Genomic DNA, 115,343 nt, shown 5'->3' on the forward strand with positions numbered 1-115,343 from the left:
CTTCCGCCGGCGGCGACGAGGCGCACGTACCTGGCCGTGACGGGCTCGTCGAATTCCACGTCGATGACCGGGCTGTCGGAGAAGGTGCCCGCGTCGGTCCAGGTGGTGCCGTCGAGGGAGTACTGGACCGTCGCATCGTAGATGAGGTCGCCGGTCGTATCGCCGTCGTCGCCCCCCTGCTGGATGTGGATCGAGCCGATCTCGCGCTCCTGGCCGAGGTCGACCTGGACGTGGTCACCGGCCGCCGGTGCCTGATCGGACCAGTACTTGGTCGAGACATCCCCGTCGGTCATGTTCGCGGCGACTTCGTCCTGGTAGGTCCCCATCGACGTACTGGCCGTCGAGGGGTACCTGTCCGCGATCGGCAGCGCCGCGAACTCGCGGATCTTCACCCATTTGCCGCTTCCGCCGGCGGCGACGAGGCGCACGTACCTGGCCGTGACGGGCTCGTCGAATTCCACGTCGATGACCGGGCTGTCGGAGAAGGTGCCCGCGTCGGTCCAGGTGGTGCCGTCGAGGGAGTACTGGACCGTCGCGTCGTAGATGAGGTCGCCGGTCGTGTCGCCGTCGTCGCCCCCCTGCTGGATGTGGATCGAGCCGATCTCGCGCTCCCGGCCGAGGTCGAGCTGGACGTGGTCACCGGCCGCCGGTGCCGCGTTCGACCAGTACATGGTCGCCGGGTCCCCGTCGGTCATGTTGTCGGTGACGTTGCTGCCGTAGGCGCCCATCGACGAGGTGGCGGACGCCGGGTATCCGCTCACCGCGGCGTTCGGCACGGCGCCGAGCCAGTCGGTGAACGTCGCCATCGCGTCGGCGTCGAAGGTGTCGAACCGGCCGTCACCCACCGTGGGCACGATGACGTCCTCGTGGAGGACGCCGTCGCCGCCGGTGTCGTCGACGGTCTTGGCATGGGCCAGGGCCACCTGCGCACGCGCCGCGAGGAAGGCGTCGGCGGCGGTGACGCCGTAGTCCGACTCGAGGGCCGTGAGCAGGTCGAGCTCGTGGTCGAGGGCCGTGGCCCAGTGGGCGGCGGCGTCGATCCACGGCTCGGAGTCGGCGTAGAAGCCCGGCTCGGCCATGCCCGCGAGGATCTGTGGTGCGGCGGCGATGAGCGCGAGCCGGTCCCGCAGGGGCTGCTCGTCGCCCGCATCGTAGGCGTCGATGTCGGCGCCGAGCGCCGGGGCGTAGACGACCGCGCCGCGGTAGGGCCAGGACTGGTTCAGGTCGGCGAAGGCGGTGAGTGCCTCCTGGACGGTCGGGTCCGCACCGGCGAGCTCGCGCAGCGCCGCGGCCATCGAGGCGTCCGGGTCGTAGGCCGGGCCGTTCCAGGTGTAGTCGGCGTAGTTCGCCAACGCCGGCCACGAGGCGTACGGCTCGATCATCGGGTTCGAGGTGAAGCCGTCGATGTACCTGTACAGCTCGGCGTCGCGGCCGGTGAGCGGGTTGAGGAAGAGGCGGTCGCGGCGGCCGTCGTTCACCGGGAAGTTGTCCCAGATGTAGAGGTGGTCCGTGCGGTAGCTGGTTGCGGCCTGCTGGACCGAGTCGACCGTGATCGTGTCGGAGAAGACGCCCTCACCCGTCCACTGGATGCGGATGTCGTCGTTCAACCGGGTTCCGAACTCCGCCTTGTACGGGTCCTCGCCCGAGCCGCTGTAGTTCGTCGGCACGGTCTGCAGGTCGCGCAGGCCGTTCGGCTCGATGTACTCGGTCTGGATCCGGTTGAGGTAGTCGGCCTGGGAGTCGGCGAGCCAGTGCCAGTTCCCGGTGTTCGGGTAGAGGTCCTTGTCCGCCTGGCAGCGGTTGTTCGAGTTCGTGCCGATGTCGTCGAGGGCGATGTAGAAGGACTGCACGCCCAGATCGCGCAGCTGGTCGAACTTGGCGATGGTCGCGTCGAAGTCCTCCTGGGAGGAATAGCAGATGGAGTTGCCGGGGGAGAGGGCGAAGGTGAACTGCACGTGGTGCTCGTTGGCCTGCTGCACGAGTTCGGCGATACCGGCCAGGTCGTCCCCGGCGTACAGCTCCCGCCACTTCGAGCGCAGCAGCAGGTCGTCCTTCGGGGTGTAGATATAGGTGTTGAGCTTGTGCTCGCCGGAGTAGGCGAGCAGGTCCATCCGGGCCTCGTGTGACCACGGGGTGCCGTAGAAGCCCTCGATCGTGCCGCGGATCGACATGAGCGGGAAGTCCCGCACCCTCATCGGTGCGGCGATCCCGTCGGTGATGAGCTGTCGCAGGCTCTGGACCGCGTAGTAGGTGCCGGTGCCGTCCGCGCCCGCGAGCACGAGGGTCGGCCTCCCGTCGGCGGTGCCGCTCGCCAGCACGTAGCCCTCGGCGGGCAGGTCGGTGAGGGAGGGGCCCTCGATCGCGGTGAGTGCGGCCGTGAGGGCCGGCTCGTCGGTGCCCAGGTGGATCGTCACGCCCTCGGCGGGGGCCGTCGCGACCACGGGCGTGCCGCCCGCGGTCTCGATGAGTACCTCGAGCGCGGCGAGGGCGACCGCGTCGACGTCGGCCGCGGCTACGATCGTCACCGCACCCGTCAGGTCGATCGGGACGCCCTCGCCGCGCGCCTCCTGTGGGGGCGGGGTGAGGTCGGCGACACTCGCGCCGGTGGCTGCGGCCGCCGGCGCGGCATCGACCGGGGCGAGCAGGCCCGCGACCGCGAGTCCGGTCACGGCCAGGGCCGCTCCGACGGCAGAGAGCCGGCGCTGCGTGGCGGCCCGCGTGGCCGCACCGGTGCGCTGGACGTGTGTACTGATCACGAGGACCCCGTTTCGCGTGCGTCATTGCTCCCGATCGGACCCGTCGCGGTCCGACCTCGGATCACTCTACCTCGAATGAGCGATTGTGAGCTAGTTGTGGGGTTATATTTGCGAATCGATCAGTGCTCATGGGTGCTCATGGGTGCTCATGGGTGCCCGTGGGTGCCGATGGCGTGCCGGCGCGGAAGCCGTGCTCGGCGAGCCAGGCCCCGAGCTCGTCGTAGGCACGGGCGCGGACCGCCGGGGGAGAGAGGAACACGTCGTGGACGGCGTCGCGCACCTTGATCAGCGTCGTGTCGGTGCCGAGGTCCCGCACCCGGCGCCACGCGCGGGTCACGTCGATCACGATGTCCGCGCGGCGCATGTCCTCGTGCCAGCGCGGGCGCAGCAGCGTGCGGTTCGAGGTGAGCACGAGGACCGGGATCGGCAGATCCAGGCCGGACGCCACGCGTGCCTGACCGGCGAGCACCGCCCGCAACCACGCGGGCCGGATCGGCGCCCCCGGATCGGGCTGCCAGTCGTGGTCGACCGCCCACTCCCCGCCGTGCTCGGCCCAGATCGTGCGGCCGTAGAAGCCCGGCGAGGGGATCGGCAGTGCCCGCTCGCCCAGCGCCGCGGCGAGTGCGGTGACCGCCGGGGTCGCGAGCCGGCGCGCCCCCGGCGCCCCGGCCTGGTCGAGCCACGGGGCGTTGAGCACGAGCGCGGCGATCGCCGGGTGGGGCCGCGACCCCACCCGGCTCCTCGGCCCCAGCCGCTCCGCCGCCCACAGGGACGCCGTGAGGCCGCCCTGGGAATGCGCGATCACGACGACCGGCAGGTCCGGATGCTCGGCGCGGACGTGGGCGAGCGCGGCATCGAGTTCGTCGAAGTAGTCCCGCAGGTCCTCGATATAGGCGGGCAGCAGGCCCGCGCGCAGGCTCCGCCCGTTGTGGCGCAGGTCGACCGCGTAGAAGGCCCCGCCCGCCCGGGCGACGAACCGCGCCAGCTCCCGATTGAAGAAGTAGTCGCTCCACCCGTGCACGTACAGCACGGCGTAGCCGGGTGCACGCGGGCGGTCCGGCCGCCGGGGATCCGTGCCTGTGTGCGCCGCCGTGCCCGTGGACCGACCCGCGCCGCGGTCGGGATCGAGTTCGGGCAGGTGACGCACGAGCGTGCCGAGCGTGCGTCCGCCCACGGCCGGGAGGGCGCGGGCGTGGAAGCCGGGCCCGAGATGGTCGTCCTGCCACGCATCGGCCGCGAGCGGCGGATGGAAGACGCGTTCCCCCATGGCGCCAGGATACCGCCGCGGGCATCGGGCGCACGGGCGGGTACGGTGGGCGGACCGATGGAAGGAGCGGCCATGACGGCTGGAGCAGGAACAGTGCGGTGGGGGATTCTCGGCCCCGGACGCATCGCGAGCAACGTCGCCCGGGACTGGGCCAGCGTGACCGGCGGGGAGCTGGCCGCGGTCGCCTCCCGCTCCTCGGAGCGTGCCCGGGCCTTCGCCGAGGAGTTCGCGATCCCCCGCGCCTACGGCTCGTACGAGGAGCTGCTCGCCGACCCGCAGATCGACGCCGTGTACGTCGCCACCCCGCACTCCTTCCACCGGGCGCACGGGCTGGCCGTGATCGCGGCCGGCAAGGCGCTGCTCATGGAGAAGTCGTTCACCGCCACGCTCGCCGGCGCCGAGGATCTCGTCGCCGCCGCCCGCGCCGCGGGAACGTTCGTCATGGAGGCGATGTGGACCCGCTTCCAGCCGGCGGTCGTGCGGCTGCGTCAGCTCATCGCCGACGGCGCGATCGGCGAGGTGCGCAACGTCCAGGCCGAGCTGGGGGTGAGCCGGCCGCTCGATCCCCGCGACCGCACCTTCGCCCTCGACCTCGGCGGGGGAACGATCCTCGACCTGGGCGTGTACGTCGTCTCCTTCGCCCACCTCGTGCTCGGGGCACCGGACCGGGTGTCGGTCTCCGGGTCGCTGCTCCCGACCGGGACCGACGCCGAGAGCGCCTACCTGCTCGCCTATGAGGACGGCCGGGCGGCGACGCTGAGCACGTCCTTCCTCGCCCCCTCCCCGGGAATGGCCCGGGTGTTCGGCACCGAGGGCTGGCTCGAACTCCCGCCCCGGTTCCACCACCCCGACCGGGTGATCCTGCACCGCCCCGACGCCGCCGGCCGCACGAGCGGCGAGCCGGAGGTCTTCCATCTGCCACCACGCGGGGCCGGCTACGCGCACGAGTTCGACGAGGTGCACGACTGCCTCGCCCGGGGAGCGAGCGAGTCGGCGACCATGCCGCTCGAGGCGAGCCTCGCCGTCCAGACGATCCTGCAGCAGGCGGCCGACGACCTCGGGGTCGAACTCTACGAGCGGGAGTGAGCGAGGAACTCGGTGAGGATCGCACCGAGTTGATCGGATTCGATGAGGAAGCCGTCGTGCCCGTACGCCGAGCTGATCTCGCGATACGAGCCGCCGGCGCCCTCGGCGATGCGGCGTGACTGCGACACCGGGAACAGTCGGTCGGAGTCCACGCCGATCGCGAGCACGCGCGCGGTGATGCCGGCGAGCGCCGCCTCGACCCCGCCGCGGTCGCGCCCGAGGTCGTGGGTGAGCATCGTGTGCGTGAGCACGAGGTAGGAGTTCGCGTCGAAGCGGCGGGCCAGCTTGCCGCCGTGATGGTCGAGGTAGGACTGCACCGCGAAGCGGCCGCCGCCGCCGAGCGGCTCCTCGCCGCCCTGGGGGAGGCGGCCGAACCGTTCGTCGAGCTCGAGCGCGCTGCGGTAGGTCGTGTGCGCGATCTGGCGGGCGATCGTCAGGCCCACGTGCGGGCCCTCGTTGTCGGCCGCGTCGTAGTAGTCGCCGCCGCGGAAGTTCGGATCGGCCTGGATGGCGGCGAGCTGCGGGTGGGCCCACGCGATCTGGTCGCCGCTCGTCTGGGCACACGTGGCGATCGCGGCCACGGCGGCGACCCGGCTCGGATGGCCGGCTGCCCACTCCAGGGCCCGGTGCCCGCCCATCGATCCGCCGACCACGAGCGCCCACGTGCCGATCCCGAGCCGGTCGGCCAGGTCGGCCTCCGCGGCGACCTGGTCCCGGGTGGTCAGGTACGGGAAGCGCGAGCCCCACGGGGTGCCGTTCGGGGCGGGCGAGGAGGGGCCGGTCGAACCCTGACAGCCGCCGAGGACGTTGGGGGCGACGACGAAGTACTCGTCCGTGTCGATCGCCAGGCCCGGGCCCACGATGCCACCCCACCAACCGTCCGAGGGGTGACCGGCCATGCTCTCACCGGCGACGTGGGAGTCGCCGGTGAGAGCATGCAGGATGAGGACGGCGTTGCTTCCCTCGGCGTTCAGCTCGCCCCACGTCTGGTACGCCATGCGGACGGCCGGAAGCCGGCCACCCGCCTCGAGGTGGAGGGGCCCCAGGTCCATGAATCTCCTCATCCCGGCAGGCATGTCCTCACGCCACCCGCCCGTGGCCGGGATGACCGGCGGCAGGGTGCGTGGGCGCGACGGCAGCCGCACGGGATGCGGCCGGCCCGTCGCGGCGGGCCGCCGCGCAGGGTCGCCTTCGGAACGGATGGTCACGGAGCTCACCTCGCATCGGTCCTCAGACGGTGGCCGCGGATTCGGTGGTCACGGCGGCGGCCGCGGCGAATCCGAGGGTCAAGTCGTCGAGGATATCCCCGATGTGCTCGATTCCGACAGACAACCGGACCAAGCCCGGTGTGACGCTGCTCGCCGCCTGCTCCTCGGGGGTGAGCTGGCTGTGCGTGGTCGAGGCCGGGTGGATGACGAGCGAGCGCACGTCGCCGATGTTCGCGACGAGGGAGTGCAGCTGGAGTGCGTCGACGAAGGCCTTGCCCGCCGCGAGCCCGCCGGCGATCTCGAAGGAGATGACCGCGCCCGCGCCCTGGGGGGTGTACTTGCGCGCGAGCTCGTAGTACGGGCTCGACGGCAGCGAGGCCCAGTTGATCGAGAGCACCTGCGCGTGCCCGTCGAGGAACTCGGCCACCTTGTGGGTGTTCTCGATGTGGCGCTCGAGGCGCAGCGAGAGGGTCTCGATGCCCTGGGCGATGAGGAACGCGTTGAACGGGCTCGCGGCCGGGCCGAGGTCGCGGAGCAGCTGCACGCGGGCCTTGAGGATGTAGGAGAGGTTCGCCCCGAACGGGCCGCCGACGCCCAGATCCTTGGCGTAGGTGAGGCCGTGGTAGCTGGCGTCGGGGGTGTTGAATCCGGGGAAGCGCTCGGGGTGCTGGGCGTAGTCGAAGGACCCGCCGTCGACGATCACCCCGGCGATCGAGTTGCCGTGCCCGCCGAGGAACTTGGTCGCCGAATGGATGACGACGTCGGCCCCCCACTCGAGCGGGCGCAGCAGGTAGGGGGTCGCCACCGTGTTGTCCACGACGAGGGGGACGCCGAAGGAGTGGGCGACCGCGGCGACGGCCTCGATGTCGAGGATGTCACCCTTGGGGTTGGGGATCGACTCGCCGTAGAACAGCTTCGTGTTGGGCCGGATCGCGGCCTGCCAGGACTGCGGGTCGTCGGGGTCCTCGACGAAGGTGACCTCGATGCCGAGCTTGGGCAGGGTGTGGTGGAGCAGGTTGTAGGCGCCGCCGTAGAGGGAGGGGGAGGCGACGACGTGGTCGCCCGCCTCGGCGATGTTGAGGATCGCGACGAACTCGGCGGACTGTCCGGACGCGACGAGGAGTGCGCCGACCCCGCCCTCGAGGGAGGCGACGCGCTCCTCGACGACGGCCGTGGTCGGGTTGGTGATCCGGGTGTAGATCGGGCCGAGGTCGCTCAACGCGAAGCGGGCCGCGGCCTCGTCGGTGTCCTTGAACACGAACGAGGTGGTCTGGTAGATCGGCAGGGCGCGGGAGCCGGTGGTCTCGTCGGGGGTCTGGCCGGCGTGGACCTGTCGGGTCTCGAAGTTCCAGGTGGTACTCATCGGGCTAGCTCTCCAGTGATCGGCGGGATGGTACGGCCCGACGCAGCGCGGAACCAGTCATCCCTGTGGGGGTGATGGCGGTGCGCACGCCGTGCGGCGCGACCCCGGTGACTTCAGGCCGTCTGGCCAGAACTGAAGTTCTCGGGGCAGGGCGAACGTGCGCGTCAGCGGCACATTCGAAGGAACATGACGACCACGATAGGCCGCTCGTGCCCGTGAGCACAGGGGGGTCCACGATGCGGACACCCTGCCCTGCGGCCGTGCGGCTCCTGCGGTCCGCGCGGTCCGACCGGTGCGGTTCGCTCGACGGCCGTGACCAGCGTGATCGGAGTGACGTATGTGACTCGTGTGATGAAAGCGAAGGGAGAAACGTATGTGGGTGTAGAGGCGGGTGTTCACTTCGTTGCGAAAGTTCAGTAGGGTGGCGCGGGTGACCCTGGCGGGAGAGTCGTCGACGAAGTCAACGCGCCGGAGGGTGACGAGAAGCCGGGCGATTCCCCGCGGCCCGGCGAAGTCGATGGAAGGTGCGCGTGTGAAGAAGCGACGGTGGCTCGGCCGCTCGGCGGTCATCGCCGGTGGCGGCCTGGTGGCGGCCATGATCATCCTTCCCCCGGCGGCGGCGGCTCCCAGCGATGACGACATCGCCGCCGTGAACGAACAGGCGGAGGACACGAGCCGCCAGGTCGCCGAACTCGAGGTGGAACTGGCCACCAACTCGGCCGAGTTGGACCGGGCGACGCTCCAGTCCCAGATCGCCGCCGAGGACTTCAACGACGCCACCGTCGAACTCGACCAGGCCGAGTCCGCGGCCGCCGAGGCGCAGGAGGCGCTCACCGCCGCCAACGCGGAACGGGACGAGGCGCGCGCCGCGGTCGCCGCGATCGCGATGTCGGCCTACCGCAACGGCGGCAGCTTCTCCCAGCTGAGCATGTTCCTCGAGGCCGACGGCATCACCGACGCCATCAATTCCGCGAACACGTTCAGCGTGCTCGGCACGAGCGCCGAGGGCGCCCTGCAGCGGATGGAGGCCGCCGAGGTCGTTGCGAGCCACGCCCGCGAGAACGCGGACGAGGCCGTGGCGGAGCAGCAGGTCGCCACCGCGGCGCTGGCCGAGGCCGACGCCGAGGCGGCGGCGAGTGCGCAGGCCGCCGAGTCGGCCGTCGCCGCGTCGCAGCAGCGCCGCGACGAGCTGATCCACCAGCTGGCGGACCTGCGGAACACCTCCGTGGCGATGGAGCGGGAGCGTCAGGATGCCCTCGACGCCGAGCGTCGGGAGCGTGAGAACGCCGCGGCCCGGGCCGCGATCGAGGATGCCGCGCGGAACCCGGGGCCGTCCGAGACGTCGACCAACGGATCGGCCGGCCCGAGCGATCCGGGCGACACCTCCGCGTCGGAACGGCCCACGACCGCGCCGCCCACCACCGCCCCGCCCACGACCGCGCCCGATCCGCGCCCGAGCGTCGCACCGAAGCCGGACCCGACGCCGTCGGCCAAGCCCAGTCCGAAACCCAGCCCGAAGCCCACCCCGAAGCCGGATCCGGAGCCGAAGCCGCCCGCACCCTCGGGCGCCGGCCAGGTCGCGCTCGAGTGGGCCAAGACCCAGATCGGCAAGCCCTACGTCTACGGCGCCGCAGGCCCGAACTCCTACGACTGCTCGGGCCTGACGATGCAGGCCTTCAAGCGGGCCGGGATCAACCTGCCGCGCACCTCCCGGTCGCAGTACTACGCGGGCACGCACGTGCCGGTCGACCAGATGAAGCCGGGGGACCTGTTCTTCTACAGCAGCAGCGGCCCCTCCGGGATCTATCACGTGGCGATCTACGCCGGGAACGGGATGCGGCTGCACGCCCCGTCCGCCGGGAAGACCGTCGAGCTCGTGCCGATGTACTGGACGAACGTGCTGCCGCAGGCGGTGCGTTTCTAGCAGGGGAGGGCCGGCTGAGTGAGCCCGGTGAGCCCGGTCGGTCCCACGGGCCGGCGGTGGTCGGCGAACGAACAAGGGCTCGTCGAACGAATAAGGGGCCGGTCACCCGGGGAAGGTGACCGGCCCCTTATTCGCGCAGTGCCGATTGCGGCCGATTGCGGCCGCTTGCGGCCCCTTGCAGCCGGTTGACGAGCCGGTTGGATCGGTTGTGCGGGACCAGCTGGGGAGACGAGCAGCCGGTTCAGTAGCCGGCCGTCTTGGCCCGCTCGAACGAGCGCATGATCTCCGCCTCGGCGTCCTCGCGGCCGACCCAGTGCGCGCCCTCGACGGACTTGCCGGGCTCGAGCTCCTTGTAGACCTCGAAGAAGTGCTGGATCTCCAGCCGGTGGAACTCCGACACGTCGTCGATGTCGTTGCGCCAGGAGGCGCGCTGGTCGCCCTTGGGCACGCAGAGCACCTTGTCGTCGCCGCCGGCCTCGTCGCGCATCCGGAACATCCCGAGGGCGCGGCAGCGGATGAGGCAGCCGGGGAACGTGGGCTCCTCGAGCAGCACGAGGGCGTCGAGCGGGTCGCCGTCCTCCCCGAGAGTGCCGTCGATGAACCCGTAGTCGTCCGGGTACCGGGTGGAGGTGAAGAGCATCCGATCGAGCCGGATGCGGCCGGTCTCGTGATCCACCTCGTACTTGTTGCGCTGTCCCTTGGGGATCTCGATGGTGACGTCGAAGTCCACGGTTACCTCTCCCGAGTAGCTGTGTGCCTCATCGACATGAGGTACAGGTCAATCCCACTCCAGGCCGTAAGGGATACTGAACTGCTATGGCAGGAAGTCCCCGTACGCGACGCCGTCGCCCCCGAACCTGGATCCCGATCGTGCTGATCGCGGTCCTACTCGGCGGGGGATACGTCACTGCCGACGTCTACGACATCGTGCCCGGACCGCTCACTCTAACCGAGCCGTGGCCCGACCCCGCCCCGTTTCCGTCGGTGAGCCCGGGAGCCCCCCAGCAGGTCAAGCTGCTCGAACTGGACCCCACCGCGGCCGGACCCGCGCCCGCCGACGTCGATGCGGCCATCGGGTCCTTCGTGGGGGACGCCCGGGTCGGGGCCGCCGGGGTCCTCGTCATGGATCTGCTCAGCGGCGACGTGATCGGCGCCCACGAGGCGGCCGAGGCCCGCGTGCCGGCCTCGACCACGAAGGTCCTCACCGCCGTCGCGGCCCTGCAGGCGGCCGGGCCCGGCTATCGGTTCACCACATCGGTCGTGAGCGGATCGGCCGAGGACCCGGAGGCGATCACGCTCGTGGCCGGGGGCGACCTGACGCTCGCCGCCGGTGCGGGCGATCCCGACGAGGTCATCGGGCACGCCGGGCTCGCCGACCTGGCCGACGAGGTCGCGGCCGCGCTCCGGGAGAACGGGCGCAGCTCCGTCTCCCGAGTCGTGCTCGACGAGAGCCGCTGGACCGGCCCCCGGCTCGCGCCGCGCTGGGACGAGACCGATCTCGCCGGAGGATGGGCGATGCCCATGGCCCCGATCGCCGTCGACATGGGACAGCGGACGGACGGCGCGAGGCGCTCGGGGGATCCCGGTGCCGACGCCCTGACCGCGTTCGCCTCGGCGCTGGCCGACGCCGGGATCACCCAGGAGTCCGAACCCGTGACGGGCCGGGCCGCGGGCGGCGACGAACTCGGCTCGGTCCGATCGGCCCCGCTCGCCGACATCGTGGCCCACACCCTCATCGTGTCGGAGAACATCCTCGCCGAGGGCCTCGGGCGGCTCGTCGCGACCGAGACCGGTGCGGAACCGAGCTTCGCGGGCGCGGGCACCGCCGTCCTCGCCCAGCTCACCGGCCTCGGGGTGGACACCGCCGGGGTCGAGCTCTCGGACTCCTCCGGGCTCTCCTCCGCCAACCAGATCACCCCGACCGCGCTCGCCCAGACCCTGCGGCTGGCTGCCTCCCCGCAGCATCCCCAGCTGCTGGCCGCCATCCGGGGCCTGCCGGTCGCCGGCCTCGAGGGAACGCTCTCCGCGCGGTTCACGGGCGGGCCCGCGGCCGGCCTCGTCGCCGCGAAGACCGGTAGCCTGCGCGCCACCGTGACCATGGCCGGACTCGTGCACACCGCCGCGGACCGGGTGCTCGTCGTGGTGGCCATGGCCGATGAGGTGAGCGGTGGCCTCGATCCGACCCGTGCCGCGATCGACGACTTCTTCACCGAGATGACACGGCTGTGACGGGCCCGAACACCGGTCCGGTGGACTGGCACCGCGCCCGCGCCGTCGCCACCGCCCTCGCCCCGGCCGGGCCCGCCGTGGACCGGACCGAGCTCGTCGGGATCGTGGCCCGGCTGCGCGCCCACGCGGCCGCCGCACCGGAGCACGTGGCCGACGTGACCGGGCTGACCGGTGCCGCGGCCGCCGCCGCCGGCTTCGACCGGCTCATCGTGGACCGGCCCCGCTGGGCGGGCGCGAACATCGAGTCGTTCTCCACCGCGCTCACCGCCGAGCTGCCGCCCGTCTCCGCGCTCGGGCGCGGCGCCGCCGGTGCCGAGATCGGGGCGGCGCTCGCGCTGCTCAGCACCCGGGTCCTCGGCCAGTTCGACCCGTTCACCCGGCGCCTGTTCGTCGTGGCCCCGAACATCGTGCAGGTCCATCGCGCCCTCGGGGTCGACGAGAGCGACTTCGGCCTGTGGGTGTGCCTGCACGAACAGACCCACGCCGTGCAGTTCGCCGCCGCGCCCTGGCTCGCCGACCACCTCGGCACCGCGATGAACGAGCTCGTGTCGTCGATGGCCCACGACCCCTCCGACCGGCTCGGCGACCTGCTGCGCTCCCTGCCCGATCTCCTGCGGGAGCGGCCTGCGACCCCCTCCTCGGGAGGGGCGCTGCTCGGCGCGGTCCTGACGGCCGAGGAGGAGGAACGCATGGCGGAGGTCATGGCGGTCATGAGCCTGCTCGAGGGGCATGCCGACGTCGTGATGGACGCGGTCGGCCCCGGGGTGGTGCCCACGGTGGCGCGGATCCGGCGCGTCTTCAACCGTCGCCGCGACCGGCCGGGCCGGGTCGATCGGGTGGTGCGTCGCCTCCTCGGGATGGACGCCAAGCTCGAGCAGTACCGCGCCGGGGCCGCGTTCGTGCGGGCCGTGACCCGCCGGGTCGGCCACGACGGATTCAACGCCGTGTTCACCGGGGCCGAGTACCTGCCCACCGCCGCGGAAGTGGCCGCACCTCGGACGTGGGTGCGGCGGGTGCACGGCTGAGCGATGCCGGCCCTCGACCCCGCGACGGCCGCCGTCCGCGCCGGCGTGCGCTCCCTGCTCGTCGAACGGCTCACCGCCGGCGCGCTCGAGCGCGGAGATCTCGTGCTCGCGGCCTGCTCGGGCGGAGCGGACTCCCTCGCGCTCGCGGCCCAGCTCGCGTTCTGTGCGCCGCGGCTCGGCCTGCGCGCCGGGCTCGTCACCGTGGACCACGCCCTGCAACCCGGCAGCGCCGCCCAGGCCGCCCGGGTGGCCGAGCAGGGGCGCGCCCTCGGCCTCGACCCGGTGCTCGTGTACCGGGCCGCCGACTCTGCCGGCTCTGCCGGGCCGGAGGGGGAGGCCCGCAACCGCCGGCTGCGCGCCCTCGCCGACGCCCGCGCCGAGTCGGGCGCGCGCGCCGTCCTGCTCGGCCACACGATGGAGGATCAGGCCGAGACGGTGCTGCTCGCCCTCGCCCGCGGATCCGGGACCCGGGCGCTCGCCGGCATGGCCGCGGTCCGGGGCCGGCTGTGGCGGCCCCTGCTCGGGGTGCGGCGAGCGCAGACCGAGCGCGCCTGCCGCGACCTCGGCCTGGACGTGTGGCACGACCCGACGAACGATCCCGACGGCCCCTGGCGCACGGCGGCCGGGACGGCGCTGCCGCGGGCGGCCGTGCGGGCTCGGGTCCTGCCCGCGCTCGCGGCGGCGCTCGGCCAGGACCCGGTGTCGGCGCTGGCCCGCACCGCCACCCTCGCCGGGCAGGACGCCGACCACCTCGACCGGCTCGCGGCCGACGTGCTTGCCGGACTGCTCGAGGGCGAACAGGGCGATCAGGACGAACGGGGCGAGCAGGGCGAACGGGGCGAGCGGGGCGAGCCGGGAACGGCCCGCGGTTCCGACCGGGGAGAGGCGGGGGACGTCGTCCATGCGCTCGCCGTGGCGATCGAGGCATTGGAGCACCTGCCGGCGGCGGTCCTCGGGCGGGTCCTGCGGGGACTGCTGCTGCACGCCGGGGCGCCGGCGGGGGCGCTCGGCCACGTGCACGTGCTCGCGGTGACGGGGCTGATCGCCGACTGGCATGGGCAGGGACCCATCGTGGTGCCGGGCGGAGTCGAGGTCTCGCGCGGATATGGCAGGCTTAGCCTGGTGCGGCCGACCGAACGGTGCCGCAGCGCCCGAGCCGCCCATCGACCCACTCATCGAACCGCAGGAGAATGACCGCGTGCACGCGAGCAACGAGGACTTCGACCGGATTCTCCTCACCGAGGACCAGATCGCGGAGCGGCTGACCGAGCTGGCCGCCCGGATCGACGCGGACTACGAGGGGGAGGACCTGCTGCTCATCGGCGTGCTCAAGGGCGCGGTCATGGTCATGGCGGACCTCTCGCGCAAGCTGCACACCCGGGTCCGGATGGACTGGATGGCGGTCTCCTCCTACGGTTCCGGCACCCGCTCCTCGGGAGTCGTGCGGATCCTCAAGGACCTCGACACCGACCTGCACGGACGCCATGTGCTCATCGTCGAGGACATCATCGACTCCGGGCTCACGCTGTCGTGGCTCGCCTCGAACCTGCGCTCGCGCAACCCGGCCAGCCTCGAGATCGCGGCGCTCCTGCGCAAGCCGGAGGCGCTCCAGGCGAACGTGGACGTGAAGTACGTCGGCTTCGACATCCCCGGCGAGTTCGTGGTCGGATACGGGCTGGACTGGGACGAGAAGTACCGCAACCTTCCGTTCCTGGCCTCGCTCGCCCCGCACGTGTACAGCGCATGAGCGGTTCCGGCCGGGCCGGGGCACGTGCCCTGGGCGAACGCATGCGGCGCCCGGGCGTCCGTTCGGATACCGTCACCCTCGAGAGAACCATCACCAGGAGGGATGGGGGCGACCCCACCAGGATATGAACTCCAAGAAATTGCTCCGCGGATCGATCATCTGGATCGTCGTCGTGCTCGTGGTCGTCTACTTCGGCATGCGACTCCTCGGCGGCGGCAGCCCCCAGGAGATCGACACGTCCGCTGGGCTCGAGCTGCTCGCCGGGGACACGGTCGAGCAGGTCGAGATGACCGATGGTTATCAGCGGGTCGACCTCACCCTGACCAAGGACTTCAAGGTCGGCGGCGAGGACAAGGGCAAGCTCGTCCGGTTCTACTACACGGCGCCGCAGGGCCCGGCCGTGGTCGAGGCCGTGACCAAGGCCGATCCGCCCAAGGGCTACAACTCCGTGGTGCCGCAGTCGCCGTGGTGGTCCTCGCTGCTCATGACCATGCTCTCCGTGCTGCTGCTGGTCGGGGTGTTCTGGTTCCTCATGAGCCGCATGCAGGGCGGCAACTCGAAGATGATGAACTTCGGCAAGTCGAAGGCCAAGCAGGTGTCGAAGGAGACGCCGACGGCCACGTTCGCCGACGTGGCGGGCGTCGAGGAGGCGGTCGAGGAACTGGGCGAGATCAAGGAGTTCCTCACCGAGCCCGCGCGGTTCCAGGCCGTCGGCGCCAAGGTGCCCAAGGGGGTGCTGCTCTACGGCCCGCCGGGCACCGGGAAGACCCTGCTCGCCCGGGCGGTCGCGGGCGAGGCCGGGGCCCCGTTCTACTCCATCTCCGGTTCGGACTTCGTGGAGATGTTCGTCGGCGTCGGGGCCTCGCGCGTGCGCGACCTGTTCGAGCAGGCGAAGGCGAACGCCCCGGCGATCATCTTCATCGACGAGATCGACGCGGTCGGGCGCCACCGCGGCGCCGGGCTCGGCGGCGGCCACGACGAGCGCGAGCAGACCCTCAACCAGATGCTCGTCGAGATGGACGGCTTCGACGCGACGACGAACGTCATCATGATCGCCGCCACGAACCGCCCGGACATCCTCGACCCGGCGCTGCTGCGGCCGGGCCGATTCGACCGACAGGTCGCGGTCGAGGCCCCCGACCTCAAGGGCCGCGAGGCGATCCTGGCCGTGCACGCCAAGGGCAAGCCGATGGCCCCGGACGTGGACATGCACACCGTGGCCAAGCGGACCCCGGGATTCACCGGGGCGGATCTCGCGAACGTGCTCAACGAGGCCGCGATCCTCACCGCGCGCTCGGGCCGGCCGGTCGTGAGCAACGGCGACCTGGACGAGGCCATCGACCGGGTGATCGCCGGGCCGCAGAAGAAGACCCGCGTGATGAACGAGAAGGAACGCAAGATCACGGCCTATCACGAGGGCGGGCACGCCCTCGTGGCCGCGGCGCTGCGCTACACCGACCCGGTGACCAAGGTGACGATCCTGCCCCGCGGGCGCGCCCTCGGCTACACGATGGTCATGCCCGCGGAGGACAAGTACTCGGTCACCCGCAACGAGCTGCTCGACCAGCTCGCCTACGCGATGGGCGGGCGGGTCGCCGAGGAGCTCGTCTTCCACGACCCCACCACGGGTGCGTCGAACGACATCGAGAAGGCCACGGCCACCGCCCGCAAGATGATCAAGGAATACGGCATGAGCGAACGGGTCGGCGCGATCCGGCTCGGCCAGGCCGACGGCGAGGTCTTCCTCGGCCGCGACATGGGGCATCAGCGCGAGTACTCCGAGGAGATCGCCGGGCTGGTCGACGAGGAGAGCCGGCGGCTCATCGAGTCCGCGCACGACGAGGCGTGGGAGATCCTCACGACCTACCGGGCCGTGCTCGACGACCTCGCGCTCGAGCTGCTCGAGCGGGAGACCCTCAACGAGCAGGAACTGGCCGAGGTGTTCGCACCGATCGTCAAGCGCGATGCCCGACCGGTGTGGCTCTCCAGCCAGAGCCGCGGGGTCTCGGACATTCCGCCGGTGCGCTCCTCGAAGGAGATCGCCGCCGGGGACGCGCCGATGCTGCCGCAGGACGAGGCCGCAGCGGCCGGCGAGATCGACGAACCGACCCAGCGGCCGCCCTCGCCCCAGGCGCCCCACCCGGGCGGCGGCGGGCTCACCCCGCCCCACCCGGACGAGGACCAGGGGCAGGAATGACGAGCCCGCACTACGACGAGGAGCGGGCGGCGGCGGCGGTCCGGGAGTTCCTCATCGCGGTCGGCGAGGATCCCGACCGGCCCGGCCTGCTCGACACCCCCGCGCGCGTGGCCCGCGCCTACCGGGAGCTGTTCTCGGGGATCGGCCAAGATCCCGCGGACGTGGTCCGCACGTTCTTCGACCTCGGCCACGAGGAGATCGTGCTCGTGCGCGACATCGAGGTGTTCTCCACCTGTGAGCACCATCTCCTGCCCTTCCACGGCGTCGCGCACGTGGGCTACATCCCCTCGGCGAGCGGCCGGGTGACGGGCCTGAGCAAGGTGGCCCGCCTCGTCGACGTGTTCGCCCGCCGGCCGCAGGTGCAGGAGCGCCTCACCGGCGAGATCGCCGATGCCCTCGTGGAACTCGTGGACGCCTCCGGGGTCATCGTGGTGATGGACTGCGTGCACCTGTGCATGTCGATGCGCGGCGTACGCAAGGGCGGCGCCCGCACCGTCACCTCCGCGGTCCGCGGCCAGATGCGCGACACGACCACGCGCGCCGAGGTCCTCAGCCTGATTCACCAGGGCTGAGGCTCGCCTAGGCTGGCCCCCGTGAATGCACGCACGCAGGTGATGGGCGTGGTCAACGTCACCCCCGATTCCTTCAGCGACGGCGGGCAATGGCTCGACCACGAGGTCGCGGTGGCCCACGCCCGTCACCTCCTCGCCCAGGGCGCCGACCTCGTCGACGTCGGCGGGGAGTCGACCCGGCCCGGCGCGGCCCGGGTGCCGGTCGCCGAGGAACTGCATCGGATCATCCCGGTCGTGGCGGAGCTGGCCGCCGAGGGGGCGCGCGTGAGCGTCGACACGATGCGCACCGAGGTCGCCGCCGCGGCGCTCGACGCCGGAGCCGAGCTCATCAACGACGTCTCGGGCGGCCGGGCGGATCCGCAGATGCCGGCCCTCATCGCCGAGCGCGGCTGCCGATACGTGCTGAGCCACTGGCGCGGGCACTCCGACGTGATGAACTCCCTCGGCCGGTACCGCGACGTCGTGGCGGAGGTGAGCGCCGAGCTGCTCGCCCAGGTCGCCGTCTTCCGCGCCGCGGGCGTGGACCCGGACCGGATCGTGCTGGACCCGGGCCTCGGGTTCGCCAAGGACGCCGCCGCGAACTGGCAGCTGCTCGCCCACATCGAGGAGCTCACCGCCCTCGGTCACGAGGTGCTCATCGGGGCCTCCCGCAAGCGCTTCCTGGGGGAGCTGCTCGCGCACGACGGGGCCGAGTCCCTCCCGCTGTTCCGCGACCGGGCCACCGCCGCGGTCACCGCCCTCATGGCGGAGCGGGGAGTATGGGGGGTGCGGGTGCACGAAGTGAGCGCCTCCGTCGACGCGATCCGGGTCGCCGGGGCGTTGCGCAGGGCGAAGGACGGGTCGATCGCGTGAGGAGCGGACATGAGTGCTGAAGACGTCATCCGGCTGGTCGGGCTGACCGGGTCGGGCAACCACGGCGTGCTCGCCGACGAGCGGGCGCAGGCGCAGCCGTTCTCGGCCGATCTCACGCTGTACGTCGACACCGCCGCGGCTGCACGCACCGACGACCTCGTGCACACGATCGACTACAGCGCCCTCGCCCGCGAGGTGACGGGGGTCCTCACCGGCAGCCCGGTCAACCTCATCGAGACCCTCGCGGCCCGCATCGCCGACGTCGCGCTCTCGTACGGGGCGAGCCGCGCCGACGTCGTCGTGCACAAGCCCGAGGCCCCCGTCGGCGTGCCGTGCGCCGACGTCGAGGTGCGGATCACCCGCACCGCCCCGACCGGCGCGTTCGCCGGAAGCGCGGGCCCGGGGCTCTCGCTCGCGGAGCTCAGGGACGGCGCAGCCCGGCCCCCGCAGGCGGCCGAGCCCGCCGTAGTGCCTGCCGTGGCCCCCGTGACCGCGGTCCCGGCCCCGGCACCCGCGTCGCAGCCGGCCCCGGTGGCCGCGGCATCCGAGTACGAGTTGAGTGAGGGCGTGCCCTCGACCGCCGGGGCCACGACCGCGGACGTCCTGCGGAGCGCACCGTCCTCCCCCGCCGAGGTGGTCCTGGCTCTCGGCGGGAACATCGGCGACGTGCGGGAGACGCTGCGGGGCGCCGTCCAGGCGCTCGACGAGGTCGAGGGGCTGACGATCCTCGACGTCTCCCCGCTCGCGCGGACCGCGGCGGTGACGATGCCCGACGGCGTGGCCCAGCCCGACTATCTCAACGCGGTCCTCATCGCCACCACGACCCTGTCGCCGCTCGACCTGCTCGCCGTGGCGCATGCGATCGAGCGGCAGTTCGGGCGCGAGCGCACCGGCAAGTGGACCGAGCGCACCCTCGACGTCGACCTGATCCTCTACGACGGCGTGACCTCCGACGACCCCGAGCTCTCGCTTCCCCACCCGCTCGCCCGGGAGCGGGCCTTCGTGCTCGTGCCCTGGTCGCACGCGGATCCCGAGGCGTTCCTGCCGGGGTACGGCGGCGGCGCCGTCGCCGAGCTGGCCGAGCTGGCCCCGGACCGGGACGGCGTTCGCTGGCTCGCGCTCGACTGGCTCGACTCCTCCACCAGCGGTGCCCTGAACGAGGCCCCGCCGCGCTCCATGGCGGTCGCGCCGCCGGCGGGCCCTGCGGCCGGAGGCATCGAGCCCGAGGAGTCAGTGCCGCAGGTGCCGCAGGTGCCGGAGGTGTTGGAGGTGCTGGACGGGGAGCCGACCGGCGAACAGCCCGACCAACCGGCCGAGCAGCCGGATGCCGAGCCCGATGTGGGGCAGTCGGCGTCGGCGGGCTCTGCTGCCGCGGAGGACCCTGCTGCCGCGGCGGAACCGGAGCCCGACCGGGCCGAACAGTACGAACAGGCCGAGTCTGCCGGACAGGCCGAGCAGGCACAGGCCGCGGTCTTCGACGACGAGGCGACCCCGCCGAGCCGGCGTGCGCTCCGGGCGGCCGGGGAGGCGGCCGAGGCCGGACCGGCCGCCTTCGCGCCCCCGGTGGACCCGGGCGCGACAGTGGACCCGGGCGCGCCGGCTCCCGCCGCGCCTGCCTCCACATCGCCTGCCTCCGCATCGCCTGCCCCCGGATCGGCGCCCGCAGTGGCCGAGTGGCTCGCGTCCCGGCCCACGAGTGTCGGCCGCGCCGTCCCGCCCGTCGCCCCCGTCCCGCCCGTTGCCCCCGTCGAGCCGGTCGTCCCGGTCCCGCCCGTCGCCCCGGTCGAGCCGGAGCCCGGGTTCTCGGCACCGCGTGCCGCGTCGATTCCAGGGCCTCACCCAGCCGACCCAGCCAACCCAGCCGACCCGGCCGACCCAGCCAACCCAGCCGACCCGGCCGACCCGGCCGACCCAGCTGCGTCCGCCGATCCAGTTGCGTCCGCCGATCCAGCTGTGTCCGCCGATCCCGCCGATCCGGCCGGCCCTGCCGATCCAGTCGGCTCGGCCGGGCCCGGCCACCCCGGCGATGCGCCCGCGGCGTCCGGGGCGCTCCCATGGCTCCCCGGGGACGAGGGGGAGCGGCCCTCGGCGGCCCCCAAGTGGGCCCGGGTGCGGCGGGACGAGGCCGAGTAGAGGCGCATGAACCCGATCCGGCCGTTGCGCATCCGCGTCGTCGCGCTCATCTTCCTGCTCAGTGCCGCGGGCTTCACGATCGGGCTGCGACTCCTGGAGAGGCACGGCACCGACCCGGTCCGGCTGTCCGGGGCCGTCGTGGTCGTCCTCCTGCTCGCAGCGGTGGCCGTGGCAGCGCTCGGGCTGCGGATCCGCCGCTGGATCCGGCGCGGCGAGCACATCGACCCCATCGGGGCCACCCGCACCCTCGTGCTCGGGCAGGCCGCGGGCATCGCCGGGGCGCTCCAGGCCGGCTACTGCGCGGGCCAGGTGCTCGTGAGCATCCCCCGCCTCCCCGCCCCCGAACCACAGCTCGTGCTCGTGACCGCCGCGGCCGCCCTCGTGGCGGCGCTGGCGCTCGCGGGCGCCGGCCTGCTCGCCCAATGGTGCTGCCGGATCCCGCCGGACGACGACGAGCCCGAGAACCGCCCGCCCGGACCGCCCCGGGCCGCCTGACCGCCCCGGGATGGAACAATGGCGATCACTATGACTTCCTCCCCCTTCGACCTCGACGGTGCCACGTGGGTGAGCGTCTCCCGGCGACTCATCACGGTCCGCGTCTGGATCTGCCTCATCAGCCTCGGCATCCCGCTCCTTGCCGGAATCGTGCTCGGCGTCGTCTTCGGTGGGTGGCTCTGGATCGTGCCGGGGGTCATCGCGCTGCTGCTCGCCTGGCTGCTGTGGCTCGTGCCACGGCAGGTACCGGCGATCGGGTACGCCGAACTCGACGATGAACTCGCGATTCGCAAGGGCATCATGTTCCGCACTCTCACGCTCGTGCCCTACGGGCGCATGCAGTACATCGAGGTGGATGCCGGGCCGGTCGCACACAAGAACGGCATCGCCACGATCACCCTGCACACCGCCTCGGCCAGTTCCGACGCCGAGATCCCCGGCGTGCCCGAGGCGGAGGCCTCCCGGCTGCGGGACCGGCTCACCCGCCGCAGCGAGAGCATGCTGGCGGGTCTGTGACCTCGACGCCTCCTCCCGACCGCCCGGGAGCCGGCTCGCCCGAGCCGTCTCAGCCCATCGAGCCGACCCGGCCCATCGAGCCGACCCGGCCCATCGAGCCGGCCCGGCCCATCGAGCCGGCCCGGCCCGTCCACCTGTCCGAGCCTGCCCGGCCGCCCGCGCAGCGTTCGCAGCAGCCCCAGGCGGTCCGCCCCGAGGTCGACTGGCGCCGCGTGCACCGGGTCACGCCCCTGCTCAACGCCTGGAAGGTCGCCGCGGCGTTCATCGCCTTCGCCGCCTGGCAGGGCGCGCAGAACCTCGAGGGGGCCGACCTGCCGGGGGTGCAGGTGCTGCTCCTGGTGCTCGGGGTGATCGTGCTCGCCGCGCTCATCGGGCTCGTGTACAACTACATCGCCTGGCGCCGACTCGCCTACGGTTTCGACGACGAGTCGCTCTTCCTGCACCAGGGCGTGCTCTTCCGCAGCCAGCGGCACGTGCGCCTCGACCGCATCCAGTCGGTCGACATCAATCATCCGCTGCTGGCCCGGGCCTTCGGTTTCGCCGCCGTCAAGGTGACCTCCGCGGGCACGTCGGCGAGCAGCCTCACCCTCGCGTTCGTCACCGATGCGGAAGGGCACCGGCTCCGCAACGAGATCCTCGCCCGCGCCGCCGGTCTGGACCTGAGTGAGGACGACGGCGCCCCGCCCGCCGTAGCGCAGGAGGCACCCGAGAGCGTGCTGCTCGAGCTCGAGGCGGGACGGCTGGCCGGATCGCTCCTCCGCTCGCTCGGGCTCGTGCTCGGCGTCGTCGCCGTGATCGTGCTCCTCGGTGTGGCCGTGGTCACGCGGAACCCCTCGGTCGTGTTCTCGTTCATCGTGCCGATCTTCGCCGTGGGCAGCATGGCGTGGGCGCGGCTCAACGGCCAGTTCGGGTTCCGGGTGGCCACCTCGCCGGACGGGATCCGCCTGCGCTACGGCATGCTCGCGACGACCTCGCGCACGGTTCCCCCCGGGCGCGTGCAGGCGCTGCAGCTCACCCAGCCGATCCTGTGGCGGCGCAAGAACTGGTGGCGGGTGGCGGTGACGGTCGCCGGGGACTCCGTGACCGAGGGGTCGGTCAACCAGCCCGTGCTCTACCCGGTCGCCACCCAGGACGACGCGGCCCTCCTGCTCTCGCTCGTGCTGCCCGATCTGGGCGTCGAGGATCCGCTGGCCGTGATCGACGCCGCCCTCCGCGGCAGCGGACCGGCCGAGGGGTTCGTGACCACCCCGCGCCGGGCCCGGTTCATCGACCCGCTCGTCTGGCGCCGCAACGGCTACCGGGCCACCGATACGGCCGTGCTACTGCGCACCGGCCGGGTCTGGCGGTCGCTGACCATCGTGCCGAACGCCCGGATCCAATCCCTCGGACTCGATCAGGGCCCCATCGAACGCCGGCTCGACCTCGTGAACGTGGCCGTGCATTCCACGCCCGGCACCATCTCCCCGGCGCTCGCCCACCTCGACTCGGCCGACGCCTCCCGGTTCCTCGTCGAGCAGTCGGCCCGTGCCCGGGCCGCGCGGGTCTCGGCCGGCCCGGAACGCTGGATGGAGCGGCCCCACGCGGAGCGTGCCGAGACCCCGGTCACGATCGGGGAAGAGGACGACGCGGGCGGGCGTTCCACGGATACCGCGGGCACAGCCGATATGGCCGATATGGCCGATATGGCAGATACGGCAGATACAGCCGACCCGCCGGCAACCACCGTTGCGACCGCACCCGTGGCCTCCCCCGATGAACCCCGATGAGTCTTGATGAGCCCCAATGAGCCCCAATGAGCCCCGATGAGCCCGACGAAACCCCGATGACCTCATGAGCACCGATCCACCCCGGACCCGGCCCGGGCGCCTCGGGATCGGCGTCGTGGGCGCGGGCCGTGTCGGCGCCGTGCTCGCCAACGCCCTGCGGGCCTGCGGCCACGGCATCGTGGCGGTGAGCGGAGCCAGCCCCGACACGCTCGACCGGATCGACGCGCTCCTGCCGGGCGTGCCGGTCGAACCGGCCGACGTCGTGGTCGCGCGCAGCGAACTCGTGTTCCTCACCGTTCCGGACGACGACCTCGCCCCGCTCGTGCGGGGGTTGGCCGACCTCGGCCGGTTCCACGCCGGCCAGCTCGTGGTGCACTGCGCGGGCCGGTACGGCACCGAGGTGCTCGCACCCGCGCTCGCCGCCGGCGCGATCCCGCTGGCGATCCACCCGGCCATGACCTTCACCGGCACCTCCGTCGACCTCGCCCGGCTCGTCGGCACCCCGTTCGCGGTGAGCGCGCCCACCCCGGTGCTGCCCATCGCCCAGGCGCTCGTGGTCGAGCTCGGCGGTGAGCCGGTCGTGCTCGACGACGACGCCCGGGTGCTCTATCACGCCGCCCTGAGCCACGGCGCCAACCACCTCGTGACCCTCACGGGCCAGGCCGTCCGCACCCTCGCGGCCGCCGGCGTGGCGGACGGCGGCGCGTTGCTCACCCCGCTCATGACCGCCGCCCTCGACGGGGCGCTGCGCGGCGGTGACCAGGCGCTCACCGGTCCGGTCTCGAGGGGCGACGCCGGGACCGTCGCCGACCACCTCGACCGGCTGGCGCGGCTCACCGGGCCCGAGGTCGCCGACGTCCTGCCCAGCTACACCGCGCTCGCCCGCGCGACGACCACGCGGGCGCTGGCGACCGGTCGGATCGACGAGCGCCGGGCGGCGGCCCTGCTCGACGTGCTCACGCCCCCGGCCGGCGCGGACGGCGGCCACGCGGCCGGCCCGGCGGCCGCCCCCGCGCCCGCGGACACCCGGGTACGCGGGGCGATGCGCGTCGTCCACACGATCGACGACCTGCGCGCGGCGCTCCCGGAGGACGGGCGGCGACGCGCCGTGGTCATGACGATGGGCGCCCTGCACGCCGGCCACCTGGAGCTCGTGCGGCGCGCCGGGGAACTGGCCGACGAGGTCGTGGTGACCATCTTCGTCAACCCGCTCCAATTCGGCGCGGGCGAGGACCTGGAGACCTATCCGCGCACGTTCGATGCGGACCTCGCCGCGCTGACCGGGGCCGGCGGGGTCGACCTCGTGTTCGCGCCGAGCGTCGGCGAGATGTACCCCGGCGGGGAGCCGCGGGTACGCGTGAGCGCGGGGGAGGCGGGCCGGCGCTGGGAGGGGGCGGCCCGACCCGGGCACTTCGACGGCATGCTCACCGTCGTGCACAAGCTGCTCTCGCTCACCCGGGCCGACCTGGCGCTGTTCGGGCAGAAGGACGCCCAGCAGCTCGCGCTCATCCGGGCCATGGTGGCCGATCTCGACCTGGACGTGGAGATCGTCGCCGTGCCGATCGTGCGCGAGGCCGACGGGCTCGCCCGCTCGAGCCGGAACACCCACCTCTCGGACGAGGAACGTCGGGCCGCCCTCGTGCTCTCCCGATCCGTGGCGGCGGCCGTCGCGGCGGCCGACGCCGGCGCCGAGTCGGAGGCGGTGCTCGCCGCCGCCGAGCAGGCGCTCGCGGCACGCTCGGCCCTCGTCGAGCCGGACTATCTCGCGCTCGTGGACCCGGACACGATGGAGCCCCTCCCGCCCGGCGCCTCGTCGGGGCACCCGGCGGGGTTGATTATCATTGCCGCGCGGGTCGGTGGGGTCAGGCTCATCGACAACGCGCTCATCGGCCGGGGCGAGGAGCCCCGGCAGGAACAGGACCTCTCATGACCTCGCTCATGCGCCCGATGATGGTCGGGAAGATTCATCGCGCCACCGTCACCCAGGCCGACCTGCACTACGTCGGCTCGGTCACGATCGACGCCGAACTGCTCGAGGCCGCGGATCTGCCCGTCGGCCAGCAGGTCGACATCGTCGACGTGACCAACGGGTCCCGGCTCACCACCTACGTCATCGCCGGGGAACGGGGCAGCGGCCAGATCTGCATCAACGGCGCCGCCGCGCACCTCGTGCACCCGGGCGACGTGGTCATCATCATCGCCTACGGGATGATCGCCGATGCCGAGGCCCGCGACTACGAGCCGCACGTGGTGTTCGTGGACCGGGACAACCGGATCGTCGAGCGCTCGGACGACCCGAGCCGGGTGCCCGGCGGCTACGGGCTCGAGCGGAGCGGGTTGCCGATCGCCGAGGGCCGGGCCGCGGTCGCACGCGACCCGCGCCGGCGGCCGGATCCGATCGGCTAGGTAGAATCGACACCGTGACTGCCTCGCCCTCCTCCCAGACCGCCTCGTCCGAGGCCTCCCTGCCCGAACAGCTCCAGGTGCGCCTCGAGAAGCGCCGGCGCATTCTCGATGCGGGCGGTGAGGCATATCCGGTCGCCGTTCCGGTGACCACGACGATCGCGGCGGTACGCGAGGGATATGGTCACCTCGAGCCCGGTGAGGAGACGGCCGACGAGGTCGGCGTCGCGGGCCGGGTCGTCTTCGTGCGCAATACCGGGAAGCTGTGTTTCGCCACGCTTCAGGACGGTGCGGGCCACCACCTGCAGGTCATGCTCTCCCAGGCCGGGGTCGGCCCCGAGGCGCTCGCCTCCTTCAAGAGCGATATCGACCTGGGAGATCACCTCTTCGCCCACGGCCGGGTCATCTCCTCCCGCCGCGGCGAGCTGAGCGTATTCGCCGATCGGTGGCGGCTCGCGGCCAAGGCATTGCGCCCGCTGCCGACACTGCACAACGAATCCTCCGAGGAATCCAGGGTGCGACGCCGATACCTCGACCTCATCGTGCGCCCCGCCGCTCGGGATATGGTGCGTGTCCGCTCCGGCGTCATGCGATCGTTGCGGGCCAACTTCCACGATCGCGACTACCTCGAGATCGAAACGCCGATGTTGCAGACGCTGCACGGTGGGGCGGCGGCGCGTCCGTTCGAGACGCACATGAACGCCTATGACATCGACCTGTATCTGCGGATCGCCCCGGAACTCTTCCTCAAACGGGCGGTCGTCGGCGGTGTCGAGCGCGTGTTCGAGATCAACCGCAACTTCCGCAATGAGGGCGCCGACTCCTCCCACTCGCCCGAATTCGCGATGCTCGAGGCGTACGAGGCGTACGGCGATTATCACACGATGGCCGATCTCACCCAGGATCTCGTGCAGCGGGCCGCCCGGGACCTGTTCGGCGGCACCACCGTCACGCTGGCCGACGGCTCCGCCTACGACCTCGGCGGGCAGTGGACACGACTGAGCCTGTACGACTCGCTGTCGGAGGCCCTCGGCGAGACGATCACCCCGGGGACCGGCCTGCCGGAGCTGTTCGGGCACGCCGAGCGGCTCGGACTCGAGATCGACCACGACATCGCGATCCCGGGCAAGGTGGTGGAGGAGCTGTGGGAGCATCTCGTGGGCGACCACCTGCACGCGCCGACCTTCGTCATGGACTACCCCGAGGACACCTCTCCGCTCACCCGCGGTCACCGGAGCGAGCCGGGCAAGGCGGAGAAATGGGATCTGTACGTGCGGGGCTTCGAACTCGCCACCGCCTATTCCGAACTCGTGGATCCGGTGATCCAGCGAGAGCGGCTGCAGGCCCAGGCGCGCCTGGGATCGCGCGGCGATGTCGAGGCGATGAACGTCGATGAGGACTTCCTCGAAGCAATGGAACACGGGATGCCCCCGTCGGGCGGTATGGGCATGGGGATCGACCGGCTCCTCATGGCTCTCACCGGCCTCGGCATCCGCGAAACGATCACCTTCCCCCTCGTGAAACCGCGGTAGTCATGGATATCGTCATCGCCCTTGCACCACCCATCGGGGTCGGCCTGCTGTTCTATCTGCTCATGCGCATCTTCCTCACGGCCGATCGCCGTGAACGTGCCGCGCAGGCGAAGATCGACGCCGAGGTGGAACGGCGTATCAATGCGAATCCGCCGGCCACGCCCCCGCCGGGCCGACCCGAGTAGCACGACGCGAGCGGTATCAATGACGGCGGGCGGGCCGCCGCCGTGATGCCGGCCGGTTCGCGCAGCGCGGACATGGGGAGAAGTACCCATACAAGCGATCCGGGTGTGGTGTGGCATGTTAAGGATAAGTTTGGCAGAATGGCATTTGCCAGAGAAGTGCCGTGTGCCTAACGAAAGCGAGTATCACCATGGCTCAGAAGGTACGTGTTTACCTCATCGACGACATTGACGGCTCCGATGCCTCCGAGACGGTCTCGTTCTCGGTCGACGGCGTGTCGTACGAAATCGACGTGAACGACAAGCACGCGCAGGAACTGCGCAACTCGTTCAGCACGTGGGTCAGCCACGCGCGTCGGGCCACCGGCGGTGCTCGTCGTGGCGGCCGCCGTGCGGCCGCTCCGCGTTCCGCCTCGGACGCCGCGGCGGTCCGTGCCTGGGCGCGCGAGAACGGCTACGAGGTGAGCGACCGCGGCCGCGTGTCGGCCGAGATTCGCGAGGCCTACGAACAGCGCAACCGCTGACGAGGTCGAATCGGGTCGCCACGAGCCGATGACTGATACGTCGCTGCTGATCGGGACCGGGGAATGGCAGGTCTACCGCCTCGGTGATCCGGCACGCACCGAGCTGACCTGGCCGAGGCCCACCTTCCTGCTCATCCACCGCGGGCACCACTACGCCGTGAGTGAGATCGCCGCAGGCGAGGTGGTTCGCTTCGGGATTCCAGGGGAGCCGGTCTCGATCGGCAGCGGGGGCGCCTCACCGTGCCACCTGAGTGGACACCCGGGCGGGTGGATCTACGCGAGCAACTACGGCAACGGCACCGTGCGGGCCATCGATGTGACCGACACCGGCGACTTCACCGGTGCGATCGTGGATCTACCCCACGACGGAACCGGTCCCGTGACCGACCGGCAGGAGTGCTCGCACGCGCACTTCAGCATGGTCGTGGGCGACCATCTCGTCGTCGCCGATCTCGGCACCGACGAACTGCGGGCCTATCCGCTGGCCGCGGGCAGGCCCGACGACGATCCCGTCCTCACCCGGCTGCCCCCGGGGACGGGCCCGCGCCACCTCGCCCGCGTGGGCGGGGATCTCGTCGTCACCGGCGAGCTGAGCGGGGAGATCCTGGCGCTGCAGTGGGACGTCGACGCCGGCCGCGGGCAGGTCCGCGCCCGGGGACCGGTCGCCGCGGCCCGGGGGGCCCACTACGCGGCTCACGTCGAGGCCGTCGGGGACCGGCTCGTCGTCGGGGTGCGCGGCTCGAACACCCTCTCGGTCCTGGCCGCGGACGACCTGCGGCTGCTGCAGGAGGTTCCCACCGTCGCCTGGCCCCGCCACCACGCCGTGGTCGGGGACCACCTCGTGGTCGCCGGCGAACGCGCGGACGCCGTGGCCTGGCACCCGCTCATCCGAGCCCGTGAGGGGCTCGAGCTGGGGCCCGTCGAGCGGACCGTGAAGATCGCCTCGCCGATGTGCGTGCTCGCCGAGAGCTGAGCGATCCCGCCCGGCGGTCGCATCGCCGCACCGTTCCGATCCGTGGCCGGCTCCGAACCCGGTGGCGCCCGTGGTGCACACTAGGGGCATGACCTACACGCTCGTACTGCTTCGCCACGGCGAAAGCGAATGGAATGCCAAGAACCTCTTCACCGGTTGGGTCGACGTACCGCTCTCGGAGAAGGGTCGCGCGGAGGCCGCACGCGGGGGCGAGCTGCTCACGGAGGCCGGCCTCACCCCGGACGTCCTGCACACCTCCCTGCTGCGGCGCGCGATCACCACGGCGAACCTCGCGCTCGACGCCGCCGACCGGCACTGGATCCCGGTCAAGCGCAGCTGGCGCTTGAACGAACGCCACTACGGCGCCCTCCAGGGCAAGGACAAGAAGCAGGTCCGCGACGAGTTCGGCGACGACCAGTTCATGACCTGGCGCCGCTCGTACGACGTGCCGCCGCCGGCGATCGAGGCGGGCACGGAGTTCTCCCAGGACTCCGACCCCCGTTACGCCGGTGAGCCGATCCCCGCCACCGAGTGCCTCAAGGACGTGCTCGAGCGGGCCCTGCCCTACTGGGAGGGCGAGGTGGTGCCCGATCTGAAGTCCGGGAAGACCGTGCTCGTGGCCGCCCACGGCAACTCGCTGCGCGCGATCATCAAGCACCTCGACGGGATCGACGACGCGACCATCGCCGGTCTCAACGTCCCCACCGGGATCCCGCTCGTCTACGAGCTCGACGAGCAGCTTCAGCCCGTGATCCCCGGCGGGACCTACCTCGACCCGGAGGCCGCCAAGGACGCCATCGCCGCCGTGGCCAACCAGGGCAAGTAGCCACCCTCCCCGGACGCCCACGGGCGCCCGGACGCGAACGGGGCCCCGCCGATCGGCGGGGCCCCGTTCTCATTCCTCGGGCGTCAGTCGTCGACGCCGGAGTTGAAGTCGCCGGTCACGAGGTACTGGATCCGTCGGGCGACGTTGACCGCGTGGTCGCCGAACCGCTCGTAGAAGCGGGCGGTGAGGGTCACGTCGACGGTCTCTGCGGTGGTCCCCGGCCAGTTCTGCGCGAGGGTCAGGCGGAACGTGTCGAGGTGCAGCTGGTCGAGCACGTCGTCGTCGCGCTCCACGCGCAGCGCGAGCGAGAGGTCGTGGGACTCGAGCAGCTCGACCACGTCGCCCGCGACCCGCTTCGCGGCCTCGCCGAGGCGGTGGAAGACCGGGACGGCGGTCTCGGGGATCGCGACGTTCGGGTAGCGCAGCCGCGCGACCTGGGCCACGTGCCGCGCCAGGTCGCCCATCCGCTCGATCGAGGAGCTCATCCGCAGCGCGGACACGACCAGGCGCAGGTCCGAGGCCACGGGCTGCTGCCGGGCGAGCAGCATGACGCAGCGCTCGTCCAGCTCCCGCTCCAGCTCGTCCACCGCCGCGTCGGCGTCGATCACCCGTTCGGCCAGCTCCAGGTCCCCCTCGAGCAGCGCTGTCGTCGCGTCGGTGATGGCCGTGGCCACCTGACGGCTCATCGAGACCAGGTCGTCACCGACCTGGCTCAGTTCCTGGGTGAAGATCGCGCGCACTGCTCGCCTCGCATTCCTGGGGGGCCCGGCCCGAGCCGGAGCACTGGTGAGCCCCCATGATCCCATCCGGCCGTGAACCGGCAATGAATCGACCGTGAACCGTCGATGAGCCCGGGATGAACACGGCGCGCCGGGAACGTGAACACTGGGCGACCGGGGACCGGGGAGGCGCCGGAACCGCCCTGCGGGCTCTACTGTGGCAGCTGTGGAAGAACTGGAGCTCATCGGGGTGGCGTTGCTCGCGCTCTTCGTGGGTGTCGTGGGCACGCTCGCCTTTCAGTGGAGCGACCGCTCCCTGCACGGACCCGCGCTCGGGGGCACCGGTTCCGAGGACGACGTCGCGGCCGTGCTCGCCGCCCAGCCCGCGACCTCGGTGCTGCTCGACGCGGACAGCCGAGTCCTGCGTGCGAGTCCCGACGCGTACCCGCTCGGACTCGTGCGCGGAGACCGCCTGAGCCCGGTGGCGCTCGAGCTCATCGAACGGGCGCGCGGCGACGGCGGCACGGTCGCCACCGAGATCGCCCTCGCCCGCGCCCAGGGCCCCGAGCTCGTCTTCGACGCGCGGGCGACCCCGCTCTCGCGCTCCCGGGTCCTCCTGCTCGCCCAGGACCGGACCGCGGCGAAACGCCTCGAGGAGGTCCGCCGCGACTTCGTGGCCAACGTCTCGCACGAGCTCAAGACCCCGGTGGGGGCGTTGTCGCTGCTGGCCGAGACCGTGCACGACGCGGCCGGGGACCCGGAGGCGGTTCGCCGCTTCACCGCCCGGATGACGATCGAGGCGCGCCGACTGGCCGATCTCGTGCAGGAGATCATCGTGCTCTCGCGGGTGCAGGCGCCCGACGTCTCGTTGGCGGTCGAGGACGTGGAGCTCGACCAGGTGATCGCCGAGGCGGTCGATCGCGTGGCCGTCGACGCCCGCGAGCAGGGCACCGAGATCACGATCGGCGGGGTGTCGGGGCTGCACGTGCGCGGCGACCGCAGCCTCCTGACCATGGCGGTGCGCAACTTGCTCGACAACGCCCTGCGCTACTCGCCGCCCGCGGCCCCGATCAGCGTCGTGACCAAGGCGGCGCACGGCTCACGCGCCACCGGCGGAAACCCGGTGGGAACGGTGAGCATCGCCGTCATCGATCAGGGGGCGGGAATCCACTCCGCGGACGTGGCCCGGATCTTCGAGCGGTTCTTCCGCGGCGACCCCGCGCGCAGCCGCGACACCGGCGGCACCGGCCTCGGCCTGAGCATCGTCAAGCACGTGGCCGCGAACCACGGCGGCGACGTGCGGGTCTGGTCCAAGGTCGGTCGCGGCTCCACCTTCACCCTGCGTCTGCCCGAGTCCGCGGTGGACCCGGCGCCGAATACCCGAGGAGAACGATGACCCGGATCCTGCTGGTGGAGGACGAGGCCTCCTACCGCGACCCGCTCGCCTATCAGCTCGGGCGCGAGGGCTACGAGGTCGTGGCGGTCGCCGACGGCCCGCAGGCGCTCGAGGCCTTCGACGCCGACGTCGGCCTCGTGCTCCTCGACCTCATGCTGCCCGGACTCTCGGGGATCGAGGTGTGCCGGGAACTGCGCGCCCGCTCGACCGTGCCGATCATCATGCTCACGGCCAAGGACGAGGAGATCGACAAGGTGGTCGGGCTCGAGCTCGGCGCCGACGACTACGTGACCAAGCCCTACTCCTTCAGGGAGTTGCTCGCCCGCATCCGGGCGCTGCTGCGGCGACAGGGGGAGGCGGGCGAGCGCTCCCAGCCGGCGGGCGAGGAGCCCGAGGACGGCGTGCTCGTCGCCGGCCGGATCTCGATGGACACCGACGCGCACCTGGTCGCCGTCGACGGGCAGGGCGTGAGCATGCCGCTGCGCGAGTTCGAGCTGCTCGAGCTGCTGCTGCGCAATCCCGACCGGGTGCTCACGCGCGGTCAGCTCATCGACCGGGTCTGGGGCTCGGACTACGTCGGCGACACGAAGACCCTCGACGTCCACGTCAAGCGGTTGCGGGCCAAGGTCGAACTCGACCCGAAGCAGCCCCGCGCGCTCGTGACCGTACGCGGCGTCGGCTACAAGCTGCGCAGCTCGCTCGACTAGGCCCGTCGAGGCAGTCGGGGCCGGCTACCCCGGCTGGGGCGGGCGAGACCGATCAGGGGAGGAACTGGTCGTAGGGCTCGAGGGTGCCGTCGAGGACCGGTGCCGTGACGAGGATCGAGCCTCGCTGCGGCGTCGCGATCGAGATGCCGATCGTGCTCCCGGGGGGCGCGTCGACGGCCCCGACCTTGAAGTCGAACGAGGTCGACGTGCCGTAGCCGACCGACTTCGGGGTGAGGTAGATGGTCTGGCTCGCGTCGACGTCGACGAGCACCGGCGCCGCGGCGCCGACCTGCACCTGCACCTGCGTCGCCTCCTCCGTCAGGTTCGTGAGCGAGCCGATGAGCGTGCCCGGGCTGCCCTCGGCCGTGGTGAGCACGAGCATGTTCGTGGCGCGGATCTGATTGTCCAGCAGCTCCGTCACGCCGTCGCTCGGGTCGACGGGCAGGAGGGTCTCGTACGGCGAGCAGGCGCTCAACCCGGCCGCGACGGCGAGGACGGCGCCGGCGGTGGCGAGACGGCGAAGGCGGCTGGGCACAGAACTCTCCTTGGATGACAGGGGCCTACTGACGGCCCAGCCTAGCGCCTCGGGCCCGCCCGGCCGGCATCCCTGCGCCGCCGATCTGCGCCCGATGTGTGCCCGATGTGTGCCCGGCCCGCCCCCGATCTGCATGGAAACCCTTTTCAGGTGCGTGGTAAACTGAGCGTCGGCGAAAGGGAAGTGCAACCTCATGACCTTCAGTGTTGGCGAGACAGTCGTCTACCCGCATCACGGTGCGGCGCTCATCGAATCGATCTCCAAGCGGAAGATTCGCGGTGAGGAGAAGCTCTACCTCCGGCTGAAGGTGGCGCAGGGGGACCTGACCATCGAGGTGCCCGCCGAGAACTGCGACCTCGTGGGCGTCCGTGACGTCGTCGACGGGGAGGGGCTCGAGAAGGTGTTCGAGGTGCTCCGCGCCCCCTACGCCGAGGAGCCGACCAACTGGTCGCGCCGCTATAAGGCGAACGTCGAGAAGATCGCCTCGGGTGATGTGATCAAGGTCGCCGAGGTGGTCCGCGACCTCTCCCGGCGCGACGCCGACCGCGGCCTGTCCGCCGGCGAGAAGCGGATGCTCTCCCGCGCACGCCAGATCCTCGTCTCCGAGCTCGCGCTCGCCGAGAAGACCGAGGAGGAGCAGGCCGAGGCGCGCCTCGACGAGGTCCTCGCCTCCTGATCCTCACGGCCACGAGCGACGACGCCGCGCGTGTGGAAGAGTTCTCGCACGAAGTCATCGTCGTCGCGCCCGGGGAGGACCAGGCCATGAAGATCGTCACCGCGAAGGACCCGATGGTCGCCGAGACCATGTCGGCGGCGGGGTATCGGTCATGATGGAGCGGCTGCGCACCGGCGTCGGAACCGACGCCCACACCTTCGAGGCGGAGGGCCGCCTCGGCATGGCGCTCGCCGGCCTCGCGTTCCCGGACGCCCCGGCGCTCGACGGGCATTCCGACGGCGACGTCGCCGCCCACGCCCTCGCCGACGCGATCCTCTCCGCGGCCCGCCTGGGCGACCTCGGCAGCAACTTCGGCGCGGCCGAACCGGAGTGGGCGGGCGCCGCGGGCACCGCCCTCCTCGGTGAGAGCGCCCGCCGCGTGCGCGCCGCGGGCTTCGAGATCCTCAACGCCGCCGTGCAGATCGTCGGCAACCGCCCGAAGATCGCCGCCCGGCGGAGCGAGGCCGAGGACGTGCTGAGCGCGGCCGCCGGCGCCCCGATCTCCGTCTCCGGAACCACGAGCGACGGGCTCGGTTTCACGGGCCGGGGCGAGGGGCTGGCGGCGATCGCCACGGCCCTGCTGCTCGCCCCCGCGGGCTAGTCGCGCCGTCCGGACGCTGGGAGGAGGCGCACGCCGACGCGCGAGCGGCCTCCGGGAAGATAGGCTCACGCGGGTGACCCTGCATCTCTACGACTCCGCATCTCGGACCACGCGTGCCTTCGTGCCGCGCCAGCCCGGGCGGGTGGGCATGTACCTGTGCGGGGCGACCGTGCAGTCCTCCCCCCACATCGGGCACCTGCGCTCGGCGGTCGCGTTCGACATCGCGCGCCGCTGGCTCGAACGCAGCGGGTACGAGGTCACCTTCATCCGCAACGTGACCGACATCGACGACAAGATCCTGACGAAGTCGGCCGAGGCCGGCGCCCACTGGTGGGCGTGGGCGTACCGGCACGAGCAGGAGTTCACTGCCGCCTACGACGCACTCGGCCTCCTGCGGCCCACGTACGAGCCGCGGGCCACCGGGCACGTGCCGGAGATGATCGAACTCATGGGCCGGCTCATCGAACGCGGGCACGCGTACGTCGGCGACCCGGGCAACGTGTACTTCGACGTCCGCTCGTGGGGCGAGTACGGCAGCCTGACCCATCAGCTCCTCGAGAGCCTCGCCGGCGAGGACGAGGCCGACGTGCCCGGCGACAAGCGCGACCCGCGGGACTTCGCGCTCTGGAAGGCCGCCAAGCCCGGCGAGCCGGCCACCGCGGCGTGGCCCACCCCGTACGGCCGCGGCCGGCCGGGCTGGCACCTCGAGTGCTCGGCCATGGCCCACCGCTATCTCGGCGAGGCCTTCGACATCCACGCCGGCGGCTTCGACCTGCGGTTCCCGCACCACGAGAACGAGCAGGCGCAGTCGCGCGCCGCCGGCTGGGACTTCGCGGGCACCTGGATGCACAACGCCTGGGTCACGGTCGGCGGCGAGAAGATGGGCAAGTCCCTCGGGAACGCGCTCGCGGTGAGCGAGGTGCTCAAGGACGGGCCGCCCGTCGTGCTGCGGTACGCGCTCAGCGCCGTTCACTACCGCTCCACCCTGGAGTTCACGCCGGGTGCCTCGATGGCCGGTGCCGCCGCCGCGTGGGAGCGCATCGCCGGCTTCACCGCGCGCGCCGCCGAGCTCGATCCGGCCGTCGCCGCGGCCGAACCGGCGCAGGTCGACCTGCCGGCGGAGTTCGTGGCCGCGATGGACGAGGACCTGAACGTGTCTGCGGCGCTCGCGATCGTGCACGAACACGTGCGTCTCGGCAACGCCGCCCTCGCGGGCCCCGGCGGCCCCGAGGCCGGTCGACGCGCGCTCGGCGTGCGGGCCATGCTCGACGTGCTCGGGCTGGACCCGCTCGCACCGCGGTGGCGCAGCGGTGGCGGCGGCGACGAGGCCCTCGGGGTGCTCGTCTCGGCCGTGCTGGCGGACCGGGCCCGTGCCCGGGACGAGCGGGACTGGGCGAGAGCCGACGAACTACGCGACCTGCTCACTCGGGCCGGGGTCGTGGTCGAGGACGGGCCCGAGGGGGCCCGATGGACGGTGAAGAGGAATCATGGCCGGTAATCAGCAGCGCCCCGGCGGCGGCGGTCGACCGAAGAAGAAGGGGCCGAGCCAGGGAACGGGCGGGCACGGCCGCAAGCGGCTCGAGGGCAAGGGGCCCACGCCCAAGGCCGAGGACCGGGTCTACCACGCGGCCCATCGGCGCAAGCAGGCCGCCGACCGGCTCGTCGCCAAGCAGCAGCAGCAGCAGCGGCGGGCACCGGAGCGACGCGACCGGGTCGAGGGTGTCGTCACCGGGCGCAACTCCGTGCTCGAGGCGCTCCGGGCGGAGCTCCCCGCGACCACGCTGTTCGTGGCCTCCGGGCTCGACTCCGACGAGCGCGTGGCGGAGTGCCTCGAGCTCGCCGGCGCCGGCGGCGTGCCGATCCGGCAGGTGGGGCGCCCCGACCTCGACCGGATCGCCGGCGGCGTGCATCAGGGCATCGCCCTCGAGGTGCCTCCGTACGAGTACGCCGACCCCGGCGACCTGCTCGACGAGTCCCTCCGGGCCGGCCGGACCCCGCTGTTCATCGCGCTCGACTCGGTGACCGACCCCCACAACCTCGGGGCGGCGATGCGTTCGGGCGCGGCATTCGGCGCCGACGGGGTGATCGTGCCGGCCCGGCGGTCGGCCGGGGTCAACCCGACCGTGTGGAAGGTCTCCGCCGGGGCCGCCGCGCGGCTGCCGGTGGCGCGGGCGACGAACCTCGTGCGCACCCTGCAGGACTTCAAGCGAGCCGGCTGCTTCGTGGTCGGACTCGACGCGGGCGGTGACACGACCCTGCCCGAGTTCCACCTGGCGGAGGAGCCGCTGGTGCTCGTGCTCGGCTCCGAGGGGGCGGGGCTGGGCCGGCTCGTGCGCGAGACCTGCGATCTCGTGGTGAGCATCCCGATCGCCGCCCGGATGGAGTCGCTCAACGCCTCCGTCGCGATGGGGATCACGCTGTACGACGTGGCCCGCCGCCGGGAACGGGCCGCCGGAGGGCAGGCTGGGTAAGGTGGCGGGATGAACTGGCGACGGAGTACGGGCATCGTCATCTCCAAGACCGGCCAGGCCGTCCGAGCCGCCGGCTTCCTCGATGGCGCCCAGGTGCTGGCACGGATCGAATCCGATCCGGAGGCCCCCGATTCCGTGCTCGTGACCGTCGCGGTCGACGAGGCGGACCGGGTCGCCATCCTGAGCGAGGACGGGCGACGGATCGTGCCGGGGCCCGCCGTGGCGGACCTCGCACAGGCGATCGCGGACGACGTCCACGGCGAGGTCGGCTTCGCCGAGGCGGCGGGCCGGGCGGAGGACTCCGAGCAGGGGGCCGCCGGGCCGGACCCGTTCGACCAGCATCTCGACGTCGATGCGGCCTACGCCCCGGACCGCGCCGTCATCTTCGCGCGCACCGGGGCGGCCGGGGTCATCGACCTGGCCACGGCCGTCGACCAGCGGGTGTACACCCGCGAACACCTCGACGGGCAACTCGTGTTCGTGGCCGACGGCCCGGCGCTCACCGCGGTCGAGTGGCCCGGCGCTCTCCGGCCCGCGCTCGTGATCGAGCAGGGCGCCGCGTTCCCGGCGCTCACGGCCGTCACGGTCGACGGGTCGGCGCACGTGCACACGTGGGACGTCCAGGTCACCGAGGTGCCCGACGTCTCGGGCGACGCGCTCGGTGGCGTGCGGGCCTTCCTCGACACGGTGATCGGCACCGGCGCGCTCGTGGGGCGGCTCATGCGGCTCTTCCCGGCGGCGGAGCCGCTCGGGGTGCGCACGGCCCTCGACGGCGTGGACGCCGGTCCGGCCCGGCTGCTCGCCGCGCTCGGGCTCCCGGCGGACGCGGCGGCCTTCCTCGTGCACGATCGCGCCGCCGGCGAACTCGAGCAGGTGACGCCGGTCGACCCGGACACCCTGGTCGAGAGCCTGCGGCGGGCGATGAGCGGGGCGTCGGTCACGATGACCGAGACCGCCGAGGCCATGCGCCAGCGCGCCGAGGCGATGCGGCTGCGGGCCGAGACCGTGTTCGATGCGGCCGAGACGTTCACCGAGGAGGTCGTGCTGCCGGCCCGGCAGTCCTGGCTCACGCCGTCGCTCGCCGTGGCCGAGGCCGTCCTCGGCGCGCTGGCGATCCGCCGGGCCCGTCGCGGCGGCGCGCTCGGGGTGATCTCCGGGGTCCTCGGGGCGGTCCTGCTGACCGATGCGACCGTCAACCTCGCGATCGCGGCCTCCCCGCTGCTGCGCCGAGGCCGCGACTGACCGGCACCGATCGGCCCGTGCCCGCGGGGGTCAGTGCTCGGTGTCGGTGATCGCCCGGAGCGTCGCCGTGTCGAGCTCGAGCATCGCCTCCTCGTCCGGCCGATGCCGCAGCACCGAGTCGACGTAGGAGCGCGTCGCGTCGGACAGGGACACCTCGTGGCCGGCGTTCTCGGCCATGAACCACCGGTGCTCGAGGATCTCGTGGAAGATCTCGGCGGGCTCCAGCTTGCCGCGCAGGTCCCGCGGGATCATCCGCTGCACCGGCTCGAAGACGTCGGTGAGCCAGTCGTGGGCCACGTACTCCTCGTCGTCGCCGAGCCGGTCCTTCGCGGCCCGGAAGGTGTCCATGTCGTTGAGGAGCCGGCGTGCCTGGTTCTCCTGCACGTCGAGGCCGGTCAGGCGCATGAGCCGCCGGTGGTGGTGGCCGGCGTCGACGACCTTCGGCTGGATGCTCACGGTCGTGCCGTCGAGGTCGGCCGTCATGGTCAGCTCGCCGACGTCGTAGCCGAGCATGTTGAGGCGTCGGATCCGCGCGGTCACCCGCCACCGCTCGCTGCCGGAGAAGGACTCGGGCGCGGTGAGCTCCCGCCACAGCTCCTGGTATCGCTCCGCGAGCCGGTCGCCGATCGCGACGGTGTCGGTGCCCTCGGGAAGCACGCCGCCCGCGTCGAGATCCATGAGCTCGCCGATGATGTTCACCCGGGCGATCTCGAGGTCGTATTCGCGTTGGCCCACGGTGAGCGTGTCGTGCAGATCGCCCGTCTCGGCGTCGACCAGGTAGGCGGCGAACTCGCCGGCGTCGCGGCGGAAGAGCGTGTTCGACAGGGAGACGTCACCCCAGTAGAAGCCCGTCACGTGCAGGCGCACCAGCAAAACGGCGAGGGCGTCGATGAGCCGGGTCGCCATGTTCGGGGTGAGATGCCGGGAGAACAACGCCCGGTACGGCAGCGAGAACCGCAGGTGCCGGGTGATGAGCACCGAGTCGAGCGGGGAGCCGTCGGGGGCGGTCCGGCCGCCGATGACGCCGACGGGCGTGACCGAGGGCACCTCGAGCCGGTTGAGGTCGCGCAGGAGCTCGTACTCCCGGTAGGCGACGGTCTCGCCGATCTCCTTGATCGCGATGACCCCGCCGGGGATCCGCACGAATCGCACGACGTGGCGGGAGATGCCGCGGGGGAGTGCCGCGAGGATGTCCTCCGGCCATTCCGCCAGCGGGATCTCCCAGGGCAACTCGAACAGCGCCGGGTCGGGCTGGGCCACGGTGATCTGGAGGCGAGCGGGCATGGGGCCAAGTCTCCCACGGCGCGCCCGCCCGGTCGGGTGAACGCGACGGCGGGGCGGGCCATGGGCCCGCCCCGCCGTCGAACGCGCTCGATCAGTTGGGGAGACGCTCACCCGTCCCCGCGGAGAACATGTGCGACTCGCCCTCGCGGATCTTCACCCAGACGCGGTCGCCCTTCATCGGGGGCGTGCGCGGGTTGACGCGCACGATCATCTGGGCGTCGCCGGCGCCGGAGGTGATGTGCTCGGCGGCGTCCTTCGAGTCCAGCTCGCCGTAGAGGAACGCGTCCGAGCCGAGCTCCTCGACGAGGTTCACCCGCACGGGGAAGGCGCCCTCGGTGCCCTCGGAGGTCACGTCGAGCGACTCCGGCCGGAAGCCGAGGATGATCTTGCCCTCGTCCTCGGGGGTCAGGGCATCGACCGTCGCCCGCGGCAGCGGGACGTGGGCGTCGCCCAGGTGCGCCTTGCCCTCGGCCACCTTGAACTTGCCGAGGTTCATCGCGGGGGAGCCGATGAAGCCGGCCACGAAGGTGTTCGCGGGGCGGTCGTACATGTCGCGCGGGGTGCCGACCTGCTGGAGCACGCCGAAATTGAGGACGGCGATCCGGTCGCCCATCGTCAGGGCCTCGGTCTGGTCGTGGGTCACGTACACGGTCGTGACGCCGAGCCGGCGCTGGAGGGAGGCGATCTGCGTGCGGGTCTGCACCCGGAGCTTGGCGTCCAGGTTCGACAGGGGCTCGTCCATGAGGAACACCTGCGGCTGGCGAACGATCGCGCGACCCATCGCCACACGCTGGCGCTGACCGCCCGAGAGGGCCTTGGGCTTGCGGTCGAGGTACTCGCTCAGGTCGAGGATCTTCGCTGCCTCCTCGACCCGCTGGCGGATCTCCGCCTTGTTGATGCCGGCGATCTTGAGCGCGAAGCCCATGTTGTCGGCGACGCTCATGTGCGGGTAGAGCGCGTAGTTCTGGAAGACCATCGCGATGTCGCGATCCTTGGGCTGGACGTCGGTGACGTCGCGGTCGCCGATGAGGATGCGGCCGGCGTTCACGTCCTCGAGGCCGGCGAGCATGCGCAGGGAGGTCGACTTCCCGCAGCCGGAGGGGCCGACGAGGACGAGGAACTCGCCGTCGGAGACCTCGAGGTCGAGGGCGTCCACCGCGGGGCGCTCGGTGCCCGGGTAGATGCGAGAGGCGGCGTCGAACGTGACTGAAGCCATGGGGGTATGTCCCTTCACCGGCAGGTACGTGCCGGACGATCCGTTGTGAAGGTGCCAGAACTCTCTGACACGGCCCGATTCCCCGGGCTGCCGACCAGTGTGCCACACGCGCCGGGATCGGCGGTGACCGCGCTCACCTTCTGGGATCGGAGGTGTGCTCCCCGCCCGTCCCGTCCCCGGCCTCGCCGCCGTGGATCCGCGGGAGGAACAGCGTGGCCGCGAACCCGACGGCCAGCGCGATCGCCGCCACGAGCATGGTCGACTGCACGCCGGCGGAGAACGCCGCCGTCAACGCGCCGTGCACCTGGTCCTGCGCGGCGGCGGGCAGACCGAGCCGGTCGAGGGATCCGAGCACGCCCCCGGCCGAGGGGCCGAGCGAGGACTCCAGCCGGGCGGCCTGCGCGGCACCCACGCCGTCGATACCGGCGAGCGAGCCGGCCGCGCGGGAGGTGGCGAACGCCGAGAGGATCGAGGCGAGGACGGCCACCCCGAGGGCCGAGCCCAGCTGCCGGGTCGTGGACTGGACGGCCGACCCCTGCCCGGAACGGGCCGGCGGGATCTCGCTCAGGATCGTTCCGGTGAGCTGGGCCGAGGCGAACCCGAGGCCGATGCCGTAGCCGGCGAGCAGCACCGCGATGAGCGCGGGGGACGTGGCGGGGCCGACGACGAGCGCCACGAGGACCAGGCCGACGGTCTCGATGGCCAGGCCCACGCTCGCCACGCCGGCGGGCGTGATCCGACGCGCGAGCGGGCCGGCGATCCCACCGGCGACGAAGGCGCCGGCGCCGAGGCCGGCGAGCACCCAGCCGGCGCCCATCGCGCTCAATCCCAGGGCGTTCTGGAGGTAGAGCGGCAGCACGAACAGCATCCCGAACTCGCCGAGGGCCACGAGGAGGGCCGCCGCGTTGCCGAGGCCGAACGACCGGTGGCGGAAGAGCGCGAGGTCGACCACGGCAGCCCGTCCCGCGGCCCGTCGGTGGCGCTGCCATGCGATGAACGCCACGAGGGAGGCGGCGGCCACGAGGAGGGCGGTCGCGGGCATCGAGAGCGGCAGGGACCAGGACAGGCCGGCCAGGTGGAAGTCGCCGCGCGGGACCCACCATCCGTAACTGTTCCCCTCGATGAGGCCGAGCACGAGGCCCCCGAAGGTGATCGCCGACAGCACCACGCCCGTGACATCGAACCCTCGCCCGGGATTCGGGTCGCGCGTCTCGGGGATGACGAGGAGGATCCCGGCGAGGATGGCCGCACCGACGGGCAGGTTGACCCAGAAGATCCAGCGCCAGCTCACGTCCGTGGTGAGCCATCCGCCCAGGAGCGGGCCCACGGCCGCCGTGCCGGCGATGACCGAGCCCCACACGGCGAAGGCGATCGCGCGGTCGCGGCCGCGGAAGAGGGCGTTGACCACCGACAGCGTGCTCGGCAGGATGGCCGCCCCGCCCAGGCCCTGGAGCGCGCGGGCGCCGATGAGGCTCGAGCCGCCGGTCGCGAAGCCGGCCCACAGCGATCCGGCCACGAACACGACGACGCCGGCGGCGAAGACCCGCCGGCGCCCGTAGCGGTCGCCGATCGTGCCCGTGGTGAGCAGGAGCGAGGCGAAGATGAGCGTGTAGATCGAGTTGACCCACTCGGCGTCGGTCAGGTCGAGATCGAGGTCGCGGATGAGCACCGGGAGGGAGACGTTGACGATCGTGCCGTCGATGACGATCATCGCCACCCCCGCGGCGAGGATCGTCAGGGCGAGCCAGCGCCGCCGCCCCTCGAGGGCGGGGACCGGGTGATCGCGACCGCGCAATCGAAGTGACGTCATGTCAGATACCCTACGCCGGAGCTGACACGGCGTCAGCAACCGGGGGCGTCGGCGTCAGGCGGGCCGTCCCCCGCGCTCGCGGGCGAGGACGGCGAGCGCACTCGCCAACTCCTCGGGGCCCGCCACCCGATACGGGGCCACCGACTCCGCCGCACCGACCTTGATCCCCACGTCGCCGTCGCCGAGGGTCGCCAGGGCGGTCTCGTCGGTCACGTCGTCACCGGCGTAGAGCACCGGAAGCGGGTCCCCGTCGCCGGCGAGTTCGGCGCGGAGCGCGACCAGCGCCCCGCCCTTGGTCGAGGGCACGACGGCGAGCTCGACCACCTGGTTCCCGCGGATCGGATGAACCCCGGGCAGCCCGGCCGGGCCGGCGAGGGCCGCAGCGGTCGCCGCGGCCGCCGGCCCGGGGGCGAGCGGGCGGGTGTGCAGCACCGCGGCGGCGGGCTTGTGCTCGACCCACGCGCCGGGATGGCCGGCGGCGATCTCCTCGGCCGCCGCACTCACCCGCTCGAGCAGCTCCCGCTGGGCGTCGGTCAGGGTGAAGGGCTCGTGCGCGACGCCGACGCCCTCGAGCCGGGCGCGTTCGGCGCCGTGGCTGCCGATGAGCCGCGTGCCCGCCGGGGGATCCGCGAGGGTGACCAGGTCGGCGGCGGGACGCCCCGAGACCAGGGCGAGGTGGACGTCGTCCATACGCCCGAACTCGGCGAGCGCGGCCGCCGCGCGCTCCGTGGGCCGCGCGCGGGCGGGGTCCTCGACGAGCGGTGCGAGGCAGCCGTCGAAGTCGAGGGCGACGAGCACCCGCGGGCGCCGGGCGAAGTCCGCGAGGGCCCGGAGCAGGTCCGGGGCGAGGGGCCCGTCACTCATCGCGCGCCTCCACGTCCGTGCGGCTCCCCGGCAGCGGGGCCTGGTTGAGGCCGCCCTGATGGGCGAGGGCGGTGAGGAAGGAACGGGCCCAGTGGGCGACGTCGTTGGTCAGCACCCGCCGCCGCAGGGCGCGCATGCGGCGGCGGCGCTGCTCGCGTGGCATTCGCATGGCCGACAGGATCGTGGTCTTCATCCCCTCGATGTCGTGCGGATTCACCTGCAGCGCGGAGGTGAGTTCGTCCGCGGCGCCGGCGAACTCCGAGAGCACGAGCACGCCGTCGAGGTCGCTGCGCGCCGCCACGTACTCCTTCGCCACGAGGTTCATGCCGTCGCGCAGGGCGGTCACGAGCACGACGTCGGCCGCCCGGAACATCGCCGCCATCTCCTCGGCGGGATAGGAGTGGTGGAGGTAGTGGATGACGGGTCGGCCGATCTCCGCGTGATCGCCGTTGATGCGGCCGACCATCTCCTCGACCTCGCTGCGCAGCTGCACGTATTCGGCCACCTGTTCCCGGCTCGGGCTCGCGACCTGGACGAGCACGGCCTCGCCGTTGCCGATGGCGCCCTCGGCGAGCATCTCCCCGAACGCCTTGATCCGGTGCCGGATGCCCTTGGTGTAGTCGAGCCGGTCCACGCCGAGCAGGAGCACCTGCGGATCACCCAGGTCGCGGCGGATCTGCCGCGCCCGCTCGATGGTCTCGGGCCGGTTCGCCAGCTGATTGAAGGCCTTCGAATCGAGCGAGATCGGGAACGCGCCGGCGCGGATCGTGCGGCCCGGGTTCGCGAACGGGGTGGTGATCGAGACGTTCTGCCCGCGCACGGGATGAGCGGTGAAGCGGCGCACCGATCGCAGGAAGTTCGCGGCGTCCCCCGAGCGCTGGAAGCCGATGAGGTCCGAGCCGAGCAGCCCCTCGAGCACCTGGTGGCGCCAGGGCAGCTGCCCGAACAACTCCATCGGCGGGAACGGGATGTGCAGGAAGAACCCGATGTGCAGGTCGGGTCGGGCCGAGCGCAGCAGTGCCGGCACGAGCTGCAGCTGGTAGTCCTGCACCCACACCGTGGCCCCCGGGGCCGCGACCGCCGCGGCCGCCGCCGCGAACCGCTCGTTCACGGTCCGGTACACCGACCACCACTCGCGGTGGTACTCCGGATCGACGATGACGTCGTGATAGAGCGGCCACAGCGTCGCGTTCGAGAAGCCCTCGTAGAACTCCTCGATCTCGGCGGCGCTGAGCGGCACGGGGGTCATCGCGATGCCGTCGTCGGTGAACGGATCGAGCTCCAGATCCGCCGACCCGGACCAGCCCACCCACGCGCCGCCGCCCGACCGCATCATCGGGGCGAGCGCCGTGACCAGCCCCCCGGGGGCCCGGATCCACGAGATCGTGCCGTCCTCGTCGACCGAGACGTCCACCGGGAGGCGGTTGGCGACCACCACGAACTCCTGAGCCGGACCCTCCTGTGAATCATGCATCCCTCCACACTAGGCCAGCCCCCCGACGGCGCCAGGGGGCCGCGGTCCGCGAGCCGAATGGTCTCGGAGCAGGCGGTGTCGTAGTTTCCATGCATGAGCAGTGACGAGGACCCGGGCGAGCCGTTGGGGCAGATCGGCGGCTACGAACTCCGACGGGTCCTGGGAACGGGCGGCATGGGAACCGTCTACGAGGCCGCGGACGGCGCCGGGCTGACCGTCGCCCTCAAGGCGCTCCACCCCGCCTTCGCCGCCGACCCGGAGAGCCGGGAGCGACTGCGCCGGGAGGTGGCCACGCTCCACCGGGTGCGCGGGGCGCAGGTGGCCCAGGTGATCGACGCCGAGGTCGACTCCACGGAGGCGTTCATCGTCACCGAACTCATCCACGGCCAGCCGCTCGACCAGTCCGTGCACACCCACGGCCCGCTCGAGATCCGCGAGCTCGCCGATCTGGCCGCCGGGCTGGCCACGGCGCTCCAGCAGATCCACGGCGTGCACGTGGTCCATCGCGATCTCAAGCCGAGCAACGTCATGCTCACCGAGGCCGGGCCCGTGCTCATCGACTTCGGCATCTCCCAGCTCGTGGACGACGCCCGGATCACCCGCACCGGTCTGGTCACCGGCACCCCCGGTTACGTCGATCCCGTCGTGCTCGGCGGGGCCGCGCCCGACCAGCTGGGCGACTGGTGGGGGTGGGCCGCCCTCCTCGTGTTCGCGGCGACCGGGCGGGAACCGTTCGGCACCGGCCCCGCGACCCTCGCCCGCGCGACCGAGGGCCGCGTCGACGTCGAGGGACTGCCGCGACCCGTCGCCGAGGTGCTCACCGTGGCGCTCAACCCCGATCCGCGGTACCGGCTGCCGCCGGCGGACGTGGTCGAGCTGCTCGGCGAGATCGCCCGCGGCCGGCACGTGAGCGTGCCCCCGGCCGCCGTCGCCGGTGCCCGCGACGGGCATGGCTCGCAGCCCCCGTACGGCTCGGTGGGAACCGCCGGCCCCGTGGGAACCGCCGGCCCTGCCGGAACCGCCGGGCCCGCCGGTGCGCCGCCGCCGAGCTACCCGCCGGGCGGTCCGCCGCCGGCGCAGCGGGTCGCCCGCGATTCCCTCGTGGAGTCCTGGCCCCGGTTCCACTCCACCGTGGCCGAACCCGTGCGGGCCTATCCGGGACCGGAGCCGTACTACGCGCCGGACCTCGCGGAGCGGGGACTGCGCCCGGCACCCTCCCGGCCCGTGATGACGACGCTCGCCTGGCTCGTGCTCGTGGCGTTCGCCGTCCGCGCGGCCGGCAGCGCGACGATCGCGTTCGCCGCCGTGCTCGCGGGCGCGGGCGCGTGGGGCTGGGGGGAGCGGCGGCTGCGGGACCGGCGGATGCGGTTCGGTCGGCGCCGCCGGGACGGCGCGCTCGTGTGGCTCGCCGCCCCGGTGCATCTGGTCAGCGGCGTGGTGACGGCGCTGCCCGGCCTCATCGCGGGGGCGGTGGTGGCGCTCGGGGCGTGGCTCGTGCTCGGGCGGTTCATCGCCGCCGGCCTCGCGGCCGGGCTCGCCGTGGCACTGCTGGCCTTCATGGCCTGGTTCGTTCCCAGCTCGGGGGCCGCCCGGGCGGGGGTGCGGCGGGTGTGGGCCGTGATGATGCCGAATCGCGGCGCGGCGGCGGGGGCCACGGTGGTGGCCGTCGTCCTGCTCGGGGTGGTCGCGCTCTGGGCGCTGGGGCAGGTGGATTCCGCCTCGTGGGACCCGTTCCCGATGCCCACGCCGTGAGTGCGTATCCTAGGCACTGCCGACCGCCCTCGACCTTCCGAAAGAGTTCCATGTCAGCGAACACCAAGCGCCGTGAAGACGCTCGCAAGCAAGCCGAGAAGATCGCCGCCAAGCAGGCCTCCTCCGACAACCGCACCCGCAACATCCTCATCATCATCATCGCCGCCGTGATCGCGCTGCTCGTGGTCGCGGGGATCGTGATCTACCAGGCGTCGCAGAAGACCCTGCTGAGCGACTTCGAGGGGACCGCGCCGGCGGCCGCGGACACGCACGGCGGGATCGCCTTCAGCGACCAGGGCGTCGGGGTCGTCGGCTCGGGCCCGGTGGTGCAGGTGTACGTCGACTTCATGTGCCCGATCTGCGGCGACTTCGAGGAGGTGAACGGCGCCGACCTCGTCGAGCTCGTCGAGGCGGGGACCGCCACGGTCGTCTACCACCCCGTCAACTTCCTCGACCGCTACTCCCAGGGCACGGCCTACTCCACACGCGCGGCGAACGCGTTCGTCACGGTCGCCGAGGACGCCCCCGACCAGGCGCTCGACTTCATGACCGCCATGTTCGAGCAGCAGCCGGCGGAGAACACCACGGGGCTGACCGACGAGGAGATCGCCGGCATCGCGGTCGACGCCGGCGTTCCCCAGGAGGTCGCGGACACGTTCGGCGACCTCACCTACGGCGACTGGGTCGACGCCGCCTCCCAGCAGGCCACGCGCGACGGGGTGACCGGGACGCCGAGCGTCGTCATCAACGGCACCCCGCTCGACACCAAGAAGTACAACTGGACCCAGCCCGGCGTGCTGCGCGACCACATCGAGGAACTCGCGGGCTGATCGATCCCGACGGCCGGTGGCCGGCGGCACCGGGGAGGACGCCCCGGCCGCCGGCCACATGCCGTTTTCGCCATCACGACCCGCTCTGGCAGAATCGACCTGCCCGCGGGGCGCGCCACCTTAGCTCAGTTGGTAGAGCAGCTGTCTTGTAAACAGCAGGTCGTCGGTTCGAGCCCGACAGGTGGCTCCATAGAGGGGCTCAGCAGTTCGTTGCCGTGTGCACAGTGCGCACAGTGGTTGCCGCGTTCGACTGCCCGGCCGGGCTTGTCGACGTCCACCGGAGGACGTACGATGACTGATTGCACGCGACAATCGTGAACGCAGGTGCTCACATCGTCGTGCATGAACGCACATCAGCAGCAGGGACGCTCTGAAAGGTATGGGATGACAGGAATCGCCATGGGCCCTCGTCGACGAGGCAGGGCCATAGGACTGCTCGGGCTGCTCGTCGCAGCAGCGACCTCGCTCGGGCTGCTGGGCCTCGCGCCCGTGGCCGCGGAGGCGGCCACGTCCGACGACGGCAGCATCTCGGCGGAGATCGAGTTCGTCGATCCCGCGGAGGACGGGGAGTACGCCGTCGGCGACGTGCTCGCCTTCACCTACGTCGTCGTCAACCTCCTCGACGAGGACCGGAGCCTGAGCCTCGTCGAGAGCAACCTCGACGGGGATGAGGGCTGCAAGTGGTTCAAGGCGGCCCCGGGTGCCGAGCAGCGCTGCGTCGGCCGGGCCACGCACACGGTGACGGCGGCCGACCTCGCGGCGGGCGCGTTCACCCCGACCGCCACCTGGGGCATCCACTCGGGCATCGACTACGTCGGGATCGCGTCCGAGGTCGAGGTCGTCGGCGAGCCGGTCGACCTCATCGGACCGGGCATCAGGGCCGAGGTCGTCGCGACCAACGCCCAGGCCGACCACGACTACGAGGTGGGCGACGTGCTCGAGTTCGCCTACGTCGTCACCAATCTTCTCGACGAGGCGCGCTCCACCCAGCTCCTCGAGAGCAACCTCGACGGCGACGCCGGCTGCAAGTGGTCGAGCCACCCCGCCGGAACGACGTACGAGTGCGGCACCCCGCGGCACACCGTGACGGCCGCCGACCTCGAGGCCGGCTCCTTCGTGCCCACCGCCACGTGGGCGATCCACACGGGCACCGGCTACCCGGGGGCGCAGGAGAGCATCGAGATCGTCGGGGATCCGGTCGGCCTCGTCGACCACACCGAGGCCGGCAACGGGGGCCTCGACTTCGACGCCTCGTGGGAGGGCGAGCCCTTCTACACCAGCACGCAGCTCGCCACGAACGGCGTCGGCGGCTTCCCGAACTACCGGATCGTGGCGCTCGCGGTGACCAACAGCGGCGACCTGCTCGCCTCCTACGACGGGCGTCCGACCGGTGCCGATTCCCCCGGGCCGAACTCGATCCTGCAGCGGCGCAGCACCGACGGCGGCCAGACCTGGGAGGAGCAGACCGTCATCCACGCCGGGAAGGTGAGCCGGCCCATCCACGGCTTCTCCGACCCGAGCTATATCGTGGACCGGATCACCGGCGAGGTCTTCAACTTCCACGTGTACTCGCAGGACCAGGGCTTCTTCGGTTCACACGCCGGAACCGATCCGAGCGACCGGAACGTCGCCCACGTCGAGGTGTCGCGCTCGACCGACGGCGGCCGCACCTGGACCCACGAGATCATCACCGACCAGATCACCCCGGACCCGTCGTGGACCAGCCGGTTCGCGACCTCCGGGCAGGGAATCCAGCTCAAGTACGGCGAGCACGCCGGCCGGCTCATCCAGCAGTTCCCGGTCATGGTCGCGGGGGTGATCAAGGCCGTGAGCGTCTACTCCGACGACCACGGCGACAGGTGGCAGGCGGGGACGCCGGTCGGGGTGTCGATGGACGAGAACAAGACCGTCGAACTCTCCGATGGCCGCGTCATGCTCAACTCCCGTGACAGCGCCCGGAGCGGCTACCGCAAGGTCGCCTTCTCCACCGACGGTGGCGTGACCTACGGCGAGGTCACCCTCGACCGGGAGCTCCCGGACCCGACGAACAACGCGTCGATCATCCGGGCCTTCCCGAACGCGGCCGAGGGGAGCGACGAGGCGAGGATCCTGCTGTTCTCCAACTCCGCCAGCACCACGAGCCGGACCAATGGAACGATTCGGATGTCCTGCGACGACGGGCAGACCTGGCCGATCTCGAAGACGTTCGAGCCGGGCGGGATGGCCTACTCCACGCTCGCGACCCAGCCCGACGGCAGCATCGGTCTCCTGTACGAGCCCGGTGGCGGTGGCGGCGGCATCGCCTACGCCAACTTCAACCTCGCCTGGCTCGGCGGGATCTGCGCCGGCGTCACGGCCGATGAGGCGAGTGTCGACCCGGGATCGAGCGTCGACGTGCAGCTCACGGTCACGAACCAGACCTCGGCCGCGCTCACCGGGGCGGCCATCGCGCTCGACCTGCCGGCCGGGTGGACCGCGTCCGAGGCCGTCGTGCCGGAGATCGCCCCCGGAGGCTCTGTGCGGGTGCCGGTGACCATCGCCGTGCCGGCGGGCGAGGTGCCGCAGACGGTGCGCATCCCGCTGACGTTGACGACGCCGCGGGGCTCGTCGTCGGGGTCGCTCTCCGTGCGGGTCAACGCGCCCGTCGGGCAACCGATCACCGTGGTCGGGACCCACACGAACCCGAAGGACCTGGACACCTACGAGGTCGGTGACCGGCTCGAGTTCACCTTCGCCGTGGAGAACATCTCCGGTGGCCCGATCGCTGTCGTTCCGGACGGAACGCTCGAGGGCTTCGACCCCGACGACGGGGCGCCGAACTGCCGCTACCGCGCACTACCGACCGACGGCGGGTACGAGTGCACGACGGCCTTCCACGTGGTGACCCAGGCCGACCTCGACGCCGGTGAGTTCGCGCCGGTCACGTCCTGGGATGCCCGGGAGGGGGGCGAGAGCGGGCCGAGCATCGGCAGCATCGCGCTCGACTCCCCCGTGGTGATCCTCACCAGTGGCAGCACGGGCGACTCGGACGGGTCGGACGCCGACGCCGACGGGTCGGATGGTTCGGACGCCGGCAGCGACGGGTCGGATGCCGGGAGTGACGGTTCCGACGGTGGGTCCGACGGCTCGGACGGCTCCGATGCCGGTGCTGACGGTTCGGGCGCTGGTTCCGACAGCGGTGCGGACGGCTCCGATGCCGGTGCTGACGGTTCGGACGCTGGTTCCGACGGCGGGTCGGACGGCTCCGACGGTGCTGATGTCGGCGCGGATGGCTCGGACGCCGGTACTGACGGATCGGACGCTGGTTCCGACAGTGGGTCGGACGGCTCCGACGGTGGATCCGACGGTGCCGATGTCGATGCTGATGGTTCGGGCGCTGGTTCCGACGGCGGGTCGGACGGCTCTGATGCCGGTGCTGACGGTTCGGGCGCTGGTTCCGACGGCGGGTCGGACGGCTCCGACGGTGCTGATGTCGGCGCGGATGGCTCGGACGCCGGTGCAGATGGTTCGGGCGCCGGTGCGGACAGCCCCGACGGCTCCGACGCCGGTTCGGGTGACGAGGGAGCCGACCGGCTGCCGTCGACCGGGATCGCAGCAACCGCGGCGGGCCTGCTCGCGTTGACCCTGATCGGCCTGGGCATGGCACTCAGGGGTCGCCGACTGAACGCCTGATCCGCCGGCCCCTCCTGATTCGACTGTGGCACCCATCGATCGATGGGTGCCACAGTCGTGTCGTCTCAGGTCCAGGTCCAGGTCCAGGTCCAGGTCCAGGTTCAGGTTCAGGTCCAGGTTCAGGTTCAGGTCCAGGTACAGATCACCGACCGCCGACCACCGACCGCCGACCGCCGACCGCCGAGCCCGCGTACGCGCATGCGCGGGTGTGCGCCGGAGTGTCGGAGCGTCGGAGTGTGGAAGTGCCGGGAACGAGTCGGGCACCGCTCCCTCGTGGGAAGCGGTGCCCGACCGTGGCAGCCTCAGCCGTCGGCGCGGCGCCTCGCATGCGCGAGTGCGATCCCCGCCAGGGCCGTCAGTGCGGCCAGGAGGAGGACTGTGCCCACCTGGACGCCCGTCGCGGACAACTGAGTGGGAGGAACCTGGCTCGGGGCGTCCGGTGCGGCGGCACCGGCCTCCCGGTCGCGATCCTCGGGCGCGTCGTCAGCGGCTGCGGACGCACCGCCGGAATCCGCGTCCGATTCCGTGGCCGAGGCTCCACCGGCACTCGACTCCGCCGGCGCCCCGGTGTCACCGGAGCCACCCGCGGTCGTGGCGCTCAGACCTTCGGTGTCGGTCGTCCCGTGGGCGCCGGTTCCGCCGGTTCCGCCGGTGTCGGCGGTACCGCCGGACGCCGAGCCGTCATCCGGGTCGGACGAGGCGTCCGACCCGCCAGCACCGCCGGTGTCGGCCGACCCGGCCGGGCCGGTGCCGCCGGTGCCCTCGCTGTCGTCGGCCCCACTGGTCCCGTCGGTGCCCGCGTCGGCCCCGTCGCTGTCGGAGGCGCCGCCGATTTCGGAGGTTCCTTCGGTGCCCGAGTCGGCCCCGTCAGTGCCCGAGTCGGTGCCGTCACTGCCGTCGGTGCCGTCGGTGCTGTCGGTTCCGCCGGTATCGGACGTGCCGTCGGCGTCGGCCGTGCCCTCCGAGCCGTCGTCCCCGCCGCCCTCGTCCCCGCCGCCCTCGACCACGGCCACCTGCACGCGCGGATCGGCCGTGAGGCCCGCGGAATTGGCCAGGCTCACCTCGAGCCCCGCCCACACGACCGAACCCGCCGGCGCGTCCACCCGTGCCGAGGCGCTGATCGTCACCGGCGTGCTCGGCGCCACCGCTGACGGGAGCACCACCTGATAGCTGCCGTCCGCGCCGAGAACGACCGTACCCAGGCTCGACTCGGGGGCGGCGGTCAACTCCAGTCCGGGACCGGTCACGACGGTGATCACGCCGTCGCGGACGGGGGCCGTCCCGGCCGTCACGGTCGCGGTCAGGTCGACCGGGGAGTCGCTGCGGGCGGTCGCGGCCGTCGTCGTCAGATCCGCGGTGAGCGTGGACACCGGCGCGAACCTGATCTTCCCGGTGTTCGCGTTCGCGTCCCACGTCTGCAGCGCCTGGCCGAACGTGCGGGCGAACTCGTACTGCCCGGCCGCGTTCGCGGCGCCGATGCCGGTGAGCGCCGGATCGTCACCGGGCGAGCCGAGCCAGGAGGCGGGGACGTGGCCCTGATTGCGGAGCAGCCAGTCCGTGCCGAGGTCGACGAGCAGCACCGACTCCGTGACGGCGACCGCGCGCGCGGCGGCGAGGTGGCCGTCGTCCGTCCCCGCCTGGGCGAGCACGAGGATCGGCACGGCGCCGTCCGTGCGCACCCGCTCGATGAGCGTGATGAGGTCGGCGCGGTAGTCCGCCACGTCCGAGGCCTCGGCGCCCGTGACGATCGAGACGATCCCCGCTCCGGCATCCCCGATGCGGCGGTCGTAGTCGGCGAGCAACTCGGCCACGGTGCTCGACGTCTCCGTCGTGTCCACGACGAAGCTCGAGCGGTGAGTCCGCTCCCACCGCTGCCGCTCCTCGAGGTGGCCGACCCAGTCCCGCGCACCGCCCGTGCGCGGCACGCCCGGGCCGAGATCGCCGGTGAACAGCCAGGTCGAGTCCCGGTCGACCAGGGTGCGCAGCGCGGCGGCGTCCGCCGGGGCGAACGTGGCGCCGTCGATGCCCATGGAGCTGAGCGCCCCCGTGCCGAGCACGACGTTCCAGGCGGACACCCGCCGGATCTCGCCCGTGAACGGGTCCGTCACCTCGTCGCCGGCCACGAGGCCGCCGATGACGAACCGATCGAGGTCGGCGATATCCGCCACGAACGCGCGTCCCGGCTCCACGAGCACGGGGATCGCGTCCACGAAGATCGTCAGGTGGCCGTCCTGGCTGCCGACCGAGATGAGGTGCCGGTTCCCGTCGTTGTACCGCGATTCCGTGCGCACGTCGGCGAGCACCTCGCCGCCGCTCACGACCCGGTAGGTGACGCGGCCGTCGTCCATACCCACGGCGAGGGAGTCGCCCGGGTGCGCGGAGCTGCCGAGGCTGAGCAGCGTGCCCGTGCCGGTCGACGTGGTCGAGGCGTACAGCTGGATGGAGCCCTCGCGCCGGCCCTCGATCCAGGAGATGTGCAAGCTCTGATCCACCGGGGTGGTGCCGTCGAGGACCGGATCGGCGAACGTCCAGCCGTAGGTCTGCGTGCGGCCCTGTGCCGGGCGCCGAGTGCGTTCGGCCGGCTCGGTCGTGACCGCCTGCCGCAGCGTGACCGGCTGCGCGGCCGCCACCGTGTTCGTCGCCGTGGCGAGCGCGGTCGAGACCAGCTCGTGCTCGGCTGCGGGCGCCGTCGCCGTGAGCTCGACCGTGAGCGCGGATCCCGCCGCGATCGCGCTGTTCGAACGGACGACGTAGGTCCCGTCTCCCCGCTGCGTCACCTCGGCGCCGGGGCTCGTCTCGAGCGCCCCGGTGACCGTGAGCGCCGGATCGGGTGTCAGTTCCAACTCGACACCGCGGGCGGGGTAGTCGCCGGGCCGCACGGTGGCCGTCATCGTGACCGTGCCGCCCGGTGCGATCCCGACCTGGGAGCTGGTCAGTTCGGTCGCGAGCGAGGTCGCGGGCACGGGCGGGGCGGAGGTCGGGGGCACCGACAGCGAGGCGAAGGCGCTCGCCGGGTCGAGCAGCCCGACGGAGCGGAGGAAGTGCCGGGCGAACTCGTAGTGTCCCTGCCCGCCCGGGTGGATCGAGTCGCCCCACCAGCCGGCCGGCACAGTGCCGTCGTTGCGGCGGAGCCAGTCGGTGTACATGTCCACGACGAAGACGCGCTGCTCGGCGGCCACCTGGCGGACGGCGGCGACGTACTGCGAGTAGGCCGCGCGGTTGCCGCCGTCGCCGCCGCGGATCGGTTCGGAGGTGGCGAAGATCGGGATCGCGCCGCCGGTGCGGATCGTGGTCGCGACCTCGGTCAGCTGCTCCCGGAACGTCGGGATACCGCTCGCGCCGCCGAGGTGGACGACGTCGTTCATGCCGATCATGATCGTGACGGCGGCCGGGTCCCATCGGCTCACCCGGTTCGTCCAGTCCTCGAGGATGTCGCGGGCGGTGTTGCCGGAGACGGCGGTGTTGACCACGCGGTGCTCGGCGCCCGGGAACTCCGCGCGGAGGTAGGAGTCGACGTGTTCGGACCAGGACCTCCAGCCGAAGGTCCACAGCGCGCCGTGGGTGATCGAGTCGCCGGTGAACACGAGCGTGTCGTCCGCATCGGGATCCGCGAGCAGGTTGCGGACGGCCCCGACGTCGGGCAGGACGGCCTCGGCGGGAATGCCCTTGGCCCCCGCCTGGGCGGCCAGGTCGGCCGAGCCGAGCGGCTGGTCGTAGGCGGTGACCCGCCAGATCGTGCCCGTGAACAGGTCGGTGCCGACCGGGTCGGAGGCGCTGAGCCGCCCGCCGAAGGTGAAGGAGTTCGCGCCCGGCACGGCGGCGGCGAAGGCGGTGCCGGCGGCGGAGAGGACGGGGGAGGCGTCGACGTCGATCGTCACCCTGCTCCCCGCGACGGCCACCTGCACGAGATGTGGTGAACCGTCGTTGAACGCCCCGGGGGAGACCACGTCGGTGAGCACGGCTCCGGCCCGCACCACCCGGTAGGTGAGCCGGCCGGCGTCGTCGAGCCCGAGTGTGAGGTGGGAGTCGTCGCGGGTGGTGTCGCTCAGGGCCAGGAGCGTGCTCGCGTCCGTGGCGGTCGTGGCGAAGGCGACCTGGAACGAACCGGACTCGAGGGAGTCGACCAGCCCGACGTTCACGCTGCGGTCGAGGACGGCGGTGCCGTCGAAGACCCGGTCCTCGGCGTTCAGGCCCCAGCCGAACGTCATGGACGGCGTGGGGGCCGGCGCGGCGGCCTGCGCCTGCGGGGGCGCGGCGGGTGGCGCGGTGGGGCCGGTCGCGCCGGCGGTGACGGCGGTGACTCCCATCAGGAGTCCGACGGCCGAGGCCAGGGCGACAAGGGATCGGGGGGCTGTCATGCGCCACTCCTCTATACGACATCGTATGTGGGACGTCCTGACTCTATCGCACACTCGTGCTCACCGGAGCCGACGCCTTATGAGCGTTCGGGTGTGCCGGGCCGGTCGACCTGGGCCGGCGGCCCCGGGGTCAGTCGCTCATCCGGGTGAGCACGAAGACCGGGATGAGCCGGTCGGTCTTCTCCTGGTAGGACGCGTAGGGCGGGAAGGCGTCGACGGCGCGGGCCCACCAGCGGGCGCGCTCGGGGTCGGAGACCTCCCGGGCGATGTAGTCGTGCCGGTCGGCGCCGTCCTGCAGTTCGACCTGCGGATGCGCGACGAGGTTGTGGTACCAGGCCGGGTGGTTCGGCGCGCCGCCCTTGGAGGCGATCACCGCATACTCGCCCTCGTGTTCGACGCGCATGACCGGCGTCTTGCGCAACCGGCCCGATCGGGCGCCGATCGACGTGACGAGCACGACCGGGCGCCCGTGCAGGGTCGTGCCCTTCGTCCCGCCGGAGCCCTCGTAGAGCTCCGCCTGCTCACGCGCCCAGGCCGCGGCCGGATCCGAACTCGGTTCGTAGGTTCCCTCGAGTGGCATGAGTCCAACCTAGCCCCGGCGCCCGGCGCGGGCCCTGTGGGCCCCGTGGGCCCCGGGGGCCCTGTCGGCCCGGTGGGGTCTGCGCCGGCCCGAGCTACCCCGCCGGTTCCAGCTGCACGGGCACGCGGCCCGCGGACCCGGCCCCGAACATGAGGATCGGGCCCTCGGGCGTGCACTCGAACGGTGCGGACGCAATGGGCACGGAGTCGAGCAGGTCGCCCGCCGCGGCGCCGCCGTCGATCGACTGACCGCCGACCTCGATCGTCAGCTCGAGGTTGTTCTCATCGCCGCTCGTGCTGATCACGCCGTCCTCGGCCGTGTAGCTGCCGCTCACCGAGCCGGTCGTGATGCCGCTCGCGCGCTGGCCCGCGATGTCCATCGTCAGGGTGAAGTCGGGGGTGTAGGTGTACCGGTCGGCCGTGAACGTCAACCCGGTGCCGCCCTCGATCGCGAAGCCGGCCGGAACCTCGAGCGAGTCGTAATACCCCTGGAGGGTGTCCTGCGAGACCTGCCACTCGCCGATGAGGCACTCGGCCCCGGCCGGGGAGGGCATGGTCGGCTCGGTCGGGTCGGTGGTCGGCTCGACCGGTTCGGTCACCGGCTCCGTCGTGGCGGACGGCTCGTCGACACCGCCCGTCGTCGCGGCCCCGGCGTCGGGCCCGCTCGGCCCGCTCGGCCCACTCGGCCCGCTCGGCGCGGTGCATGCGCCGAGGGCGAGCAGCAGCATTCCCATGCCGGCCGCCACGGAGCCACGCACCACGCGCCGGGAAGGGGACCGCCTCGTCGAGATCATGAGCACACCGTAGTGCATCGGCACCCGCGCGCTGCTGACAATTCTTCACCGAACCGTCGCCACGGCCGGGCTCGGGGGGCTAGGGTGCTCGCACTGGGCGGATCACTGTCGATAGCTAGGACAAGCACATGAGACTCGGCACCATGACGGCCGGTCGCGCATCGTGGCGCGGACCGGCGGCGGCCCTCGGGGTCGCAGCACTGGCCCTCGCGGGCGTGGCCACCGCGGTTCCCGCGGCGGCGGACATCGACGGGGACACCCTCACGGTCGACCTCGTCGGCGTCAACGACTTCCACGGGCGGATCGACGAGGGCCTCAAGGTCTCCACCGATGCCGACGGCACCGTGACGATCGCGGACGAGAACACGGGGGCGGCCGCCAGGCTCGCCGCGGCCGTCGAGGACGTCCGGGCCGACAACGCCGACACGGTCTTCGTCGGCGCCGGCGACCTCTTCGGAGCCTCGACGTTCACCTCGATGATCGGCGACGACATCCCCACGACCGACGTCTTCAACGCCATGGGGCTCGACGTCTCCTCGGTCGGCAACCACGAGTTCGACCAGGGGATCGCCACGCTGAAGGAGCGGATCGACGGCACGGGGGACTTCGCCGGCCACGCGCTCGACTGGCCCTACCTCGGCGCCAACGTCTACGACGAGAGCACCGGGGACCCGGCGCTGCAGGAATACGACGTGATCGAGACCGCCAACGGCGCGAGCATCGCGTTCATCGGGGTCGTCACCCAGGAGACGCCCTCGCTCGTGACCCCGGCGGGGATCGCCGGCCTGGACTTCGGCGACCCGGCCGACGCCGTCGACCGGGTGATCGAGGAGAACACCGAGGTGGCGGACGCGGACGCGATCGTCGTCCTCATCCACGACGGCGGCGCGAATGCCGCCGCGGTGACGGACACGGCCACCCACTTCGGGCGATTCGTGCAGGACATGGCCGACCGCGGCGACATCGCGGGAATCTTCTCCGGCCACACCCACGTCATGTACGAGGTCGCCGTCGACGGCATGCCGGTGATCCAGACCGGCTCCTTCGGTGCGAACCTCGGCCGGATCACGCTGTCGTTCGCCGTCACCGGCAGCGGCGACACCCGGGAGCTCAGCCTCTCCGGGGCCGCGAGCGACATGATCCCGCTCTCCTGGAAGGACGACGAGGGCGCGACCGTCTACTACCCGGTGCCCGAGGGCAACGACGTGGTCGACGCGGTCAAGGACGTCGTGCGGACCGCGGTCGAGGCGGCCGAGGAATTGGGCGGTCAGGTCATCGGCCACGTGAGCGACGACCTCAACCGCGCCGTGCAGAGCGAGGTGGATGCCGAGACCGGCGAACCGATCGAGAACCGGGGTGGGGAGTCGACGATCGGCAACCTCATCGCCGATGCCCAGATCTGGGCGATCGACGAGCAGGCGGCCACGGACGACCTGCCGGTCGTCGCGTTCATGAACCCCGGCGGCATTCGCACCGACATCAAGTACGGCACCGACGGCACGGTCACCTACAAGCAGGCCGCCACCGTGCAGCCGTTCGCGAACACGCTCAACACATTCGATCTCACCGGCGCCCAGATCAAGCAGGTGCTCGAGGAGCAGTGGCAGCCCGAGGGCGCCAGCCGCCCGTTCCTCAAGCTCGGCCTGTCCGGCATGTGGTACTTCTACGATCCGGCCGCCCCGACGGGCGAGCACATCACCTACGTCGAGATCGGCGGCGAACAGCTCGACCCCGACGCCACCTACCGGGTCGTGGCCAACAACTTCCTCGCCTCGGGCGGCGACAACTTCACCACCCTCGGCGAGGGGGCGGACTACGCCGACTCCGGCATCGTGGATCTCGCGGCGTTCGTCGACTATTTCAAGGCCGCCGAGGCGGCGGGCGAGGTGGTCACGCCGGACTACGACCAGCGCGCGATCGGGGTGCACTGGAACACGAGCCAGGAGGACACCTACCGGGTGGGGGAGGAGATCTCCCTCGACCTGTCCTCGATGCTGTTCAGCACGAACGAGCCGAAGCCCGAGGTGCTCGGCCTGGCGCTCGTCAACCCCGACACGGAGGAGACGGTCGACCTCGGCACCACCCCGCTCGACCCGAGCATCGTCGACACCACCGACGAGGTCGGCCGGGCCCAGGTGCGCCTCACGGTGCCCGAGATCGACGGGCTCGGCGAGGATCCGCAGGCCTGGCGCCTGCAGGTGACCGACGCGGTCAACGGGTACTCGGTCTGGTTCGGCGTCGCCCTCACCGCCGCCGCGGCGAGCCCGACCCCGACGGACACCGCCTCGCCGACGCCGACGCCGACGACCTCGGCGACGCCGGCGCCGACACCCTCGGTCACCGTGCCGGGCGGTTCGATGCCCGACACGGGCGCGGATGTCGACCTCGCCGCGATCGTGGGAGTGCTGCTCCTGCTCAACGGCGCGGCCGCGGTCGCGGTGGCGCGCCGCCGCCGCAGCAGCGCCCGCGACTGAGCGTGCGAGGGTGGGGCCGGGCGCGGGTGATCAGGGTGCCCGGCCCCACCGTCCGACCCGGCCCCACCCCGTCCGGCCCGTGTCCGCGGGAGGATCTAGGCTCGTGCCCATGACGCCCGACCAGCTCGCGCTCATCCGCACCCTCGGCACGCCCGCCCCGCACCCGGACGGCGGCTGGGCCGCGGTGGCCGTCACCGGCGCGGACCTGGCGGCGGACGCCTACCGCAGCCGGCTCTGGCGGGTCGACCTCGCGACCGGCGATCTCACCCCGCTCACCCACGGCGAGCTCGACACGGCCCCGGTCTGCTCGCCGGACGGTCGCCGGCTCGCCTTCTTGCGCGCCGGTGCGGACGGCCTGCCGCAGGTCGCGGTCATGCCGACCGGCGGCGGCGAGCCGCTCGTGCTCACCGATCACGAGTGCGGGGTGAGTGGTCCGCTGCGGTTCTCCGCGGATTCGACCCGGCTCGCCTACGCGGCGCGCGTTCCCGAACCGGGCCGCTACGGAACCGACGCGGCGGTCGATGCCCACGCCGAGCCGCCCCGGCACATCACCCACCTCGACTACCGCGCCGAGGGCACCGGCTTCCACCTCGACCGGCCCGAGCGCGTGTTCACCCTCACCCTGCCCGGCCCGCTCGATCCCCAGGCCGATCCGCAGGCCGATCCAGCGCCTCTGGACGACGTCGCCCGCCCCGCGCGCGCCGGCGCACCCACCCGACCGGTCGCCGTCACGAGCGGGGCCGGTGCGTTCCGGGCGCCGATCTGGTTCGGCGAGGATCTGCTCGCGCTGCGCGAGGTGCGCGGCGCGCACCATTGCGAGCTCGTGCGCATCCGCCCGGACGGCACGGCGAGCGTGGTCGACACCGGTGCGTGGATCGTCGGCGGCCTCGTGCGCGACCTCACGCACGAGCGGCGCGTCTGGCTGCTGCTCGCCGACTACGGGCCGGACCGCACCGACTTCATCGGCAAGCGGGCCGCGCTCGCCTCCGCGGACCTCGTGGGCACGGAACTGATCGACCTTCGGGTCCACACGGACCCGCAGGCCGGCGGGCTCGTCGCGGACGGATTCTGCGCCGTCCAGGGAGGAGTCGTGATCGCCCGGGAGCGCCGGGGAAGCGTCGAGCTGCTCCGCTACGACGGCGAGCTCACGAGCATGCTCTCCGGCCCCGTCACGGTCACGTCGGCCGCGGGGATCGGGACCTCGGCGGGCGCGCTTGCGGTCGCCGCCGGGATCGGCTCGGCCGGCGACCTGTGGCACATCGGGGCCGACGGCGAGGCCCGCCAGGTGACCGACCTGTCGGCACGGCTGCGCCGGGAGGCGGGCGTGTTCACACCGGCCGAACTCGAGGTGAGCGCCGCGGACGGCTACCCGGTCCACGGTTGGGTGACCCAGCCGGCGGGCGAGGGCCCCCACCCCGTGCTCCTGCTCATCCACGGCGGGCCCCACGCCGCCTACTCGCCCACCTACTTCGACGAGGTCCAGGCCTACACGGCGGCGGGCTATGCCGTCGTGTTCTGCAACCCCCGCGGCTCCGCCTCCTACGGGCAGGCACACGGGCGCGCCACGATCGGCGGCTGGGGGCGGCTCGACGCGCAGGATGTGCTCGCCTTCCTCGACGGCGCCCTCGCCGCCCACCCCCGGCTCGACCCGGGCCGGGTCGGCGTCATGGGCGGCTCCTACGGCGGCTACCTCACGGCCTGGCTCACGACGATCGACCACCGCTGGCACGGCGCGATCGTCGAGCGCGGATTCCTCGACCCGGTCTCCTTCGAGGGATCGAGCGATATCGGCTGGTTCTTCGGGCTGCAGTACCTGGGCAGCGACCCGGAGCTCGTGGCCGCGCAGTCGCCGATGGCCGCGATCGGCCGGGTGCGCACGCCCACGCTCGTCATCCACTCCGAGCACGACTGGCGCTGCCCCCTCGAACAGGGGCAGCGCTGGTTCGTCGGGCTCAAACGGCGGGGCGTGCCCGCCGAGTTCCTTCTCTTCCCGGGCGAGGGCCACGAACTCTCCCGGTCCGGGCGGCCGGCGCACCGCCGCGCCCGGTTCGACCACATCCTCGCGTGGTGGCAGCGCCACCTGCCGGTGACCGAAGGAGCCGCACGATCATGAGCATCCGCCGAGTGAATCCCGCCCACGCCGCCGAGGCGTTCGCCGCGAGCGAGCGGCTGGGGGAGGAGGCGAAGACCGCCGCGCTCGCCGCCGGCCTCGACCTGCGCGCGATCGAACTCATCCGGCTGCGCTGCTCCCAGCTCAACGGCTGCGCCATGTGCCTCAAGGCGCACACCGCCGCGGCGCTCGCGGCCGGCGAGACCGTCGAACGCATCGGCGTGCTCACGGCGTGGCGCGAGACCCGCTACTTCTCCGACGTCGAGCGGGCGTGCCTCGAGCTGGCCGAGGCGGTCACCCTGGTCGCGCAGCGGCATCTGGACGACGACGGCTACACGGCCCTCGCGGCGGTGCTCGCCCCCGAGCAGATCAGCGCGGCCACCTGGGTCGCGATCGCGATCAACGACTCCAACCGGATCTGGATCCACGCCGACCGGCCGGTGCACCCGCCGCGGGAGCAGCCCTCCGGGTCGTGACCGGGGGCTACCGCCCGGCGCGCCCGGGAGCATCGACCGCGGCCTCGACGAGGCGCAGGTCGGGGTACTTCGCCCTCCGGGCGTCACCGGTGGAGGCCCGACGGAGCCTGCGCGTCGCCCACGGGTAGACGTCGCGCCGAAGCCAGGCTGCGTCGTCCCGCAGCTGCGCGAGCGAGGCGACGGTTTCGCCGGGCCCGCGCGGGAGCTCCCAGCCCGGATCGCCCGGCGGGAGGCCGAGCGCCACGAGGCCCGCCTGCGCGACCCGGCGGTGCCCCTCGGGGCTCAGGTGGATCCGGTCCTCGGCCCACATGCGCCGGTCCCGCAGCGAGCGCATCCCCCACAGGTCGATGACCGCGGCGCCGTGCCGGTGGGCGATCGACCACAGGTCGGCGTTGTAGATCGCGATCTTGTGTCGCAGCGCCCCGAGCAGGGCCAGCCCGCGGGTGTCCATGCCGGTGGCCAGGAGCACCCGGGTGCCCGTGGCCCGGACTCGCGCGACGGCCCCGTCGAGCAGGGCGGCCAGCCGGTCCGGGCTGCATCCCAGATGCAGCACGTCGTTGCCGCCGCCGGCGATCGAGATGAGATCGGGTCGCTGCTCGAGGGCGCGCGGGAGCTGATCGGTGAGGATCGACTCGAGGAGCCGCCCACGGATGGCCAGGTTCGCGTATTCCAGCGGCTCCTGACCGGCCTCGTGCCGGTACCCGCTCAGGGTGAAGGCGAGTCGGTCGGCCCAGCCGTACTGCACCTCCGGGTCCTCGGGCGCCGTGTCCCACAGCCCCTCGGTGAAGGAGTCCCCGATCGCGACGTAGCGCCGGGGAAGCGGGAGGGCGGGCGTGCCGGTCACCGCACCACCGTGCTCGTGCGGTAGCGGCGGCGGACGTTCGGCTCGGACGAGGGGCCGCGATGGTCCTCCGCGATCCACGGCCCGGTGCCCGCGGACGGGTCGATCACCCCGGCCTCGATCCACGTGAACTCCCCGTCGAGGACCCGGCGGGCCACGTCTTCGTCGTGGGCGTCCGTGTTGATCCACAGGGCACGGAACAGCGAGTCGATGCGCCGGCGCGACTGCCGGCAGAAGGCGTCGGCGAGCACGGCGGGGGAGTCGGCGGTGAGCGCGGGCGTTCCGTCCGCGCCGGTCCCCTCGCGGTCGGCGTGGGCCCAGACCGCGGTCATCGCGAACAGCTCGGCGCCGATGTCGACGATCCGGGCGAGGAATCCCTGCTTGTGCTCGAGGCGACCCTGCCAGCGGGCCATGCCGTAGAACGTCGAGCGGGCCAGGCGCCGGCTCGCCCGCTCGACGTAGCGCAGGTGCGACGCGGCCGGGCCGTACTCCCGGAAGGAGCCGGGCAGCGTGCCCGGGCCGGCGGCGAGCCGCGGTAGCCAGCCCGCGTAGAAGGTCGCCGCCGCGGCCAGCGCCGCGGACTTCTCGGCCCCACCGGCCTCGGGGTCGATGAGCGGGCCGGCGACCGAGAGGTGCGTGTCCACCGCCTCGCGGGCGATGAGCAGATGCATAATCTCGCTCGACCCCTCGAAGATCCGGTTGATCCGCAGATCCCGCAGCAACTGCTCGGTGGCCACGGCGCGCTCCCCGCGTGCCCGGAGCGAGGCCGCGGTCTCGTAGCCGCGCCCACCCCGGATCTGCACGAGGTCGTCGGCCACCCGCCAGGCCATCTCGCTGCACCACAGCTTCGCGAGCGCCGCCTCGATGCGGATGTCCACGCCGCCGGAGTCCGCCATGGCGCCGGCGACCTCGACGACCGCCTCCTGCGCGTACGTGGTCGCGGCCATGAACGCGAGCTTGTGCCCGATCGCGGGGTGCCGCCCGATCGGGCGGCCCCACTGGACGCGGGCGTTCGACCACTCGCGGGCGATCCCCAGGGCCCACTTGCTGCCCGCCACGCACATCGCGGGAATCGAGAGCCGGCCCGTGTTCAGGGTGGTGAGCGCGATCTTGAGGCCCTGCCCCTCCCGACCGACCACGTTCTCCGCCGGCACCCGCACCCCGTCGAAGCGGGTGACGCCGTTCTCGAGCCCCCTGAGCCCCATGAACGAGTTGCGGTGCTCGACCGTGATCCCCTCGCTGTCCGCCTCGACCACGAACGCCGTGATGCCGCCCCGGCCGCCCTCGTGCTCGGGTACCCGGGCCAGCACCACGAGCAGTTCGGCGAGCACGCCGTTCGTGGTCCACAGCTTGACCCCGTCGAGCAGGTAGTCCCCCTCGGGGGTCGGCACGGCCGCGGCCTGCAGGCGCGCCGGGTCGGAGCCGACATCCGGCTCGGTGAGGAGGAAGGCGGAGATGGCCCCGGCGGCGCAGCGCGGCAGGAACCGGTGCTTGAGCTCCTCGGAGCCGAACTGTTCGACGGGTTCGGGCACGCCGATGGACTGGTGGGCCGAGGCGAGCGCGCCGATGCTCGGGTGGGCGGAGCCGAGCAGCATGAGGGTCCGGTTGTAGTGGACCTGGCCCAGGCCGATCCCCCCGTACTCGGGCGGGATCTTCAGGCCGAAGACGCCGAGGTCGATCAGGCCGGCGAGCACGTCGTCGCCGATGCGGTCCTCCGCCTCGATGACGGACCCGTCGACGTTCTCACGCAGGTGGCGCTCCAGCCGCGCGAGATACGCATCACCCCGGACGCGGACCTCCGGGTCGAGCCGTTCACTCTCCCACACCAGCTCCGGGCGGAAGTCGCCCAGGTACAGCTGTCGCGCGAACGAATCGTGCTCCCACTCCGTCTGCCGGGACTGTTCCGCCACCCGGCGGGCATCACGCTCCGTGACCCTCGACGCATTGCTCATGATCGCCTCCACCATCGAACCGACCATTCCAGTGTGCCCCGGCTCGCACGGTCCTGCCAGGGCTCGACGGCGTCACGCTCGCGGCAGGCGCCCGATCTCCTCTCCCGCGGCGTCGAACACGGCGAGTTCGTCGCCGTCGACCACGGCCGAGGCGAGTCGGTGCAACCAGGTGTCGACCCCGGGGCAGGCCTTGAGCGTGCCGAGGACGTCGTGGAAGTCGACCTCGCCGTCGCCGGTCGCCGTGTAGCTCCCCGACAGTCCGTTGCACCCGTCGTTGCCGGACACCTCCCCGTGCGCGCCGAAGATCAGGTGCGGCGCCCGATCGCCGTCGCCGCCCCAGCGGCCGGCGACGTCGACCCCCGGAGCCGGGGTGGCGCCGTCGCCCTCGGCGCCGGAGCCGCCGCTGGAGAGGGGCCCGAGCCAGAGGGCGAACACGACGCCCCCGAGGGTGAGCGCGGCGGTGGTCACGATGGCGGCGCGTCGCAGGAACAGCATGCGTCGGAGGCTAACATCCGGCCGCTCGCGCGGTCCCACCCGAGCGACCCCGCCCGCCTGTTCCCACCCACCCGATCGTGCACGGCCGGACACCGCGCGCGGCGGCCGGAGCGGCCATGGGGCGAACTACCCATGGGGTGTGACCCGTTCGTCGGCCTCCCGACGATCCCCCGCGGGCCATCGCTGGTAGCTTTCTAGACGTTTGCCGAGATCTGGCACGCACACGCAAGAAGAGTCATGCACATGCAAGAACATCAAGGGGAAAGAACTACATGAGACGAACCCGACCGACCCTCACGGGCGCCGCGATCGGCGGCAGCCTGGCCCTGGCGTTCGGCGCCGGCATGGTCGCCCTGCCCGCCGCCGCCGACAGCGACGTGCAGCTGCCGAGCGATTGGCAGGCCGTCGCGGCCGAGCTGCTCGACACGGGCGCCGACCCGCGACCCTCCGCCCAGTCCGCCGACTCGAGCAACGTCGCAGCGGTCGGCGTCGACGCCGACGGCGGCCTCGTCATCGCCGTCGACGGCGAGGGAATCGACGCCGGCATCGACGAGGCGCGCATCGCCGCATACGAGGACCAGGCGACCATCGTCCAGGTCGAGGGCGGCTTCTCCGCCCTCGCCTCGACCGGGGACACGGTCGTCGGCGGCGCCGGGATCTACTCGATCGCCTCGGCCACCCAGGTCTCGGTCTGCTCCGTCGGATTTCCCGCCTGGGACTCGAGCGGGCAGCCCGCGATCGTCACGGCGGGTCACTGCGCCGATGACGGAGCGCTGACCGGGGTCGGCATGTCCGTGCCGTCCGAGGATCAGGCCGGCAGCGGCGACAAGGATGGCTTCGCGCCCGGGCCCGCCCTCGGGATCTATGGCTTCTCCCAGTTCGGCGGCCCCGGCAACACTGCCGGCTCGGAGATCGACCCGGGCACGGACATCGCGGTGATCGACGAGATCAACGCCGACCTGACTCTCTCCCCCGAGATCACCGACTGGACCACCACGGATGACCTCGCGGCCTCGACCACGGTGATCACCGGCGTCGGTGCGGTGGACCAGAACGGCGCCGCCATCGAGCGCAGCGGCCGCACGACCGGCCACTCGAGCAGCTCCGCCGCCAACGTCGGCATGGTCGACGGGGCCGCCAAGATCGACGGGCGATTCGTCCGCGGCTTCATGGTCGAGGACATCGCCGTCGACCAAGGCGACTCGGGCGGCCCGGTCTACCAGGGGGAGACCGCCATCGGCATCGTCTCCGGCGGCAGCCCGACGGGCAATCAGCTCTGGGCGGCCGACCTGCAGGACGCCCTCGCCCACACGGACGGCTACACGATCCAGCTCCACATCGACGCGCCCGCGGTCACCGCCCCCGATGCGGGCGGCGACATCGACGCCGGTGAAGCGATCACCGGCACCGCGCCCGCCGGCACGACCCTCGTGGTCCAGCCCGTCGGCGGCGACGAGTTCACGGTCGACGTCGACAGCGACGGCACCTGGTCGTTCGACGCCCCGCAGGAGCTCGGCGACTACGCCTTCAGCCTGCAGGCCGAGAACGGCTACAACGCCTCCGAGACCGTGGAGCACGACGTCAACGTCACCCTCCCGGCACCGGCGATCACCGCGCCCGCCGACGGCGACCGCGTGACCGAGGCGATCTCCTCCGTGAGCGGCACCGGCTACGACGGCGCGACCGTGCACGTGACCATCGACGGCGAGGAGCTCATCGCCGAGGTCGCGGGCGGAGCCTGGAGCGTCGAGACCGACCTCGGCTACGGCCCCCACGAGGTGGGCGCCTACCAGGTGTTCGAGGAGCAGCAGTCCGCCACGGTGACCGCCGCGGTCACGGTCGCGCCCGCGGCTCCGGAGATCACGGTTCCGGCCGACGGCGGCTTCTTCGCCGAGACCGAGCTGACCGACGTGCTCGACGTCGAGGGCACGGGCATCGACGGCGCCACGGTCACCCTCCTCGTCGACGGCGAGCAGGCCGGGACGGCCGTGGTCACCGGCGGCGCATGGAGCATCGCGGTGGACCGTGACTTCGCCCCCGGCGACTACACGCTCGCCGCGGTGCAGACCATCGACGGCACCGACTCCGACGAGACGTCGATCATGTTCTCCGTGATGTCCGTCATCGACGAGGACCCGACGGTCGACCCGACGGACGACCCGACCGCAGGCCCGACGGACGGCCCGACGGACGGCCCGGACCGCCTCCCCGACACGGGCGCCTCGACGGCGACCCTGCCGTTCCTGGGCGCGGCGGCGGCCCTGGTCATGCTCGGCGTCGCCGGCGTGATCCGCAGGCAGCGCGCCTGATCCGATCAGCAGTGAGGGGCGGGCTCCGGGCGACCGGGGCCCGCCCCTCGCCCGTCCGCACTACGGCAGGCGCCAGTCGATCGGATCGGCACCGAGCGTCGTCAATAGGCCGTTGACCCGCGAGAACGGGCGCGAGCCGAAGAACCCGCGCGTGGCCGACAGCGGGGAGGGGTGGGCCGACTCCACCACCGGCACCGATCCGAGCCGCGGGCGCAGGGCACGGGCGTCCCGGCCCCAGAGCACGGCCACGAGCGGGCCGCCGCGGGCCACGAGCGCGTCGATCGCGGCGCCGGTGACCTGTTCCCAGCCCCGGCCCCGGTGCGAGGCGGGCCGGCCGGGGGAGACCGTGAGCGAGCGGTTGAGCAGCAGCACCCCGCGATCGGCCCATGGCCGCAGGTCGCCCGTGGTCGGCCGCGGCACCCCGAGATCGTCGACCAGCTCGGTGAAGACGTTCGCCAGCGAGCGCGGGAGCGGGCGCACGTGCGGCTGGACCGAGAAGCTCAGCCCCATCGCGTGCCCCGGCGTGGGGTAGGGGTCCTGCCCCACGAGCAGCACCCGCACCTGCGCGGGCGGGCGGGTGAACGCGGCCAGCACCTGCTCCGCGGCCGGCAGGAAGCCCGGGCCGGCGGCGTCCTCGGCCTGCAGGAAGTCGCCGAGCTCGCGGAGAACGGGCTCCACGGGCGCGAGCGCGCGGGCCCACCCGGGATCGATCGCCTGCTCCAGAGGTGTGCGCATCCCCTCATTCTCACCGATTCCCGCCCGGCACCGAACTCTCGAGGACCTGCGGACCGGGGCGGCCCGGCGCCCGAATGACACGCGTGTGGTTCGCCCGTAGGATGGGCGCGACCGGACCACAGGGAGGAAGCGGATGAGCGAGCAGGCGGATGCCGCCGCGGGGCTCTCGGAGCGCGACGCGCAGATCCTCGACTTCGAGCGGCAGTGGTGGAAATACGCCGGTGCCAAGGAGACCGCCATCCGCGAGCGCTTCGACATGTCGGCCACGCGCTACTACCAGGTGCTCAACGCCCTGATCGACTCACCCGACGCCCTCGCGGCCGAGCCCATGCTCGTCAAGCGCCTGCGCCGCATGCGCGCCGGCCGCCGGGAGGAACGCTCGGCGCGGCGTCTCGCTTCCACCCGGTAACCGGTACCCTGCACAGGTGAGCAAGCAGGATTACCCGTATCCGAAGGACGAATTCGACGTCCTCGGGCAGGAGCGCGTGCCCCACGGCGTGCACCGTGAGCCCACCCCCCGCTGGCGGGTCTGGCTGCCCTACCTCCTCGTGATCGTGCTCGTGCCGCTGCTCACGTTCGGCGCCGTCAAGTACTTCATGAGTGCGGACGACGCCCCCGCGGCCTCGCCCACGACGACCGCCGCGCCGTCCGCCGACCCGAGCGGTGAGAGCCCCGCGCCGAGCGAGCAGCCCACCGCGACCGAGGGCGGCGAGGAGCCGTCCGAGGAGCCGACCGAGGAGCCGACGACCCCGGAGCTCAACCACGGCGTGGCCGTGCTCGTGCTCAACGGGGCGGGGGTGCAGGGACTGGCCGGGCGCACGACCGACGCCCTGACCGGCCTCGGCTGGACCGCCGCGACCGCCGGTAACTACACGAACTCCGCCCCGGCCGAGACGACGCTGTATTACCACTCGGCCGAACTCGAGCCCGAGGCGCGCGCGATCGGCGAGCAGCTCGGCATCGACAACCTCTCCGAGAGCGCCACGGCGGCCTCCGAGGGCATCGTCATCGTGCTCCGCGCCGGCTTCTCCGCGCCGGCCGCCTGAGCGCGTCGCCGCCCCCTATGGTTGATGCCATGGCGAGGGCGAGCGTGGACGTGGTCGTGGTCGGCTCCGGACCGAACGGGTTGGCGGCGGCCGTGACGATGGCGCGCGCCGGCCTGGGCGTGCAGGTGGTCGAGGCGCAGCCGAGCATCGGCGGCGGCGCGCGCACCCTCGACCTCGGCCTGACCGGCGTCGGCCTCGAGCACGACGTCTGCTCGGCCGTGCACCCGCTCGCCCTCGCGAGCCCGTTCCTCGCCGAGTTCGACGTGCCCGCCCGCGGCGTCGAGATCGTCGTGCCCGAGCTCTCCTACGCCCAGCCTCTGGACGGCGCCCGGGCGGGTCTGGCGTGGCACGACCTCGAGCGCACGGTCGCCGAGCTGCCCCGGGGCGAGGGGGCCGACTGGCGCCGCCTGCTCGAACCGCTCGTGCGGCACGCGGAGGCGGTGATCGAGCTGTCCCTCTCCGACAAGCGCTCCGTGCCCGCCTCGCTGCTCACCCCGAGCGGGATCGCCGGATCGGTCGCCTTCGGCCGCGCCGTGCTCGGCCAGGGGACCCGCGCCTGGGACCGGGCGCTCCCGGGCGAGACGAGCGCGGCGCTCCTGACCGGGGTCGGGGCGCACGCCATCGCCCGGATGCCCTCGCTCGCCTCCGCCGGCACGGCCATCATGCTCGCCACCCTCGCCCACACCGTCGGCTGGGGACTGCCCGTGGGCGGGTCGCAGGCGATCATCGACGCGCTCGTGCGCGATCTGCGCGCCCACGGCGGAACCGTGCAGGCCGACACGCCGATCACGCACTGGTCGCAGCTGCCGCGCGCACGGGCCTACCTGTTCGACACGACCCCGCGGGCCCTCGTGGACATCTGGGGCGATCGGATGCCGGCCCGCGCGGCCCGGGCGCTGGGCCGGTTCAAGTACGGAGCGGCGGCCGCGAAGGTCGACTTCGTGCTCTCGGAGCCGGTGCCGTGGGCCGTGGCGGAGATCGGCCGGACCGGCACGGTGCACGTCGGGGGCACGCGCGCGCAGATGGCCCTGGCCGAGGCCGAGATCAACGCCGGCCGGCACGCCTCCGCGCCGATGGTGCTCGCCTCCGAGCCCGCCCAGGTGGTCGCCTCCCGGCGGGTCGGCGGCCTCGCGCCGCTGTGGACCTACGCCCACGTGCCCGCGGGATCGACCCGCGACATGACCGAGGACATCACCCGCCGACTCGAGCAGTTCGCGCCGGGGTTCCGCGACGTCGTGGTGGCCTCCCGGTGCATCCCCGCCGCCCGGATGCACGAGCACAACGCGAACTACATCGGCGGGGACATCGCCGCCGGGGCGATCGACATCGCCGCGATGGTCGCCCGGCCCACACCGTGGCTCAACCCCTATTCCGGGGCGATCCCCGGTGTCTACCTGTGCTCCTCCTCGACCCCGCCGGCGCCGGGCGTGCACGGCATGAACGGCTGGCACGCGGCCCGACGGGCGCTGTCGCAGCGGTTCGGGATCCGGCGGATGCCGAGCCTGGCGCCGGGCAGCTGAGAGGCTCCACGCCACGGATAGAGGTCGATGTTCCGTTCGGGGCGACTTTCGAACGATAGCCTCGGTGCCCACGTCTGCCGTCGAGCCGTGGTCACCGACCGTGGCGCCATGGCTCGACCAATACCCCCCCCACGAGTCGGCGACATCGAGGCTAGCCTGAAGCGGCATGGGCAGTAGATCTGCTACCTATCAACGATGAGAGGAAGTATCGCCATGTATGACACCCTCGGTGACAGGACCGGAGCCACCCGTCCTCAGCGGCTGCTTGCGGTCCTGGCAGCCGTCCTCCTGATGCTGACGCTGGGCGTTACTCTGAATGCTCCGAGCGCAGCGGCCTTCGGTACCTGGAATGCTACGCGAAGTTGTGGCGTCAACGAGGTCCACAGTGGACGGGTCGGCGGAGTGTCTCAGGCGACGACGCGCCGCGTGAGTGGATCGTGTGCGGGGCCACTCATGGCCGGTCTGCGTCACCGCTCTGGTCTTGGGCTGCCGACAAGTATCCAGTGGAGCACGGGCGACTCAAGCTACGTCTCTCGTATCATGACCGATACAACGACGTCGGGCTACCACAAGGGCTGCCCCACGTGCAATACCACGACGACGTGAAGCGATGCACGTGTGTCGGCCTGGCCATCGCCGCGCTCGGGCTGCTCCTCGGCTGCTCCTCCGTTCAGGGGGGCCAAGTGGCCGAGGAGCGCTTCGATGCGCTCCTCGCTGAGGCCGAAGCGAGCGGTGCGGGTGAAGCGCAGTTGGCGGCGATGAGCGATGGTGTCGTCACGACAACCGAGTACGAAGATGCTCTCGACCGCTACCTTCAGTGCACGGCTCTTCATGGAATTGAGCACAGTGATCCTGTTCTCAATCCGGTCAATAATCTCATTTACACGTTTACTGAGACTTCGTGGGTCTACGACGATGAAGAATTGGCTGAATTGACGCTGGGTTGCAGAGTCCAGGAACTCGTGTACCTGGAGTTGGGGTATCGGTACAGTGAGCCGGCATCGATGGATGAGGCGCTGCTCGATGGTGCACGAGAGTGCCTGCAACAGTCCGGGTGGGAGTTCACGGGCGATGAGCGGAATTTCGATGATCTGGTCGCAGTTGGAGGCGAAGGCTCCCAGGACGGGGTCACGGACTGCCTGGTTCCCGTCTGGCTCGAGCTCTATCCAGAGGAGTCGCTCTCGGTTCCGTGAGTCGGGGCAAGTCCGTGTGCGACAACAGTTCGAAGCTACCGGCACCCGGCCGTGCGGGCCCAGCCGGACAGTTGACGGCCCATCCATGTGGTGCCATCGGCCGGTATGGTCAGGGGATATTGACGGCCTGACGGCGGGAGGTTGACCAGTCGATGGAGAAGTCGGATTCTCGAGTCGGTCGGACCGTCTTTCTGGCTGCCTTGGTGGTGTGGCTGCTGGCCCCGGTCGTGTTGATCGCGGTGGTGCAGGCACATCAACAACGGGTGGTGCTTGTACAGACACCGGAGGTGTTGGCGCCGGTGACGGCGAGCGTTGAGTCCGCCGGCGCGGTCGAGATCGCGATCGACTGGGGCAGGCAGGTGCGCCTGATCGCTCCCGGCTGGTCCGGGACGGTGGAGCAGGTACACGTCGAGCCCGGCGACCGGATCGAGGATGGGTCGCCTGTGATCACGATCGATGGAATCGAGCGGCGGGCGGCATTGACTCCGCGTCCGTTCACCCGTCCGCTGTCGATCGGCGATCGTGGCGCGGATGTCCGGATGCTGCATGAATGGCTGGCCGAGTCCGGGTACCCGGGTGCTGAGGGAGAGGTGTTCACTGCCGGGACGATGGAGCGTGTCCGGGCGCTGGCCGCCGACATCGGTGCGAAGCGGCCGTCGGCCTTCGACTGGACGTGGTTGGTCTATCTGCCGGAGGAGTTCACTGTCGGGTCGGTGGAGGCGCTGGCCGCTGCGCCGGCGCCCGCTGCTGGTGAGGCGGTCGTGCTCGGTGCCGCTGCAATCAAGGACACCCTGATCGTGGAGCCGGGCAGCGTGCCTGAGCGTCAGGCGGGCGAGGAGAATGTGGCGCAGACCGCCTTTGAACAGATCCCGGCCGATGCGGTGGTCACGGTGCCTGTGGGGGCCGAACTGCGCGTGCGGGACGAGCCGGTCGTGGTCGGCGAGGACGGTCGGCGACTCGAGAATCCGGATGTGCTGGAGCGGGTCCCCTCGGGCGCGGCGTCGGTGCCCGCTGTTTTGGTATACAGAGATGACGAGGCACTCATGCTGCCCTCGGCGGCGGTCTGGGTCGGCGCAGGGGCCGACACATGCGTGTTGCGGGTCGAAGGTGACGAGCGGGTGACGGTCTCGGTTACTGTCGCTTCGGGAGCCAATGGCCAGGCACTGGTGACGGGAGATCTGAGCGTTGGAGATCGGGTGGTGCTGGCGCCGCCTGCCGCAGTGAGGGGGTCCTGTTGAGCAGTGCGCTGGTGCGGCTGAGGCAGGTGACCAAGTCCTTCGGTAGCCGTCAGGTGCTGACCGGGCTCGATCTGGAGATCCGGCCGGCCCACTCGGTCGCCTTGCTGGGGCCTTCCGGGGCAGGCAAGTCGACGCTGCTATCGATCATCGCCGGTCTCTTGGCTCCTGATGGTGGCTCGATCGAGAGAGCGCCCGGGGTGGAGACGGTCTGGATCGTTCAAAATGCACCGATGTTGAACCGGCGCTCGGCGTTGGAGAACATCATGGTCGGCGCCTTGTCCTTGGGCGCGGCGGAGGGGGTGGCGCGGTCCAAGGCGAGGGAGGCAATGCAGCGGCTCGGCCTGTCCGACCTGGCTCGCACGCGTGGGCACCGACTCTCCGGCGGTGAACGGCAGCGGGTGGCGGTCGCGCGTGGCCTGCTCGCCGGGGCGAATCTCTTGCTGGTGGATGAACCGACGGCCTCGCTCGACGCCGACTCCAGAGAGCTGGTGCTGCGGGCTATCCATGGGGCCGTGGCCGCCTCGTGTGCGGCTGTAGTGGCTACACACGATGACGAGGTGGCCCGCTCCTGCGATGAACAGATCCGGCTCAGGGATGGACGAGTGACGTGAGCCGTGACGGCGCCCGCGGCGCACGGTGGCGCACTCGCCAGGTCGTCCGCGAGGCCGTGTGGGACCTGTGCGCGGCACGAGTCCAGAGCGGCATCATGGCTTTGACCGCCTTGCTGAGCGCAGCGGTCATGGTCTTCGTCGCCACTCTCACTCTGGCCGGCATCGCCGCACGTGAGGATGTCGCCTACTGGAACGGCCGGGACGTGGTGGAGGTGGTGTTCAACGAAGGGCGTTGGGATGTGGCTCGGTGCGAGCAGTTGAACGCGGTGACCGGAGTCGCCTCGGCCGGGGCGGTGCTGGATGGTCGAAACATCACGATCGTCACCGAACCGGCGAGTCGGTATTCGATCGAACGAGTGACGCCTGGATACCTGCACGTCGTGTTCCCGGACCTGGAGTTTCACGGGGAACCAGGCCTAGTCGCCGGGCCCCTCGTGGCCGAGCGCTTCGGGCTCGTCCGTGGCGGTGATATCGCCGTACGCGAGGCCACTGGCCTTCCTCGGGTGCTCCCGGTCAGCGCCGTGGCTCAGCCGTCGGCGCGTGCCGACGGGCAGGCACGCCGTCTGTTCGAGGTGATGCCTGCTACCGGGGTGGCCGCCGGCTGCCTGGTGTCCCCCGAACGCGGGGCCATGGCACAAGTGCAGGCATTGCTCACGGATTGGTGGCCCGCACCGGCACGGGCCATCACGTTCCCAGTCGAGGACACCGGCTCTGGCCGAACCCCGCAGCAAGAGCTCGGCTCCTCCTGGGCACACCTCGGTTGGCTTGCCACAGTGCCCGTGCTCGCGATCTTCCTGGTGCTCGCGTGGTCGAGGCGTTCTGAGATCGCCCTCTATCGGTTGCACCGGCTCACCCGCGCCCAGGCTCTCCTCATGCACGCCGTCACGGTCCTGTTCGTAGTGTTGCTGCCATGGCAGGCAGGCACCGCGGTGGGGCTGGCGGCCTTCATCCTGGTGGACGGGGGCACTCTGCTCACCCCCGTATTGATACCTGTGCTGGCGCAGTCGCTCATCATGTTGGCCCTCGGCCCGCCATTGGCCTGGCTGCTCACCGCTCGCACCCTGGCCGCGATCCGCGGCGCCTGAGGATACGATCGGCGATCGGCCCACCCTCTCCGGGGCGCGGTGTGCCGGAAGAATTCGAGGGCCGGGCGAGACGTCCTCTAAGCCGGGGCGACCTCGCTGCGGCGCCCGATGCGCCGACGCAGCCAGGCCGGGATCCGCTCGAGCGGCAGGAACGCCGCCCAGCACACGACCGTGGGCAGGAAGTGGATCCCCAGCGCGAGGTACGTGGCCAGGTGGAACAGCACGAACGTGGCCACGAGCGCGTAGAGCCACTTGCCCCGCAGGAACAGCACGACCGGGGAACAGAACTCGAGCAGGAGCAGCGCCCACTGCCCCACGATGAGCAGCCACGGGAAGTCGAGGGTCCAGCGGATGAGGTCCGATCCGCGGCGCATGATCGCCCAGACGAACACCGCCCCGTTCGCCCACACCCACGGCGTGCCCGAGCGGGTCCACTTGCTGATCGCCGAGCCGAAGTAGGTGAGGATCGTGAACACCTGCACGACGCGCAGCACCCAACCGGCGCGCTCGCTCGAGCCGGTGTCGCCGAAGCGGGCCACCCCGACCGTGGGCAGCACGAGCACCGCGACCATGAGCGCCATGTGATCGTGGCTCACGTAGGAGAAGCCCTGGGAGTTGAGCATCCAGAGCCAGAACCCCAGGCCGGCGACCCAGCCGGCGGTGCGCTGGAAGGCGCCGATCGCCGCGCAGACCGAGGCGAGTGTCACGACCCAGAAGAGCACCTGACCGCCCGTGACGCCGAGCGTCGGCAGCTGCAGGATCCGGGCCACGAGCGTGGGCTGGTACAGCTCCGGAACGTAGCCGTGCGGCACGACGTCCGTCGCGACGTAGAGCATGTCGAAGATGAGGAAGAGGTAGACGAGGGTGCGCAGCACGGCCACACGTGCGAGCGGCATCGGCTTGAACCACCAGCCGCTCACGGCCGAGCCGGCCCGGGCGAGGGCGCTCATCCGGCGTGCCATTCCACGAGGATCTCCACGGTGGGTTCGCCGTCGGCCTCGCCGTCCCGCAGCTGCTGGGTCGAACGCTTGAGGTAGAGCGCCTCGGGCAGTGGCCTGCCCGGGTTGAGCTGCGCGTAGGAGCGGGCGAAGACGCCGAGCAGCTCCGGATCGTCGATGAAGCGCTGCAACTGGCCCTCGACCTCGGCCCGCCCGGTCCCGACCACGTGCTCACTCAGAGCGACGTGGCGATCCTCGGCGTCGGGGAAGTCGGCGCGCAGGGTGACCGAGCGGACGGTGCCGTCGAGATCGCGCGGCGTGGCGTACTGCGACAGCGAGCCGAGTGGGAACCAGTCGTTCGTGTCCACGATCTGCCCGGCGGCGAGCACCGCGAGGGCGGCGAACGTCGCCGTGAGCCGCCACGCCTTCGAGAAGGGTCGCAGCGGCCGGGAGGCACGGTCGGGCGGAGGGGCGTCGTTGCCGGAGTCCTGCGACTCGGTCGTCGGCGGCGTACTCATATCTCGTAATGCTCTCACGGGCCCCCGAAGTTACGGCGTGGGGGCGCGGCATCGGCGAGTCGGCGGCCGGCGGGTGGGCCCGGGGCCCAGGACGCGGGGCCGCGCATGAGCCGGATCACAGCCCGGCCGGTGTCGCCTTGCACTCTCGGGCCTTGAGTGCCAATAATGGGGTTAGCACTCTCGCCATGAGAGTGACAGTCGCACATCTGGCCAGTAGGGCGAGGCGGATCCGAGGCGCGGGACGTGACCGCGGTGAGGGACCGTCGTCCGTCGCGGGCGTTCTGCCGGCCGTTCAATGCCAGTACCGGAGGATCAAAACCCGACATGGCCAAGATCATTGCCTTCGATGAGGAGGCCCGCCGCGGTATGGAGCGTGGACTGAACGTCCTCGCCGACACCGTGAAGGTCACCCTCGGCCCCAAGGGCCGCAACGTGGTTCTCGAGAAGAAGTGGGGCGCCCCCACGATCACCAACGATGGTGTGTCCATCGCCAAGGAGATCGAACTCGAAGAGCCGTTCGAGAAGATCGGTGCCGAGCTCGTCAAGGAGGTCGCCAAGAAGACGGACGACGTCGCGGGCGACGGCACCACCACCGCCACCGTGCTCGCCCAGGCGCTCGTGCGTGAAGGCCTGCGCAACGTGGCCGCCGGTGCGAACCCGGTCGCGCTCAAGCGCGGTATCGAGAAGGCCGTCGAGGCCGTGACCGAGAAGCTCTTCGCGCAGGCCAAGGAGGTCGAGACCAAGGAGCAGATCGCCGCCACCGCCGCGATCTCCGCCGGCGACGACCAGATCGGTCAGCTCATCGCCGAAGCCCTCGACAAGGTCGGCAAGGAGGGCGTCGTCACCGTCGAGGAGTCGAACGCCCTGGGCCTCGAGCTCGAACTGACGGAGGGTATGCGCTTCGACAAGGGCTACCTGTCCGCCTACTTCGTCACCGACGCCGAGCGCCAGGAAGCCGTGCTCGAGGACGCCTACGTGCTCCTCGTCGAGGGCAAGATCTCGAACGTCAAGGACATGCTCCCGCTGCTCGAGAAGGTCATGCAGTCGGGCAAGTCGCTGTTCATCATCGCCGAGGACGTCGAGGGCGAAGCCCTGGCCACCCTCGTCGTGAACAAGATCCGCGGCCTGTTCAAGTCCGTCGCCGTCAAGGCCCCGGGCTTCGGCGACCGCCGCAAGGCCATGCTGCAGGACATCGCGATCCTCACCGGCGGCCAGGTCATCTCCGAGACCGTCGGTCTCAAGCTGGAGAACGCCGACCTGTCGCTGCTGGGCACGGCCCGCAAGGTCGTCGTGACCAAGGACGAGACCACGATCGTCGAGGGTGCCGGCGACGCCGAGCAGATCGCCGGCCGGGTCTCGCAGATCCGCGCCGAGATCGACAACTCGGACTCGGACTACGACCGCGAGAAGCTCCAGGAGCGCCTCGCGAAGCTGGCCGGCGGCGTGGCCGTCATCAAGGCCGGTGCCGCGACCGAGGTCGAGCTCAAGGAGCGCAAGCACCGCATCGAGGATGCCGTGCGCAACGCGAAGGCCGCCGTGGAGGAGGGCATCGTCGCCGGTGGTGGCGTGGCGCTCATCCAGGCGTCCAAGGAGGCCTTCGAGGTGCTCGAGCTCGACGGTGACGAGGCGACCGGCGCGAACATCGTTCGCGTCGCCGTCGACGCGCCGCTCAAGCAGATCGCGGTGAACGCCGGCCTCGAGGGCGGCGTCGTCGTGGAGAAGGTGCGTCACCTCGAGCCCAACCACGGCCTCAACGCCGCGACCGGTGTGTACGAGGACCTCCTCGCCGCCGGCGTGAACGACCCGGTCAAGGTGACCCGTTCCGCTCTGCAGAACGCGGCCTCGATCGCGGCCATGTTCCTCACCACCGAGGCCATCGTGGCCGACAAGCCGGAGCCAGCCCCGGCCGCCGGCGGTGGCGAGCCCGACATGGGTGGCATGGGCTTCTAGTCCAGCCGCAGCAGCGCCGTCCTCGGCCCCGGAACCGACCTGGTCGGTTCCGGGGCCGAGGTGTCTTCGGGGCCGAGGTGTCTTCGGGGTCAAGGTGTCGTCGGGGGCGTCGGGGGCGTCTGGGGCACCGGCAGGGCAACGGCCGGCGCGGCCCGGCCGCTCGGCGCCGCCCCGTGGTCAGTCGGCGCCGAAGGTGGCGCGTTCGCGGCGCAGGTTCTCCGTGGCGCGCTGCGTCCAGTGCTCTCGCGCCCAATCGGTCCGAAACAGCGGATCGGCTCCGAGGAGGTGATCGAGCACGGCCGCGCGGCCGGCTCGCCACGCCTGTTCCCCGACGTGGGCGTAGTCGGCCCGGACGGCGGCGACATAGCGCGCATAGCCGGCGGCGGGCTCGGCGAGCACCCCGAGGTCCGCGTCGATCAGTAGGGCGGCGTCGCCCCGCAGCTCCGCCTCGAGGCCGGCGGGGATCCGGTGGTCCGTCGTGCACAGCACGAGGTCGGCGACCTGCCGGGCGAGCCGTCCGGCCGGCACATTCTCGGCGAGCATTTGCCGGGCCAGCTCTGCCGAGCGGGCCTCGTCCTGGCCGGGGACGCCGTCGTACACGGCATCGTGGAACCAGGCGGCCAGGCGCACCCGCCGGCTCGGCGCAGGGGCGCGCTCTCCGGCCGCCTGCAGTCCCGGGGTGCCGCGCCGGGTGAGATCGTCGAGCCGGCGCAGCACCGCGAGCAGGTGCGCCGGGCCGTGGTAGTGCCGGTGTTCCTCGTTCCAGCGGCCGAGCAGGTGCTCGCCGAGGTCGGGCCGGTCCGGCCACAGGTCGAGCCAGCGTCGTTCGAGCGCCGGGAGCGCGCCGCCGGCCCGGGCATGAGCCGGCACGCGCAGCCCGCTGGCACGCAGCGCGCGGATCAGCTCGCGCCCGTCGACCGCCCGTGCGCCGAGCTCGATGAGCTCACGGTAGCGGGCCGAGGGAACGTCGTAGTGATCCTCGTCGAACGCCCGTCCCGGCACCCCGGCCCGCCGCGCGAACTCGTGCAGCTCGGTCAGCGAGGAATCCGAGACCAGGTGCGAGAACGACGTGCCGTGCGCCGGCCACATGGGTGGGTCGATGAGGATCGCCATGGGCCTCACAGTACGGCGCGTTCTGCCCGGCGCCTCCGCCGCGATGGACGATCCGCACGGGTCGGCACGGGTCGGCACGGGTCGGCACGGGTGGGCACGGGTCGGCACGGGTGGGCACGGGTGGGCACAGGCGAGGCGGGCACAGGCGTTAGTGCAGGAACATCCGCGTGTTCGCCGATTCGGCGTCGTCGTACTGCCGCGCCGAGACGTCGAGCGACGCCGAGAGCGCGTCGAGGGACGATTCGACCTGCTGTTGCGTGAGGCGCCACTGCTGGATCGCCTCCCGGAAGGCGAGTGACGCGGATCCCTGCCAACTCGCCTCGAGACTGAGCAGCAATTGCATCATCGTGGCGACCTCCGCTCGGATCGTGCCGCCGTGATGCCGGGCAGCCAGGGCACCCCGGGCGACCTCGGCGCTGTCTACTTCGAAACGGGCCATCATTCCTCCTTCGGTTGCCGGGAACGATACGAGGGACGAGCACCCGCGTGGTGACCAGGGCCTCTCGGCTGTGGACGGTCCCGCAGCCCGGAGGCCACGTGTGGACGGGCCCTCATCGCGGCGACTGGACGGGCCCCCGCGACGCATCCGGGACGACCGAGCGAGCCTCCGGCGCGCATCGCCGAGGTCGAGCAGGGTCGGAGCGTTGAAATCTCCCGATATTCCGGAGGTTCGGCCCTGGTCGCGGGGGAGAGTGGCGGGCAGGCCCTGGTCGCCGGGAAGAGTGGCGGGCAGGCCCTGGTCGCCGGGAAGAGTGGCGGGCAGGCCCTGGTCGCCGGGGAGAGTGGCGGGCAGGCCCTGGTCGCCGGGGAGAGTGGCGGGCAGGCCCTGGTCGCCGGGGAGAGTGGCGGGCAGGCCCTGGTCGCCGGGGAGAGTGATGGGCAGGCCCTGGTCGCCAGGGTGAGTGGCGGGCAGGCCCTGGTCGCCGGCGTGAGTGACGGTTGGGCCCTGGTCGCCGGAGAACCATGGGGCCGGGGCGCGGGTGGGGGTCAGTCCCGCGGGGGCCGGGTCATCGTGCTGCCCTCGTCGGGGGAGTCCGCGGTCGAGGGCGCCCCGCCCCGCTCGGGAGGGGCGGCCGCGTCCGCGGATCCGGACGGCCCGCGCGCCTCGGCGGACCGCGGCAGGGCGTCGATCCGGCGCAGCTTCGGGCCGAGCGGGCGGCCCTTGGGATAGTCCTTGACCAGGGGCCGGAGCTCCTCGGTGGGGCTCGCGGGCGAGGAGACGGAGCCGGCCGAGCGGGTGTCTGCGCGATCGCGGGGCGTCGCCGGTGAGCCCGGCGAGCCCGGTGAGCCCGAGGGGCCCTGCGATCCCGGCGAACCCTGTGATCCCGAGGGGACCGGTGAGCCCTGCGATCTCGAGGGGACCGGCGAACCCTGCGATCCCGAGGGGCCCTGCGAGCCGGGTGAATCGGTTGAGCCCTGTGCTCCCTGCGAGCCCTGTGATCCGGGAATCCGCGGGATCGAGCCGCTGGGCAGCGGGGCGAACGTACCCGCGGGCCGGTCCGGGTCGCTCCGGCCGGCCCCGGGGCCGGCCCCGGCGAAGAAGGAGCGCTCCGGGTGGGCACCCATCTCCCGGGCCGGTGGCTCCGCCGTGGGCGCCGGTGCGCCGGAGAGCTTCGCGAGTTGGGCCGACACGCGGGCACGCTCGGCCGTGAGGTTCTCCCGTGCCCGCTCCTCCCACGCCTGACCCAGCGGCGACGTGAACAGCTTCGCCCGGCCGAGCAGCTTCTCGATGATCGCGATCCGGGCGCGGAAATAGTCCAGATCCGGCACCTCGGAGTACTCCTCGCGTACCTCCCGGCGGTAGGTCGCGTACTTCTGCGGCTCGACCGCGAGGCCGCCGAGATTCGCATCGCACAGCGCCATCGCATCGAGGTCGCCGTCGGGAACGTGGTGCCGCGCGAGGGCATGGATGAGTTCGACCACCCGCGCGATGCTCTCCTCGGGCACGCCGAGCCCGGTCAGCTCCGAGCGGGCCAGCTGCGAGGAGGCGATCTCGTCGATTCCCCCGCGCCTGCTGTAGACGTGGCTGTCGTCCATCCGGAAGACCGCGCCGTGGTACCAGGCCGCGACCCGCACGAGGTCGGGGCCGTGGGTCTCGGCGGCCAGTTCGTCCACGCGCGCGAGCACGGACACGAGCCGGCGCAGATTGTGATGCTTGCGATCCGGATCGCTCCAGCGCTCGATGAGCCGGCGGCCGGCGGCCTCGATCCGTTCGTCCTCGGCGCTCGCCCCGATGACCGCGAGACTGCGCCTCCACGCTGGTAACAACCACGCCGACGCGTTCATCGCGCCCATACCGTTCACATTCCCTGCTGGCAGACATTGGTGGAAGTCGGCGGTCGAGCCGGCTGAGGTGGTTCCAGCCACAGTCTATGGCGCCGGCACCGCCGATTCGAGGGTTCAGCGTACCCTGGGCGCATGGCTCCCCAGGACCGCATCCGGCCCGTTGTGATCACGGTCTCGACCCGCTGTGCCCACGGCCGGGCGACCGATCGTTCCGGGCCCCGGCTGGTCGAATGCCTCGCCGGCGCGGGCTATCCCGATGCCGACCTCGTGGTCGTCCCCGACGGCGTCGAACCCGTCCGGGCGGCGCTCGGCGCGGCCCTGGGCGGCGGCTCCCGGCTCGTGATCACCACCGGCGGCACGGGCATCACCGCGAGCGACCTCACCCCGGAGGCCACCGAGCCCCTCCTGCACGCCCACCTGCCCGGGATACCCGAGGCGATCCGGCGCGACGCCGCTGCCAGGGCCCCGCACGCCGTCCTCACGCGCGGACTCGCCGGAACCCACGGCGACGCGTTCGTGCTCAACCTGCCCGGCTCGCCCGCCGCGGTCACCGACGCGATGGCCACGGTCGGCCCGCTCCTGCCCCATATCCTCGATCAGCTCCGCGGGGGCACCCATGACTGACTCCCTCGTCCGGCTGAGCAACGAGCCTTTGGACGTCGCAGCTCACCTCGATCACGCGGGTGCGGACTGGGTGGGGGGCGTGGCCTCGTTCATCGGCACCGTGCGCAACCACAGCCCCGACGTCGACGGGGAGGTGGTCCAGCTCGACTACTCGGCGCACCCGAGCGCCGAACGGGTGCTCGCGGAGATCGTGGCCGAGGTGACGGCCGCCCACCCGGGGGTGCGGCTCGCGGTGAGCCACCGGATCGGCACCCTGTACATCGGGGATCTCGCGATCGTCGTGGCCGCGGGAAGCAGCCACCGGGCCGAGGCGTTTGCGGCCTGCCGGGAAGCGGTGGAGACTGTCAAGAAGAAGTTGCCGGTCTGGAAGCGGCAAGTTCTCACCGATGGAAGCTACGTATGGGTGGGATCAGCATGAGCGTGAACGTGTCACCGGAACTGCGCGGGCCGCTGGCCGATCGGTTCGGACGGGTCCATCGGGACCTGCGCATCTCCCTGACCGACGTGTGCAACCTGCGCTGCACCTACTGCATGCCGGCCGAGGGCGTGCCCTGGCTGGCGCGGGCGAACATCCTCACGACCGACGAACTGGTGCGCACGGCCGAGATCGCCGCGGCGCTCGGGATCGTCGAGGTGCGCCTGACCGGCGGCGAGCCGCTGCTGCGCCCGGACGTGGTCGACGTCGTGGGGCGCATGGCGGCGATCGAGGGCGAGGACGGTCCGCTCGAGGTCTCGATGACCACGAACGCGCTGCGGCTGACCAAGCTCGCGCCGGCGCTGCGTGAGGCCGGCCTCGCGCGCGTGAACATCAGTCTCGACACGCTCCATCCCGAACGGTTCCAGCAGCTCACCCGCCGCGACCGGTTCGACGACACGCTCGCCGGCATCGAGGCGGCCGTCGCGGCCGGATTCGCCCCGCTCAAGTTCAACGCCGTGGCGATGCGCGGGGTGAACGAGGACGAGCTGGTCGATCTCGTGCGGTTCGCGCTCTCGAAGGGCGGGCAGATGCGCTTCATCGAACAGATGCCGCTCGACGCCGGCCACATCTGGTCGCGGGAGACCATGGTCACCGGCGAGGAGATCCTCGCCCAGCTCGAGACCGCCTTCACCCTCACCGAGGCGCCCGGGCGCGGGGCCGCGCCCGCCGAGAAGTTCCTTGTGGACGGCGGACCGGGCACCGTGGGCGTCATCCGTTCCGTCACGCGGCCGTTCTGCGGCACGTGCGACCGGGTGCGGCTGACCGCCGACGGCCAGCTGCGCAACTGCCTGTTCGCCCGCACCGAATCCGATCTGCTCGGCGTGATCCGCGGCGGCGGCGACGACGACGACATCGCCCGGCTCATGCACACGTGCATCGCGGGCAAGCTGCCCGGCCACGGGATCGACGATCCGGGATTCCTGCAGCCGGACCGGCCCATGTCGGCCATCGGCGGCTGACCCCGCGGCGACGGGCCCGCCGCGAGCGGAGCCGGCGCACGAACGACGCCGACCAAGGCGTCCGGCGAACCGCTCCGAGCGCGCCGGGAACGATGGTCCCGGACGGTCGACACTGGTCTAGCATCCTGCGTGTGAGCGACGACCGCGGCACCGCCCCGCGCCTGGCGGGTGAACGCCGGGAGGCGATCGCCGCGCTCGCCCGCATGCACGGCGTCGTCCGGGTGAGCGAGCTCGCCGACCGCTACGGGGTCTCGCACGTGACGATCCGCCGGGACATCTCCGCGCTCGTCGACCGCGGCGCACTCACACGGATCCACGGCGGGGCCCGGTCGACGGCGGGGATGGTCCGCGCGGCGGCCGGCGACGATCAGGTGCGCATCGGGGTGATCCTGCCCGCGTCCCGATACTACTTCCGGGAACTGCTCGAGGGAATCCGGGAGGGGGCCGCCCGCGCCGGGATCGCGGTCGTCCTCGCGATCAGCGAATACGACGACGGCGAGGAGCGGCGCCTGTTCGAGCGGATGCTCCGCGCGAAGGTCGCCGGTGTGCTGCTCGCGACCGCGGCGGCCGAGCCCGAGACGGGCTGGCTCGACTCCTCGCCCGTGCCCGTCGTCCTGGTCGAGCGGGCGGGGCCCGCCTTCGACCATGCCCGCTCGGATCACGAGGACGGCGCCCGGATCGCGGTCGCGCACCTGGTCGCGCGCGGGCATGAACGCATCATGCTCGCCGCGTGCTCCACCACGCCGACCGCGGCCCGGCTCCTGGCCGGATACCGGGCCGAACTCGCCGCCGCCGGGCGGGACCTCCTCGAGCCCTTCGACCTGCCCGGCGAGGACGCCTCCCCGACCGGCCGCCGGGCCCGCCTGCACGACCTGCTGCGCGCGTGCGCGCAGCAGCGGGCGAGCGCCCTCATCCTGCACCCCGAGGGGTTCGCCCTCCCGCTGCTCGAGGCCGCCGAGGATCGCGCGGTCGCCGTTCCCGCAGACCTGGCCCTCGTGACCTATGACGACGAGCTTGCGGAGTTCGCCTCGATCCCGCTCACGGCCGTTCAGCCGCCGAAGCGCGACGTCGGCTCCATCGCCGTCGACGTGCTCGTGCGGCGCCTCACGCGCCCCGGCGTCGCGCGTCAGCGGGTCACCCTGCTCCCGCGGCTCGTCGTGCGGGAGTCGAGCTGACCCGGCATGAACGGTTGTGTGCGGTTGTGCCCGATCGGTGGACCCCCGCCGGCCGCTGACGCACAATCGGGATGGTCGCCGTGCGCGCAGCGCCGTGCCGATCTCAGCAACCACTCGATGTCATCGGAGACCGTGTCATGAGCCTGAGTCCCAGCCGCCGATCGTTCCTGCTCGGCGCCTCCGCCGCCCTGGCGGTCTTCGCCACCGGCGGCGTCCAACTGCCCGCGCTGGCCGCCACCACGTACGAGGACGCCCTCACCCGCCGCCGAACCTTCCTCACCGGCGGCACCGTCGCGGCCGACCACCCGGGCCTCGCCGCCAAGCGCGCCCGCATCGACGCGCGCACGAAGGACCTGGTCGACACCTTCAACCGCACGCCGGGCCGCACGCACCTGTGGCCGGGCCTGAGGGTCGGTGCCGCCTCGAACACGACCGAGGTCGCGAACATGGGGGTGACCGCGAACCAGATCACCGAGCTCGCGATCGCCTGGGCCTCACCCGGCAGCACCTACTACCGCGACGCCTCCCTCCTCCAGGACATCCACGGCGCGTGTGCGTTCCTCTCCGGCCAGTACCGGGCGGACCGCGGCCGGCCCGGAAACTGGTGGTTCTGGGAGATCGGCCTCCCCCGGCAACTCGCCGACACCCTCACCCTCCTCGGCGACCAGCAGCCCGAGAAGGCCCCGAGCCTGCTCGCCGCCGCCGACTTCTTCGCCCCGAACCCGAACCGGCGCACCGGCTCCTCCCTCAAGGAGACCGGCGCGAACCGGGTCGACAAGGCCCTCGCCTGCATCGTCCGGGGGCTCCTGCGCGAGGACGAGGATCAGATCGCGCTCGGCCGCGACGCCCTCTCCGACACCGAGGGGGAGGGGCGCAACAGCCTCTTCGGCCGCGTCACCTCCGGCGACGGGTTCTATTCGGACGGCTCGTTCATCCAGCACTCGGCCCTGCCCTATTCCGGCACCTACGGCGGCGTGGCGATCAGCGGCGTCGCCGCGGTCATGGCGATGCTCGCGGGCAGCCCCTGGCAGGTGACCGACCCCGACCTGTCGAACCTGCTCGCAGCCGTGGAACTCACCTTCGCGCCCTTCCAATGGGACGTGCGCACGATGGACACCACCCGCGGCCGCGCCGTCTCGCGCGAGGCCTCCCGCGACTACGACTCCGGCTTCGCGATCGCCTCGGCCGTCATCGTGCTCGCCGAGTCCGCGCCCGCGGACCAACGGGAGTCCTTCCGGGCCCTCGTCAAGGGCTGGCTCGAGCGCACGACCGACCAGTCGGTCGCGGACAACGGCCAGAGCCTGGCCGCCTCGGCCCGCAGCCTCGAGGTCGTCGGCGACGAGTCGCTCGCCGCGCGCCCGCCCCGAATCGGCATCACGAACACCTACAACCAGGAACGGATCGTCCAGCACCGGGGCGAGTGGGCCGCCGTCGTCAATACGTCCTCGAGACGGATCGGCCGCTACGAATGGGGCAACCGGGAGAACAACCACGGCTGGTACCAGGGCGACGGCATGCTGTTTCTCTATCACACGGGCGACCCGGCGCAGTACTCCGCGGACTTCTGGCCGACCGTCGACCCGTACGCACTCCCCGGCATCACGGTCAACGGCGAGCAGCGCGCCTCGGGGGAGGGCGACGGCACCGGGATCCCGCGGGCGCAGAACGAGTACGCGGGCGGCCTGACCGTCGGCGATGCCATCGGTACCACGGCGATGGACCTGACGAACGCCACCGGCACGCTCCGGGCCAACAAGTCCTGGTTCCACCTGACCGACTCGATCGTGTGCATCGGCTCCAAGATCTCCGACACGTCGGGGACCGGCGTGCGCACGATCGTGGAGAACCGCGGCTTCGCCACCGGTGCCCTTCCCGCCGTGTCGGCGGACGGCGCCCCGCTCACGCTGACCGACGACCTCGCCCCCGCGCGCGTCGTCCACGTCGACGGGCACGCCGGCATCCTCGCGCTCGCCGCGCCGGGCCGCGCCGAGCAGCGGTTCGGGGTGCGCTCCCAGCAGCGGACGGGCACGTGGGAGGCGATCAACAGCGGCGGCGACACCGGCGGCAGCAGCGAGGCGGTCGCGCGTGACTACGTCCGCATCGAGCAGGCGCACGAGTCCGCCGGCGGCTGGTACGCCTATCAGATCCTTCCGCTCGCCGATGCGGCCCGGACGGCCGCAGCGGCCGACGCCCCGCAGGTCGTCGTCGTGCTTGCGGACGACGACGCTCACCTCATCGAGACCGGCGACGGCTCCAGGTTGGGGCACTTCTTCGCCGCGGGCACGTGGGGCGGCTACACCGTGACCGGCGCCTGCGCGATCGGCCTGCGGCGGGCGCCCGCCGCGACCGGGGGCACGGCGGTCGCCGGCGCCCATCTCACCGAGATCGTCGTGGCGCAGCCGACCAAGGCCGGGGGAACGGTGAGCGTGACGTTCCCGTTCGACGCCCCCGGAACCGTGGCCGGCGTGGACGAGACGATCACCGTGGTCGCCACCTCGCCCCTCCAGCTCGAGGTCGACGTGGACTCGCGGCGGGGCGGTGAGCATCGGCTCTTCTTCGCGAGCCTGGCCACCCCCGAACCCGTGACGGTCCACCACCGGGACGAGGACGGCGAGGCGGTCGCCCCGGACGTCGTGCTCACCGGGGAGCTCGGCGAGGCCTTCGACGCGGTCCCGGTCGAGGTCGAGGGCTACGAGCTCACCGGCACTCCCGCGAACGCGAGTGGGACGTTCGGTGACGAACCGGTCTCCGTCGTGTTCGTGTACGCCCGGGTCGCCGAGCCGACCCCGACCGATACCGCGAGTCCCACTCCGACGGACACGGCGAGCCCGACCCCCACGGACACGGCGAGCCCGAGTCCGACGGGCACCGCGAGCCCCACTCCGACCGGCACGGGCGGATCCACGCCCACCCCGACCGGGAGCGCTGGGGGGAGCCCGACCGCATCCGGTTCCGGCGGCGGCCGACCCGGTGACGACCGGCCCGGTGGCACGGGTGACTCCGGGCCCGGGCGCCTGCCGAGCACCGGCGCCGGGGTGCTCGGCATCGGCGCGCTCGCAGCGGCCACCGCGGGCGCCGGAGCACTGTTGCGCCGCCGCCAGGTGATGTCGGGCTCCGAGCCGGACGCTCCCGAGCCGGGCTCCGAGGCGTCCGATGGTTCCGCCGACACCACCGCGGCCGAGTAGACGGGCCGCCACCTCGGTCGCGTCCGCAGGGTGGGCGGCCCGGACGTGACCTGAGCGGGTCGAGGCCACCCGCGTCGGCGTCGGCGTCGCCGCCCGATGCCGCCGGCCGAGCCCGATGCCGCAGCCCGAGCCCGATGCCGCCGGCCGAACGGACAACGCCGGCCCCCTCACGATCGAGGGGGCCGGCGTTGCCGTGTCGACGTTGTCGTCTCGGGCCCGTCAGTTCACCGACGACCTCCGGCGCAGCACGAGCACGACCGCGCCGGCCGCCAGGATGGCGACGGAGAGGAACGCCAGCGGTGCGCCGCTCGAGACACCCGTGTCGGGCATGTCGTCGATCGGGTCGCCGCCCGAACCGCCGGCAGAGTCGCTCCCGGACGCCGCTCCGCCGTCCTGGTCGGCGCCGGCGTCGGAACCCTGGTCGGTTCCAGAACCCTGGTCCGTGGTGCCGCCACTATCGCTGCCGCCGGTGCCGGCTCCCTGATCAGTGTCCTCGGTGCCGTTACTGCCGTCGGTGTCGTCAGGGCCGCCAGTGCCGTCGGCGCCGGTGTCGGCTCCCTGATCGGTGCCGTCAGTGCCGTCGGTGTCGTCACTGCCGTCACTGCCGTCGCTGCCGCCGGTGTTGTCACTGCCGTCGGCACCCTGCGGCGAGACCGTCACCACGGTGACGACCTCGAGCACGGTCGCCGGATCGGACTGAGCCACGCCGTCCGGCAACTCGAACGAGCCGGTCGCGGTGTAGTCCGCAGCGACGGTGCCGTCGTAGTCCGAGATGTCCCATGTGAGGGCGACGTCGTGGTCGGTGCCGTCGCTGTCGGTGATCGTCGTGGCGGCGGGCAGTGCCGCGCCCGCGTCGGACTCGCTCGTGCCGTACGGCAGGATCACGGGCTCGACGCCGGTGACGTCGGTGATCGTCGGCGTCTCGACCACGTCACAGGTGCCGGGGTCCACCTCGAGCGGCGGAAGCGGATCCGGGGTCTCGCCGTTCACGCCGTTGACGTTCAACTCCGCGAGGGAGCCGAAGTTCGCGCTCGTGTCGGAATAGGACGACAGCCACACGATCTTGACGTGTTCGGTCGTCACCTCCGGCGGCAGCTCGATCGACTGCAGGTCCCGGTTGTTGGGCATCGTGCCGGACGCCACCGCCTCGGCTTCCCACGTGGCGCCGTCCTCGGAGACGTAGACCCGATAGTCCTCGAGCTGACCGTTGGTGTTGCCGGACTGCCGCGGCAGCAGGTTCAACGTGATCTCGGAGTACTCCGACCCGAGGTCGACGCTCAGCCACGGCTGCTTGTCCGGCTCCGGCTGGGACCACTGGCTGTGCCAGATCGTGTCCGGGTCGCCGTCGACGGCCTGGTCGACGTGCGAGTACTCGCTCGCCTCCTGCCAACTGGAGGCCGCCACGGTCAACTCGGCCTGATCGATGCGAGTCCGCGTCGACGGCACGACGGTGAGGTCGAGGTCACGCGTCACGGTCCCGTCCGGGGTCGCATAGGTGACGGTCACGGTCGCCGAACCGGGGGCGGCGTCCTCGGGGACGGCGATCGTGAACGTGTACTCGCCCGGCCCCTCGACCCGAGTGCACGCGGGGCCGACCACCCAGCCGTCACCCGCCGCGAGGCCGAGCGTGCCGCCCGCGACCTCGCCGTCGAGAGTGACGGTCACCTCCGGCTGCGCGCCCTGCTCGACGCTCGTGGGACCCGTGAGGCCCATCGTCGTGAGCGGCTCGATCGTGTAGGTCGTGCCGGCCGCGCCGGTCCACGTGGCCTTGCCGTCGGCGACCTCCACCTCGACCGGGGAGCCGGCCCCGAGGACCCGGATGGGCCCGGTGATCAGCGGCGAGCGCACGCTCACCTCGCCACTCGCGTCCGGGGTCACCCGCAGCTGCGTGCCCGTGCCGTTCGCCCAGGTCGCCCCGATCGTCAGCCCGCCCGCGCCCCGGAGGCCGTCGACCGAGCCGTCGCGCCACGCGCCGGGCAGCGCCGGGAGGATCTCGACGCCGTCGGCATTCGACTGCACGAGCATCTCGGCCACACCGGAGGCGGCCCCGAAGTTCCCGTCGATCTGGAACGGCGGGTGGGCGTCCCACAGGTTGTCGTACGTCGAGTTCTTGAGCTGCTCGCTCAGCATCTTGTGGGCGTGGCTGCCGTCGCCGAGGTTCGCCCAGAAGTTGATCTTCCACGCCTTCGACCAGCCGGTGCCGCCGTCGCCGCGGTCCGTGAGCGTGACCTCCGCGGCCTCGGCGAGCTCGGGGGTGTGCGCCCAGGAGATCGCGTTGCCGGGGAAGAGCGCATACAGCTGGGAGACGTGCCGGTGGTTCGGGTCGGTCGCGTTCACGGAGTCGTCGATCGCGACGTCCTTCCACTCGAGGATGCGCCCGGAGGTCTCGCTCACGTGCAGGCCGGTGTCGAGCTGCGCGAGCGTGCCGGCGACCTCGTCACGGAAGGAGGCGTCGACGTCCAGGATCTCGCCGGCCTCGACCACGGCGGTGAGCAGCTCGGTCGCGAGCTGCTGGGTCATGGCCGCGCCCGCGGTGAACGGGCCGTGCTCGGGGGAGTAGGACGGGCTCGCCACGAGCGAGCCGTCGCGGCCGTCGACCGTGAGGTAGTCGAGCCAGAAGTCCGCGGTCTTCCTGAGCAGCGGATAGGCGGTCTCGGCGAGGAAGCCCTCGTCGCCGGAGTACAGGTACTGACGGAACACGTCGATCGCGAGCCACGCGTTCGCCTCCGGAAACCAGAACGCCTCGGCGTAGTTGTGCACACCCGTGAAGCCCCACGGCGTCGTCTCGTTGTTGACCATCCAGCCGTCCATGCCGAGGATCGCCTCCGCCGACGCCGCACCCGCGGGAACGAGCGACTCGATGTACTCGACGTAGGGGGTGTACGTCTCGGCCAGATTGGTCGACAGCGCGGGCCAGTAGTTCATCTGCAGGTTGATGTTCGTGTGATAGTCGGCGCCCCAGGGCGCCCCGGTCGAGTTGTTCCACACGCCCTGCAGGTTCGCCGGCAGCGGCGAGTTGTCGCGCGAGGAGGAGATGAGCAGGTAGCGCCCGTACTGGAAGAACAGCGTCTCGAGCGTGCGGTCGCGGTCCGTGGCGCCCGTGTACCGGCTCAGGGCGGTGTCGGTGTGGACGTCGATCGGGGCGCCCTGCAGGTCGAGGGCGACGCGGTCGAAGAGCTCGTGATAATCCGCCTCGTGGGCGGCGCGGAGCGCGTCCCAGCCCTGGGCGGCGGCCGCATCGACGGCGGCGGTCACCCGGGCGACGTGTGCGGCGGGGTCCGCCGCGCGGTAGTCGGGGTAGACGGGAGCGTACTCGGTGCCCCCCGAGAAGATCAGGGTCGCGGAATCGGCGCCCGCGACGATCACGTCGGAGCCGGAGTCGGTCACGGACCCGCCCTCGGCGAGCACCTGGATCTGACCGTTGTAGGCGAGGCCATTGCCCGGCACCTCCCCGGAGAGGGTGAGGCGGCCGTCCTCGGCGGTCACGGTGCCGCCGTTCATCTGCGAGCGGTACGTGGCGGTGAAGTCGATCGCGCCCGCGGCGTCGGCGGTGAGGTGGGCGACGATGACGTCGTCGGGGTAGGAGGCGATGTACTCACGGGTGAAGGTGACCCCGTCGACGGTGTACTCCACGGTCGAGACCGCATCGTTCAGATCGAGCGCGCGCTCGTAGTCCTCGTACCCCTCGGTGCCCGGAACGTCGAGCAGGAGTTCGCCGAACGGCTGGTAGCTGCCGTATCCGGTCCTCGGCTTGCCGAGCTTCCCCGCCACCCAGCTCGGATCCGCCTGCCCCTCGGCCTCGATCTTCGCGCGGACGTCGTCGAGGGAGTTCGGGCGGGTCGACCGGTCGTAGTTGCCGTAGTCGTACCCGGCCACGCCGGGTCCGCCGCTCCACAGGCTCTTCTCGTTGAGCTGCAGCCGTCCCTGGGCCACGCCGCCGTAGATCGATGCGCCGAGGGCGCCGTTGCCGATGGGCAGGGTCTCGGTCTCCCAGTCGGTGGCCGGCTGGCCGTAGGTCAGCCGGAGCGGAACCTCCGCTGTCGGGCCGGCGGCCGCGGCGGCGGGTTCACTGAGTTCACTGAGATCGCTGAGGTCACCGGGATCGGCGGGCGGGGCCGCCTGCGCGGCGAGCGTGCCGCCGAGCACGAGGGCCGCCGTGGCGACCGAGGCCGCGACGAGGCCCCGGGCCGGCGAGTGGGCGAGGGTGGGAAGGGACATCATGTCTCCGAGCAGTGCGTCATTGGACGAAGTCATCGTATGTTTAAACCTGCTCGTTTGCCTAGTCCGATCGAGGAATCGGTGCCACGGCGCGGCGAGCGGCGACCGATCGGCCGCCCCGGAGGCCTCAGTCGTGACGAGTTCTGCATGCTTGAATGATGATCGAGCATGTCGACGATTGATTTGTGCATCATGAGATCGATCGACGTCATGGCGGCTCGCGCGCCTGTCTGTGGCTGTGCGTAGCTGAGTAGATCTGTTGACGTCGGATGGCTGGGCCCGCTAGCGTGCGGTCCCATGCTCACAAGACATACCGTGAGGACTGCAATGGCTGCACTCCTCGCCGCAGGCACCGTCGCCGCACTGACCTCCGGAGCCGTCGCCGCACCAGGCGACTCCGCCGACACCGATGCGGGGGCGATCCACGTCGATTGCGCCGGCGCCACCGACGGGGTGGGCACCGCCGACGACCCGCTCGGTTCGATCGCGGCGGTCAACGCTCTCGACCTGGACCCGGGGCAGCAGGTGCTCTTCAAGCGCGGGGTCACCTGCCTCGGGCAGTTCGCGCCCGTCGGGCAGGGCACGGCCGCCGCCCCGATCGTGGTCGGCGACTATGGGCAGGCGAGCGGGCGTGCGGTGATCGACGCGGATGGCGCGACCAATGCGGTCCTGCTGAAGAACAACGCGTTCCTGCACCTGACCGACCTCGAACTCATCGCCCCCGGCGACAACACGGAGGTGCGGCGCGGCGTCTACGTGTACGGCGAGGACGGCGGCACCCTCGCGGGCGTCCGGCTCGAGGGCCTCTACATCCACGACGTGCGCGGCCAGCTCCCGTACCTGGTCGAGCCGGGGAACGCGGCAAGCTTCAAGGGCAAGGGCCCGAACGCGTCCGGCGCGATCATCGTCGACGCCATGGGAACCGTGACCCCGACCGCATTCGACGATCTGACCATCGTCAACAACCGCATCGACGACGTCGATCGCCAGGGCATCTACTTCTGGTCGAACTGGTGCCGTCGACCGGAGCTCAACCGCTGGAGCGAGCTGTGCTCCGCCCCATGGTTCCCCCACACCGACGTGCTCGTCGCGGGGAACACGCTGACGAACGTCGGCGGTGACGGGATCGTCATCACCGGCACGATCGGGGCGACCGTCGAGCACAATCTCCTCGACGGGTTCAATCGGCGCTCTCGTTCCTACAACGCGGGCATCTGGACCGCAAACTCCGAGCGGGTCCTCATGCAGTACAACGAGGCGAGCCACGGCGAGGGGCTCCTCGACTCCCAGGCATTCGACATCGACCACGCCACCCGCGACGTGGTGGTGCGATACAACCTGAGTCACGACAACGACGGCGGATTCCTCCTCACGTGCCCGGACGCCTGGGGCACGTACGACTTCCGCGTGTACGGCAACATCTCGATCAACGACGGCGCCCGAACCTTCCAGCACGGTTGCGGCAACGGGCCTATCTACGGCGGAAAGATCTTCAACAACACGTTCTATGTCGACGACGTCGCCGCGACGATCTGGTCGGACAACGGCATCCGGCCGGACGTCGAGATCTTCAACAACATCTTCGTCGCCACGGACTCCGGAACGTTCGACTTCGTCAAGCCCGCGGACGGCCTGACGATCGACCACAACCTCATGACCGGCTTCAGCGCCCCGGACGCCGCCACCGACACGATCACCGGCCGCGCCGACTTCTTCGATCCGGGCGGCATCGACGCGGCAGACTACCGGCTGGGCCCGGACAGTGACGCCCTCGGCGCCGGCGTCGCGGTCGACCTCGCCCCGCTCGACTACTTCGAGAATCCGGTTCCCGCCGAGAGCCTCAACCTCGGTGCCTACCAGGGGCCGGGTCTGGAACGCACGGAGGCGAACGGCTGCACGATCGGCCTCGAGGCGCCCGCCGCCCCCGTGGTGGACGGAACGGCCACGATCGAGTTGCGGGTGAGCAATCCCTGCGACGCCGCCATCGCCGGCGGCGCGGCGATCGAGGCCACGATGTCGCCGGACTTCACCCTGTCCGGATCGCCGGTGCTGCCCGCGCTGGCCGCCGGGGCCACGGACGTCGTGCCGGTGACGATCGCCGTGCCCTCGACCATCGAGCCCGGGACCTACCCGGTGACGATGAGCGCCCGGACGGTCGCCGTCACGTCGACGCTCACGGTCTCGGACTCCTGGCACGTCTACGCGCGGGAGGACTTCGACGGTTCGGCCGACCTGCCGACCGGATGGACCGCCACCCATCCGGGCGACACCCAGATCGTCGCGTCGGACGGTGGCCGCGCGGCGCGTCTCGACCGGGTCGCGGGCGCGACCAACGCGGTGCGCTGGAACGTCGCCCCGGGTGAGGCGCCGGTCCGGGTGACGATGCGCGTCAAGGCGGCGCAGGTCGACAACGCGCTCGGCATCCACGTGCTCGATTCCGACGGTTCCCCGGTGGCGCGCCTGTCGATGGCCGACACCGGGCTCTGGGCCTACACCGACGGCAATTCCTTCGTCGACGCCCCGACGAGCTACGCGGCCGACGAATGGTACGACCTGTCGATCATCGTGCACGGTGCGGAATACGAGGCGTTCGTCGACGGCCGGTCCGTCGGGCGGGGAGCCACGACGGGCACCGGGATCCCGGCCGCCCTGCGAGTGCAGATCCCCAGCAGCGCGACCCGTGCGGGTCACTTCCTCCTGGACGACGCCTCCTTCGCGAGCGCGGTGACCGAGAGCGACCTGCGCCCGCCGGCACCGGTCGAGCCGGCCGGCGCGACCGACCCGGCGGTGGAACTGCAGCGGCCCCAGGCCGTCGAGGCCGGACACAGCCTCGGGCTCCTGCTCTCCGGGTTCCGCCCGGGTGAGCGGGTGGCAGTCACCGGACCTGAATCGTCTGCCGTGGGCGTCACCGAGCCCGACGGCACGGTCCGGATCGCACTGCCGATCCCGGTCACCGCCGCCGGCGGCGCGATCGACGTGACCGTGACCCAGGACCAGTTCGGCGAGGCGCTCACTCTCACCACGAACGCGACCGTCGTCGCGGCGGAGCCCCCGAGCGAGCCCGACACGTGCTCCGCCACGGGCGAGGACTTCGAGGGCATGACCGCGGGCGAGGCCCCGACGGGATGGACGACCGCCGGCGACCCCGAGCCCGTCGTCACCGGCGAGGACGGGCACCGTGTGCTCGCACTCACCCGTGATCCCGCGACCACCGGCCTCGTGTTCGCGCTGTGCGACATCGGCGAGCAGGCGGAGCCGGTCACCGTGCAACTTGCGGTGCGCGCGAGCACGAACGCCTCGGCGCTCGGGATCCACTGGCTCGACGCCGCGGGCACTCCCGTGCTCCGGACGAGCATGAACGAACTCGGCACATGGAGCTACACGAACGGAGACGCCTTCACCGACACCGCGATCCCGTATACGGCCGGCGAGTGGCACGTCGTGGACCTGATCATCGCCGACGGCTCCTACGAGCTGCGGGTCGATGGGGCCGCGGTCGGGGGCGGATCGGTGCAGAGCGGCGCACCCGGTGCCCAGCTGCGGCTGCAGATTCCGTCCTCGGCGGTGACCGCGGCGACCTTCGAGATCGACGACATCGTCTTCGGCGGCGAACCGTACGATCCGGACGGCGGCTCCGACAGCGGAGCCGACGTCGACGGTGGGTCCGACAGTGGGGCCGGTTCGGATGGTGGCTCCGACACCGGGGCCGGTTCGGATGGTGGCTCCGATACCGGGGCCGGATCGGATGGTGGCTCCGATACCGGGGCCGGATCGGATGGTGGCTCCGACACCGGGGCCGGATCGGACGGTGGCTCCGACACCGGGGCCGGATCGGACGGTGGCTCCGACACCGGGGCCGGATCGGACGGTGGCTCCGACACCGGAGCGGGTTCGGACGGAGCCGTCGATGCGGGAACGGACGGTGGTGCCGACAGTGGGGCCGGTGCGGACGGAGCCCTCGACGGCGGAGCCGATGTCGATGGTGGATCCGAGAGTGGGGCCGGTGTGGAGGGCGGTGCCGGGTCGGGAACGGACGGCGCCGTCAACGCCGAGGCATCGGCATCGGGATCCGGCACGGACACGGATCACGCCCCGGACACGGATCACGGCCCGGACGCACCCGGCGCAGGTACTCCCGCGATGCCCGAGACCGGAGTGAGTGTCGGGATGACGCTCGCAGCGATCCTCCTGCTCCTCGGCGCCGGCGTTCTCCTGCGCCGCGGCCGCACCGCCTGATCGGCGGAGCGGGTGGCCCCGACGTCGCCACGTGGCGTCGAGGCCACCCGCTCCCCTCCTGCTCACTCCTGGTAGGTTCGGGACGTGCCCATCGACATCCTCGCGGTGATGAAGCATGCCGCGGACACCGTGATCATGCCGCGCTGGCGTTCCCTCTCCGACGATCAGGTGGAGGAGAAGAACCCCGGGGACCTCGTGACCGTCGCCGATCGGGAATCCGAGCAGGTGATCACGGCGGAGCTCCGCTCGGCCCACCCGAAGGCGATGATCCTCGGAGAGGAGGCGTACGCGGCCGATCCGGGCATCCTCGAGGACTTCCAGCGGGCGGAGCACGCCTTCACGGTCGATCCGATCGACGGCACCTCGAACTTCGTGCACGGCTCGCGGGACTTCGCGGTCATGGTGGCCGAACTGCGGGCCGGCGACGTCGTGCGTTCGTGGATCTGGCAGCCGGCCCACGGGGTCGCCTACGAGGCCGAGGCCGGAGCCGGCGCGACGAGGAACGGCGCGGTGCTCCCGCGGCGCGAGCTCGACCCCGACACCGCGACGTGGCGCGGGGCGACCGCCCGGCGCGGACTGCTCGCGCGCGACCACGTGCCGCTGGCGCAGCTGCGGGAGGCCGCCTGGTGCTGCGGGGTGGACTATCCCCACGTGGCCACCGGCGACCTCGACTACCTCGTCTACTCGAAGGTCTGGCCCTGGGATCACGCCCCCGGCTCCCTGCTCGTGCGCGAGATCGGCGGGCGCAGCATCCGCAAGGACGGCTCGAGCTACTCCCCGGCCGCCCCGATCGGGCGGTGGCTCCTCGCGGGGGCGGACGCGAGCGCCCCCACGGCGCTCTCCTACCTCGAGGCGGACCTCACCGAGGAGAACTAGCCGCCCGCGAACGGCGGCAGCACGTCGACCGTCGCGCCGATCGGATCGGCCGGCTCGGCGGCCTGGCCGTCGACGAGGAAGGAACACAGCTGGATCACCCCGGCCAGTCCCGGGTGCTCGGCGATCATCGCATCGCGCAGGTCGGCCACCGTGGCGGCCTCGGCGACGGTCAACGTCTCGGCCGTCACACCGGCCGCATCGGCCGCCGCGGCGAAGTAGCGAACCTGGATCGTAGCCATGGCCCCATCATGCCAGTCCGGCGCCGGGTGGGCCCGTCTCGCGCCGTTGCGCGATTCGGTCGCGAGAGATCAGACGTCTTCCGTACACTGTCCCCATGGCACTGACTGACCGCGCGATCGGCGAGATCAAGGCGATGATCCAGGCCGGGGACCTCCAGCCCGGCGACCGGCTCCCGCCCGAGGGCGAACTGAGCGAGCGACTCGGCCTCTCCCGCAGTTCCCTGCGCGAGGCGGTCAAGGCGCTCGAGGCGATGCGCGTGCTCGATGTGCGCCGCGGCGACGGCACGTACGTCACGAGCCTCGAGCCGCGCCTCCTGCTCGAGGCGATGAGTTTCGTGCTCGACTTCCATCAGTCGCACGCCGTGCTCGAGGTGTTCGAGGTGCGGCGCATCCTCGAGACCTCCAGCGCCGCCCTCGCCGCGGATCACGCGACGCCCGAGCAGGTGGCGGGCCTGCGCGAGTCCCTCGCCGCCTCCCGTGCGGCCTCCGACATCGAGGATCTGGTCGAGCACGACCGGGACTTTCACGCCCGCATCGCCGACTCCACCGGCAACGGCTACCTCGCCGGTCTCCTCGGGACCGTCTCGGACAAGACCGTGCGCGCGCGGATCTGGCGGGGGCTGACCCAGGACCGGGCCGTGGACAAGACCCTGGCCGAGCACGAGGCCATCATCGCCGCGATCGAGACCGGCAATTCCGAGCTCGCCCGCGCGCTCATGCTCGTGCACGTCGCCGGCGTCGAGGACTGGCTGCACGCCAACGTCGACGACTCGACCGGGCAGGTAGCCGAGCCCGAGTCCGCCGAACCCGACGAGCCCGAGGGGGCCGACGGAACGGGGCTCGAGGGAGCAGGCGTCAGCGGGCACCGACCTCGATGAGCAGGACGCCGGCGGCGACGAGCCCGATCCCGACGGCCATGAGCCGCGTGAGCGGCTCCCGGAACAGGACCATCGAGAGCACGGCCGTGAGGGCGACGCCGGTGGCCGTCCAGATCCCGTAGGCCACCCCGAGCGGCATCCCCTCGCCGAGCGCCAGGCTCACGAGGGTGAAGGCGAGCAGGTAGCCGACCGCCACCATCGCGTACCAGCCCCGGCCGCGGTCGATCGCCAGGCGCAGCGCGACCGTGCCCGCGACCTCGAAGACGATGCCGGCCACGAGGAAGGCCCAGGCGAGCGCGGTCATCGACCCTCCCCCGATCCGGTGGCCCCGGCCCCGGTCCCCCCGGGCTCGGCTGGGCCGGACGGGCCGGACGAGCGCGCGGCGGCCTGCGAGCCCAGTTCGATGCACAGCACCCCGGCGATGACGACGAGGATGCCGGCGATCATGAGCGGGGTGAGGGGCTCCTCGAACAGGAGGGTGGACAGGGCTGCCGTGAGCGCGACGCCGCAGGCACCCCAGATGCCGTAGCCGACGCCCAGTCTCATGCCCGCCCGCAGCGACAGGCTGAGGAGCGCGAAGGCCGTGAGGAAACCCGCGACGACCACGACGTAGAGGCCCGGACGGTCGAGCGCGCCGCGCAGGGACAACGAGCCGGCGACCTCCGAGCCGATCGCTCCGGCGAGGAGGTACCACGCCCGCGGCGCCGGGGACCGGCCGCTCATCGCCGCCCCATCACGAGCCGCCGCCCGTCGCGAGCCGCCGCGCTGCTGTCACGAGCCGTTGCCCGGGGTGTGCGACTGCGCCGCGACGGACACGACCCCCTTGCGCAGGATCACGTTCCCGTACGGGCGCAGCTCTCCCGTGCGGATGATTGCGGACGCCGCCCGCGCCCGTTCGTAGAACTCGAACCGTTCCACGAGCTCGACCCGGTCGGCGGGCACGCCCGCGGCCGCGCGCAGCTCGCGCTGGACGCCCACGTCGATCCCCGGCTCGGCCTCCATGAGCTGGACCGAGGGCCCCTCGTAGTCGTCCGCGGGCATGACCGTGCGGACCGCGGCGAGCACCTGCGGCGAGGCCAGGCCCGGCAGGTCGAGGGCGTCCGCCGCGAGCGTGTGGGCCGGGAAGTTGGCGTCGGCCACGACGAGCGAATCGCCGTGGCCGAGCTCGTCGAGCATCCGCAGCACCCGACCGGTGAGGATCGGGTGGATTCCGGTGAGCATGTCAGGTCCAATCCGTGGGCAGTCCGTAGACGCGGGTGGCGGTGCCGGAGCAGATCGATCCCCGGTCCCTCGCGTCGAGGGTAGCGAGGAGTCGGTCGCGGCGCGCGACGTCGTCCGCGAGCGCCGCGTCGCCGCCGAGCATCGGCATCGGCCAGTCGGATCCGAGCATGAGCCGGCCCGGCCCGAAGGCCTCGAGGGCAACGTTCCAGGCCGCGTCGAGCACGCGGGCGGGCAGCAGCAGCCCGCCGTGGTGCAGGCCGGAGACCTTCGCCACGACGTTGTCCTGCTCGGCCGCGGCCCGCAGCTGGGCCGCCCACTCGGCGAAGGCGCCGGCCTCGGCGGGCGGCTTGCCGAGGTGGTCGATCACGACCGTCAGCCCGGGCAGGTCGGCGGCGACGCGCGCCGCCTGGTCGAGGTGGCGGGGGAAGGCGTCGGGGACCTCGAGGGGCAGCCCGGCGCCGGCGAGCAGGGCGAGGGTCTCGCGCGCCGCCGCGCGGTCGAGCACGCCCGGATCGGGATCGGCGTGGATGAGCTGGCGGATGCCCACGAGCCTGCTGCCGGCGGGCCGCCCGGCATAGCGGGCCAGCTGCGCCGCGGCGTCCTCCGGATCGGTCAGCGGAACCCAGCCCACGACGCCGAGCACCCAGTCGTGGGCCGCCGCGACGGCGAGCATCGCGTCGGTGTCGGCGCGGGTGTCGTCGGCCTGCACGAGGATCGCGCCGTCGTAGCCGGCCGCCTCGTGGAATGCGCGGGCCTCGGCCGGGCCGATCGTGCGGTGGAGCGGGCCGAGCTCCGGGGTGATCCACGTATAGCCGCCGCCGGCGAGGTCCCACAGGTGCAGGTGCGCATCGATCGTCCTCATGCCGGGATGAGCCCCTCGGCCGCGAGGTCGGACCACAGTCGGTCGGGCACGGGCACGGCCATCCGCTCGTTGTTCTGGGCCACCTGCTCGAGCCGGCTGATGCCCACGACCACGGCGGCGACCGCCGGGTGCCGCAGCGTGTACTGCAGCGCGGCGGTGGGCAGCTCGACGCCGTGCCGGGCGCACACCGCGGCGATCGCGACGGCCCGCTCGTACAGCTCGGGCGGCACGGCACCGTACTCGTAGCGGCCGCTCCGCGAGGGCGTGGCGCGCGCGAGCAGGCCGGAGTTGAAGATCGAGGCGGTCACCACGCGGACATCCCGTTCCAGGCACAGCGGCAGCAACTCGGCCGCGGCGCCCTGTTCGAGGAGCGTGTAGCGGCCGGCGCACATGAGCACGTCGAGGTCGGCCCGGCGCACCGCCGCGACCATCGCCGCTGTGGACATCGAGCCGACGCCGACCGCCTCGACGATCCCCTCGTCGCGGAGCTGCTCGAGCGCGGGAAGCGCCTGGTCCAGCGCGGCGTCCAGCCCGATCTCGGCCTTGTCCGGGTCGTGCAGGTAGGCGATGTCGATGCGGTCGAGGCCGAGCCGTTCGAGCGAGTCCTCGATGCTGCGGCGGATGCCGCCGGCGGTGTAGTCCTGCACGCGCTCGTGATCGGCCGGCACGTGGAAGTCGTTGGCCAGGTCGAGCGCGCCGGTCGGGTTGCTCACCGGCGTGAGCAGCCGGCCCACCTTCGTCGAGAGCACGAACTCCTCCCGCGGCTTCGTGGCCAGGAACGCGCCGAGGCGCCGCTCCGAGAGACCGAGACCGTAGTGCGGGGCCGTGTCGAAGTAGCGCATGCCGGCGTCCCACGCCGCCTCGGCGATCTGGCGGACCTGCTCCTCGGACCGTTCGGCGAAGAGGTTCCCGAAGCCGGCGGCGCCGAAGCCGAGGCGCCCGTCGATCGAGGTGAGCGCGTTCATGTGACAGCCTTTCGGGGGCGGCGGCGGTGTATTCGCGGGTGAGTGCAGATGTTCGCAGATGTTCCGTGGACGGTCGAGGGAGCGGGCACGCCGGGGCGCGACGCGGCCGGGCGAGCGCTCCTACGCGGGGCGGAGGGCGTCGTCCCCGAGCTTCGCCGGCGGCAGGAACGTGTTCGCCAGGATCGATTCGGCGCGCATCTCCATACCCGTGCCCGGCGCCGACGGGGCGCGGTAGCGGCCGCGCTCGATCACTGTCGGAACGACGAAGTGCTCGTGGAGGTGGTCGACGTACTCGATCACCCGGCCCTCCATGGTGCCCGTGACCGCGACGTAGTCGAACATCGACAGGTGCTGGACGGCCTCGCACAGCCCGACGCCGCCGGCGTGGGGGCAGACGGGCACGCCGAATTTGGCGGCGAGCAGCAGGTTGGCGATGTTCTCGTTCACCCCGCCCACGCGCGCGGAGTCGATCTGCAGGTAGGACAGGGACTTCGCCTGGAGCATCTGCTTGAACACCACCCGGTTGGCCACGTGCTCGCCGGTCGCGACCGGGATGGGGGCGATGGCGCGCGCGATGGCGGCGTGGCCGAGCACGTCGTCGGGGCTCGTGGGCTCCTCCACCCAGTGCGGGTCGAACGGGGCCAGGGCCGTGATCCAGCGGATCGCCTCCGCCACGTCCCACCGCTGATTGGCGTCGACGGCGATGGGGAAGTCGGGGCCGCACACGTCGCGGGCGATGCGCATGCGGCGGACGTCGTCGTCGAGGTCCGCGCCGACCTTGAGCTTGATCTGGGTGAACCCCTCGGCGATCGCCTCCGCGCAGAGGCGGGCGAGCTTCTCATCGGAGTAGCCGAGCCAGCCGGGCGAGGTGGTGTAGGCGGGGTAGCCGGCCTGCTCGAGGTGGGCGATGCGCTCGGCGCGGCCGGGTTCGGCGGCCTCGAGGATCTCGAGGGCCTCGTCGCGGGTCAGGGCGTCGCTCAGGTAGCGGAAGTCGACGAGGTCGACGAGCTCGGCCGGGCTCATGGTCGCGAGCAGCTTCCACAGCGGCAGGCCGGCGCGCTTGGCCTTGAGGTCCCACAGGGCGTTGACCACGGCGCCGATGGCCATGTGGATGACCCCCTTCTCGGGGCCGAGCCAGCGCAGCTGGGAGTCGCGGGTGAGCAGGTCGGAGGCGGCCCCCAGATCGGCGAGGAGCTCCTCGACGTTGCGGCCGACGATGTGATCGGCGAGTGCCTCGATCGCGGCGAGCTGGACGTCGTTGCCGCGGCCGATCGTGAACACGAACCCGTGCCCGGCGTCGGCGGGGTCGGGGGTATCGGTCCGGATCGTCAGGTAGGCCGCCGAATAGTCCGGGTCGGGATTCATCGCATCCGAACCGTCGAGGCTGAGGGAGGTGGGGAAGCGGACATCCGCGAGATCAACGGCGATGATGGTCGACATGGCTCTTCTCTACACTGATTCAGGGCCTTCCAGCGGATGCACGCAGCCCGGGACACGACCAGCTTAGACATCTGATGTTTAAGGGTCAAGCGTCACGACTGCCGAGGGATCCGTGAGTATCATGGCTGAGAGTTCCGATGTTCGGCGGCGGGGCCGTCGCTCACACGAGGAGGTACGGATGCGATTTGCCCGACTCGGCCCACAGGGGTCGGAGATTCCCGTTCTGGTGACGGAGGAGGCCCATTACGATCTGCGGCCGATCACCGCCGATATCGACGGCGAGTTCCTCGAGCACCGGCAGGGCGAGGTGGCCGCCGCCCTGGCCGCCGGCACGCTCGAGACCATCGACCCGGCCGGACTGCGGATCGGCGCGCCGATCGCCCGCCCGACGGCGATCGTGTGCGTGGGGATGAACTACGCCGCGCACGCCGCGGAATCGGGGAGTGCGCCGCCGGAGCTCCCGGTCATCTTCTTCAAGCACCCGAACACGCTCGGGGGACCCGACGATGCCGTGGAGATCCCCCGGGGAAGCGAGAAGACCGACTGGGAGGTCGAACTCGCGCTCGTCATCGGCAAACGGGCCAGTTACCTGGACTCCGTGGCGGAGGCGGCCGATCACATCGCCGGCTACACCGTGGTGGACGACCTGTCCGAGCGGACGTTCCAGCTCGAGGTCTCCGGCGGGCAGTGGTCGAAGGGCAAGTGCTCGCCGGGATTCAGCCCGACGGGCCCGGTGCTCGTGACCGCCGACGAGGTGGACGCGGGCAACCTGCGGCTGCGCTCCTGGGTCAACGGGGAGCCGCGCCAGGACTCGGTCACCGCCGACATGATCTTCGACACCCGCTACATCGTGTGGCACCTGAGCCAGTTCATGGCGCTCGAGCCGGGCGACCTGGTCATCACCGGCACGCCGCAGGGCGTGGCCCTCTCGGGCCGGTTCCCGTACCTGAGCGCCGGCGACGTGGTCGAGGTCGAGATCGAGGGCATCGGCCGCCAGCGGCACACCTTCGTCGAGGTCGGCTCGGCCCCGATGGCAGGAGGGGCGGCATGAGCGGAATGAGCGCAGAATTCGCAGGCCTGGTGGCCGTCGTGACCGGCGGAGCCAGCGGCATCGGAGCGGCCATCGCCGACGCGCTCGCCGATCGCGGCGCCCGGGTTGCGGTGCTCGACCTGAACCCGGACGCGAGCGCGCCCAGCACCGACCATGCCCCCCATGCCCCCCATACCCACCGTGGGTACACCGCCGACGTCGGCGACGACGCCTCGGTGCGGGCCGCGATCGCGGCCGTCGCCGAGGAGTTCGGCGGAATCGACATCGTGATCAACAACGCCGGCATCGGCGCGCAGGGCACGATCGAGACGAACGACGACGACGAGTGGCATCGGGTGTGGGACATCAACGTGCTCGGTATGGTGCGCGTGGCCCGCGCGGCCCTGCCGCACCTGCGCCGGTCGGCCGCGGCGGCGATCGTCAACACCGCCTCGATCGCCGCGACCGCCGGCCTGCCGCAGCGGGCGCTCTACAGCGCCTCGAAGGGGGCGATCGCCGCGCTCACCCGCGCCATGGCGGCCGACCACCTCGGTGAGGGCATCCGCGTCAACGCGGTCTCCCCGGGCACGGCCGACACCCCCTGGATCGGCCGGTTGCTGGCCAAGGCGGACGATCCGGACGCCGAACGCGCCGCGCTCGAGGCGCGCCAGCCGCACGGCCGGCTCGTCTCCCCCGCGGAGGTGGCCCACGCCGTGCTCTCCCTCGCCTCGCCGCTGGCGACCTCGACGACCGGGGTCAACCTCGCCGTCGACGGTGGCATGCAGGAACTGCGACTGCGTCCGCGCTCCTGAGCGCACCCGAGCTCAGCACCCGCGGCCGCTACCCGGCCCGCCGGTCGATTCCGTCGAGCAGCTCGACGGAATCGGCCCCCGGGCGGGGGCGGGGCGGAATGAGGAGGAGCTCCCGGGCCCGCGCGACGGCCTCGGCGCGGTTGTGCACCCCGAGCTTTCGGTAGGCCGACCGCAGCTGGGACTTGACCGTGTTCGTCGAGATGAACATCCGGCTGGCCGCCGCCGCGAGCGGCATTCCCTCCGCGAGGAGGGTCAGCGCCCGCTGCTCGCTCTGCGAGAGCTCCGGGACCGGGGGAGTGGGCGTGAGCGCCGTGTCGAGCCGGTCGAGCTCGCCCCACCACATGAGCTCGCGGAGCCGGGGGGCGGACCGGACGATCCTGGCCAGGTCCGCCGTCGGCACGAGCCGGAACGGATGCAGGAGATCGTGCGCGCGCGCGATGAGGAGCGCATGCTCCAGCTCCGCGGCCGCCTCCCCGGACCGATCGAGCCGGACGAGGGCGCAGGCCCGGACGAGGGCGCGGGTGACGTTGTCGCGTGGCGTCGGCTCCGGCTCTCCACCCGGTCGGTGTTCGGTCAGCACGAGGGCATCGCGGGCATCACCCAGGCAGAGCGAGAGGCGGGCCCGGGCGGTACGCAGGGCCGGATGGGTCGGCATCACCTCGGTCAGCACCTCGTGGCAGCGGGCGAACTGCTGGTCCGCGATGAGCGCCGCAGCCAGCGTCGCGAGCGTCTCGACGGTCACGAGGGAGAACGACTCGCGCCGAGGGATCGAGGCGAGGTGGCGCTGCAGCGCCACGACCCGTGCGCCGCGGCTCGGCGCGCCCGTCGACTGCGCGCGCGGAAGGCCTGCGGACACCGGGGCGTCGAGCAGGGCGAGCCAGTCCGCGGACATGTCGGACATGTCGGACCTGTCGGACCCGCCGGGCCCGTCGGACAGAGCGGCGACGGACATGACGCCGGTCGGGTCGGTCGGGTCGGTCGGGTCGGTCGAGTCGGCGGGTGGGTGCGGGTCGACCGCGAGGGTGTCCCGGGCGATGAGGAGAGAGGCGGCCCGGCGGAGCGCATCCGCCTCGGGTGCACTCGATCCGGCGAGCCACCGGCGGGCGTCCGCCGTGGCGCCGTACGCGGCGTAGGTCAGAGCCGCCGTCGCCGCGGCCCGATCCGACAGCGCCGCGTCGCCGAGCAGGTCGGCGTGGGCGGTCGCCTGCCGGGTCATCCCGGCCACGCTCGAGGGACTGTCCATCGCGCCGAGGCGAGCCACGATCCACTCGAGTTCGATGCGCGTCGACTCCACCGAGGGTCGAGAGGCCGGCCGGGGCCCGCCCTCGGGCTGGAGGCGGGCGCGCAGGAGCTCGAGGCGGGTGTCGCCGTCCGGATCCGACCGGTCGGCGACCGCGAGGGCCCGCCGCGCCGGGCCGTCGTGCGCCGTGACCTCGAGCCACGAGCCGCGCAGGAGGGCCCGGCAATGCGCTTCGTCCCCGGCGCGGGCCGCGTGCTCGAGCGAGCGCCCGATGCTCCCGTGCCGTTCGTACCAATGGGCGAGGGCGCTGTGGAGCTGCCGGAAGGCGTGGGGGTCGGTCTCGGCCAGGGCGTCGGAGAGCGCGTCGCGCACGGTGCGGGTGAGGTGACCGTCGGGGCCGAGGAAACCGTCCGAGCGGAGCCTGCGCAACTCGTTCGTGGGACCGGCGTCGTGACCGATGAGCAGCCGCATGATCTCGCCGTCCGGCCGGCTCGCCAGGGCGATCCGCATCGCGTCGTGGATCGTCGAGTCCGCGGCGCTGCCGCGTGCGAGGATCTCCACGTACTCGCAGACGCGTTCGCGCGCATCCGCGGACAGCGGCCACGAGTCGTCGTGTGCGAGCAGGAGGCAGCGAACGAGCGCCGGCCAGCCGAGCACCTCGTTGGCGAAGTGCCACGCCGTCTCGGGGCCCATCGTGATCCCCAACGCGCGTGCCATGGTCTGCACCTCCGCACCGGTGAGCCGCAGCTCGGGGGCCCGGCAGACCAGGCCGTCGGCCTCGACCTCGGCGAGCGTCTCGATCGGGCGTTCGGACTCGCTCGTCACCAGCACGTGCAGGTATTCGTCGCTCGTGGCCAGGTCGACGAGGGCGTCGTCGACCGAGGGGGAGGTGACCAGGTGGAGGTTGTCGACGACCAGCCAGCGATGCTCGGCGCGCCCGTCGGGGGTGAGGGGGCGGTGGGTGCCGGCGGCGCCGCACAGCCGCTTCGTCGAGGCCGAGAGCAACGCCGTGAACTCGGGCTCGGCGGTCTCACGGGTCAGGGTGAGCCAGTCGAACGTGTGCCCGTCGCCGAGGGAGCGCAGCCAGGCCGCGGCGGTCGTCGTCTTGCCCCATCCGCGGGGCGCTCGGAACACGACCATGGGCGCCGTCCGTCCGAACACCGGGAGCACGCCCGGTGCCGGCGTCGTGAAGAGGCGCGAGATCCGGGGTAGGGCCCGGCCGCCCGCGATCGGAATGGACATGGGACGTACCTCCGACTTCTGACGGTGCTCGGACGGGGCGGATCAGGTGGAGATCCGAACCCGGTTGGATTGCTCGATCGCGTCCGCGCGGCTGCTGACGCCGAGTTTTCGATAGATGGTCCGCACATGGGTCTTGACCGTGTTGGGTGAGAGCCCGAGGGACTGGGCGATGCCGACCGGACCGAGATGCTCGAGCAGCGCATGGAAGACCTGTGCCTCGCGCGGCGTGAGCGTGACGATCCGCGGCCCGGATCCGTCGTCGGGCCGGTAGAGGTCCGGGCGCAGCCCCTGCAGCGACGGATCGTTGCCGGCGAGCGACATGAACCGGCCCGGCGGCATCGAACCGAACGGAGCGGTGCGTCCGTGGATCAGCGCGAGGTCCGCGGCGGCCCGCAGCTCCGCGTGGGCGGCCGGCAGCCGGCCGGCGCCGTCGTGGGCGCGGGCCGCGAGCAGGTGGGCCTCGAGCACGTAGCGACCGAGCGGGCTCTGGTCGCGCAGGACGTGCTCGGCGTCCTCGAGCGCCTTGCCGAACCGCCGCTCGGCGAGATGGATGCGCCCGAGCGCGATCCGCAGATCGCGTCGGGGCTCGACGAACTCCAGGACCTCCCGGGCGGAGGACGGCATCTCGCAGGCGAGGAGCAGGTCGACCAGGACGATGGCCAGGTACGTCTCGGCCATCGATCCGCGCCGGGTGACATCGAGCGCCGCGCGCGCATTCGTGGCGTGCGTGAGCATCGCGGGCTCATCCCCGTGTTGCAGGATCGCCTGGGCGCGGATGAAGACGCACAGTGACGACAGGTCGTTGCGACGGGGGTCGTCGGCCAGGGCGAGTGCGGCCGGGACCGCGCCCGCGTCGTCGGTGTCGACCAGCACGAGGGCGCGCGCCGCCTCGAGGGCGAGTAGGAGCGCGTCCTGGTGGTCCTCGCCGTCGAGCGTCTGCCGCCAGGCGGGCAGCCCCGGGTCGGCGAGCCACGGCGCGGCCAACGCCGGCTCACCGCGCAGCGCATGTGCCAGGGCGGCGCCGACGGCCGCGAGCGCGGATCCGCCGTCCTTGCGCGCGGTCGCCCACGTATGGGCCTGGGCGAACGCATAAGCGGAGGTGACCAGGTCCCCCGTGGCGAGCAGGGCGACCCCCCACTGCAGGAGCGCGAGCAGCTCGTCGTCGCGGACGTTCGAGCCTCGGCCGGCGATCACGGAGGCGTTGAGCCGGGCCGAGAGCCCGCCCGGTTCGTAGGGATGCAGACGGCGTCTGCGCTCGCCCGTCGGCTCGAGGTGGTCCCGCGCCATGCGCAATCGGGCGTCGATGGACACCTTCGCCGCGGGCAGCACCCGGCTCGCCGCGCCCAGCACGTCGGGGGCCTTGAGGAGCAGACGGTCCCAGCAGGCCTCGATCACCTCGAGCGCCGCCGGCCAATCGCGCGACTGGGTCGCGTAGAAGAGGGCGGTGGCGGGGTCGTCGCCGCGGACCGCCTGCTGCATGAGCGTGCGGTAGGCCCGCGGCTCCAGCTCGGCGGAGGTTTGCCGCATGACCCCGAGGAGGGTTCGCCTGACGGCGGGTGCGTAGGCGTAGACGGAACCGGACGGTGCGGGCGTCGCGCCCAGCAGTCCGCTCGCGGTGAGCTCGCTGATCATGGCCCAGGCGTCCTCCTCGGAACCGAGGGCGCGGGCCGTCTGCAGGTCGAATTCGGACGGAACGGCGGTCGAGAGGGCGAAATCCCGGAGGGCGGGGGAGGCCAGCTCGTGGAAGGCCGCCGCGATGTACTGGCCGGCGAACGACTCCGGCGGAGTCGATGGATCGTCGGTGAGGATCGCCTGGTGGATCGCCGCCCGGACGAGCGCGGGCCAGCCGCCGAGCTCACCGGTCAGCCGCTCCGCCCCCCGCCGGTCGAGCGTCAACCCGATCGAGCGCGCGAGATCCGCGGTCATGGTCGCCGTCATGCGAAGATCGTCCGCGCCGACGATGAACGCGTCGACGGACAGCGGCCCGAGCGAGTCGAGGGCCCGCGGCCGGCGCCCGGCCACCATGATGAACACCTGAGGGTTCTGGCGCAGGAGGTCGACGAGCACGGCATCGATCTCGTTCGCCCCGGCCTGCGATCCCGCCTCGTGGTAGTCGTCCAGCACGATGAGGGTCGGATCCGCCAGACCCGCCACCATCCGGATCGCCCGTTCCTGGGTCGCCGCGGACGTCGGCGCGGTTCGGCCGCCCACCTCGGGGGCCCGCCCCTCGAGGCAATCGAGGAACTCCTGCCAGAACCCCGCACGGTCGTTGGCGGCCGCGGTCAGGCGGGCGAAACGTATGTCCACTCGGCCGCGCTGCGCCCGCAGCCACGTGACCGCCAGCGCGGTCTTGCCGTACCCCCGGGGCGCCTGGAGGATCCGCAGCGGGAACGCGGTGGCGCCGCCCAACCGGTCGAGGAGGGCCGTGGCCGAGGCGTCGTGGTCGGCGATCCGGGGCAACGTGAACTGCCGGGACTGTTCCGGGTCGGACATTCCTGAGACACCCATGGTGCGAACCTGCTACTGCGGTGGGCGGAGATACAAAGGGATGACTCGCGCGGACGACGGGCCCATCCCGGGTCACCCGCGTGAGCCGTAAGTCTATCCATCAGGGGTGTCGATGTCGACGGAAGTGCCGGATTGTAAGTGCCTCGGAGACGTCGACTTCGACCGGGGCGACCCGCGTCCGGCTGCGTGATCGGGCCGCCCTGGATGGTGGGGGTGAGCGGCGGGTGCGCGACGTCTCACCCTCGACCGGTCCGACGATCGTGCCGGGCCCCGGGCGGGCTCACCCGCGGTTCACCTCCGCGGGCCCTGCTCAAACGTCGTCCCCGGGAGTTGAGTTGAGGCTACGCGCTAGACGAAGGTCCGCATATCGGGACGAACGTCGCTGCGCGTGGTGGATCTTCGTCGGCGTAGTGGAGTGGAAGGCAGTCGGACGATGGCGGTGTACGAGGGAGCCTACCCGGGGCCGAGGCCCGTGGGAGCCCCGCCGCCCGAGCCCGCCTACCCTGCCTACCCTGCCGGCTCTGCCTACCCTGTCGACTCTGCCGGCTCCGCCCACCCTGCCGGTTCAGTGCGCGCCACGGCCCGGGCTGCGTGGCGCGGCGTCGCGACCGGCCGCCGCCCTCGATGGCTGCACCGGTTGGGCCGGAGCCTCACCGAGGCGCTCATCGCGGGAACGGCCGTCGCGGTCGTGCTGGTCCCGGACGCCGCCCTCACCCCCGAGGGGCGGGCGCTCCTCGGACTCGCGGCCGGAGCGGGCTACGGGATCGTCTCGGCCGTCCTGGGCCGGACATCGCGTCGCACGTCGTCTCCCGGCGCGCGGGACCGGGCCCGTGTGCTTCGCGCGGGCGGCCTCTGGGCCCTTCTGCTGGTCCTGGGATATCAACTCCGGTTCCGGGCTCCCGTGCCGGTGCCGGCCCTGCTGGCCACGGTGGTGCTCGCGAGTGGAATGGTCGCGGGACTGCACGTCCTCGGATCGCTCGCGATCCGCCGCGCCCGCCGGCGCGGCCGGACCGGCTCGCCGACGCTCGTCGTGGGAGAGGTCGCCGAACTCGACCGGCTCGTCGGGCTGTGCCGGGCCGCGGGCGGGTCCGGTCTCGACGTCGTCGGAGTCTGCACGCCGGCGGGGACGACGGCCCTGCCCACGGCCGGCCCGCCCGTGCTCGGGGCCGTCGAGGACGCCGCGGACGTCGCCGTCGACGGCGGCATCCGCTCGATCGTCGTCGGGGCGGGGTCGATGGGGGCTGTGGAGTTCCGCCGCCTGTGCTGGCGCCTGGAGCGCCGCGATATCGACGTGTTCGTGGCCCCGGATATCGTCGACGTGGCATCGGAGCGCCTCGAGCTGTGTGTCGTGAACGGGACACCGATGCTCGCGGTCGCGACGGCCCGCGGCCCGGTGGAGGCCCTGGCGAAGTCGGCGATCGACCGGGTCCTGGCCGGCGTGCTCCTCCTCCTGTTCGCGCCCGTGATCGGCATCAGCGCCGCGCTCATCCATCTCGACTCCCCCGGGCGGACCTTCTACCGGCAGCGGCGGATCGGGCGCCACGGTCGGCCGTTCGACATGATGAAGCTGCGCACGATGACCGCGGACGCCGACCGCCGGCGCTCGGAGCTCGAGGCGCGCAACGACGGCAACGTCGTGTTGTTCAAGCTCCGCAACGACCCGCGCGTGACCCGGGTCGGGCGGCTCCTGCGACGGTACTCGGTCGACGAACTCCCGCAACTGTGGAACGTGGTACGCGGCGAGATGTCCCTCGTCGGGCCGCGTCCGCCGCTGCCCGGCGAGGCCGCCCGCTACGACGACGACATACGCCAGCGGCTGCGGGTGCGCCCGGGCATGACCGGGCTGTGGCAGGTGAGCGGCCGTTCGGATCTCGACTGGGCGCGGACCGTCCGACTCGATCTCGACTACGCCGACAACTGGTCGATCCGGGGAGACCTCGTGATCCTGTTGCGCACGTTCCGGGCGGTGTTCGAGGGTCGGGGCGCGTATTGACCGCCTGTTCGGGAAGGCCCGATCCCGCCGCCGGATTCGGGTACGAAAACGACGGGTCGTTTGGTTGAATGAAGGTCGACGCGTTGGAGGAGGCCCGGGATGGCGGCTGACGGCGACGAGGACGTCGACCCCGTCACCCTGCGGGCGCAGGCGCGGGCACAGCGCCGGTCGATCGGCCGGCTCTCGTTGCTTATCCGGGCGAGCCTGCGCCTCGTGTGGGCCTCGGGCCGCGGGCTGTTCGTCGGGCTCCTGGCGCTCCAGGTCGTCGCGGCGCTCGCGCTCGCGGGCCAGGTGCTCGCGGTGCAGTCGGTGCTGGCGGCCGTGCTCGCGCTCGAGGACGCCCCGGTCGCGACGGCGTCACTGTGGGTGCCGGTGGTGCTGCTGGCCGCCCTGACCGCCGTCTCCTCGATCGTCGGCGCGGTCCAGGGGCACATGCAGCGGATGCTCGGCGAACTGGTCGCGCGCTCGATGTGGGACCGGGTCCTCGCCGTCTCGACGGGGGTCGGGCTCGCGAGCTTCGAGTCACCCGACTTCTTCAACCGGCTCCAACGGGTCCAGTCGAACGCGCTCTCGCGGCCCTATCAGGTGACGCAGGGCCTCATCGCGATGGGGGGCGCGCTGGCCGCGGGCGTCGGCGTCGGCGCCGCACTCGTGAGCATCAGCCCGCTGCTGCTGCCGCTGCTGGTCCTCGGCGGCCTGCCGGTGCTGCTCTCGAGCCGCCGCGAGAGCCGGCTCGAGTTCGACTTCTCGGTCGCGCAGACGCCCGCCCTGCGCATGCGCCAGTACCTCACCCTCACCCAGACCGGTCGGGACGAGGCCAAGGAGGTGCGGGCCTTCCAGCTCTCGACCTGGCTCCACGGACGCTTCGCGGCGGTCTACGCCACCTATCTGGGCGACCTCGCCGCGCACCTGCGGCGCCGCGCGCGGCTCTCGGTGCTCGGAAACCTGGGCAGCGCGATCATGCTCGTGCTCACCTTCGCCGCGCTCGTGTGGATGATCCTCGCGGGGCGGGTCACCGTCGCCGGAGCCGGCGCCGCGATCGTCGCGATCAGAATGCTGGCCACCCAGGTGCAGGCGCTCTTCGCGGGGGTGCAGCGGATCTTCGAGTCCGGCCTGTTCCTCGACGACCTCGAGGGGTTCCTCCGGCTCGCCGGGCCCGCGCAGGAGGACACACGCGGGCCCGAGGCCCCGGCCGGATTCGGCCGGGTGAGCGGGGAACGGGTCGCGTTCACCTACCCGGGATCGGAGCAGCCGGCCGTCGACGGCGCCACGGTGGAGCTCCGGGCCGGCGAGATCGTGGCACTCGTGGGGGAGAACGGCTCGGGAAAGACCACCCTGGCGAAGCTCCTCGCCGGGCTGTACGAGCCGGAGGCGGGCGCGATCCGATGGGACGGCACCGACATCCGCGAGTGGTCGCCGGCGAGCGTGCGGGCGCGGACCGCCGTCATCTTCCAGGATTTCGTGCGCTACGCGCTCAGCGCGGAGGAGAACATCGCGGCGGGCGACGTCTCGCAGCCGGCCGACCGAGCCCGGGTGGCTCGGGCGGCCCGGGCTGCCGGGGCCGCGGACGCGATCGAGGCGTTGCCCGGCGGCTACTCGACGCCGCTGTCCCGGCTGTTCGCGGGTGGCGTCGACCTCTCCGGTGGCCAGTGGCAGCGCGTGGCGATCGCCCGCGCGTACTATCGGGACGCGCCGCTGGTCATCCTCGACGAGCCGTCGGCCGCCCTGGATCCGCGCGCCGAGCACGAGCTGTTCACGAGCCTGCGACAGACCCTCGAAGGACGGACCGCGCTCGTCATCTCGCACCGCTTCTCCACCGTGCGCAGCGCCGATCGGATCTACGTCATGGACGCGGGAGCCGTGGCGGAGCACGGCACGCACGAGGAGCTCATGGCGGCCGGCGGCCAGTACGCCGAGCTGTTTCGGGTGCAGGCGGCCGCCTACCTGCCACCCGAGCGGAACGACGCGGCGCGCTGACGGCGCGGCGGCACAGGCCCGTGCGCCCCGTGCTTCCCGCGATGCCCACGGGGCCGCACCCTCACGAGGTCTCCACCCGGACGATCCGGTCGTCGGATCCTCGCGGATCGCCGCGCCCGTCGGTGTTCGAGGTGACGACCCACAGCCCGCCGTCCGGGGTCGCGAGCACGTCCCGCAGCCGGCCCAGGTCGAGGTAGTCGCGCGGCTCGCCCACCGCCCCGCCCGGCTCGAGCGGCACGAACCAGAGCCGCTCGCCCCGGAGCGCCGCCACCCAGACGCCGTCGTCGGTCACCGCGATCCCCGACGGCGACGCCTCGGACGTCGGCCAGGTGACGAGGGGGTCGACGTACTGCGGGTCGCCCGCCCATCCCTCGACCGCCGGCCAGCCGTAGTTGCCGCCCGGTTCGATGAGGTTGAGCTCGTCGAAGCTGTTCTCCCCGAACTCCGAGGCGTACATCCGCCCGTCGTCCGTCCAGCCGATCCCCTGCACGTTGCGATGGCCGTAGCTCCAGACCTCGTTGCCGAACGGGTTCCCGGGTGCGGGCTCGCCGGTCGTGCTCACCCGCAGGATCTTCCCGGCGAGGCTGTCGGTGTCCTGCGACAGGCTCGGTTCCCGGGTGTCGCCCGTGGTGATGTACAGGTACCCGTCGGGGCCGAACGCGAGCCGCCCGCCGTCGTGATGGGACCCCGAGGGGATGCCGTCCAGCACGACCCGGGGATCGACGAGCCGCTCACCCTCCAGGTCCATCCGGATCACCCGGTTGTCCGCCGCCGTGGTCAGGTACAGGTAGATTCCCCCGTCCGGTCCGACGGCGATGCCGAGCAGCCCGTCCTCGGTCTCGTGATGCACCTGCGGCAGGGCGCCGTCCGGCCCACCGGCGTCGACCTGGGAGACCTCGTGGCCGGTGACGTGCAGCACCGTGCCGGAGTCGCGCTGGGTGACGAGCGCGGAGCCGTCCGGCAGGAACGCCACCGCCCAGGGAGATCGGAGGTCGGTCGCGATCGTGTCCACGACGTCGACCTCCGTGAACGGGGATTCGGACGGGTCCTCGGGGGGCGTCGTCCGATCGTCCGCCGGCGACGGGGCGGGCGCCGGGCCTCCCGCCCGGTCCGGCTGTGGGTCGGACCCGCTGCAGCCGGCCGCCATCGTCATCGTCGCACTGAGGAGCAGCCCGGCCGCGACAGCTCGGGTGCGTGGGGATCGGCGCATGAGGACCTCCGAACGGATTCCGGTGGGTGGCGGGTGCGGGTCGCGCGCGTGGCGTCCTTGCGTCGTCTCATTCTCTCGCAGGAGGGGCCTGCGGCATAGCGTCCCGACCCGTCGGCGACACGAGGGGCGGGCCGGCCGGCGTGGCGTCGGACGGGGCCGGCGGCCTTCGCAGGAGGGCCCCGCCGCTCCAGCCCGCCCGGAGCCGTGCGCGGATGTCGGCCATCACCGGGGTGGCGACGTACCGGTCCCCGGGCGCGGCCGGCTGTAGCGGGGTGTGCACGCTGATCCCCTCGACCCGATGCAGCGCGGCGATCGTGCCGAACACGACGAACATCGTGCCCACGAAGGTGGAGAAGGAGAACGAGTCGAACGTTCCGCTCGCCATGAACGCGGCGGGCAGCGTGACCGCGAGCGCCTGTCCGAGATGGCGGGTCTCCTGGTCCCGCGCCCGGAGCCGGATGCTGCGGGCCTGCAGGTACGGCACGAGGAA

Annotated in this window: 91 protein-coding genes and 1 tRNA gene (1 of these 92 running past the window's edge); 56 read left to right on the forward strand and 36 right to left on the reverse strand. The window is 72.2% G+C overall.

Annotated elements, in window-relative coordinates:
- Together GCG21_RS00005 and GCG21_RS00010 are read right to left on the reverse strand one after the other, a co-directional pair.
- Positions 1 to 2,756: beta-N-acetylglucosaminidase domain-containing protein (locus GCG21_RS00005; RefSeq protein WP_152817197.1), on the reverse strand; the 2,756-nt coding region annotated here is incomplete at its 3' end.
- 136 nt (positions 2,757 to 2,892) lie between these two features.
- Positions 2,893 to 4,023 (reverse strand): alpha/beta hydrolase, encoded by a 1,131-nt coding sequence (locus GCG21_RS00010; RefSeq protein ID WP_152817198.1) that lies wholly within the window; start codon positions 4,021 to 4,023, stop codon positions 2,893 to 2,895.
- Between the two features lie 72 nt (positions 4,024 to 4,095).
- On the opposite strand from GCG21_RS00010, the gene GCG21_RS00015 reads away from it, so the two are divergent.
- The gene (locus GCG21_RS00015; protein ID WP_152817199.1) at positions 4,096 to 5,109 is read left to right on the forward strand and encodes a Gfo/Idh/MocA family protein; all 1,014 of its coding nucleotides are present in this window, start codon (positions 4,096 to 4,098) and stop codon (positions 5,107 to 5,109) included.
- On the opposite strand, the gene GCG21_RS00020 is transcribed toward GCG21_RS00015, so the two are convergent.
- A complete protein-coding gene (locus GCG21_RS00020) occupies positions 5,094 to 6,185 on the reverse strand; it encodes a homoserine O-acetyltransferase (RefSeq protein ID WP_152817663.1) in 1,092 nt (363 codons plus the stop codon). The two genes, GCG21_RS00015 and GCG21_RS00020, sit on opposite strands and share 16 nt — an antisense overlap.
- A 154-nt stretch (positions 6,186 to 6,339) precedes the next feature.
- Positions 6,340 to 7,680: a bifunctional o-acetylhomoserine/o-acetylserine sulfhydrylase gene (locus GCG21_RS00025; protein ID WP_152817200.1), complete on the reverse strand. Its 1,341-nt coding sequence runs from the start codon at positions 7,678 to 7,680 to the stop codon at positions 6,340 to 6,342.
- Positions 7,681 to 8,212: 532 nt separating this feature from the next.
- On the opposite strand from GCG21_RS00025, the gene GCG21_RS17125 reads away from it, so the two are divergent.
- Positions 8,213 to 9,604, forward strand: a complete 1,392-nt coding sequence (locus tag GCG21_RS17125; protein WP_152817201.1) for a C40 family peptidase — start codon at positions 8,213 to 8,215, stop codon at positions 9,602 to 9,604.
- Between the two features lie 241 nt (positions 9,605 to 9,845).
- On the opposite strand, the gene GCG21_RS00035 is transcribed toward GCG21_RS17125, so the two are convergent.
- Complete coding sequence (locus GCG21_RS00035) at positions 9,846 to 10,334, reverse strand: inorganic diphosphatase (RefSeq protein ID WP_153879122.1); 489 nt, start codon at positions 10,332 to 10,334, stop codon at positions 9,846 to 9,848.
- 140 nt (positions 10,335 to 10,474) lie between these two features.
- Here GCG21_RS00035 and dacB point away from each other — a divergent pair, with 140 nt between their 5' ends.
- The 18 genes from dacB to GCG21_RS00125 all read left to right on the forward strand — a co-directional run bounded on the left by dacB (position 10,475) and on the right by GCG21_RS00125 (position 29,576).
- Complete coding sequence (dacB, locus tag GCG21_RS00040; RefSeq protein WP_194164856.1) at positions 10,475 to 11,833, forward strand: D-alanyl-D-alanine carboxypeptidase/D-alanyl-D-alanine-endopeptidase; 1,359 nt, start codon at positions 10,475 to 10,477, stop codon at positions 11,831 to 11,833.
- Positions 11,830 to 12,858: a zinc-dependent metalloprotease gene (locus GCG21_RS00045; protein ID WP_370517170.1), complete on the forward strand. Its 1,029-nt coding sequence runs from the start codon at positions 11,830 to 11,832 to the stop codon at positions 12,856 to 12,858. The genes dacB and GCG21_RS00045 overlap by 4 nt, the downstream gene beginning before the upstream one ends.
- Positions 12,859 to 12,861: 3 nt before the next feature.
- Positions 12,862 to 14,052, forward strand: a complete 1,191-nt coding sequence (tilS, locus tag GCG21_RS00050) for a tRNA lysidine(34) synthetase TilS (protein WP_152817203.1) — start codon at positions 12,862 to 12,864, stop codon at positions 14,050 to 14,052.
- Positions 14,053 to 14,056: 4 nt separating this feature from the next.
- On the forward strand, positions 14,057 to 14,605 hold the full coding sequence (gene hpt / locus GCG21_RS00055; RefSeq protein WP_370517171.1) for a hypoxanthine phosphoribosyltransferase: 549 nt from the start codon (positions 14,057 to 14,059) through the stop codon (positions 14,603 to 14,605).
- A gap of 124 nt (positions 14,606 to 14,729) precedes the next feature.
- Entirely contained in the window at positions 14,730 to 16,802 is a 2,073-nt protein-coding gene (gene ftsH, locus GCG21_RS00060) for an ATP-dependent zinc metalloprotease FtsH (protein WP_152817205.1), read from the forward strand.
- Positions 16,799 to 17,374: a GTP cyclohydrolase I FolE gene (gene folE, locus GCG21_RS00065; RefSeq protein ID WP_152817206.1), complete on the forward strand. Its 576-nt coding sequence runs from the start codon at positions 16,799 to 16,801 to the stop codon at positions 17,372 to 17,374. Before ftsH ends, folE begins: the two co-directional genes overlap by 4 nt.
- A 21-nt stretch (positions 17,375 to 17,395) precedes the next feature.
- A complete protein-coding gene (folP, locus tag GCG21_RS00070) occupies positions 17,396 to 18,226 on the forward strand; it encodes a dihydropteroate synthase (RefSeq protein WP_370460169.1) in 831 nt (276 codons plus the stop codon).
- A 9-nt stretch (positions 18,227 to 18,235) separates the two neighbouring features.
- On the forward strand, positions 18,236 to 20,359 hold the full coding sequence (gene folK / locus GCG21_RS16030; RefSeq protein WP_194164857.1) for a 2-amino-4-hydroxy-6-hydroxymethyldihydropteridine diphosphokinase: 2,124 nt from the start codon (positions 18,236 to 18,238) through the stop codon (positions 20,357 to 20,359).
- A gap of 6 nt (positions 20,360 to 20,365) precedes the next feature.
- Positions 20,366 to 20,854 carry a DUF3180 domain-containing protein gene (locus tag GCG21_RS00080; protein WP_152817207.1) on the forward strand — a complete coding sequence of 163 codons (489 nt, stop codon included), beginning with the start codon at positions 20,366 to 20,368 and terminating at the stop codon, positions 20,852 to 20,854.
- 30 nt (positions 20,855 to 20,884) lie between these two features.
- Positions 20,885 to 21,370: a PH domain-containing protein gene (locus GCG21_RS00085; RefSeq protein ID WP_152817208.1), complete on the forward strand. Its 486-nt coding sequence runs from the start codon at positions 20,885 to 20,887 to the stop codon at positions 21,368 to 21,370.
- Positions 21,367 to 23,136 carry a PH domain-containing protein gene (locus GCG21_RS00090; protein WP_152817209.1) on the forward strand — a complete coding sequence of 590 codons (1,770 nt, stop codon included), beginning with the start codon at positions 21,367 to 21,369 and terminating at the stop codon, positions 23,134 to 23,136. The genes GCG21_RS00085 and GCG21_RS00090 overlap by 4 nt, the downstream gene beginning before the upstream one ends.
- Before the next feature lie 64 nt (positions 23,137 to 23,200).
- Positions 23,201 to 25,066 carry a pantoate--beta-alanine ligase gene (panC, locus tag GCG21_RS17130; RefSeq protein WP_152817210.1) on the forward strand — a complete coding sequence of 622 codons (1,866 nt, stop codon included), beginning with the start codon at positions 23,201 to 23,203 and terminating at the stop codon, positions 25,064 to 25,066.
- Positions 25,063 to 25,542 (forward strand): aspartate 1-decarboxylase, encoded by a 480-nt coding sequence (gene panD / locus GCG21_RS00100; protein ID WP_152817211.1) that lies wholly within the window; start codon positions 25,063 to 25,065, stop codon positions 25,540 to 25,542. Before panC ends, panD begins: the two co-directional genes overlap by 4 nt.
- A gap of 14 nt (positions 25,543 to 25,556) precedes the next feature.
- Entirely contained in the window at positions 25,557 to 27,071 is a 1,515-nt protein-coding gene (lysS, locus tag GCG21_RS00105) for a lysine--tRNA ligase (protein WP_370517172.1), read from the forward strand.
- A gap of 2 nt (positions 27,072 to 27,073) precedes the next feature.
- The gene (locus GCG21_RS00110; protein WP_152817212.1) at positions 27,074 to 27,256 is read left to right on the forward strand and encodes a hypothetical protein; all 183 of its coding nucleotides are present in this window, start codon (positions 27,074 to 27,076) and stop codon (positions 27,254 to 27,256) included.
- A gap of 188 nt (positions 27,257 to 27,444) precedes the next feature.
- The gene (locus GCG21_RS00115; RefSeq protein ID WP_152817213.1) at positions 27,445 to 27,777 is read left to right on the forward strand and encodes an Lsr2 family protein; all 333 of its coding nucleotides are present in this window, start codon (positions 27,445 to 27,447) and stop codon (positions 27,775 to 27,777) included.
- Positions 27,778 to 27,805: 28 nt separating this feature from the next.
- The gene (locus tag GCG21_RS00120; RefSeq protein ID WP_152817214.1) at positions 27,806 to 28,750 is read left to right on the forward strand and encodes a beta-propeller fold lactonase family protein; all 945 of its coding nucleotides are present in this window, start codon (positions 27,806 to 27,808) and stop codon (positions 28,748 to 28,750) included.
- Positions 28,751 to 28,838: 88 nt separating this feature from the next.
- Positions 28,839 to 29,576: a phosphoglyceromutase gene (locus GCG21_RS00125; protein ID WP_152817215.1), complete on the forward strand. Its 738-nt coding sequence runs from the start codon at positions 28,839 to 28,841 to the stop codon at positions 29,574 to 29,576.
- An 83-nt stretch (positions 29,577 to 29,659) separates the two neighbouring features.
- Here GCG21_RS00125 and phoU read toward each other — a convergent pair whose 3' ends face one another.
- On the reverse strand, positions 29,660 to 30,316 hold the full coding sequence (gene phoU, locus GCG21_RS00130) for a phosphate signaling complex protein PhoU (RefSeq protein ID WP_153877194.1): 657 nt from the start codon (positions 30,314 to 30,316) through the stop codon (positions 29,660 to 29,662).
- A gap of 205 nt (positions 30,317 to 30,521) precedes the next feature.
- On the opposite strand from phoU, the gene GCG21_RS00135 reads away from it, so the two are divergent.
- Positions 30,522 to 31,691 (forward strand): cell wall metabolism sensor histidine kinase WalK, encoded by a 1,170-nt coding sequence (locus GCG21_RS00135; RefSeq protein WP_228760067.1) that lies wholly within the window; start codon positions 30,522 to 30,524, stop codon positions 31,689 to 31,691.
- Complete coding sequence (locus GCG21_RS00140) at positions 31,688 to 32,398, forward strand: response regulator transcription factor (protein WP_152817216.1); 711 nt, start codon at positions 31,688 to 31,690, stop codon at positions 32,396 to 32,398. The genes GCG21_RS00135 and GCG21_RS00140 overlap by 4 nt, the downstream gene beginning before the upstream one ends.
- Before the next feature lie 52 nt (positions 32,399 to 32,450).
- On the opposite strand, the gene GCG21_RS00145 is transcribed toward GCG21_RS00140, so the two are convergent.
- Positions 32,451 to 32,933: a hypothetical protein gene (locus GCG21_RS00145; RefSeq protein WP_152817217.1), complete on the reverse strand. Its 483-nt coding sequence runs from the start codon at positions 32,931 to 32,933 to the stop codon at positions 32,451 to 32,453.
- A gap of 193 nt (positions 32,934 to 33,126) precedes the next feature.
- On the opposite strand from GCG21_RS00145, the gene GCG21_RS00150 reads away from it, so the two are divergent.
- The 6 genes from GCG21_RS00150 (at position 33,127) to GCG21_RS00170 (ending at position 37,962) form a co-directional block, all read left to right on the forward strand.
- A complete protein-coding gene (locus tag GCG21_RS00150) occupies positions 33,127 to 33,609 on the forward strand; it encodes a CarD family transcriptional regulator (protein ID WP_152817218.1) in 483 nt (160 codons plus the stop codon).
- A 32-nt stretch (positions 33,610 to 33,641) separates the two neighbouring features.
- On the forward strand, positions 33,642 to 33,764 hold the full coding sequence (locus tag GCG21_RS16920; RefSeq protein WP_255471571.1) for a hypothetical protein: 123 nt from the start codon (positions 33,642 to 33,644) through the stop codon (positions 33,762 to 33,764).
- Entirely contained in the window at positions 33,764 to 34,249 is a 486-nt protein-coding gene (gene ispF, locus GCG21_RS00155; protein ID WP_152817668.1) for a 2-C-methyl-D-erythritol 2,4-cyclodiphosphate synthase, read from the forward strand. Before GCG21_RS16920 ends, ispF begins: the two co-directional genes overlap by 1 nt.
- A 73-nt stretch (positions 34,250 to 34,322) precedes the next feature.
- Positions 34,323 to 35,747, forward strand: coding sequence for a cysteine--tRNA ligase (gene cysS / locus GCG21_RS00160; protein WP_370517173.1), 1,425 nt, complete (start codon positions 34,323 to 34,325; stop codon positions 35,745 to 35,747).
- Complete coding sequence (rlmB, locus tag GCG21_RS00165; RefSeq protein ID WP_152817220.1) at positions 35,737 to 36,720, forward strand: 23S rRNA (guanosine(2251)-2'-O)-methyltransferase RlmB; 984 nt, start codon at positions 35,737 to 35,739, stop codon at positions 36,718 to 36,720. Before cysS ends, rlmB begins: the two co-directional genes overlap by 11 nt.
- A 9-nt stretch (positions 36,721 to 36,729) precedes the next feature.
- Positions 36,730 to 37,962: a hypothetical protein gene (locus tag GCG21_RS00170; RefSeq protein WP_152817221.1), complete on the forward strand. Its 1,233-nt coding sequence runs from the start codon at positions 36,730 to 36,732 to the stop codon at positions 37,960 to 37,962.
- A 30-nt stretch (positions 37,963 to 37,992) separates the two neighbouring features.
- Here GCG21_RS00170 and GCG21_RS00175 read toward each other — a convergent pair whose 3' ends face one another.
- The 5 genes from GCG21_RS00175 to GCG21_RS00195 form a co-directional block, all read right to left on the reverse strand.
- Complete coding sequence (locus tag GCG21_RS00175) at positions 37,993 to 39,246, reverse strand: DUF4032 domain-containing protein (protein ID WP_152817222.1); 1,254 nt, start codon at positions 39,244 to 39,246, stop codon at positions 37,993 to 37,995.
- Between the two features lie 91 nt (positions 39,247 to 39,337).
- Positions 39,338 to 40,462 (reverse strand): ABC transporter ATP-binding protein, encoded by a 1,125-nt coding sequence (locus tag GCG21_RS00180; RefSeq protein ID WP_152817223.1) that lies wholly within the window; start codon positions 40,460 to 40,462, stop codon positions 39,338 to 39,340.
- A gap of 133 nt (positions 40,463 to 40,595) precedes the next feature.
- The gene (locus GCG21_RS00185; protein WP_152817224.1) at positions 40,596 to 42,272 is read right to left on the reverse strand and encodes a DHA2 family efflux MFS transporter permease subunit; all 1,677 of its coding nucleotides are present in this window, start codon (positions 42,270 to 42,272) and stop codon (positions 40,596 to 40,598) included.
- Between the two features lie 54 nt (positions 42,273 to 42,326).
- A complete protein-coding gene (gene otsB / locus GCG21_RS00190; protein WP_152817225.1) occupies positions 42,327 to 43,136 on the reverse strand; it encodes a trehalose-phosphatase in 810 nt (269 codons plus the stop codon).
- Positions 43,129 to 44,610 (reverse strand): trehalose-6-phosphate synthase, encoded by a 1,482-nt coding sequence (locus tag GCG21_RS00195; RefSeq protein WP_152817226.1) that lies wholly within the window; start codon positions 44,608 to 44,610, stop codon positions 43,129 to 43,131. Before GCG21_RS00195 ends, otsB begins: the two co-directional genes overlap by 8 nt.
- A 93-nt stretch (positions 44,611 to 44,703) precedes the next feature.
- Here GCG21_RS00195 and GCG21_RS17070 point away from each other — a divergent pair, with 93 nt between their 5' ends.
- From GCG21_RS17070 to GCG21_RS00215, 4 genes are all read left to right on the forward strand, one after another.
- Positions 44,704 to 46,362, forward strand: coding sequence for a serine/threonine-protein kinase (locus GCG21_RS17070; RefSeq protein WP_152817227.1), 1,659 nt, complete (start codon positions 44,704 to 44,706; stop codon positions 46,360 to 46,362).
- Positions 46,363 to 46,412: 50 nt separating this feature from the next.
- Complete coding sequence (locus GCG21_RS00205) at positions 46,413 to 47,192, forward strand: thioredoxin domain-containing protein (protein ID WP_152817228.1); 780 nt, start codon at positions 46,413 to 46,415, stop codon at positions 47,190 to 47,192.
- Between the two features lie 114 nt (positions 47,193 to 47,306).
- Positions 47,307 to 47,382 (forward strand) — tRNA-Thr (locus tag GCG21_RS00210).
- A 194-nt stretch (positions 47,383 to 47,576) separates the two neighbouring features.
- Entirely contained in the window at positions 47,577 to 50,864 is a 3,288-nt protein-coding gene (locus tag GCG21_RS00215) for an exo-alpha-sialidase (RefSeq protein WP_152817229.1), read from the forward strand.
- Between the two features lie 302 nt (positions 50,865 to 51,166).
- Here the strand turns inward: GCG21_RS00215 and GCG21_RS00225 are convergent, their stop codons facing one another.
- From GCG21_RS00225 to GCG21_RS00235, 3 genes are all read right to left on the reverse strand, one after another.
- Positions 51,167 to 55,222, reverse strand: coding sequence for a GDSL-type esterase/lipase family protein (locus GCG21_RS00225; RefSeq protein ID WP_152817231.1), 4,056 nt, complete (start codon positions 55,220 to 55,222; stop codon positions 51,167 to 51,169).
- Positions 55,223 to 55,352: 130 nt separating this feature from the next.
- Positions 55,353 to 55,802 (reverse strand): nitroreductase family deazaflavin-dependent oxidoreductase, encoded by a 450-nt coding sequence (locus tag GCG21_RS00230; protein WP_152817232.1) that lies wholly within the window; start codon positions 55,800 to 55,802, stop codon positions 55,353 to 55,355.
- Positions 55,803 to 55,896: 94 nt separating this feature from the next.
- Complete coding sequence (locus GCG21_RS00235) at positions 55,897 to 56,595, reverse strand: hypothetical protein (RefSeq protein ID WP_152817233.1); 699 nt, start codon at positions 56,593 to 56,595, stop codon at positions 55,897 to 55,899.
- Positions 56,596 to 56,723: 128 nt separating this feature from the next.
- Between GCG21_RS00235 and GCG21_RS00240 the strand changes: the two genes are divergently transcribed.
- The 3 genes from GCG21_RS00240 to GCG21_RS00250 all read left to right on the forward strand — a co-directional run bounded on the left by GCG21_RS00240 (position 56,724) and on the right by GCG21_RS00250 (position 61,655).
- Positions 56,724 to 59,069 (forward strand): bifunctional UDP-sugar hydrolase/5'-nucleotidase, encoded by a 2,346-nt coding sequence (locus tag GCG21_RS00240; RefSeq protein ID WP_152817234.1) that lies wholly within the window; start codon positions 56,724 to 56,726, stop codon positions 59,067 to 59,069.
- A gap of 109 nt (positions 59,070 to 59,178) precedes the next feature.
- Entirely contained in the window at positions 59,179 to 61,182 is a 2,004-nt protein-coding gene (locus GCG21_RS00245) for a S9 family peptidase (RefSeq protein ID WP_152817235.1), read from the forward strand.
- Positions 61,179 to 61,655 carry a carboxymuconolactone decarboxylase family protein gene (locus GCG21_RS00250; RefSeq protein ID WP_152817236.1) on the forward strand — a complete coding sequence of 159 codons (477 nt, stop codon included), beginning with the start codon at positions 61,179 to 61,181 and terminating at the stop codon, positions 61,653 to 61,655. The genes GCG21_RS00245 and GCG21_RS00250 overlap by 4 nt, the downstream gene beginning before the upstream one ends.
- A 7-nt stretch (positions 61,656 to 61,662) precedes the next feature.
- Here GCG21_RS00250 and GCG21_RS00255 read toward each other — a convergent pair whose 3' ends face one another.
- The 3 genes from GCG21_RS00255 to GCG21_RS00265 form a co-directional block, all read right to left on the reverse strand.
- Complete coding sequence (locus tag GCG21_RS00255; RefSeq protein WP_228760069.1) at positions 61,663 to 62,499, reverse strand: SGNH/GDSL hydrolase family protein; 837 nt, start codon at positions 62,497 to 62,499, stop codon at positions 61,663 to 61,665.
- On the reverse strand, positions 62,496 to 64,448 hold the full coding sequence (locus GCG21_RS00260; protein WP_152817237.1) for an acyl-CoA dehydrogenase family protein: 1,953 nt from the start codon (positions 64,446 to 64,448) through the stop codon (positions 62,496 to 62,498). The genes GCG21_RS00255 and GCG21_RS00260 overlap by 4 nt, the downstream gene beginning before the upstream one ends.
- A 72-nt stretch (positions 64,449 to 64,520) precedes the next feature.
- Positions 64,521 to 64,943, reverse strand: coding sequence for an META domain-containing protein (locus GCG21_RS00265; RefSeq protein ID WP_152817238.1), 423 nt, complete (start codon positions 64,941 to 64,943; stop codon positions 64,521 to 64,523).
- A 272-nt stretch (positions 64,944 to 65,215) separates the two neighbouring features.
- Between GCG21_RS00265 and GCG21_RS00270 the strand changes: the two genes are divergently transcribed.
- Positions 65,216 to 67,252 (forward strand): trypsin-like serine protease, encoded by a 2,037-nt coding sequence (locus GCG21_RS00270; protein WP_152817239.1) that lies wholly within the window; start codon positions 65,216 to 65,218, stop codon positions 67,250 to 67,252.
- 60 nt (positions 67,253 to 67,312) lie between these two features.
- Here the strand turns inward: GCG21_RS00270 and GCG21_RS00275 are convergent, their stop codons facing one another.
- A complete protein-coding gene (locus tag GCG21_RS00275) occupies positions 67,313 to 67,987 on the reverse strand; it encodes a uracil-DNA glycosylase (RefSeq protein ID WP_152817241.1) in 675 nt (224 codons plus the stop codon).
- Positions 67,988 to 68,120: 133 nt separating this feature from the next.
- Here GCG21_RS00275 and GCG21_RS00280 point away from each other — a divergent pair, with 133 nt between their 5' ends.
- From GCG21_RS00280 to GCG21_RS00310, 7 genes are all read left to right on the forward strand, one after another.
- On the forward strand, positions 68,121 to 68,396 hold the full coding sequence (locus tag GCG21_RS00280) for a DUF3263 domain-containing protein (protein ID WP_152817243.1): 276 nt from the start codon (positions 68,121 to 68,123) through the stop codon (positions 68,394 to 68,396).
- A 16-nt stretch (positions 68,397 to 68,412) separates the two neighbouring features.
- On the forward strand, positions 68,413 to 69,033 hold the full coding sequence (locus tag GCG21_RS00285) for a LytR C-terminal domain-containing protein (protein ID WP_152817245.1): 621 nt from the start codon (positions 68,413 to 68,415) through the stop codon (positions 69,031 to 69,033).
- Positions 69,034 to 69,062: 29 nt separating this feature from the next.
- The gene (locus tag GCG21_RS00290; protein WP_152817247.1) at positions 69,063 to 70,553 is read left to right on the forward strand and encodes an NAD(P)/FAD-dependent oxidoreductase; all 1,491 of its coding nucleotides are present in this window, start codon (positions 69,063 to 69,065) and stop codon (positions 70,551 to 70,553) included.
- A 584-nt stretch (positions 70,554 to 71,137) separates the two neighbouring features.
- Positions 71,138 to 71,746 (forward strand): hypothetical protein, encoded by a 609-nt coding sequence (locus GCG21_RS00295; RefSeq protein WP_152817248.1) that lies wholly within the window; start codon positions 71,138 to 71,140, stop codon positions 71,744 to 71,746.
- 152 nt (positions 71,747 to 71,898) lie between these two features.
- Entirely contained in the window at positions 71,899 to 72,984 is a 1,086-nt protein-coding gene (locus GCG21_RS00300; protein ID WP_152817250.1) for a hypothetical protein, read from the forward strand.
- Complete coding sequence (locus GCG21_RS00305) at positions 72,981 to 73,595, forward strand: ATP-binding cassette domain-containing protein (RefSeq protein ID WP_194164858.1); 615 nt, start codon at positions 72,981 to 72,983, stop codon at positions 73,593 to 73,595. The genes GCG21_RS00300 and GCG21_RS00305 overlap by 4 nt, the downstream gene beginning before the upstream one ends.
- Positions 73,592 to 74,680 carry a hypothetical protein gene (locus tag GCG21_RS00310; RefSeq protein ID WP_152817255.1) on the forward strand — a complete coding sequence of 363 codons (1,089 nt, stop codon included), beginning with the start codon at positions 73,592 to 73,594 and terminating at the stop codon, positions 74,678 to 74,680. Before GCG21_RS00305 ends, GCG21_RS00310 begins: the two co-directional genes overlap by 4 nt.
- A gap of 77 nt (positions 74,681 to 74,757) precedes the next feature.
- Here GCG21_RS00310 and GCG21_RS00315 read toward each other — a convergent pair whose 3' ends face one another.
- Positions 74,758 to 75,630: a hypothetical protein gene (locus tag GCG21_RS00315; RefSeq protein ID WP_227992835.1), complete on the reverse strand. Its 873-nt coding sequence runs from the start codon at positions 75,628 to 75,630 to the stop codon at positions 74,758 to 74,760.
- Positions 75,627 to 76,136, reverse strand: coding sequence for a hypothetical protein (locus GCG21_RS00320; protein WP_152817259.1), 510 nt, complete (start codon positions 76,134 to 76,136; stop codon positions 75,627 to 75,629). Before GCG21_RS00320 ends, GCG21_RS00315 begins: the two co-directional genes overlap by 4 nt.
- Before the next feature lie 324 nt (positions 76,137 to 76,460).
- Between GCG21_RS00320 and groL the strand changes: the two genes are divergently transcribed.
- Positions 76,461 to 78,086, forward strand: coding sequence for a chaperonin GroEL (groL, locus tag GCG21_RS00325; RefSeq protein WP_152817261.1), 1,626 nt, complete (start codon positions 76,461 to 76,463; stop codon positions 78,084 to 78,086).
- 177 nt (positions 78,087 to 78,263) lie between these two features.
- Here groL and GCG21_RS00330 read toward each other — a convergent pair whose 3' ends face one another.
- The 3 genes from GCG21_RS00330 to GCG21_RS00340 form a co-directional block, all read right to left on the reverse strand.
- Positions 78,264 to 79,199 carry a DUF4031 domain-containing protein gene (locus GCG21_RS00330; RefSeq protein WP_152817263.1) on the reverse strand — a complete coding sequence of 312 codons (936 nt, stop codon included), beginning with the start codon at positions 79,197 to 79,199 and terminating at the stop codon, positions 78,264 to 78,266.
- A gap of 148 nt (positions 79,200 to 79,347) precedes the next feature.
- The gene (locus GCG21_RS00335) at positions 79,348 to 79,638 is read right to left on the reverse strand and encodes a WXG100 family type VII secretion target (RefSeq protein WP_152817265.1); all 291 of its coding nucleotides are present in this window, start codon (positions 79,636 to 79,638) and stop codon (positions 79,348 to 79,350) included.
- Between the two features lie 548 nt (positions 79,639 to 80,186).
- Positions 80,187 to 81,494, reverse strand: a complete 1,308-nt coding sequence (locus tag GCG21_RS00340) for a hypothetical protein (protein WP_152817267.1) — start codon at positions 81,492 to 81,494, stop codon at positions 80,187 to 80,189.
- 123 nt (positions 81,495 to 81,617) lie between these two features.
- Here GCG21_RS00340 and GCG21_RS00345 point away from each other — a divergent pair, with 123 nt between their 5' ends.
- The 5 genes from GCG21_RS00345 (at position 81,618) to GCG21_RS00365 (ending at position 87,906) form a co-directional block, all read left to right on the forward strand.
- A complete protein-coding gene (locus GCG21_RS00345; RefSeq protein ID WP_152817269.1) occupies positions 81,618 to 82,109 on the forward strand; it encodes a MogA/MoaB family molybdenum cofactor biosynthesis protein in 492 nt (163 codons plus the stop codon).
- The gene (locus GCG21_RS00350; RefSeq protein ID WP_152817270.1) at positions 82,102 to 82,527 is read left to right on the forward strand and encodes a molybdenum cofactor biosynthesis protein MoaE; all 426 of its coding nucleotides are present in this window, start codon (positions 82,102 to 82,104) and stop codon (positions 82,525 to 82,527) included. The genes GCG21_RS00345 and GCG21_RS00350 overlap by 8 nt, the downstream gene beginning before the upstream one ends.
- The gene (gene moaA / locus GCG21_RS00355) at positions 82,524 to 83,546 is read left to right on the forward strand and encodes a GTP 3',8-cyclase MoaA (protein WP_227992837.1); all 1,023 of its coding nucleotides are present in this window, start codon (positions 82,524 to 82,526) and stop codon (positions 83,544 to 83,546) included. The genes GCG21_RS00350 and moaA overlap by 4 nt, the downstream gene beginning before the upstream one ends.
- Before the next feature lie 131 nt (positions 83,547 to 83,677).
- Positions 83,678 to 84,721, forward strand: a complete 1,044-nt coding sequence (locus GCG21_RS00360; protein WP_194164859.1) for a substrate-binding domain-containing protein — start codon at positions 83,678 to 83,680, stop codon at positions 84,719 to 84,721.
- A 137-nt stretch (positions 84,722 to 84,858) separates the two neighbouring features.
- On the forward strand, positions 84,859 to 87,906 hold the full coding sequence (locus tag GCG21_RS00365) for a polysaccharide lyase family 8 super-sandwich domain-containing protein (RefSeq protein WP_194164860.1): 3,048 nt from the start codon (positions 84,859 to 84,861) through the stop codon (positions 87,904 to 87,906).
- A 219-nt stretch (positions 87,907 to 88,125) separates the two neighbouring features.
- Here the strand turns inward: GCG21_RS00365 and GCG21_RS00370 are convergent, their stop codons facing one another.
- Positions 88,126 to 92,160: a glycoside hydrolase N-terminal domain-containing protein gene (locus GCG21_RS00370; RefSeq protein ID WP_152817277.1), complete on the reverse strand. Its 4,035-nt coding sequence runs from the start codon at positions 92,158 to 92,160 to the stop codon at positions 88,126 to 88,128.
- 291 nt (positions 92,161 to 92,451) lie between these two features.
- Here GCG21_RS00370 and GCG21_RS00375 point away from each other — a divergent pair, with 291 nt between their 5' ends.
- Both GCG21_RS00375 and GCG21_RS00380 read left to right on the forward strand, forming a co-directional pair.
- Entirely contained in the window at positions 92,452 to 96,360 is a 3,909-nt protein-coding gene (locus GCG21_RS00375) for a right-handed parallel beta-helix repeat-containing protein (protein ID WP_194164861.1), read from the forward strand.
- Between the two features lie 84 nt (positions 96,361 to 96,444).
- Positions 96,445 to 97,236 carry an inositol monophosphatase gene (locus tag GCG21_RS00380; protein WP_370517174.1) on the forward strand — a complete coding sequence of 264 codons (792 nt, stop codon included), beginning with the start codon at positions 96,445 to 96,447 and terminating at the stop codon, positions 97,234 to 97,236.
- On the opposite strand, the gene GCG21_RS00385 is transcribed toward GCG21_RS00380, so the two are convergent.
- Positions 97,233 to 97,475: a MoaD/ThiS family protein gene (locus GCG21_RS00385; protein ID WP_152817281.1), complete on the reverse strand. Its 243-nt coding sequence runs from the start codon at positions 97,473 to 97,475 to the stop codon at positions 97,233 to 97,235. The genes GCG21_RS00380 and GCG21_RS00385 overlap by 4 nt on opposite strands.
- Before the next feature lie 95 nt (positions 97,476 to 97,570).
- Here GCG21_RS00385 and GCG21_RS00390 point away from each other — a divergent pair, with 95 nt between their 5' ends.
- Positions 97,571 to 98,353, forward strand: a complete 783-nt coding sequence (locus tag GCG21_RS00390; RefSeq protein WP_152817283.1) for a FadR/GntR family transcriptional regulator — start codon at positions 97,571 to 97,573, stop codon at positions 98,351 to 98,353.
- Here GCG21_RS00390 and GCG21_RS00395 read toward each other — a convergent pair.
- The 6 genes from GCG21_RS00395 to GCG21_RS00420 all read right to left on the reverse strand — a co-directional run bounded on the left by GCG21_RS00395 (position 98,331) and on the right by GCG21_RS00420 (position 102,841).
- Positions 98,331 to 98,657, reverse strand: a complete 327-nt coding sequence (locus GCG21_RS00395) for a multidrug efflux SMR transporter (RefSeq protein WP_152817284.1) — start codon at positions 98,655 to 98,657, stop codon at positions 98,331 to 98,333. The genes GCG21_RS00390 and GCG21_RS00395 overlap by 23 nt on opposite strands.
- A complete protein-coding gene (locus GCG21_RS00400; RefSeq protein WP_152817286.1) occupies positions 98,654 to 99,076 on the reverse strand; it encodes a multidrug efflux SMR transporter in 423 nt (140 codons plus the stop codon). Before GCG21_RS00400 ends, GCG21_RS00395 begins: the two co-directional genes overlap by 4 nt.
- 48 nt (positions 99,077 to 99,124) lie before the next feature.
- Positions 99,125 to 99,574, reverse strand: a complete 450-nt coding sequence (locus tag GCG21_RS00405; protein WP_152817288.1) for an RbsD/FucU family protein — start codon at positions 99,572 to 99,574, stop codon at positions 99,125 to 99,127.
- Position 99,575: 1 nt separating this feature from the next.
- Positions 99,576 to 100,436, reverse strand: coding sequence for an amidohydrolase (locus GCG21_RS00410; RefSeq protein WP_152817290.1), 861 nt, complete (start codon positions 100,434 to 100,436; stop codon positions 99,576 to 99,578).
- Positions 100,433 to 101,401 (reverse strand): aldo/keto reductase, encoded by a 969-nt coding sequence (locus GCG21_RS00415; RefSeq protein WP_152817291.1) that lies wholly within the window; start codon positions 101,399 to 101,401, stop codon positions 100,433 to 100,435. The genes GCG21_RS00410 and GCG21_RS00415 overlap by 4 nt, the downstream gene beginning before the upstream one ends.
- 120 nt (positions 101,402 to 101,521) lie before the next feature.
- On the reverse strand, positions 101,522 to 102,841 hold the full coding sequence (locus GCG21_RS00420) for an enolase C-terminal domain-like protein (RefSeq protein WP_152817293.1): 1,320 nt from the start codon (positions 102,839 to 102,841) through the stop codon (positions 101,522 to 101,524).
- Between the two features lie 178 nt (positions 102,842 to 103,019).
- On the opposite strand from GCG21_RS00420, the gene GCG21_RS00425 reads away from it, so the two are divergent.
- Positions 103,020 to 103,892, forward strand: coding sequence for a fumarylacetoacetate hydrolase family protein (locus tag GCG21_RS00425; protein WP_152817295.1), 873 nt, complete (start codon positions 103,020 to 103,022; stop codon positions 103,890 to 103,892).
- A gap of 5 nt (positions 103,893 to 103,897) precedes the next feature.
- Positions 103,898 to 104,683: an SDR family NAD(P)-dependent oxidoreductase gene (locus GCG21_RS00430; RefSeq protein WP_152817297.1), complete on the forward strand. Its 786-nt coding sequence runs from the start codon at positions 103,898 to 103,900 to the stop codon at positions 104,681 to 104,683.
- 28 nt (positions 104,684 to 104,711) lie between these two features.
- Here the strand turns inward: GCG21_RS00430 and GCG21_RS00435 are convergent, their stop codons facing one another.
- Both GCG21_RS00435 and GCG21_RS00440 read right to left on the reverse strand, forming a co-directional pair.
- Positions 104,712 to 107,165 carry a LuxR C-terminal-related transcriptional regulator gene (locus GCG21_RS00435; protein WP_152817299.1) on the reverse strand — a complete coding sequence of 818 codons (2,454 nt, stop codon included), beginning with the start codon at positions 107,163 to 107,165 and terminating at the stop codon, positions 104,712 to 104,714.
- A 42-nt stretch (positions 107,166 to 107,207) separates the two neighbouring features.
- Positions 107,208 to 109,673, reverse strand: a complete 2,466-nt coding sequence (locus GCG21_RS00440) for a LuxR C-terminal-related transcriptional regulator (protein WP_152817301.1) — start codon at positions 109,671 to 109,673, stop codon at positions 107,208 to 107,210.
- A 568-nt stretch (positions 109,674 to 110,241) separates the two neighbouring features.
- Here GCG21_RS00440 and GCG21_RS00445 point away from each other — a divergent pair.
- Positions 110,242 to 111,666, forward strand: a complete 1,425-nt coding sequence (locus tag GCG21_RS00445; protein ID WP_194164862.1) for a sugar transferase — start codon at positions 110,242 to 110,244, stop codon at positions 111,664 to 111,666.
- Between the two features lie 99 nt (positions 111,667 to 111,765).
- On the forward strand, positions 111,766 to 113,643 hold the full coding sequence (locus tag GCG21_RS00450; protein ID WP_152817305.1) for an ABC transporter ATP-binding protein: 1,878 nt from the start codon (positions 111,766 to 111,768) through the stop codon (positions 113,641 to 113,643).
- Positions 113,644 to 113,704: 61 nt separating this feature from the next.
- Here GCG21_RS00450 and GCG21_RS00455 read toward each other — a convergent pair whose 3' ends face one another.
- Together GCG21_RS00455 and GCG21_RS00460 are read right to left on the reverse strand one after the other, a co-directional pair.
- Positions 113,705 to 114,853: a sorbosone dehydrogenase family protein gene (locus tag GCG21_RS00455; RefSeq protein WP_152817307.1), complete on the reverse strand. Its 1,149-nt coding sequence runs from the start codon at positions 114,851 to 114,853 to the stop codon at positions 113,705 to 113,707.
- Between the two features lie 67 nt (positions 114,854 to 114,920).
- Positions 114,921 to 115,343 carry the final stretch of an O-antigen ligase gene (locus tag GCG21_RS00460; RefSeq protein ID WP_152817309.1) on the reverse strand. It continues 1,185 nt past the right edge of the window, so 423 of the gene's 1,608 nt are visible here — the last part of the coding sequence; its start codon lies off the right edge, out of view; it ends in the stop codon at positions 114,921 to 114,923.

This window comes from Pseudactinotalea sp. HY160, from assembly GCF_009372055.1.
GTDB lineage: Bacteria > Actinomycetota > Actinomycetes > Actinomycetales > Beutenbergiaceae > HY158.

What these genes read in the sequence shown, in the direction of transcription:
- GCG21_RS00240 (WP_152817234.1), top strand. Translation starts at nt 56,724, where the DNA reads ATGAGACTCGGCACCATGACGGCCGGTCGCGCATCGTGGCGCGGACCG.
- GCG21_RS00455 (WP_152817307.1), bottom strand. Translation starts at nt 114,853, where the DNA reads ATGCGCCGATCCCCACGCACCCGAGCTGTCGCGGCCGGGCTGCTCCTC.
- GCG21_RS00450 (WP_152817305.1), top strand. Translation starts at nt 111,766, where the DNA reads ATGGCGGCTGACGGCGACGAGGACGTCGACCCCGTCACCCTGCGGGCG.
- GCG21_RS00435 (WP_152817299.1), bottom strand. Translation starts at nt 107,165, where the DNA reads ATGTCCATTCCGATCGCGGGCGGCCGGGCCCTACCCCGGATCTCGCGC.
- GCG21_RS00110 (WP_152817212.1), top strand. Translation starts at nt 27,074, where the DNA reads ATGGATATCGTCATCGCCCTTGCACCACCCATCGGGGTCGGCCTGCTG.
- GCG21_RS00300 (WP_152817250.1), top strand. Translation starts at nt 71,899, where the DNA reads ATGGAGAAGTCGGATTCTCGAGTCGGTCGGACCGTCTTTCTGGCTGCC.
- ftsH (WP_152817205.1), top strand. Translation starts at nt 14,730, where the DNA reads ATGAACTCCAAGAAATTGCTCCGCGGATCGATCATCTGGATCGTCGTC.
- rlmB (WP_152817220.1), top strand. Translation starts at nt 35,737, where the DNA reads ATGGCCGGTAATCAGCAGCGCCCCGGCGGCGGCGGTCGACCGAAGAAG.
- GCG21_RS00340 (WP_152817267.1), bottom strand. Translation starts at nt 81,494, where the DNA reads ATGGGCGCGATGAACGCGTCGGCGTGGTTGTTACCAGCGTGGAGGCGC.
- GCG21_RS00010 (WP_152817198.1), bottom strand. Translation starts at nt 4,023, where the DNA reads ATGGGGGAACGCGTCTTCCATCCGCCGCTCGCGGCCGATGCGTGGCAG.
- moaA (WP_227992837.1), top strand. Translation starts at nt 82,524, where the DNA reads ATGAGCGTGAACGTGTCACCGGAACTGCGCGGGCCGCTGGCCGATCGG.
- GCG21_RS00330 (WP_152817263.1), bottom strand. Translation starts at nt 79,199, where the DNA reads ATGGCGATCCTCATCGACCCACCCATGTGGCCGGCGCACGGCACGTCG.
- GCG21_RS00270 (WP_152817239.1), top strand. Translation starts at nt 65,216, where the DNA reads ATGAGACGAACCCGACCGACCCTCACGGGCGCCGCGATCGGCGGCAGC.
- GCG21_RS00245 (WP_152817235.1), top strand. Translation starts at nt 59,179, where the DNA reads ATGACGCCCGACCAGCTCGCGCTCATCCGCACCCTCGGCACGCCCGCC.
- GCG21_RS17070 (WP_152817227.1), top strand. Translation starts at nt 44,704, where the DNA reads ATGAGCAGTGACGAGGACCCGGGCGAGCCGTTGGGGCAGATCGGCGGC.
- GCG21_RS00440 (WP_152817301.1), bottom strand. Translation starts at nt 109,673, where the DNA reads ATGGGTGTCTCAGGAATGTCCGACCCGGAACAGTCCCGGCAGTTCACG.
- GCG21_RS00405 (WP_152817288.1), bottom strand. Translation starts at nt 99,574, where the DNA reads ATGCTCACCGGAATCCACCCGATCCTCACCGGTCGGGTGCTGCGGATG.
- GCG21_RS00370 (WP_152817277.1), bottom strand. Translation starts at nt 92,160, where the DNA reads ATGACTTCGTCCAATGACGCACTGCTCGGAGACATGATGTCCCTTCCC.
- tilS (WP_152817203.1), top strand. Translation starts at nt 12,862, where the DNA reads ATGCCGGCCCTCGACCCCGCGACGGCCGCCGTCCGCGCCGGCGTGCGC.
- GCG21_RS00015 (WP_152817199.1), top strand. Translation starts at nt 4,096, where the DNA reads ATGACGGCTGGAGCAGGAACAGTGCGGTGGGGGATTCTCGGCCCCGGA.
- GCG21_RS00410 (WP_152817290.1), bottom strand. Translation starts at nt 100,436, where the DNA reads ATGAGGACGATCGATGCGCACCTGCACCTGTGGGACCTCGCCGGCGGC.
- GCG21_RS00125 (WP_152817215.1), top strand. Translation starts at nt 28,839, where the DNA reads ATGACCTACACGCTCGTACTGCTTCGCCACGGCGAAAGCGAATGGAAT.
- GCG21_RS00150 (WP_152817218.1), top strand. Translation starts at nt 33,127, where the DNA reads ATGACCTTCAGTGTTGGCGAGACAGTCGTCTACCCGCATCACGGTGCG.
- GCG21_RS00195 (WP_152817226.1), bottom strand. Translation starts at nt 44,610, where the DNA reads ATGCATGATTCACAGGAGGGTCCGGCTCAGGAGTTCGTGGTGGTCGCC.
- folE (WP_152817206.1), top strand. Translation starts at nt 16,799, where the DNA reads ATGACGAGCCCGCACTACGACGAGGAGCGGGCGGCGGCGGCGGTCCGG.
- GCG21_RS00390 (WP_152817283.1), top strand. Translation starts at nt 97,571, where the DNA reads ATGGCACTGACTGACCGCGCGATCGGCGAGATCAAGGCGATGATCCAG.
- groL (WP_152817261.1), top strand. Translation starts at nt 76,461, where the DNA reads ATGGCCAAGATCATTGCCTTCGATGAGGAGGCCCGCCGCGGTATGGAG.
- GCG21_RS00080 (WP_152817207.1), top strand. Translation starts at nt 20,366, where the DNA reads ATGAACCCGATCCGGCCGTTGCGCATCCGCGTCGTCGCGCTCATCTTC.
- GCG21_RS00140 (WP_152817216.1), top strand. Translation starts at nt 31,688, where the DNA reads ATGACCCGGATCCTGCTGGTGGAGGACGAGGCCTCCTACCGCGACCCG.
- GCG21_RS00085 (WP_152817208.1), top strand. Translation starts at nt 20,885, where the DNA reads ATGACTTCCTCCCCCTTCGACCTCGACGGTGCCACGTGGGTGAGCGTC.
- GCG21_RS00215 (WP_152817229.1), top strand. Translation starts at nt 47,577, where the DNA reads ATGACAGGAATCGCCATGGGCCCTCGTCGACGAGGCAGGGCCATAGGA.
- GCG21_RS00185 (WP_152817224.1), bottom strand. Translation starts at nt 42,272, where the DNA reads ATGACGTCACTTCGATTGCGCGGTCGCGATCACCCGGTCCCCGCCCTC.
- GCG21_RS00335 (WP_152817265.1), bottom strand. Translation starts at nt 79,638, where the DNA reads ATGGCCCGTTTCGAAGTAGACAGCGCCGAGGTCGCCCGGGGTGCCCTG.
- panC (WP_152817210.1), top strand. Translation starts at nt 23,201, where the DNA reads ATGAGCACCGATCCACCCCGGACCCGGCCCGGGCGCCTCGGGATCGGC.
- GCG21_RS00395 (WP_152817284.1), bottom strand. Translation starts at nt 98,657, where the DNA reads ATGACCGCGCTCGCCTGGGCCTTCCTCGTGGCCGGCATCGTCTTCGAG.
- ispF (WP_152817668.1), top strand. Translation starts at nt 33,764, where the DNA reads ATGGAGCGGCTGCGCACCGGCGTCGGAACCGACGCCCACACCTTCGAG.
- GCG21_RS00315 (WP_227992835.1), bottom strand. Translation starts at nt 75,630, where the DNA reads ATGAGCGCCCTCGCCCGGGCCGGCTCGGCCGTGAGCGGCTGGTGGTTC.
- GCG21_RS00120 (WP_152817214.1), top strand. Translation starts at nt 27,806, where the DNA reads ATGACTGATACGTCGCTGCTGATCGGGACCGGGGAATGGCAGGTCTAC.
- GCG21_RS00320 (WP_152817259.1), bottom strand. Translation starts at nt 76,136, where the DNA reads ATGAGTACGCCGCCGACGACCGAGTCGCAGGACTCCGGCAACGACGCC.
- GCG21_RS00280 (WP_152817243.1), top strand. Translation starts at nt 68,121, where the DNA reads ATGAGCGAGCAGGCGGATGCCGCCGCGGGGCTCTCGGAGCGCGACGCG.
- GCG21_RS00230 (WP_152817232.1), bottom strand. Translation starts at nt 55,802, where the DNA reads ATGCCACTCGAGGGAACCTACGAACCGAGTTCGGATCCGGCCGCGGCC.
- GCG21_RS00205 (WP_152817228.1), top strand. Translation starts at nt 46,413, where the DNA reads ATGTCAGCGAACACCAAGCGCCGTGAAGACGCTCGCAAGCAAGCCGAG.
- GCG21_RS00265 (WP_152817238.1), bottom strand. Translation starts at nt 64,943, where the DNA reads ATGCTGTTCCTGCGACGCGCCGCCATCGTGACCACCGCCGCGCTCACC.
- GCG21_RS00225 (WP_152817231.1), bottom strand. Translation starts at nt 55,222, where the DNA reads ATGACAGCCCCCCGATCCCTTGTCGCCCTGGCCTCGGCCGTCGGACTC.
- GCG21_RS00350 (WP_152817270.1), top strand. Translation starts at nt 82,102, where the DNA reads ATGACTGACTCCCTCGTCCGGCTGAGCAACGAGCCTTTGGACGTCGCA.
- GCG21_RS00250 (WP_152817236.1), top strand. Translation starts at nt 61,179, where the DNA reads ATGAGCATCCGCCGAGTGAATCCCGCCCACGCCGCCGAGGCGTTCGCC.
- GCG21_RS00180 (WP_152817223.1), bottom strand. Translation starts at nt 40,462, where the DNA reads ATGGCTTCAGTCACGTTCGACGCCGCCTCTCGCATCTACCCGGGCACC.
- GCG21_RS00430 (WP_152817297.1), top strand. Translation starts at nt 103,898, where the DNA reads ATGAGCGCAGAATTCGCAGGCCTGGTGGCCGTCGTGACCGGCGGAGCC.
- otsB (WP_152817225.1), bottom strand. Translation starts at nt 43,136, where the DNA reads ATGAGTGACGGGCCCCTCGCCCCGGACCTGCTCCGGGCCCTCGCGGAC.
- GCG21_RS00260 (WP_152817237.1), bottom strand. Translation starts at nt 64,448, where the DNA reads ATGAGCAATGCGTCGAGGGTCACGGAGCGTGATGCCCGCCGGGTGGCG.
- GCG21_RS00020 (WP_152817663.1), bottom strand. Translation starts at nt 6,185, where the DNA reads ATGCCTGCCGGGATGAGGAGATTCATGGACCTGGGGCCCCTCCACCTC.
- GCG21_RS00425 (WP_152817295.1), top strand. Translation starts at nt 103,020, where the DNA reads ATGCGATTTGCCCGACTCGGCCCACAGGGGTCGGAGATTCCCGTTCTG.
- GCG21_RS00275 (WP_152817241.1), bottom strand. Translation starts at nt 67,987, where the DNA reads ATGCGCACACCTCTGGAGCAGGCGATCGATCCCGGGTGGGCCCGCGCG.
- folK (WP_194164857.1), top strand. Translation starts at nt 18,236, where the DNA reads ATGAGTGCTGAAGACGTCATCCGGCTGGTCGGGCTGACCGGGTCGGGC.
- panD (WP_152817211.1), top strand. Translation starts at nt 25,063, where the DNA reads ATGACCTCGCTCATGCGCCCGATGATGGTCGGGAAGATTCATCGCGCC.
- GCG21_RS00235 (WP_152817233.1), bottom strand. Translation starts at nt 56,595, where the DNA reads ATGATCTCGACGAGGCGGTCCCCTTCCCGGCGCGTGGTGCGTGGCTCC.
- GCG21_RS00170 (WP_152817221.1), top strand. Translation starts at nt 36,730, where the DNA reads ATGAACTGGCGACGGAGTACGGGCATCGTCATCTCCAAGACCGGCCAG.
- GCG21_RS00175 (WP_152817222.1), bottom strand. Translation starts at nt 39,246, where the DNA reads ATGCCCGCTCGCCTCCAGATCACCGTGGCCCAGCCCGACCCGGCGCTG.
- GCG21_RS00025 (WP_152817200.1), bottom strand. Translation starts at nt 7,680, where the DNA reads ATGAGTACCACCTGGAACTTCGAGACCCGACAGGTCCACGCCGGCCAG.
- GCG21_RS00415 (WP_152817291.1), bottom strand. Translation starts at nt 101,401, where the DNA reads ATGAACGCGCTCACCTCGATCGACGGGCGCCTCGGCTTCGGCGCCGCC.
- GCG21_RS00365 (WP_194164860.1), top strand. Translation starts at nt 84,859, where the DNA reads ATGAGCCTGAGTCCCAGCCGCCGATCGTTCCTGCTCGGCGCCTCCGCC.
- GCG21_RS00385 (WP_152817281.1), bottom strand. Translation starts at nt 97,475, where the DNA reads ATGGCTACGATCCAGGTTCGCTACTTCGCCGCGGCGGCCGATGCGGCC.
- GCG21_RS00345 (WP_152817269.1), top strand. Translation starts at nt 81,618, where the DNA reads ATGGCTCCCCAGGACCGCATCCGGCCCGTTGTGATCACGGTCTCGACC.
- GCG21_RS00420 (WP_152817293.1), bottom strand. Translation starts at nt 102,841, where the DNA reads ATGTCGACCATCATCGCCGTTGATCTCGCGGATGTCCGCTTCCCCACC.
- GCG21_RS00115 (WP_152817213.1), top strand. Translation starts at nt 27,445, where the DNA reads ATGGCTCAGAAGGTACGTGTTTACCTCATCGACGACATTGACGGCTCC.
- GCG21_RS00400 (WP_152817286.1), bottom strand. Translation starts at nt 99,076, where the DNA reads ATGAGCGGCCGGTCCCCGGCGCCGCGGGCGTGGTACCTCCTCGCCGGA.
- GCG21_RS00375 (WP_194164861.1), top strand. Translation starts at nt 92,452, where the DNA reads ATGGCTGCACTCCTCGCCGCAGGCACCGTCGCCGCACTGACCTCCGGA.
- GCG21_RS00290 (WP_152817247.1), top strand. Translation starts at nt 69,063, where the DNA reads ATGGCGAGGGCGAGCGTGGACGTGGTCGTGGTCGGCTCCGGACCGAAC.